At 66.4% G+C, this 109,226-nt stretch carries 115 protein-coding genes, 2 tRNA genes and 1 other RNA gene (2 of these 118 only partly in view); 43 read left to right on the forward strand and 75 right to left on the reverse strand.

Features of this window, described 5'->3' with window-relative positions; genetic code table 11:
• Window positions 1–1,010, forward strand: the 3' end of a protein-coding gene (locus ACO06X_RS14400; protein WP_421836924.1) for an AIPR family protein. The gene continues 1,057 nt to the left of window position 1, outside the view; only the last 1,010 of its 2,067 coding nucleotides appear in the window; the start codon falls outside the window, past its left edge; its stop codon occupies window positions 1,008–1,010.
• 16 nt (window positions 1,011–1,026) lie between these two features.
• Here the strand turns inward: ACO06X_RS14400 and ACO06X_RS14405 are convergent, their stop codons facing one another.
• Window positions 1,027–2,745, reverse strand: a complete 1,719-nt coding sequence (locus ACO06X_RS14405) for a hypothetical protein (protein WP_421836925.1) — start codon at window positions 2,743–2,745, stop codon at window positions 1,027–1,029.
• A 565-nt stretch (window positions 2,746–3,310) separates the two neighbouring features.
• Here ACO06X_RS14405 and ACO06X_RS14410 point away from each other — a divergent pair.
• The 5 genes from ACO06X_RS14410 to ACO06X_RS14430 all read left to right on the forward strand — a co-directional run bounded on the left by ACO06X_RS14410 (window position 3,311) and on the right by ACO06X_RS14430 (window position 5,225).
• Window positions 3,311–3,499 carry a hypothetical protein gene (locus ACO06X_RS14410; RefSeq protein WP_421836926.1) on the forward strand — a complete coding sequence of 63 codons (189 nt, stop codon included), beginning with the start codon at window positions 3,311–3,313 and terminating at the stop codon, window positions 3,497–3,499.
• Window positions 3,496–3,885, forward strand: coding sequence for a DUF3768 domain-containing protein (locus ACO06X_RS14415; RefSeq protein ID WP_421836927.1), 390 nt, complete (start codon window positions 3,496–3,498; stop codon window positions 3,883–3,885). The genes ACO06X_RS14410 and ACO06X_RS14415 overlap by 4 nt, the downstream gene beginning before the upstream one ends.
• A 13-nt stretch (window positions 3,886–3,898) precedes the next feature.
• A complete protein-coding gene (locus ACO06X_RS14420) occupies window positions 3,899–4,093 on the forward strand; it encodes a hypothetical protein (RefSeq protein WP_421836928.1) in 195 nt (64 codons plus the stop codon).
• Between the two features lie 108 nt (window positions 4,094–4,201).
• On the forward strand, window positions 4,202–4,495 hold the full coding sequence (locus ACO06X_RS14425) for a helix-turn-helix transcriptional regulator (RefSeq protein ID WP_421836929.1): 294 nt from the start codon (window positions 4,202–4,204) through the stop codon (window positions 4,493–4,495).
• A gap of 403 nt (window positions 4,496–4,898) precedes the next feature.
• Window positions 4,899–5,225, forward strand: a complete 327-nt coding sequence (locus tag ACO06X_RS14430; protein WP_421836930.1) for a single-stranded DNA-binding protein — start codon at window positions 4,899–4,901, stop codon at window positions 5,223–5,225.
• A gap of 33 nt (window positions 5,226–5,258) precedes the next feature.
• On the opposite strand, the gene ACO06X_RS14435 is transcribed toward ACO06X_RS14430, so the two are convergent.
• Together ACO06X_RS14435 and ACO06X_RS14440 are read right to left on the reverse strand one after the other, a co-directional pair.
• Window positions 5,259–6,479, reverse strand: a complete 1,221-nt coding sequence (locus ACO06X_RS14435; protein WP_421839917.1) for a tyrosine-type recombinase/integrase — start codon at window positions 6,477–6,479, stop codon at window positions 5,259–5,261.
• 177 nt (window positions 6,480–6,656) lie between these two features.
• Window positions 6,657–6,743, reverse strand: a tRNA-Leu gene (locus tag ACO06X_RS14440).
• Between the two features lie 160 nt (window positions 6,744–6,903).
• Here ACO06X_RS14440 and ACO06X_RS14445 point away from each other — a divergent pair.
• Both ACO06X_RS14445 and ACO06X_RS14450 read left to right on the forward strand, forming a co-directional pair.
• Window positions 6,904–7,869: a complex I NDUFA9 subunit family protein gene (locus ACO06X_RS14445; RefSeq protein ID WP_421836931.1), complete on the forward strand. Its 966-nt coding sequence runs from the start codon at window positions 6,904–6,906 to the stop codon at window positions 7,867–7,869.
• Between the two features lie 440 nt (window positions 7,870–8,309).
• A complete protein-coding gene (locus ACO06X_RS14450; RefSeq protein WP_421836932.1) occupies window positions 8,310–10,010 on the forward strand; it encodes a retroviral-like aspartic protease family protein in 1,701 nt (566 codons plus the stop codon).
• 12 nt (window positions 10,011–10,022) lie between these two features.
• Here the strand turns inward: ACO06X_RS14450 and ACO06X_RS14455 are convergent, their stop codons facing one another.
• From ACO06X_RS14455 to ACO06X_RS14470, 4 genes are all read right to left on the reverse strand, one after another.
• Entirely contained in the window at window positions 10,023–10,397 is a 375-nt protein-coding gene (locus tag ACO06X_RS14455; protein WP_421836933.1) for a hypothetical protein, read from the reverse strand.
• Between the two features lie 153 nt (window positions 10,398–10,550).
• The gene (locus ACO06X_RS14460; RefSeq protein ID WP_421836934.1) at window positions 10,551–12,236 is read right to left on the reverse strand and encodes a flotillin family protein; all 1,686 of its coding nucleotides are present in this window, start codon (window positions 12,234–12,236) and stop codon (window positions 10,551–10,553) included.
• A 34-nt stretch (window positions 12,237–12,270) separates the two neighbouring features.
• The gene (locus ACO06X_RS14465) at window positions 12,271–12,888 is read right to left on the reverse strand and encodes an OB-fold-containig protein (RefSeq protein WP_421836935.1); all 618 of its coding nucleotides are present in this window, start codon (window positions 12,886–12,888) and stop codon (window positions 12,271–12,273) included.
• Window positions 12,889–12,952: 64 nt separating this feature from the next.
• Window positions 12,953–13,624: a glutathione S-transferase family protein gene (locus ACO06X_RS14470; protein WP_421836936.1), complete on the reverse strand. Its 672-nt coding sequence runs from the start codon at window positions 13,622–13,624 to the stop codon at window positions 12,953–12,955.
• 348 nt (window positions 13,625–13,972) lie between these two features.
• Here ACO06X_RS14470 and ACO06X_RS14475 point away from each other — a divergent pair, with 348 nt between their 5' ends.
• Window positions 13,973–15,838, forward strand: coding sequence for an ABC-F family ATP-binding cassette domain-containing protein (locus ACO06X_RS14475; RefSeq protein ID WP_421836937.1), 1,866 nt, complete (start codon window positions 13,973–13,975; stop codon window positions 15,836–15,838).
• Here ACO06X_RS14475 and ACO06X_RS14480 read toward each other — a convergent pair.
• The 9 genes from ACO06X_RS14480 to ACO06X_RS14520 all read right to left on the reverse strand — a co-directional run bounded on the left by ACO06X_RS14480 (window position 15,828) and on the right by ACO06X_RS14520 (window position 22,820).
• The gene (locus ACO06X_RS14480) at window positions 15,828–16,577 is read right to left on the reverse strand and encodes a ParA family protein (RefSeq protein ID WP_421836938.1); all 750 of its coding nucleotides are present in this window, start codon (window positions 16,575–16,577) and stop codon (window positions 15,828–15,830) included. The genes ACO06X_RS14475 and ACO06X_RS14480 overlap by 11 nt on opposite strands.
• A 149-nt stretch (window positions 16,578–16,726) precedes the next feature.
• On the reverse strand, window positions 16,727–16,996 hold the full coding sequence (locus ACO06X_RS14485; protein WP_421836939.1) for a hypothetical protein: 270 nt from the start codon (window positions 16,994–16,996) through the stop codon (window positions 16,727–16,729).
• Between the two features lie 35 nt (window positions 16,997–17,031).
• The gene (locus tag ACO06X_RS14490) at window positions 17,032–17,475 is read right to left on the reverse strand and encodes a chemotaxis protein CheW (protein ID WP_298166752.1); all 444 of its coding nucleotides are present in this window, start codon (window positions 17,473–17,475) and stop codon (window positions 17,032–17,034) included.
• A gap of 28 nt (window positions 17,476–17,503) precedes the next feature.
• On the reverse strand, window positions 17,504–17,875 hold the full coding sequence (locus ACO06X_RS14495) for a response regulator (protein ID WP_054121927.1): 372 nt from the start codon (window positions 17,873–17,875) through the stop codon (window positions 17,504–17,506).
• Between the two features lie 21 nt (window positions 17,876–17,896).
• The gene (locus tag ACO06X_RS14500) at window positions 17,897–18,460 is read right to left on the reverse strand and encodes a chemotaxis protein CheD (protein ID WP_421836940.1); all 564 of its coding nucleotides are present in this window, start codon (window positions 18,458–18,460) and stop codon (window positions 17,897–17,899) included.
• A gap of 4 nt (window positions 18,461–18,464) precedes the next feature.
• Window positions 18,465–19,523, reverse strand: a complete 1,059-nt coding sequence (gene cheB, locus ACO06X_RS14505; protein WP_421836941.1) for a chemotaxis-specific protein-glutamate methyltransferase CheB — start codon at window positions 19,521–19,523, stop codon at window positions 18,465–18,467.
• A complete protein-coding gene (locus ACO06X_RS14510; protein WP_421836942.1) occupies window positions 19,520–20,389 on the reverse strand; it encodes a CheR family methyltransferase in 870 nt (289 codons plus the stop codon). Before ACO06X_RS14510 ends, cheB begins: the two co-directional genes overlap by 4 nt.
• Complete coding sequence (locus tag ACO06X_RS14515; RefSeq protein WP_421836943.1) at window positions 20,386–22,563, reverse strand: chemotaxis protein CheA; 2,178 nt, start codon at window positions 22,561–22,563, stop codon at window positions 20,386–20,388. Before ACO06X_RS14515 ends, ACO06X_RS14510 begins: the two co-directional genes overlap by 4 nt.
• Window positions 22,560–22,820 (reverse strand): chemotaxis protein CheX, encoded by a 261-nt coding sequence (locus ACO06X_RS14520; protein WP_421836944.1) that lies wholly within the window; start codon window positions 22,818–22,820, stop codon window positions 22,560–22,562. The genes ACO06X_RS14515 and ACO06X_RS14520 overlap by 4 nt, the downstream gene beginning before the upstream one ends.
• A 200-nt stretch (window positions 22,821–23,020) precedes the next feature.
• On the opposite strand from ACO06X_RS14520, the gene ACO06X_RS14525 reads away from it, so the two are divergent.
• The 5 genes from ACO06X_RS14525 (at window position 23,021) to ACO06X_RS14545 (ending at window position 29,906) form a co-directional block, all read left to right on the forward strand.
• Entirely contained in the window at window positions 23,021–24,052 is a 1,032-nt protein-coding gene (locus ACO06X_RS14525; RefSeq protein WP_421836945.1) for a chemotaxis protein CheB, read from the forward strand.
• A gap of 231 nt (window positions 24,053–24,283) precedes the next feature.
• Complete coding sequence (locus tag ACO06X_RS14530) at window positions 24,284–24,934, forward strand: helix-turn-helix domain-containing protein (RefSeq protein WP_421836946.1); 651 nt, start codon at window positions 24,284–24,286, stop codon at window positions 24,932–24,934.
• Window positions 24,935–25,171: 237 nt separating this feature from the next.
• Window positions 25,172–26,110: a GGDEF domain-containing protein gene (locus tag ACO06X_RS14535; protein WP_421836947.1), complete on the forward strand. Its 939-nt coding sequence runs from the start codon at window positions 25,172–25,174 to the stop codon at window positions 26,108–26,110.
• A gap of 144 nt (window positions 26,111–26,254) precedes the next feature.
• Entirely contained in the window at window positions 26,255–28,735 is a 2,481-nt protein-coding gene (locus tag ACO06X_RS14540; RefSeq protein ID WP_421836948.1) for a TonB-dependent receptor, read from the forward strand.
• 301 nt (window positions 28,736–29,036) lie between these two features.
• Complete coding sequence (locus ACO06X_RS14545; RefSeq protein WP_421836949.1) at window positions 29,037–29,906, forward strand: cobalamin B12-binding domain-containing protein; 870 nt, start codon at window positions 29,037–29,039, stop codon at window positions 29,904–29,906.
• Between the two features lie 3 nt (window positions 29,907–29,909).
• Here ACO06X_RS14545 and fliS read toward each other — a convergent pair whose 3' ends face one another.
• From fliS to ACO06X_RS14635, 18 genes are read right to left on the reverse strand one after another with little or no spacing between them, the layout of a single operon-like run.
• On the reverse strand, window positions 29,910–30,287 hold the full coding sequence (gene fliS, locus ACO06X_RS14550) for a flagellar export chaperone FliS (protein WP_421836950.1): 378 nt from the start codon (window positions 30,285–30,287) through the stop codon (window positions 29,910–29,912).
• Window positions 30,287–31,726: a flagellar filament capping protein FliD gene (fliD, locus tag ACO06X_RS14555; protein WP_421836951.1), complete on the reverse strand. Its 1,440-nt coding sequence runs from the start codon at window positions 31,724–31,726 to the stop codon at window positions 30,287–30,289. The genes fliS and fliD overlap by 1 nt, the downstream gene beginning before the upstream one ends.
• A gap of 30 nt (window positions 31,727–31,756) precedes the next feature.
• The gene (locus ACO06X_RS14560) at window positions 31,757–32,890 is read right to left on the reverse strand and encodes an EscU/YscU/HrcU family type III secretion system export apparatus switch protein (RefSeq protein ID WP_421836952.1); all 1,134 of its coding nucleotides are present in this window, start codon (window positions 32,888–32,890) and stop codon (window positions 31,757–31,759) included.
• A gap of 30 nt (window positions 32,891–32,920) precedes the next feature.
• Window positions 32,921–33,712, reverse strand: coding sequence for a flagellar biosynthetic protein FliR (gene fliR / locus ACO06X_RS14565; RefSeq protein ID WP_421836953.1), 792 nt, complete (start codon window positions 33,710–33,712; stop codon window positions 32,921–32,923).
• 10 nt (window positions 33,713–33,722) lie between these two features.
• Window positions 33,723–33,995 carry a flagellar biosynthetic protein FliQ gene (locus ACO06X_RS14570; RefSeq protein ID WP_421836954.1) on the reverse strand — a complete coding sequence of 91 codons (273 nt, stop codon included), beginning with the start codon at window positions 33,993–33,995 and terminating at the stop codon, window positions 33,723–33,725.
• Entirely contained in the window at window positions 33,995–34,747 is a 753-nt protein-coding gene (fliP, locus tag ACO06X_RS14575; protein WP_421839918.1) for a flagellar type III secretion system pore protein FliP, read from the reverse strand. Before fliP ends, ACO06X_RS14570 begins: the two co-directional genes overlap by 1 nt.
• A 52-nt stretch (window positions 34,748–34,799) precedes the next feature.
• A complete protein-coding gene (locus tag ACO06X_RS14580; protein WP_421836955.1) occupies window positions 34,800–35,069 on the reverse strand; it encodes a flagellar biosynthetic protein FliO in 270 nt (89 codons plus the stop codon).
• Window positions 35,069–35,329, reverse strand: coding sequence for a flagellar motor switch protein FliN (fliN, locus tag ACO06X_RS14585; RefSeq protein WP_421836956.1), 261 nt, complete (start codon window positions 35,327–35,329; stop codon window positions 35,069–35,071). The genes ACO06X_RS14580 and fliN overlap by 1 nt, the downstream gene beginning before the upstream one ends.
• Before the next feature lie 27 nt (window positions 35,330–35,356).
• Window positions 35,357–36,241: a FliM/FliN family flagellar motor switch protein gene (locus tag ACO06X_RS14590; protein ID WP_421836957.1), complete on the reverse strand. Its 885-nt coding sequence runs from the start codon at window positions 36,239–36,241 to the stop codon at window positions 35,357–35,359.
• A gap of 15 nt (window positions 36,242–36,256) precedes the next feature.
• Window positions 36,257–36,862 carry a flagellar basal body-associated FliL family protein gene (locus ACO06X_RS14595; RefSeq protein ID WP_421836958.1) on the reverse strand — a complete coding sequence of 202 codons (606 nt, stop codon included), beginning with the start codon at window positions 36,860–36,862 and terminating at the stop codon, window positions 36,257–36,259.
• A 30-nt stretch (window positions 36,863–36,892) separates the two neighbouring features.
• Window positions 36,893–38,212 carry a hypothetical protein gene (locus ACO06X_RS14600; RefSeq protein WP_421836959.1) on the reverse strand — a complete coding sequence of 440 codons (1,320 nt, stop codon included), beginning with the start codon at window positions 38,210–38,212 and terminating at the stop codon, window positions 36,893–36,895.
• A 42-nt stretch (window positions 38,213–38,254) separates the two neighbouring features.
• On the reverse strand, window positions 38,255–38,686 hold the full coding sequence (locus tag ACO06X_RS14605; RefSeq protein WP_421836960.1) for a hypothetical protein: 432 nt from the start codon (window positions 38,684–38,686) through the stop codon (window positions 38,255–38,257).
• The gene (locus ACO06X_RS14610) at window positions 38,683–40,020 is read right to left on the reverse strand and encodes a FliI/YscN family ATPase (RefSeq protein ID WP_421836961.1); all 1,338 of its coding nucleotides are present in this window, start codon (window positions 40,018–40,020) and stop codon (window positions 38,683–38,685) included. The genes ACO06X_RS14605 and ACO06X_RS14610 overlap by 4 nt, the downstream gene beginning before the upstream one ends.
• Window positions 40,014–40,631 (reverse strand): FliH/SctL family protein, encoded by a 618-nt coding sequence (locus ACO06X_RS14615; RefSeq protein WP_421836962.1) that lies wholly within the window; start codon window positions 40,629–40,631, stop codon window positions 40,014–40,016. Before ACO06X_RS14615 ends, ACO06X_RS14610 begins: the two co-directional genes overlap by 7 nt.
• On the reverse strand, window positions 40,624–41,652 hold the full coding sequence (gene fliG / locus ACO06X_RS14620) for a flagellar motor switch protein FliG (protein ID WP_421836963.1): 1,029 nt from the start codon (window positions 41,650–41,652) through the stop codon (window positions 40,624–40,626). The genes ACO06X_RS14615 and fliG overlap by 8 nt, the downstream gene beginning before the upstream one ends.
• Window positions 41,649–43,379 (reverse strand): flagellar basal-body MS-ring/collar protein FliF, encoded by a 1,731-nt coding sequence (gene fliF, locus ACO06X_RS14625; RefSeq protein ID WP_421836964.1) that lies wholly within the window; start codon window positions 43,377–43,379, stop codon window positions 41,649–41,651. Before fliF ends, fliG begins: the two co-directional genes overlap by 4 nt.
• A gap of 3 nt (window positions 43,380–43,382) precedes the next feature.
• Window positions 43,383–43,748: a flagellar hook-basal body complex protein FliE gene (fliE, locus tag ACO06X_RS14630; RefSeq protein ID WP_421836965.1), complete on the reverse strand. Its 366-nt coding sequence runs from the start codon at window positions 43,746–43,748 to the stop codon at window positions 43,383–43,385.
• Window positions 43,745–45,046: a sigma-54 interaction domain-containing protein gene (locus ACO06X_RS14635; protein WP_421836966.1), complete on the reverse strand. Its 1,302-nt coding sequence runs from the start codon at window positions 45,044–45,046 to the stop codon at window positions 43,745–43,747. The genes fliE and ACO06X_RS14635 overlap by 4 nt, the downstream gene beginning before the upstream one ends.
• A gap of 243 nt (window positions 45,047–45,289) precedes the next feature.
• On the opposite strand from ACO06X_RS14635, the gene ACO06X_RS14640 reads away from it, so the two are divergent.
• Window positions 45,290–46,165: a flagellin gene (locus ACO06X_RS14640; RefSeq protein ID WP_421836967.1), complete on the forward strand. Its 876-nt coding sequence runs from the start codon at window positions 45,290–45,292 to the stop codon at window positions 46,163–46,165.
• A 138-nt stretch (window positions 46,166–46,303) separates the two neighbouring features.
• Here the strand turns inward: ACO06X_RS14640 and alr are convergent, their stop codons facing one another.
• From alr to flgB, 16 genes are all read right to left on the reverse strand, one after another.
• The gene (gene alr / locus ACO06X_RS14645) at window positions 46,304–47,584 is read right to left on the reverse strand and encodes an alanine racemase (RefSeq protein ID WP_421836968.1); all 1,281 of its coding nucleotides are present in this window, start codon (window positions 47,582–47,584) and stop codon (window positions 46,304–46,306) included.
• Window positions 47,584–49,104: an N-acyl-D-amino-acid deacylase family protein gene (locus ACO06X_RS14650; protein WP_421836969.1), complete on the reverse strand. Its 1,521-nt coding sequence runs from the start codon at window positions 49,102–49,104 to the stop codon at window positions 47,584–47,586. Before ACO06X_RS14650 ends, alr begins: the two co-directional genes overlap by 1 nt.
• A gap of 152 nt (window positions 49,105–49,256) precedes the next feature.
• Window positions 49,257–49,874 (reverse strand): hypothetical protein, encoded by a 618-nt coding sequence (locus ACO06X_RS14655; RefSeq protein WP_421836970.1) that lies wholly within the window; start codon window positions 49,872–49,874, stop codon window positions 49,257–49,259.
• Window positions 49,875–50,040: 166 nt separating this feature from the next.
• The gene (locus ACO06X_RS14660; protein ID WP_421836971.1) at window positions 50,041–50,880 is read right to left on the reverse strand and encodes a flagellar motor protein MotB; all 840 of its coding nucleotides are present in this window, start codon (window positions 50,878–50,880) and stop codon (window positions 50,041–50,043) included.
• A gap of 3 nt (window positions 50,881–50,883) precedes the next feature.
• Window positions 50,884–51,747, reverse strand: a complete 864-nt coding sequence (gene motA / locus ACO06X_RS14665; RefSeq protein WP_298166818.1) for a flagellar motor stator protein MotA — start codon at window positions 51,745–51,747, stop codon at window positions 50,884–50,886.
• Between the two features lie 21 nt (window positions 51,748–51,768).
• Complete coding sequence (locus ACO06X_RS14670; protein WP_421836972.1) at window positions 51,769–52,695, reverse strand: flagellar biosynthesis protein FlgL; 927 nt, start codon at window positions 52,693–52,695, stop codon at window positions 51,769–51,771.
• 7 nt (window positions 52,696–52,702) lie between these two features.
• Window positions 52,703–54,043 carry a flagellar hook-associated protein FlgK gene (gene flgK / locus ACO06X_RS14675; RefSeq protein WP_421836973.1) on the reverse strand — a complete coding sequence of 447 codons (1,341 nt, stop codon included), beginning with the start codon at window positions 54,041–54,043 and terminating at the stop codon, window positions 52,703–52,705.
• Window positions 54,044–54,049: 6 nt separating this feature from the next.
• Window positions 54,050–54,373 carry a rod-binding protein gene (locus tag ACO06X_RS14680; RefSeq protein WP_421836974.1) on the reverse strand — a complete coding sequence of 108 codons (324 nt, stop codon included), beginning with the start codon at window positions 54,371–54,373 and terminating at the stop codon, window positions 54,050–54,052.
• Window positions 54,370–55,479, reverse strand: a complete 1,110-nt coding sequence (locus tag ACO06X_RS14685; protein WP_421836975.1) for a flagellar basal body P-ring protein FlgI — start codon at window positions 55,477–55,479, stop codon at window positions 54,370–54,372. Before ACO06X_RS14685 ends, ACO06X_RS14680 begins: the two co-directional genes overlap by 4 nt.
• A 2-nt stretch (window positions 55,480–55,481) precedes the next feature.
• Entirely contained in the window at window positions 55,482–56,219 is a 738-nt protein-coding gene (locus ACO06X_RS14690) for a flagellar basal body L-ring protein FlgH (RefSeq protein WP_421836976.1), read from the reverse strand.
• Between the two features lie 14 nt (window positions 56,220–56,233).
• Complete coding sequence (gene flgG, locus ACO06X_RS14695; protein ID WP_421836977.1) at window positions 56,234–57,022, reverse strand: flagellar basal-body rod protein FlgG; 789 nt, start codon at window positions 57,020–57,022, stop codon at window positions 56,234–56,236.
• A gap of 30 nt (window positions 57,023–57,052) precedes the next feature.
• Window positions 57,053–57,793 carry a flagellar basal body rod protein FlgF gene (locus ACO06X_RS14700; RefSeq protein WP_421836978.1) on the reverse strand — a complete coding sequence of 247 codons (741 nt, stop codon included), beginning with the start codon at window positions 57,791–57,793 and terminating at the stop codon, window positions 57,053–57,055.
• 12 nt (window positions 57,794–57,805) lie between these two features.
• The gene (locus ACO06X_RS14705) at window positions 57,806–58,618 is read right to left on the reverse strand and encodes a flagellar hook-basal body complex protein (RefSeq protein ID WP_421836979.1); all 813 of its coding nucleotides are present in this window, start codon (window positions 58,616–58,618) and stop codon (window positions 57,806–57,808) included.
• A gap of 16 nt (window positions 58,619–58,634) precedes the next feature.
• Complete coding sequence (locus ACO06X_RS14710) at window positions 58,635–58,925, reverse strand: flagellar hook assembly protein FlgD (protein ID WP_421836980.1); 291 nt, start codon at window positions 58,923–58,925, stop codon at window positions 58,635–58,637.
• A complete protein-coding gene (gene flgC / locus ACO06X_RS14715; protein ID WP_421836981.1) occupies window positions 58,925–59,344 on the reverse strand; it encodes a flagellar basal body rod protein FlgC in 420 nt (139 codons plus the stop codon). The genes ACO06X_RS14710 and flgC overlap by 1 nt, the downstream gene beginning before the upstream one ends.
• Window positions 59,341–59,688, reverse strand: coding sequence for a flagellar basal body rod protein FlgB (flgB, locus tag ACO06X_RS14720; protein WP_421836982.1), 348 nt, complete (start codon window positions 59,686–59,688; stop codon window positions 59,341–59,343). The genes flgC and flgB overlap by 4 nt, the downstream gene beginning before the upstream one ends.
• 128 nt (window positions 59,689–59,816) lie before the next feature.
• Here flgB and ACO06X_RS14725 point away from each other — a divergent pair, with 128 nt between their 5' ends.
• The 10 genes from ACO06X_RS14725 (at window position 59,817) to ACO06X_RS14770 (ending at window position 67,770) form a co-directional block, all read left to right on the forward strand.
• On the forward strand, window positions 59,817–60,566 hold the full coding sequence (locus tag ACO06X_RS14725) for a MotA/TolQ/ExbB proton channel family protein (RefSeq protein WP_421836983.1): 750 nt from the start codon (window positions 59,817–59,819) through the stop codon (window positions 60,564–60,566).
• The gene (locus tag ACO06X_RS14730; protein ID WP_421836984.1) at window positions 60,563–61,006 is read left to right on the forward strand and encodes a hypothetical protein; all 444 of its coding nucleotides are present in this window, start codon (window positions 60,563–60,565) and stop codon (window positions 61,004–61,006) included. The genes ACO06X_RS14725 and ACO06X_RS14730 overlap by 4 nt, the downstream gene beginning before the upstream one ends.
• 58 nt (window positions 61,007–61,064) lie before the next feature.
• Window positions 61,065–61,571, forward strand: a complete 507-nt coding sequence (locus tag ACO06X_RS14735; RefSeq protein WP_421836985.1) for a flagella basal body P-ring formation protein FlgA — start codon at window positions 61,065–61,067, stop codon at window positions 61,569–61,571.
• Between the two features lie 117 nt (window positions 61,572–61,688).
• Window positions 61,689–62,003: a flagellar biosynthesis anti-sigma factor FlgM gene (gene flgM, locus ACO06X_RS14740; RefSeq protein WP_421836986.1), complete on the forward strand. Its 315-nt coding sequence runs from the start codon at window positions 61,689–61,691 to the stop codon at window positions 62,001–62,003.
• On the forward strand, window positions 62,000–62,365 hold the full coding sequence (locus tag ACO06X_RS14745; protein ID WP_421836987.1) for a flagellar protein FlgN: 366 nt from the start codon (window positions 62,000–62,002) through the stop codon (window positions 62,363–62,365). Before flgM ends, ACO06X_RS14745 begins: the two co-directional genes overlap by 4 nt.
• Before the next feature lie 65 nt (window positions 62,366–62,430).
• A complete protein-coding gene (locus ACO06X_RS14750) occupies window positions 62,431–63,255 on the forward strand; it encodes a lytic transglycosylase domain-containing protein (protein WP_421836988.1) in 825 nt (274 codons plus the stop codon).
• A gap of 6 nt (window positions 63,256–63,261) precedes the next feature.
• The gene (locus ACO06X_RS14755; RefSeq protein ID WP_421836989.1) at window positions 63,262–65,358 is read left to right on the forward strand and encodes a flagellar biosynthesis protein FlhA; all 2,097 of its coding nucleotides are present in this window, start codon (window positions 63,262–63,264) and stop codon (window positions 65,356–65,358) included.
• A complete protein-coding gene (locus ACO06X_RS14760; RefSeq protein WP_421836990.1) occupies window positions 65,355–66,086 on the forward strand; it encodes a sigma-70 family RNA polymerase sigma factor in 732 nt (243 codons plus the stop codon). The genes ACO06X_RS14755 and ACO06X_RS14760 overlap by 4 nt, the downstream gene beginning before the upstream one ends.
• A 516-nt stretch (window positions 66,087–66,602) precedes the next feature.
• A complete protein-coding gene (locus tag ACO06X_RS14765) occupies window positions 66,603–66,806 on the forward strand; it encodes an HNH endonuclease (RefSeq protein ID WP_421839919.1) in 204 nt (67 codons plus the stop codon).
• Window positions 66,807–66,984: 178 nt separating this feature from the next.
• A complete protein-coding gene (locus ACO06X_RS14770; RefSeq protein WP_298193428.1) occupies window positions 66,985–67,770 on the forward strand; it encodes an SDR family oxidoreductase in 786 nt (261 codons plus the stop codon).
• 130 nt (window positions 67,771–67,900) lie between these two features.
• Here ACO06X_RS14770 and ACO06X_RS14775 read toward each other — a convergent pair whose 3' ends face one another.
• From ACO06X_RS14775 to ACO06X_RS14790, 4 genes are all read right to left on the reverse strand, one after another.
• A complete protein-coding gene (locus ACO06X_RS14775; protein WP_421836991.1) occupies window positions 67,901–68,509 on the reverse strand; it encodes a LysE family translocator in 609 nt (202 codons plus the stop codon).
• Complete coding sequence (locus ACO06X_RS14780) at window positions 68,510–69,202, reverse strand: VIT1/CCC1 transporter family protein (RefSeq protein WP_421836992.1); 693 nt, start codon at window positions 69,200–69,202, stop codon at window positions 68,510–68,512.
• Window positions 69,203–69,268: 66 nt separating this feature from the next.
• Complete coding sequence (locus ACO06X_RS14785; RefSeq protein WP_421836993.1) at window positions 69,269–70,018, reverse strand: L,D-transpeptidase family protein; 750 nt, start codon at window positions 70,016–70,018, stop codon at window positions 69,269–69,271.
• Window positions 70,019–70,133: 115 nt separating this feature from the next.
• Entirely contained in the window at window positions 70,134–70,934 is an 801-nt protein-coding gene (locus ACO06X_RS14790) for a transglutaminase-like domain-containing protein (RefSeq protein ID WP_421836994.1), read from the reverse strand.
• A gap of 95 nt (window positions 70,935–71,029) precedes the next feature.
• Between ACO06X_RS14790 and ACO06X_RS14795 the strand changes: the two genes are divergently transcribed.
• Window positions 71,030–71,713, forward strand: coding sequence for a retropepsin-like aspartic protease family protein (locus ACO06X_RS14795; RefSeq protein WP_421836995.1), 684 nt, complete (start codon window positions 71,030–71,032; stop codon window positions 71,711–71,713).
• On the opposite strand, the gene ACO06X_RS14800 is transcribed toward ACO06X_RS14795, so the two are convergent.
• A complete protein-coding gene (locus ACO06X_RS14800; RefSeq protein ID WP_421836996.1) occupies window positions 71,658–72,893 on the reverse strand; it encodes a DUF418 domain-containing protein in 1,236 nt (411 codons plus the stop codon). The genes ACO06X_RS14795 and ACO06X_RS14800 overlap by 56 nt on opposite strands.
• 6 nt (window positions 72,894–72,899) lie before the next feature.
• Complete coding sequence (locus ACO06X_RS14805) at window positions 72,900–74,036, reverse strand: SPOR domain-containing protein (RefSeq protein ID WP_421836997.1); 1,137 nt, start codon at window positions 74,034–74,036, stop codon at window positions 72,900–72,902.
• Between the two features lie 292 nt (window positions 74,037–74,328).
• Between ACO06X_RS14805 and ACO06X_RS14810 the strand changes: the two genes are divergently transcribed.
• The 3 genes from ACO06X_RS14810 to ACO06X_RS14820 are packed head-to-tail and all read left to right on the forward strand — an operon-like array spanning window position 74,329 to window position 76,969.
• Window positions 74,329–75,057: an AAA family ATPase gene (locus tag ACO06X_RS14810; protein WP_421836998.1), complete on the forward strand. Its 729-nt coding sequence runs from the start codon at window positions 74,329–74,331 to the stop codon at window positions 75,055–75,057.
• A gap of 17 nt (window positions 75,058–75,074) precedes the next feature.
• Window positions 75,075–75,596, forward strand: a complete 522-nt coding sequence (locus ACO06X_RS14815; RefSeq protein ID WP_421836999.1) for a hypothetical protein — start codon at window positions 75,075–75,077, stop codon at window positions 75,594–75,596.
• A 29-nt stretch (window positions 75,597–75,625) separates the two neighbouring features.
• Window positions 75,626–76,969: a tetratricopeptide repeat protein gene (locus ACO06X_RS14820; RefSeq protein WP_421837000.1), complete on the forward strand. Its 1,344-nt coding sequence runs from the start codon at window positions 75,626–75,628 to the stop codon at window positions 76,967–76,969.
• Window positions 76,970–77,045: 76 nt separating this feature from the next.
• On the opposite strand, the gene ACO06X_RS14825 is transcribed toward ACO06X_RS14820, so the two are convergent.
• Together ACO06X_RS14825 and ACO06X_RS14830 are read right to left on the reverse strand one after the other, a co-directional pair.
• On the reverse strand, window positions 77,046–78,275 hold the full coding sequence (locus ACO06X_RS14825) for a dihydroorotase (protein WP_421837001.1): 1,230 nt from the start codon (window positions 78,273–78,275) through the stop codon (window positions 77,046–77,048).
• On the reverse strand, window positions 78,272–79,312 hold the full coding sequence (locus ACO06X_RS14830; RefSeq protein WP_421839920.1) for an aspartate carbamoyltransferase catalytic subunit: 1,041 nt from the start codon (window positions 79,310–79,312) through the stop codon (window positions 78,272–78,274). The genes ACO06X_RS14825 and ACO06X_RS14830 overlap by 4 nt, the downstream gene beginning before the upstream one ends.
• 84 nt (window positions 79,313–79,396) lie before the next feature.
• Here ACO06X_RS14830 and sppA point away from each other — a divergent pair, with 84 nt between their 5' ends.
• The 4 genes from sppA (at window position 79,397) to ACO06X_RS14850 (ending at window position 84,093) form a co-directional block, all read left to right on the forward strand.
• On the forward strand, window positions 79,397–81,292 hold the full coding sequence (gene sppA, locus ACO06X_RS14835) for a signal peptide peptidase SppA (RefSeq protein WP_421837002.1): 1,896 nt from the start codon (window positions 79,397–79,399) through the stop codon (window positions 81,290–81,292).
• 87 nt (window positions 81,293–81,379) lie between these two features.
• A tRNA-Leu gene (locus ACO06X_RS14840) sits at window positions 81,380–81,464 on the forward strand.
• A 112-nt stretch (window positions 81,465–81,576) separates the two neighbouring features.
• Window positions 81,577–83,148 carry a trigger factor gene (gene tig / locus ACO06X_RS14845; RefSeq protein WP_421839921.1) on the forward strand — a complete coding sequence of 524 codons (1,572 nt, stop codon included), beginning with the start codon at window positions 81,577–81,579 and terminating at the stop codon, window positions 83,146–83,148.
• A 213-nt stretch (window positions 83,149–83,361) separates the two neighbouring features.
• Window positions 83,362–84,093, forward strand: a complete 732-nt coding sequence (locus tag ACO06X_RS14850) for a hypothetical protein (protein ID WP_421837003.1) — start codon at window positions 83,362–83,364, stop codon at window positions 84,091–84,093.
• 93 nt (window positions 84,094–84,186) lie between these two features.
• On the opposite strand, the gene ACO06X_RS14855 is transcribed toward ACO06X_RS14850, so the two are convergent.
• The gene (locus ACO06X_RS14855) at window positions 84,187–85,683 is read right to left on the reverse strand and encodes an amidase (protein WP_421837004.1); all 1,497 of its coding nucleotides are present in this window, start codon (window positions 85,681–85,683) and stop codon (window positions 84,187–84,189) included.
• 194 nt (window positions 85,684–85,877) lie between these two features.
• Between ACO06X_RS14855 and ACO06X_RS14860 the strand changes: the two genes are divergently transcribed.
• On the forward strand, window positions 85,878–86,588 hold the full coding sequence (locus ACO06X_RS14860) for an ATP-dependent Clp protease proteolytic subunit (protein ID WP_421837005.1): 711 nt from the start codon (window positions 85,878–85,880) through the stop codon (window positions 86,586–86,588).
• Between the two features lie 147 nt (window positions 86,589–86,735).
• Window positions 86,736–87,992 (forward strand): ATP-dependent Clp protease ATP-binding subunit ClpX, encoded by a 1,257-nt coding sequence (gene clpX / locus ACO06X_RS14865; protein ID WP_298164710.1) that lies wholly within the window; start codon window positions 86,736–86,738, stop codon window positions 87,990–87,992.
• A 70-nt stretch (window positions 87,993–88,062) separates the two neighbouring features.
• Here clpX and ACO06X_RS14870 read toward each other — a convergent pair whose 3' ends face one another.
• The 10 genes from ACO06X_RS14870 to ACO06X_RS14915 form a co-directional block, all read right to left on the reverse strand.
• On the reverse strand, window positions 88,063–88,953 hold the full coding sequence (locus tag ACO06X_RS14870) for a hypothetical protein (RefSeq protein ID WP_421837006.1): 891 nt from the start codon (window positions 88,951–88,953) through the stop codon (window positions 88,063–88,065).
• 139 nt (window positions 88,954–89,092) lie between these two features.
• On the reverse strand, window positions 89,093–89,797 hold the full coding sequence (locus tag ACO06X_RS14875; RefSeq protein ID WP_421837007.1) for a superoxide dismutase: 705 nt from the start codon (window positions 89,795–89,797) through the stop codon (window positions 89,093–89,095).
• Window positions 89,798–89,928: 131 nt separating this feature from the next.
• A complete protein-coding gene (locus ACO06X_RS14880; protein ID WP_421837008.1) occupies window positions 89,929–90,108 on the reverse strand; it encodes a hypothetical protein in 180 nt (59 codons plus the stop codon).
• A 95-nt stretch (window positions 90,109–90,203) separates the two neighbouring features.
• Window positions 90,204–91,190 (reverse strand): cation diffusion facilitator family transporter, encoded by a 987-nt coding sequence (locus ACO06X_RS14885; RefSeq protein WP_421837009.1) that lies wholly within the window; start codon window positions 91,188–91,190, stop codon window positions 90,204–90,206.
• A gap of 70 nt (window positions 91,191–91,260) precedes the next feature.
• Window positions 91,261–91,688: RNase P RNA component class A (gene rnpB / locus ACO06X_RS14890), an RNA gene on the reverse strand.
• A 7-nt stretch (window positions 91,689–91,695) separates the two neighbouring features.
• On the reverse strand, window positions 91,696–92,400 hold the full coding sequence (locus tag ACO06X_RS14895) for an N-acetylmuramoyl-L-alanine amidase (RefSeq protein ID WP_421837010.1): 705 nt from the start codon (window positions 92,398–92,400) through the stop codon (window positions 91,696–91,698).
• Window positions 92,401–92,421: 21 nt separating this feature from the next.
• Window positions 92,422–93,078: a histidine phosphotransferase family protein gene (locus ACO06X_RS14900; RefSeq protein ID WP_421837011.1), complete on the reverse strand. Its 657-nt coding sequence runs from the start codon at window positions 93,076–93,078 to the stop codon at window positions 92,422–92,424.
• 143 nt (window positions 93,079–93,221) lie between these two features.
• Window positions 93,222–93,650, reverse strand: coding sequence for a Mov34/MPN/PAD-1 family protein (locus ACO06X_RS14905; RefSeq protein WP_421837012.1), 429 nt, complete (start codon window positions 93,648–93,650; stop codon window positions 93,222–93,224).
• Entirely contained in the window at window positions 93,640–93,942 is a 303-nt protein-coding gene (locus ACO06X_RS14910) for a type II toxin-antitoxin system RelE/ParE family toxin (RefSeq protein WP_421837013.1), read from the reverse strand. Before ACO06X_RS14910 ends, ACO06X_RS14905 begins: the two co-directional genes overlap by 11 nt.
• Window position 93,943: 1 nt before the next feature.
• Window positions 93,944–94,180, reverse strand: a complete 237-nt coding sequence (locus ACO06X_RS14915) for a type II toxin-antitoxin system ParD family antitoxin (RefSeq protein WP_421837014.1) — start codon at window positions 94,178–94,180, stop codon at window positions 93,944–93,946.
• Window positions 94,181–94,276: 96 nt separating this feature from the next.
• Here ACO06X_RS14915 and ACO06X_RS14920 point away from each other — a divergent pair, with 96 nt between their 5' ends.
• From ACO06X_RS14920 to ACO06X_RS14935, 4 genes are all read left to right on the forward strand, one after another.
• Complete coding sequence (locus tag ACO06X_RS14920; protein ID WP_421837015.1) at window positions 94,277–95,230, forward strand: RluA family pseudouridine synthase; 954 nt, start codon at window positions 94,277–94,279, stop codon at window positions 95,228–95,230.
• 194 nt (window positions 95,231–95,424) lie between these two features.
• Window positions 95,425–96,327, forward strand: a complete 903-nt coding sequence (gene rpoH / locus ACO06X_RS14925) for an RNA polymerase sigma factor RpoH (RefSeq protein ID WP_298164687.1) — start codon at window positions 95,425–95,427, stop codon at window positions 96,325–96,327.
• 195 nt (window positions 96,328–96,522) lie between these two features.
• Complete coding sequence (mtgA, locus tag ACO06X_RS14930) at window positions 96,523–97,212, forward strand: monofunctional biosynthetic peptidoglycan transglycosylase (RefSeq protein WP_421839922.1); 690 nt, start codon at window positions 96,523–96,525, stop codon at window positions 97,210–97,212.
• A 78-nt stretch (window positions 97,213–97,290) separates the two neighbouring features.
• Window positions 97,291–97,644, forward strand: a complete 354-nt coding sequence (locus ACO06X_RS14935) for a putative quinol monooxygenase (RefSeq protein WP_298164683.1) — start codon at window positions 97,291–97,293, stop codon at window positions 97,642–97,644.
• On the opposite strand, the gene ACO06X_RS14940 is transcribed toward ACO06X_RS14935, so the two are convergent.
• Window positions 97,641–98,426, reverse strand: coding sequence for a metallophosphoesterase family protein (locus tag ACO06X_RS14940; protein WP_421837016.1), 786 nt, complete (start codon window positions 98,424–98,426; stop codon window positions 97,641–97,643). The two genes, ACO06X_RS14935 and ACO06X_RS14940, sit on opposite strands and share 4 nt — an antisense overlap.
• A 239-nt stretch (window positions 98,427–98,665) precedes the next feature.
• On the opposite strand from ACO06X_RS14940, the gene ACO06X_RS14945 reads away from it, so the two are divergent.
• The gene (locus tag ACO06X_RS14945; RefSeq protein WP_421837017.1) at window positions 98,666–99,496 is read left to right on the forward strand and encodes a TorF family putative porin; all 831 of its coding nucleotides are present in this window, start codon (window positions 98,666–98,668) and stop codon (window positions 99,494–99,496) included.
• A gap of 78 nt (window positions 99,497–99,574) precedes the next feature.
• Here ACO06X_RS14945 and ACO06X_RS14950 read toward each other — a convergent pair whose 3' ends face one another.
• Window positions 99,575–100,228 carry an SIMPL domain-containing protein gene (locus tag ACO06X_RS14950; RefSeq protein ID WP_421839923.1) on the reverse strand — a complete coding sequence of 218 codons (654 nt, stop codon included), beginning with the start codon at window positions 100,226–100,228 and terminating at the stop codon, window positions 99,575–99,577.
• Between the two features lie 206 nt (window positions 100,229–100,434).
• Here ACO06X_RS14950 and ACO06X_RS14955 point away from each other — a divergent pair, with 206 nt between their 5' ends.
• Window positions 100,435–100,872 (forward strand): VOC family protein, encoded by a 438-nt coding sequence (locus tag ACO06X_RS14955; protein ID WP_298164674.1) that lies wholly within the window; start codon window positions 100,435–100,437, stop codon window positions 100,870–100,872.
• Between the two features lie 174 nt (window positions 100,873–101,046).
• On the opposite strand, the gene ACO06X_RS14960 is transcribed toward ACO06X_RS14955, so the two are convergent.
• From ACO06X_RS14960 to ACO06X_RS14970, 3 genes are all read right to left on the reverse strand, one after another.
• Window positions 101,047–104,112, reverse strand: a complete 3,066-nt coding sequence (locus ACO06X_RS14960) for an efflux RND transporter permease subunit (RefSeq protein ID WP_421837018.1) — start codon at window positions 104,110–104,112, stop codon at window positions 101,047–101,049.
• On the reverse strand, window positions 104,109–105,197 hold the full coding sequence (locus ACO06X_RS14965) for an efflux RND transporter periplasmic adaptor subunit (RefSeq protein ID WP_421837019.1): 1,089 nt from the start codon (window positions 105,195–105,197) through the stop codon (window positions 104,109–104,111). The genes ACO06X_RS14960 and ACO06X_RS14965 overlap by 4 nt, the downstream gene beginning before the upstream one ends.
• 86 nt (window positions 105,198–105,283) lie before the next feature.
• On the reverse strand, window positions 105,284–105,916 hold the full coding sequence (locus ACO06X_RS14970; protein WP_421837020.1) for a TetR/AcrR family transcriptional regulator: 633 nt from the start codon (window positions 105,914–105,916) through the stop codon (window positions 105,284–105,286).
• Between the two features lie 47 nt (window positions 105,917–105,963).
• Here ACO06X_RS14970 and ACO06X_RS14975 point away from each other — a divergent pair, with 47 nt between their 5' ends.
• Together ACO06X_RS14975 and ACO06X_RS14980 are read left to right on the forward strand one after the other, a co-directional pair.
• The gene (locus ACO06X_RS14975) at window positions 105,964–107,412 is read left to right on the forward strand and encodes an efflux transporter outer membrane subunit (RefSeq protein WP_421837021.1); all 1,449 of its coding nucleotides are present in this window, start codon (window positions 105,964–105,966) and stop codon (window positions 107,410–107,412) included.
• A 112-nt stretch (window positions 107,413–107,524) separates the two neighbouring features.
• Entirely contained in the window at window positions 107,525–108,412 is an 888-nt protein-coding gene (locus ACO06X_RS14980; protein WP_421839924.1) for a L,D-transpeptidase family protein, read from the forward strand.
• On the opposite strand, the gene ACO06X_RS14985 is transcribed toward ACO06X_RS14980, so the two are convergent.
• Window positions 108,409–109,226 carry the 3' portion of a LysR family transcriptional regulator gene (locus ACO06X_RS14985; protein ID WP_421837022.1) on the reverse strand. It continues 73 nt past the right edge of the window, so the window shows 818 of its 891 coding nt (coding positions 74–891); its start codon lies beyond the right edge, outside the window — the gene reads right to left on this strand; it ends in the stop codon at window positions 108,409–108,411. The two genes, ACO06X_RS14980 and ACO06X_RS14985, sit on opposite strands and share 4 nt — an antisense overlap.

Genomic DNA, 109,226 nt, shown 5'->3' on the forward strand with positions numbered 1-109,226 from the left:
GCGTAAACGCTGCGGATTTCTTCTCAAATCACCCGTTCCATGTCCGGATGGAAGAATTTTCCCGCCGCCTTTGGGCTCCCGCTCAGCAGGGCGCGCAGCGTGAAACCAAGTGGTTCTATGAACGGGCACGCGGGCAGTATGCGGATGCTCAGTCGAAGCTGACCGTCGGCGAGCAGAAACGCTTCAAGGCTGAAAATCCCAAACCCCAGATGTTTACTAAAACGGATTTGGCCAAGTTCGAGAACACTTGGGATGAACATCCGAAATGGGTAAATCTCGGTGCGCAAAAAAACTTTGCCAAATACGCCCATCGTATCGGGAAGGAATGGGAGAAGGGCTCAGACGGCTTCAACGAATTTTATTTTCGTCGTGCGATCGCGCGAGGAATAATCTTCCGGGCAGCGGAGAAGCTCGTTTCCTCACAGGCTTGGTATAACGGAGGCTATCGCGCCAACATCGTTGCCTACAGCCTCGCGGTTCTCAGCGAGATCACGAAACGCCACAAAACGAGCCTGGACTTCCAGCGTGTTTGGAACGCGCAGGGTATAAACAACACTCTGGAGCAGGCGCTGACGGTGATCGCCAAGGCAGTGAACGACGACATCACCAAGCCGACCCAGGGAATCTCGAACATCTCCGAGTGGTGTAAGAAGGATGCCTGCTGGACCCGGATTCAGGCTGAAATTCCCGCGATTGAGGCGGCGTTGTCAGACGAGTTCTGGGATGAACTGGTGTCGGCCGATGAGGCCGCGACCGAGGCAAAATCGGCAAAGAAGATCCAGAAGATCGACAACGGCATCGACGCGCAGCGCAAGGTCATCAGCATCCCCGCATCCGAGTGGCAGAAGATCCAGGAATTGCTTGCAACAAGGCGGCTGCTGACTCCTAAGGAGCAGGGCATTCTCAACATCGCCGTTCAGATGCCCTCAAAAATCCCGACCGAAAAGCAGTGTGCCGTTCTGCTGGAGACGATCGAGAAGGCGCGGGCGGAGGGTATTCCCATTCCATGATCCGTCGCCAATGCGGTCAGTCGGCGGCGCTCCACATGTCCTCGAAGCAGATTGTCTTACCGTCAATTTCAAACGAATGGGGCAAAGGTCTGCGCGGTTCGACGCGAGACCGTTCTGCAAAGACCCTCCGGTAAATCTCTGACAGAACCCGCTCTGACGGCCCGACCTCATAGCGCAGCCGGACGAACTGTTTCCAATTGCAGGCGGCGATATGTTCGTTTTTAAGTGCGAACCCATAGCTTGCAAACCGCGCTCCGGACCTTCCTATTGCGAACATCTTCACGCTGGTGGGGACAGCTCCCTTCGGGAGTTTCAGCTGGAGTGCTCGGCACAGCTCACCCTCGCCAAACTGATCAATCCACGCTTCCACCTGGTCCGCCCACAAGCTGACCCGTTCGACAAAGTTTTTGGCCTTGCTCCTTATGGTCCGGAGCTGGTTTGAGCCGAAGTCCTGCCACTTGAGCTGAAACAGACCCAGTTCGCCCGTTGTCATGTCGAGCACGGCAGCATCTATGTCGGTGACGAGCTTGCCGTCCCTCTTGAGGCGGGTGGGAAGCTCAACCACCTGATACCTGCTGCCCTCAAACAGTGCATAAAGCTCTGAAATCATCCATTGCTCTCGCGGTTTTCTCATCGATTGGGCCGTCGCAGGATTACGGAACTCATTGAGCATCCTGATTGCAGTAAATGGATTGCGGAAAATGCTGCTGACAGGAGCAAGCCAGTAGCCATTGGAAATTTCCAACAGCATCGGCATGAAGGGTGTCGGTTCAGCTCCGAAATATTCCGCATCGCGACGAGTGACCACAATCGCACGGAAAGCGTTTTCGACCCGCACCACATCTATTCCGGTGAACGTGGAAATCGACTCGACGAGTTCGTCCGGCCTCTTCCAGATGGTCAGGCTCATACAATAATTGATACCCGACAGGCGCTTGTTCCCGACGCCGACGAACCAGATGTGCTTGAGATAGAAACTGGCAAGCATCATCACGACCGCAGCCACATCAGCACCGTTCAAATCATTTGCCTGCACGTCTGGGTGGATTCCAGCCTCGGCGCGCCACTCCAAAGCTCGCTGGCCTATCAGATTGATGAAGTGTGCATCGAGTCGGGGATCGGCATCGTAGCCAACCATCGTGCCGCGACCCGTCTCGAACGGAAAAACCAGCGACGCGGTGAGGTCATTCACTTCAGCGGCGGTCAAACTGCTGATGGGCATTGAATCTGCGTCGCCGTTCATGGCACGCTCAAGCGCTTCGGCTTCGAGCTGGTCAAGGAAGTGGTCGCTGTCATCGCCGACCGTGAATTTTAGGCTGAGACCACCCTCGGATTCGCTGCCGGTCAAGAAACCGTGGAGCGACATGTCGGCTGCCTTCTGGAGGATCGCGCACTTGCCGAAGGCGTGAAGCAGCGACCGTGCGTGCGAGCGGGTAGTGGCCGTGCTTTCCTGAATTGGAATACCCACAGTCTTCGGAAGCCTCGGCAACGCATAGTAAAGAAGCAGATTCCAGCCCCGGCTCATGATGTCGAAGGCTGGATAAGGCAGATGGTGGCTTTCGTCCTCGCTGGAGCCCATCAGAACGTTCTCATAGTCAATGACACGCGCGGCCTCGATCAGGATTGCCGTGCAGAGCATGTCATCGAAGTCATCGAGGCGGACACGAATCGCCGACAAGTGTGATCGCGCCATTTGCGCGAGCATTCCGCTCAGAACGTCATTTGGAATTGTCATCTTGCCAAAATCTAGACTGCATGATGACTGAGGGCTAGTGCTGCCCTTCGGGCGACCCGCTTTATCGGCCTTGCCGACCGAGCCTGTAGTCTCGGCCCATCCGGGTCACAATCGGGAGCAGTGGAAGTTGAGCGGGAAGGGCTAGTGGTCGCACTCTGTCCCGCACTGCGCGCTCCTGAGGGTGCGGCGTCTTCTGTCCTGACCCGCTGGCACTCTTGCCTCTCTCCTTGCCGGATGGGCGCAAGGCGCGCGTGAACTTGGGCTACAGTGCCGGGCTGTCGCCCGACAACCTACCCCTTCGTTTCGCGTCCTCGCACGCCATCCGTCGGCGTCGCGCCGTGCAAGGGTGCCGTTGCCTGCTGGATCGCAGGGCGATCCGAGCAGGAACGCCAAGGGCTTTGCCCTCTCGTTCCCCAAACCGGAATAGACACCCCCGTGTGGCGGGCTGTGCCCGCTGGCCCGCGCCAGGGCATCGATTCCGGTTTTCCCTCCCCCTCCCATCCTCGCCGGAAGGCAGGCCGCATGTCGCATGTCGAATGCGGCTTTGCCGAAAGGAGGGCAGAAAATGGGTGACGTGATCTTGAACTACCGGGCTTGCGGGGCCGAGTGCCGCGAGGACTGGTTGCGGATGCTGGCCAACGATAACGGCTTGCCGTTCGGGACCGTGCGGCGTCTGGCCGAGGAACTGGGCGAGCGCGAGGATTTCGGCGAACTGGTCCACTTGTGCGAATGCGGCGGGAGGGCGGTGCAATGAGTCCGGTCTCCCTTTCCCGCAGCGAACGGATTGCCCGGCTCAATGACCGGGCGCGGCAGGCGATGGGCTTGGCCTGTGTTGCCGTGGCCACCGAGGGCTTTCGCGGCTTGCCCGAGGCGGACCAATCGCGGGTGCGCGAGCTGGTCGAGACTTACGACGTCTTCACGCCCGACAACGATCCCTATGGCGAGCGCGATTTCGGGACGATCTATCGGGATGCAGATGGTCGCTGGACTACAAGCTACCCGGCGCAGGGCAAGCCCTCTGAAAAAGTGTTCTGGAAGCTCGACGCCTATGACCGTGCGTTGCAGTTCGGCAGCGAAGACCCGGCCAATCCTGCCGTAACCCGGCGGGTGCTCACCATCATGCTTGCCAGCGAATATTGAGGGAGGCGGAGCTATGGCCAGGCGCAAGCAGCCGGTTCGCGTTGCCGAACCCGATCCGAACCAGATGTCCATGCCCGGCGTGCAGCCGGTCAGCCTTGGCGAGCGGTTGCAGTTTCAGGCGGGGCTGCCGATGCAGCCTCGCCGGGGCCAGAAGCCGTTGGATATCGGTTTCTGGGATCCGATGCGCAATCAGTTGGAGCTGTTCTGATTGGTCAGTCGAAATTCGCGGCCCGCCCACGGGCGGGCCGCTATAGCTTGGGAGTGCCATGACTTTCGTCGCGGGTGGAAGTGTCCCCCGCGACGAAAGGAAATGAAGATGATTGAATCTGAAAACCTGCCTTCGGGCGTGCAGCCAAGATTTATGCGGACACCCGATGCCGCCACCTATCTTGGGCTGTCGGCCCGGACTCTCGAGAAGCACCGCTGCTTCGGGACAGGCCCGGTCTATCGCAAGCTTGGTGGGCGGATCGTCTATGCCATCACTGAGCTTGATAGCTGGGCTGAGCTCGGGACCCGCAGATCGACCAGCGATCCGGGCTCGGGGACGGTGCACCCGGCCAAGCGATTAACTGACTCTGATCTTCTCGGCGCAGATCGGCACCGCAGGTGATCTGCAATTGAGCCTGTTGTCCGAAAAACGTAGCTGTTTTTCGGACAACAGCATGACCGATTTGGTCCGGGTGGCTGAGCATGTTCCATACGATCGGGTCGCACTGAGCGCTAAGCCACTTGCAAATTGCTGCCGGACTTGGCGAGTCATGCCATGGCGTAACCGTTGCTGTTGCCTCCCTGCGTTTGGGTGCTGCCCTAACCTGATCGCACCAACCCCTGCCCTTGATCGACGGGCCCTTGGCCGCTTTTCGCCACCCTTGTGCGCGCAAGCCAAAAACCGGCGCGTGCCGTGCCTACGGTTTCCATGAATGGAGCCTCCGTCTTTTGGCTTGCGCGCGGGCGGCGCGCGGCCCCTCCAAGTCCGTCAGGACAGCTAGCCTGGCACGATCAGGAGAAGGACTATGCAGAACATCGCAGAATTTCACATCATCGGGCGCATCGGCAAGATCGACGCCGCCAGGGACGTCACCCACATCTCGGTCGCCGCGAACTACAACCGCCGCGACGGCGACGAATGGAAGTCCGATCCCCACTGGAACCGCGTCACCCTGTTCGGCAAACTGCGCGATCGGCTAGCCAAGGCAGCGACCGGCGACCTGGTGCGGATCACTGGGCGCGTGCGCCAGACCAGCTATGAGGCCGAGGGCTCAACCCGCTACGGCGTGGTCATGATCGCCGATGGCTTCTCCATCCTCGCCCGTGCTAACGGGAAGCCCACCGACGATTGACAGCTTCGAGAAGCCGGGCGCGGGCGCGCCCGGCTAGTCCTGCCAATTCTCGGGGGCGGTTGCGGCCCCGCCACGGAGGTGGTCCAGGTAGTCGCTCCACCATTGCGCCATGCGCACGCGCTCGTCCCAATAGTTGCCGCGATTGTAGATGCCGCGAATGGCATTGCTGTCGCCGTGAGCCAGCGCGCGTTCGATGGCGTCAGGATGCCATTTGCCACATTCGTTGAGAAACGAAGAAGCAGTCGAGCGAAAACCGTGGGCGGTCATCTCGTCCTTGGAGAAGCCCATGCGGCGGAACGCAGCGTTGATGGTGTTTTCGCTCATTGGGCGCAGACGGGTGTGGAAGGCCGGGAACATGTAGCCCTTGCCGCCGGACACGTCCTTGAGATCCTTGAAGAGTTCGATCACCTGCCGTGACAGCGGCACAGCATGGGTGCGCCGCGCCTTCATCTTTCCTGCCGGGATGGTCCAGATCGCCTTTTCAAGATCGATCTCGTCCCAGTCGCCGTGGCGCATTTCGCCGGGGCGCACGAAGATGTGCGGGGCGATCTTCAGGGCAAGCTTGGTGATCGGGTAGCATTGGAAGCTGTCGATGGCCCGCAGCAGCTCGCCGAGCTTGTCCGGTTCGAGGATGGCGGCATAGTGCCGCGCCTGGGGCGTCAACAGCGCGCCCTTGAGGATCGCAGTGGGATCGATGGTACAGCGCCCGGTGGCGGCTCCGTAGCGGAAGACCCGGCTTGCGAACGAGCGGCACTTCTTGGCCGCCTCGCGGTTACCGCGTGCCTCCAGCTTCTTGAGCGGTGCGAGCATCATCTGCGGATCGACATCCGAAATCGGCATACTGCCGATCGCAGGCTTGAGCAGGTCGAGGAACCAGCGCGCCTTGAGCAGTGTGCCTTCAGCCCGACCTTCGCCAACCATCTTTTCCTCGATGTACTCCCGAGCGACCGATTCGAAGGTGTTGGCGGCGCTGATTTTGGCTGTGGCCTTGTCTCGCTTGCGGGTTAGAGACGGGTCTTCGCCGTTGGCGATCCGAAGGCGCAGCTCATCCCGCGCGTGACGGGCCTTCTGCAGGGTGACTTCGGGCCATGCCCCCAGCGCAATGCGCTTTTCCTTCGCGGCGACATAATACTTGAGCCGCCAGAGTTTAGAGCCGTTGGGGAAGACCTCCAGGTAGAGGCCGCGCTCGTCGGTCTTCTTGTAGGGGGTAGCAGCAGGCGCAAAGGCCCGGATTTGCGGGGCTATCAGGGGCATTTGGGGGCATGACCTTTCGCAAGAAAGGGGCATGTCGGGGCATATGCCCCGTTCCATGCCCCGGATTGTGGGGGCACGGCCTGAAACAGCGTGAAACACGCGGCATCAAAATCCTCCAGAAAATGGCAGATTTCTGCGGTTTTTTCAAGGATTTTGATGCCACTCCCGCAGGAGTTTTGGTGCCCAGAAGAGGACTCGAACCTCCACGCCCTTGCGAGCGCCAGCACCTGAAGCTGGTGCGTCTACCAATTCCGCCATCTGGGCACGGTAGCGAGCGACAAGTGCGTCGTTCGCCGGGTAGGAGGGCGCCGATAAGGCAGGGTCTGGCGCGAGTCAACCGGGGGTTTGCATTTGCACGTAAACCATTGAACCGGAGGGCGCGGGTGTGGCAAGGGGCGCGCGGACTGGAAATGGAACCCGACGCATGAGCAAGGACATCGCGCACGATCTCGAAGGGCAGCTGATCGCGCTCGTGGGCGGCAGCGGCTTCATCGGCACGCATGTCGCGCAGGCGCTGCTGGCGCGCGGTGCGCGGCTGCGCGTGTGCAGCCGGCATCCCGAGCGCGGATACCGGCTGAAGACGCTGGGCGGGCTGGGCAAGATCCAGCTCGTGGCGGTCGACGTGACCAAGCCGCATACGCTCGAAGTCGCGCTGACCGGCTGCGACGCGGTGGTGAACCTTGTCGGCGTGTTCAAGGGTAAGCTCGACGCGGTGCAGGGGAGCGGCGCGGGCCGGATCGCGCAAATCGCGCGGGCCAAGGGGGCCAAGGCCTTCGTCCATGTCTCCGCGATCGGGGCCGATGCGGCATCTTCGGTGGGGTATGCCAGCAGCAAGGCGGCGGGTGAAGTGGCGGTGCTCGCGGCGTTTCCCGAAGCAGTCGTGCTGCGGCCCTCGGTCGTGTTCGGCGAGGATGACGCCTTCATCAATCTTTTCGCGGGGCTGATCGCCAGCGCGCCGGTCATGCCGGTGTTCGCCGCCGATTCGTGCTTCCAGCCGGTGTTTGTCGACGATGTGGCCGATGCCATTGCCAACGTGGTCGCTGCGCCAGCGCAGTTTGCGGGCAAGACCTTCGAGCTGGGCGGGCCCGACGTGATCACCATCGGCGATCTCAATCGCCGCATCGCCAAGGCGGCTGGCCGTTCGCCGCGGTTCCTTGAACTGCCCGACGGCATCTCGGCGGCGTTTGCCGCGCTGACCGGCTGGCTGCCCGGCGCCCCGATGAGCCGTGACCAGTGGACCCTGCTGCGCCAGGGCAACGTGGCGAGCGGGACGCTGCCGGGCCTGGCCGAGCTGGGCGTGCAGGCGCGGCCGCTGGGGCTGTTCCTCGATCGCTGGATGGTGCGCTTCCGCAAGCATGGCCGATTCGGGGTGCGGTCCAAGGCAGCCTGATCGATTGCCGCAGCGGGCGGGCAGGGCCTGTCGGGATTCCTTACGGTTGACACAGTTGACACTGTCCTGAGGAATAACTGCATTCGATCAGTCTCACGCTTTTGATCGACTGGGCCGATTAAAAGGCGGCGGACGTGTGTCTGCGGTTGCAGGCATTGGGGGATGGTCTCGCTGAAGGGGAACTGACTGCGAAGAGTCGCAGATATGCGCGATGTAGGAAAGCGCTGCGCAACCCCCCGCATCCCGCGAAGCTGCCATCATGCAGCGGAATGGGCTTATCCTTGGCGGCCAAGTGTGGCAGCCTGCGCCGGGGCGACCTGATGGTTCGGCAATCTTGTCCGGGGGTAGCGGTGCAGCGGATCGGGCGTATGTTTTGGGGCCTAGCAATCGCAGGCCTGTGCGGTCTGGCGCAGCCGGTTTTCGCCAAGTGCACGGTTGGCATGGTGGCGCGGCTTCCGGTGACGATGGAGGGGCCGCGCGCGACGGTCCCGGTCGAGGTCAACGGCAGGACGACGAACTTCTGGCTCGACAGCGGGGCGTTCTACAGCATCATGTCAAAGGCGCGGGCGACCGAGCTGGGGCTCAAGACGGCGAGCATGCCGCCCGGTTTCTACATCAGCGGCATCGGCGGCGATGCGACCGCCGAAGTGACCACGGTCAAAGCGTTCAAGATCGTGGGGCAGGAGCTCAAGAACCTGCAATTCCTTGTCGGCGGCAGCGATGCGGGCAATGCCCTGATCGGGCAGAACATTCTTTCAGCCTTCGACACCGAGTACGATCTTGCCAATGGCCACGTGAACCTGATCCAGACCAAGGACTGCCGCGACGTGAACCTGGCCTATTGGGCCGAGGGCAAGCCCGTCGCCATGGCGGACATGTTCAAATCCGATAGCGAGCTTGATCGCCACATCCGCGTGAAAGGCGAAATCAACGGCAAACCGGTCACGCTTCTGCTCGATACCGGTGCCACGGCGAGCTACCTCAACCGCTCCGCTGCCGAGCGGATCGGCATCGATTTCAGCGCGCCCGGCGTGGTGCAATCGGAATCCACATCAGGCTTCGGCAAGAGCTTTCGCCGCACCTGGATCGTGACCTTGAAGACCTTCGGGATCGGCGGCGAGGAAATCCGCAATACGCCGATCCGCGTGATCGAGAACAAGGGGGACAGCCCGAATTACGATGTGCTGGTGGGGGTGGACTTTTTCCTCTCGCACCGCCTGTTCGTCTCACCGGCGGGGCGGCACGTTTTTCTGACATACAACGGCGGGCCGATCTTCTCGATGACGACCGATGGCGAGATCGGTGCGCGTTCGACGCGGGCGGAGGGCGGCTGGGGTATGGACAACACCGAGGCGCCCAAGGATGCGGCAGGCTTTGCCCAGCGCGCCAGCGCACGCGCCTCGCGCGGGGACTGGAAGGCCGCGAGCGCGGATTACGACCAGGCGATCAAGCTCGAACCCGGCAAGGCGGCGTACTGGCAGAGCCGGGCCAATGCGCGGTGGCGTTCTGGCGATGATGCCGGGGCGCGGGCCGATTTCGACAAGGCGATCGCGCTGGCACCGAATGACGCCGATCTGGTTATCCAGCGCGGCTTCCTGCGTCTGCGTGAGGGCGACGAGAAAGGCGCGCTGGCCGATGCGGAAGCGGCGCTGGCCGGCTATCACGAAGGCTCGCTCGAGCGGCTGGCGGCGGTGGCGCTGTTCGACCGGCTCCACCGGGCAGACCGTGTGCTGGCGCTGATCGACCCGATCATCGCCTTGCACAAGAGCGACAACGAACTGGGCAATCTGCTCAATACGCGCTGCTACAGCCGGGCACTCGCCAACATTGAACTCGCCAAGGCGCTGGCGGACTGCAACAGCGCGATCAAGCGCAACGGCCCGATCGCCGCCTTCATCGATAGCCGAGCCATGGTGAAAGTGCGGCAGGGCGACCTTGCCGGAGCACTTGCCGACTATGACGACGCGCTGACCAAGGCACCGAAGCAGGCGGCCTCGCTCTACATGCGCGGCTGGGCGCGGCGCGCCGCCGCGAACGGGGATGCCGAGAAGCTGAAGCTGGCCGAGGCGGACCTTGCGGCAGCGAAGGCAGTCGATGCGGAAATAGCGGAGCGGTTCACGCCTTACGGGTTTGCGCCCTGAGAAGGGGAACGGTCAACGCGCCGGGCAGGGGAAGCGCTTGCGGAAGAGATCGCCGACTGCTGCCGAAACCGGAATGCGGGGCCGCGCTGCAACGGGGTAGCTTTGCATATGCGCGATGAGCTCGTCGCTGTTGAGAGCGGCGCGTTCTGGCGGGCAGGCGCTGGGCTTGCCGGTGGCGGCCTCTGCCTTGAGCTGGCGGCGGAAAGCCTGGGCAGAGCCGGTGACTTCGCCCTTGAGCAGGCCGACATCCGACGAGAACGCCGCCATCAAACCCTTGGCTTTCAGCGCTTCGACCTTGGCGAGGAAGGTGGCCACGCTCATCGATCCGGGCATTGATCCTGGCTGGGCAGCGGCTTCGGCGCAGACTGGTGCGGGCTGAGCGGCCATGGCTGCGAGCGCAAGGCAGATCGAGGGGAATTTCACGGAGGGCCAGACCTTTCGCGAGGGGAACGAGATTGCGCTGTGGCTCTTTGCGACGGGAGCCATGCGTTGCGCTTTACGGCGGCTAAATCCTGCGAAACTTTGGCTCCGGGTGCGGACTCAGTCGGGCTTCGGTGGGGCTGAAGGGGCCGGTTCGGGTGCGGCGCCGCCGGCAAGCATGCCGCCCATCGACGCACCGTTCATGCCGAGTTCGCCGAGGAGCTGATCGATCAGCGGGCCGCCCACGCGGTAGCGCAGCGCGGCGGCTACGGCCGCGTCCGCGAGATTGCCGGGTTCGCTGCCGCCCTCGGCAGTCGCCGCATTGCCGTGGAGGCCGCGCGCATCGACGATGCTGATCTTGTCGATATTCTCGATCGGCTTGCCTGCCGCCGCGATGATGGCAGGCAGCGCTTCGAGGATTGCCCTGCGCAGCAGCAGGTTGGTCTGCGCTTCGCCAAGGAGATTGGTCGCCTCGTTCAGCGCGGCCTGACCGGCGGCATCGACCCGGAACGCGGCCTCACGGCCATCGGCGCGCAGCTTCTCGGCCTCGGCCGCAGCGGCGGCTTCGGTGCGCAGCGCGGCGGCGCGGGCTTCGGCGGCTTCCTTTTCGGCCGTGGCGGAAACCGTGATGCCGACGGCTTCTTCCTGCGCGCGCTGCGTGGCGGCGATCACGGCCACGTTCTTGTTGCGGTTGGCGATTTCGGTCGCCTTGGCGGTGGCGACGCTTTCCTCCGCGCGCACCGCGAGCGCGCGCGCTTCGTTGGCCGCCGCGGTGGCGGTGGATTCTTCTTCCGACTTCTGCGCGGTCTGCACTGCGGTGGTGATGCGGGCGATCTCGATCGTGCGGTCGCGTTCGATGGTCGCAGTCTGGATCGCCCCGTCGCGCGCGATGGTGGCGGTCTGGATGATCTTGTCCGCCTCGGTCTGGGCGACGGTCTGCGCCTGCTGCGCGGTGATGCGGGCAATCTCGGCAAGCCGGGTCTGCTCTGCCTCTGCCGTGGCGATGGCGGTCGCCTGCTCGGCCCTGAGCGCGGCGAGCGTCTGCTCCTGGCTAAGGCGGGCTTGCTCGGCGGCCTGCGCGATTTCGAGCGACTGGTTGTTCGCCTCGAGGTTGCGCTGCTCGATCTCCACGCGGTTGGTGGCGACGATATCGTTGCGGATCTTCTTGCGCTCTTCGATGGTGCGGGTCAGCACCGTCAGGCCTTCGGCGTCGAAGGCGTTGTTTTCGTTGAAATGTTCGAACGCGGTCTGGTCGAAATGGGTGATGCTGACGGATTCCAGCTGGAAACCGTTCATATCCAGATCGGTCATCAGCGCTTCCTGGACCTTCTGGATAAAATCGGCGCGGTTGGCGTGGAGGTGCTCCATTGTCATCGTTGCGGCGACCGAGCGCAGCGCTGAAACCAGCTTGCCATCGAGCAGCGACTTCACCGCATCGGGGCTGTTGACCGAATCGCCCAGCGTCTGCGCAGCGGCGGCGATCGACTGCGCATCGGGCTTCACCTTGATGTGAAACAGGCCGACCACATCGACGCGCAGCTTGTCCAGCGTGATCAGCGCATCCTTGTTGAGGCGCGAGACTTCGAGCTTCACCGTCGTCAGGCGCACCTGCATCAGTTCGTGCAGCACGGGAATGACCATGATGCCGCCGTTGAGCACGACCTTTTCGCCGCCGAAGCCGGTGCGGATCAATGCGACGTCCTTGGTTGCGCGGCGGTAGAGCCGGGTGAGGATGATCCCGATCACCACGAACGCGAGCAGGATTATGCCGGCGTAAATCAGGATATTGATCAGGGAATCAGGCACGGTCAGCTCCGGTTTGCTTGAGCGGTGTGGTGTATCAGATCGAACGCAGAAGGGTATTGCGCTCGGGCAGCACGAAATAGACTGGGCCTTCGCGGCGGACGACCAGCACGGTTTCGCCCGCCGCGATGGCTTCGGATGCGTCGTGCGGTTCAACAAGGATGAAATGGGCCTGACCGTGCGCGTCCACCACCTTGGTACGTGCGGGGGCATCGCGGCGCGCGGTGCCTTCGAGAACGGTGCCGCGCAGACGGACGAGATCGTCGGCCGAGACCACGGTGCTCTCGAACCCGGGCATTACGCGCGCGAGGCCATTGGCGGCCACGGTGTTGAGCGGGATTGCGGCCACGACGGCCCCGGCGCAGGCCATCCACCACGGCAGGGGCGATCCGGCAAGCGAGCCTGCCGTCTGCTGGATTGCAAGGCCGACCAGCGTGAAGCAGGCGAGCAGCGAGGTGAGCCAGATCAGCACCGGCATATCCTCGCTCAGCCCGAGCCAATCGAGCAGGCCGACATGCGCATCGCCATCGATATCGGCGCCGAGATCGAGATGCCCGAGGCCTAGCCCGAAAGCTTCGATAAGGCCGATACCGATCATCACGACAAAGGCGAGCGCGAACGGCAGGTAGGGCGGCGAAAGCAACTGCGCGAGCATTGGCGTGTGATTACCACGCGGCTCGGGCGATGTCAGGCGTCTTGTCGATCGATTTTGGCCCGACTTACGCGTTCACATCCGCGTAGTGGGAGGGCGGCTGGATCACGTCCATGCGTTCAGTGAGGAGGGGGCGGAAGCTGGGGCGGCTCTTGAACACGGAGTACCAGCTGGCGGCCTGTTCGTGCAGCGACCAATCGATCCCGCCGAGGTAGTCTGCCACCGAGATCTGCGCCGCGGCGGTGAGATCGGCGAGGCTCATCGTGCTTCCCGCGAGCCAGGGGCGGTTATCGATCAGGTAGTCGATGTAGTAGAGGTGATCGTTGGCGAGGCGCATCGCATCGCGCAGCACGCGGCTATCGGGCGACTGGCGATAGACGAGGCGCTTCTTCATGCGTTCTTCCAGCAGGGGCTGGGTGACGGCGGCGAAGAAGTTTTCATCGAACATCGCGACGAGGCGGCGGATTTCGGCGCGGCCGGCGGCGGTGCCGTTGATCATCGGGGCCTTGTCGACCGTTTCCTCGAAGTATTCGCAGATCGCGCGGCTGTCGATCAGGGTGATCTGCTTTTCGGGGTTGTGCAGCACGGGCGTGCGGCCTGCCGGGTTGAGCTTGCCGAACTCGTCGCGGTGCTCCCACGGGTTTTCGCGGATGAGTTCGTAGGCCACGCCCTTTTCAGCGAGGAGCAGGCGCACCTTGCGGCTGAACGGGCACAGCGGGAATTGATAAATCTGCCACATGGTTCGCTTGCATGTACGCCGGGGCATGGCGAAGTCCAGTGCGGGCGGACGCGTGGGGGTGGAATTTTCGGAGGATAGTCGCGAAGGTAAACGGGGTTTCGTGCGGGGATGCGGTGAGAAGAGAAGGGGGTTCGCGCAGAGAGCGCAGAGGGCCGCAGAGGCGCAGAGATGTCGCGGCCGCGGCGAAGCTGCTCTCTAAAGGAGAGCTTTGCGCCAGACGCGACGTTCCGAGGTAAGGGCGGCTGCGCCGCAAGGCCAACCCCTCTGCGTCTCTGCGGCCCTCTGCGCTCTCTGCGCGAAACGTCCTTCTTCTTTCCCGCCGCGCTTACCCCTGCTAGGGGGCGCGCCATGCTGACAATTCAGGGCCTCACCGTGCGACTGGGCGGGCGCACCATTCTTGACCGCGCCAGTGCGACGATCCAGCCGGGTTCCAAGGTGGGGCTGATCGGCCGCAACGGCGCGGGTAAATCGACGCTGATGAAGGCAATCATCGGCGAGCTTGAGCCCGACGACGGCGGGATCGAGATGCCCAAGCGCACGCGGCTGGGCTATATCGCACAGTCTGCGCCCGCCGGTTCAGCGACCCCGTTCGAGACGGTGCTGGCCGCCGATACCGAGCGCGCGGCGCTGATGGCGGAAGCGGAGACCTGCGAGGACCCGGATCGGCTGGGGGCCGTCTATGATCGGCTGATCGCGATCGATGCCTATACGGCGGATGCGCGGGCGGCGCGCATCCTGATCGGGCTGGGCTTTGACGAGGCGATGCAGGCGATGCCGCTCGACAGCTTTTCGGGCGGGTGGAAGATGCGCGTGGCGCTCGCCTCGCTGCTGTTTTCCGCGCCCGACCTGCTGCTGCTCGACGAGCCTTCGAACCACCTCGATCTCGAAGCGACGCTGTGGCTGGAAAGCTTTTTGCAGAGCTATCCCGGCACGATGGTGGTGATCAGCCACGAACGCGATCTGCTCAACAATGTGGTCGATACGATCCTCCATCTGCAGGGCGGCAAGATCGCGCTCTATGCGGGCGGGTATGATGCGTTCGAGCGGCAGCGGGCCGAGCGGGCGGCGCAGTTGGCGGCGGCCAAGATGGCGCAGGATGCGCAGCGCAAGAAGCTGGCGGACTACGTGGCGCGCAATTCGGCGCGCGCATCGACCGCCAAGCAGGCACAGTCGCGCGCCAAGATGCTGGCGAAGATGCAGCCGGTGACCGCGATGATGGAAGACCCGACGCTGAGCTTCGGGTTCCCCGATCCGGACGAACTGCGCCCGCCGCTGATCACGCTCGATCTGGCGGCGACCGGATATAGCGCGGAGAAGCCGATCCTGCGGCGGCTGAACCTGCGCATCGATCCCGATGATCGCATCGCGATGCTGGGTCGCAACGGCAACGGCAAGACCACGCTGGCGCGGCTGCTGGCGGGCCAGCTGGCAACGAGCGAGGGCGGGATGACCGCTTCGGGCAAGCTCAAGATCGGCTATTTCACGCAGTATCAGGTGGAGGAACTGCCTTCGGATTCGACGCCGCTGGAGCTGATGACGCGGGCGATGCCGGGCAAGACCCCGGCGGCAGTGCGGGCGCAACTGGGGCGCTTCGGCTTTTCCGGCCCTCGCGCCGAATCGAAGACCGCGACATTATCGGGCGGCGAGCGGGCGCGGCTGGCGCTGGCGCTGGTGACGCGCGATGCGCCGCATCTGCTCATCCTCGACGAGCCGACCAACCACCTCGATGTCGATGCGCGCGAGGCGCTGGTACAGGCGCTGAATGACTATGCCGGCGCGGTGATCCTGATCAGCCACGACCGGCACATGGTGGAACTGACCGCGGACCGGTTGGTGCTGGTCGATGGCGGGACGGCCAAGGACTATCCGGGGAGCATCGAGGACTACATCGACTTCGTGCTGGGGCGGAACCAGCCGAAGGGCGATGCGGGCAAGGGCGGCAAGGGTTCCGGCAAGGGTGGTGCCAAAAGCCGCGAGGACATGAAGGCGCTGCAAAAGGCGGTGAGCGAGGCCGAAAGCGCGGTCGGCAAGGCGGAAGCGCGGCTGGCGGCGATCGATGCGGCGCTGGCAGGGAGCGGCAAGCCGGCGGCGGATCTGGCCGGGCTGGGCATGGCCGAACTGGGGCGCCAGCGGCGCGAGGTGGCGGATCAGCTTGCGGCGGCGGAGGCGCGCTGGATCGAGGCGGGCGAGAAGCTGGATGCCTTCATGAACTGAGCGCTTGCTGCATCGCAAGCTTGGCTTCGATCCCGTCCCACAGGCGCTGAAGGCGGGCGTTGATATCGCTCGATGCGGCAAAGGTGCCGATGGGTGCGCGGCGGGCGGCGGTCTGCTCGATCTGGCTGGCCATGGGGATCACCGGCCAGCCGGCGGCAAAGCCCGTGTGGACCTCGCGGTGCAGCTTGCGCCGGGCATCGTACATCGAGAGCACCGGCAGGATCGGCGGATGGCGCGGGTGGCGCTCGAGAATTTCGGCCTGGATCATCGGCAGCGCGCGCGCCGAGAGTGGTGAGGGCGGCAGCGGCACGATCAGGAGATCGGCGGCGGCGAACACTTGATCGCTGATCTCGTTCAGCACCGGCGGACAATCGACGATGATCCGGGTGTAATCGGTGGCGAGCAGAGCTGCGGTGCGGGCCATGCGCTTGCGCTTGCCGATGCGCGCGAGCGTGGCGGGGAGACTGCGCATGCTTTCATCCGCCTGCAGCACGGCAAGGCCGGGATAGCGGCTGGGGACGATGAGATCGGCGGGTTTGTTGTCCTTGCGGAACACTGCGGCGGCGTTGCTTTCGGCGCGGTCAGGCAGGCCGAGGAGCCAGCCCGCGCCGCCTTGCGGATCCAGGTCCCAGAGCAGCGTGGCATGATGGGAGCGGATGGCGGCGCGCCAGGCCATGTCGACCGCCAGAGTGGTTTTCCCGACGCCGCCCTTCACGCTGTAGACTGCGATGACCGCCATGTTTGCTGCATTTCCTTCGCGACCGCTTGCATTGTGCGGAAGCGCGCGGGAATGGCAAACCCAATTGTGTTGCGGCGTTCGGCCGTCTCGCCCCGGGACATCGAAAAATAGGGACTGCGAAAAATGGGGACTGTCCCTATTTTTTGTACTCAGCGCAGCAGGCGCATGCGTTCGCGCAGGATATCGAGGCCGATGCGTTCGACTTCGGTTTCGAGGCAATCGGCGTGGAGCAACTTGGCCAGGCTGCGCTGCTTCTGCGCGATGAGATCGATGGCCTGCAGGCTGTCCATGTGCCGCATGGCCACGTCCATATCGCCGCAGAGCGAGGCGCCGAGCGCCTCGACTTCCTGCGACAGCTCCTCGAGCACCAGTGCGATCTGGCGATGCGAGGCCGTATTGGCGGGGGCCGTGGAGGCCATTGCGGCGTTTCCCTTGATGGAGGACAAATGCGGGATCAGGCGGCAGCGGCGAGCTGCGCCCCGTCGCTGAGCGCGAAGAGGTTGAGCACCATCACCATCTTGTCCTCGATCGCGGCAAGCCCTTCGAGGAAGGGGACCACGCTATCGTTGCCGACACCTGGAGGCGGGGCCTGCAAGGTCTGATCGGGCACGGTGACGATATCGCTGACCGAATCGACGATCCAGCCGCCGACCTGCGCGCCAAGCTGCGTGACGATGATCGCGTGGCGCGGAGTCGGCTCGGTCGCGCGCCAGCCGAGGCGGGCGGCGAGATCGACCACCGGGAGCACGGTGCCGCGCAAGTTGACGACCCCCGCGACATAGTGCGGCACACGCGGCAGGCGCGTCGTCGGTGTCCAGGCGCGGATTTCGCGGATCGACATGATGTCGAGCCCGAAAACCTGGCCCTCGACCTCGAAAGTGATGAGTTCGCGGATCATCGTGGGGGTTCCTTGGGAGCGAAGGGGATCAGTGCGCGACGCGGCGTACGGCAGCGACGAGCTTTGCGGCATCGAAAGGCTTGACGATCCAGCCGGTCGCTCCGGCTTCGCGGGCGCGGGCCTTCTTCTCGTCGGAGCTTTCGGTGGTGAGCACGAGGATCGGGCGGTCGCGGTGGCGGGTACCCTCACGCAAACGCTCGATCAGGCCGAAGCCATCGAGGCGCGGCATGTTGATATCGGTGATGACGACATCGACCTCGTTGAGCGCAAGCCAATCGAGCGCGGCGAGGCCATCTTCGGCCTGCGCCACCTCGAACCCTTGCGTCGAGAGCGCATGGTTCAGCAGCGCCCGCATGCTCGGGCTGTCGTCTACAGTCAGGATTCGGGTGGTTTGGGTCATGCTGGGGCTCGCTTGTTGCAATCAGAAGAGTTCGACATCGCCGGACGCGCGTTCCGGACGAGTGGTGGGATTGACCGGCGGGGCGAGGCGATCCTCGACCGTACGGCAGCGGATCTGGCCGGAAGCCGGACGGAAATCGACGCGGCGGGCGTTGGTGCCGCCCAGGTCCTCGCGCATCACGATGATGCCTTCACGCTGGAGGAAGGCTTGCGCAAACTCGGCATTGGCGGTGCCGATGCGCATCATGTTGCGGTTGACGTTGGCCCCGCCATAGAGGTGGGCGCGCAGGCGCGATTTGCGCGCGCCGATGCCCAGCATCTGGTTGACCAGCAATTCCATGAGATAGACGCCGTAGTGTTCATCGACGGCGGTGGTGCCGGCAAGCCCGGCGGGCGGCTCGGCCAGCAGAAAGTGGTTCATGCCGCCGACGCGCGCCTCGGGATCATAGAGGCACGAGGCGACGCAGCTGCCGAGCACGGTCGAGAATTCGATCTGCAAATCGCAGCTGACCAGCGCCTGACCCTGCATCACGGTCACACGCTCGATCGGGCGATCAAGGGATTCGAGGATGCGGCGTTCGAACATCGGATCAGGCCGCCTTGCTGAAGGCGTGGCGGGCGATTGTGCCGATCGGCGCGACAACCCCGGCGGCGCCGAGCGCGATGGCGGCGCGCGGCATGCCGAACACGGTGCTGGTCGCCTCGTCCTGCGCGATGGTGCGCGCGCCGGACCGGGCGAGCGCGAGCAGACCCTCTGCGCCATCGGTGCCCATGCCGGTGAGGAGGATGCCGACCGCACCCGCGCCGACCACTTCGGCGACCGAATGGAACAGCACGTCGACGCTGGGCAGGTGGCCGGACACCGGTTCGCCCCGGCGCAGGCGCTGGTAGAGATGGCCGCTGCGGCCGCCGACGGAGAAGTGGCGGTCATCGCCCGGCGCGATGTAGACGTGCCCATCGAGCAGCGGCAGGTCCGGCTCGGCCATCACGATCTTCGGCGGGCAGGACTGATCGAGCGTGCGCGCGACGGCGGGGGCGAAGCGTGCGGAAATGTGCTGGACGATCACGGTGGGCGGGCAATCGGCGGGAAAGCCGCCGAGGAGGACCTGCAGCGCCTCGACCCCGCCGGTGGAGGAGCCGATGGCGATGAGGCGCGGGCGTTCGACGAGCGCCGGGCTGCGGGGCGCGGTGGAAGTGCGCGGCGGCGTGGGGGGAGGTGGTGCAGGCCGGGTGACGAAGCGCACCTTGGAGGCATCGCGGATGAGATCGGCGAGCTTGCCTTCGTCATCGAATGCGTAGCCGCTGGAGCCTCCGCCCTTGGCATAACATCCAACGGCACCGATCGCGAGCGCGCGGGCGGTGGTTTCGGCGCCCTCGTGGGTCGAGCCGGAGACGACGATGACGGGCGTGGGGCGCAGCGCCATGATCTTCTCGAGGAAATCGAGCCCGTTCATGCCGGGCATCTCGACATCGAGCGTGACCACGTCGGGATCGAGTTCGCGGATCATCTGGCGGCCTTCCGCCGCATTGGCCGCAGCGCCGACGACAATGATGTCGTCCTCGCGTTCGAACCGGGCCTGAAGAATGGCGCGCATCGTCGGCGAATCTTCGACGATCACGACGCGGATAGGCTTGCTCACTCGGCTCATGCCTCGCTCCGACGATAGATGGTGGGGCCCGCAGTGGCGAGCATCTGGAGGGCGGGGCCGGTCACGCGTTCGCTGTGGCCGACATAGAGCCAGCCGCCGGGCACGAGCGCCTCGGCAAAGCGCGCGACGAGGCGCTCCTTGGTGGGATTATCGAAGTAGATCATCACGTTGCGGCAGAAGATCACATCGAACTTGCCCTGCATCGGCCACTGGCCAAGCAGATTGAGCGTGCGGAAGCGCGCCAGCGAGCGGACGGTGGGGGCGATTTCGGTTTCCTCGCCCGCGGGCACGACCCAGGCGCGGACGAGCGGATCGGGCACGGCTTTCAATTCCTCGATGCGGTAGCGTGCGGCTTCGGCCTTGCGCAGCGCGTGGGCGGCGATGTCGCTGGCGAGCAGGCGCACGTCGGCGCGCGCGATGCGTTCACCGGCGGTGCGATCGGGGCCGAGCAGGGTCATCAGCAGCGACCAGGTTTCCTCGCCGCTCGAGCTGCCGGCCGACCACAGCCGTGCCTTGCCGCCGCGTGCGAGGTTTTCGATCAGGCCGGGGCGGACTGCGCTCGCGAAATGCTCGAAGTGGTGCGCCTCGCGGTAGAAGAAGGTGTGGTTGGTGGTGAGCGCCATGATCGCGCGGTTACGCTCGGCGGCGTCCTCGCGGATGCGCAGGATGTAGGAGCCGAACGTGGCGCAGCCCGAATCGCGCACCAGCGGAGCGAGGCGCGAATAGACCAGCATGGCCTTGCCCTCGGCGAGCACGATCCCGGCCTCACGGTGCGCGATCTCGCTCACCGCGGCGAAATCGGCCGCGCTGTAAACGCCGGGGCTGATGCCGGGCAGCGTTTCGGGAAGGGCGAGCGTGGCGCTCATGCGGCTTCCGCGATCAGGGGGCTGGGCAACGCGCTCAGGCTCTGGCCGGAAAGGCTGCGCGCGACCAAGCTGTCGACATCGACGATGAGCGCGACCATACCATCGCCGAGGATGGTGGCGCCCGAGACGCCTTCAACCGAGCGGTAGTGCGTATCGAGGCTTTTGATCACGACCTGGCGCTGATCGTAGATCGCATCGACGAGGAGCGCGGCGCGCCCCGCACCTTCGGTTTCGACCACGATCAGCACGCCTTCATGCGCCTGCTCGATCGCGCCCTGCGCGCCGACAGCGGCGTGGAGGGGCAGCACGGGAATGAACTTGCCGCGCACGTTGATCATCGCGCGGTGCGCGCCGAGGCCCTGCACTTCTTCCCGGGTGGGGCGCAGGCTTTCGACGACGTTGGCGAGCGGCACGACGAGCGTCTGATCGCCTACGTTGACGACCATGCCGTCCGAGATGGCGAGGGTGAGCGGCAGGGTGAGCGTGAAGGTGGTGCCGCTGCCAGGCTCGCTGTCGATGGTGATGCGGCCGCCGAGTTCCTTCACGTTCTGGCGCACCACGTCCATGCCGACGCCCCGGCCCGAGACATTGGTGATCGTGGCAGCGGTGGAGAAGCCGGGGGCGAAGATGAGGTGGTCGATCTCTTCCTTCGAGAGCTGGGCATCGGGGGCGATGAGGCCCTTTTCGACGGCCTTGGCAAAGACGCGCTCGCGATTGATGCCCGCGCCATCATCGCCAATGCGGATGAGGATGCGGCCCGAGCGGTGCTCGGCGGAAAGGGTAAGCGTGCCTTCGGCGGGCTTGCCGGCGGCGATGCGTGCTTCGGCGCTTTCGATGCCGTGATCGACCGCGTTGCGGATGAGGTGGGTGAGCGGCTCGCCCAGGCGTTCGATCACGGTCTTGTCGAGCTCGGTGCTTTCGCCCGAGACTTCGAGGCGGACGTGCTTGCCGGTGGAAGTGGTGAGCTCGCGCAGGATGCGTGGCACGCGGCTGAACACGGAGCCGATCGGCTGGGCGCGGATCGACATCGCCGATTCCTGGATGTCGCGCGTCAGGCCTTCGAGGATGGTGAGCTCTTCCTTCACCGCGAGGCCATCGCCAGCAAGGCGCTGCGCCATCATCGCTTGGGCGATGACGAGTTCGCCGACCGCATCGATCAGCTTGTCGAGCTTGCCGAGTTCGATGCGGATCGACTGGCCAAGTGCGGGGGGTGCGGGCGGGGCAGGGGGAGCGACGGCCGGGGTGGGTGCGGCGCCGGGCTGCGCGGCGGCGGGGGCAGGCGCGGCCGGGGCGGCCACCGGGGCGGGAGGCGGGGCGGGGCGCACGGCGGGCATCGGCGCATCGCTGCCGATGGCAAGCCCGCAATCATCGCCGACGAATTCGAAGATCTCGCGCGCGGAGGCTTCGCTCACATCGGCATCGAGCGCGAACGCCCAGCCGAGATAGCCGGTACCGGGATCGAGCGTATCCAGCGGAGGCACGGCGCCGCAATCGCATTCGATGCAGCGCGCACCGAGCGCGGCGAGTTCGCGCAGGAGCAGCAGCGGTTCGCCGCCATTGCGCATGGCACCGGCGTGGGGCCGGACCTTGAGCAGCCACGCAGGAGCGGGGGCAGGCTCCGACGCGGGCTTGGGGGCCTCCATCGCGCCGGTGATGTCATCGAGCATGGCATCGAGATCGAAGGGATCGCTGCCGGTGTCTTCGTCTGCGGAGGTGGTAGCGGGGGAGGCGGTGATGGGTTCGGGCGCAGTGGGCGCGGGCGCGGGCGCGGGCGCGGGGGACGGGGCCGCGCCCGCATTGGCCGCCTGCGCGGCGGTCAGTTCAGCGAGGAGGCCGACATCATCGGGCACGTCGGCAAGGCCGCGCGCGGCGCCGACGTGATCGCTCAGCGTATCGAGCGCGCGCAGGAGAAGGTCGACCAGCGGCTCGGTGATGGGGACTGCGCCTTCGCGCACATCGGAAAGCAGCGTTTCGAAGGTGTGGGTGAACGCCTGGAGCGCGACATAGCCGAAAGCACCCGCGCCGCCCTTGATCGAGTGGACCGCGCGGAACACGGCGTTGACGGTATCGCTGTCCTGCGTGCCGGCCTTGCAGGCGGCGAGGCCGGATTCGGCTGCTGCCAGCGATTCTTCGCACTCGGCGAAGAAGATGGCCTGGATTTCCTCGGAAGTCATGCCGCCACTCCATCAAAGAGTTCGGCTTCGAGGCCAAGCTGGCGGGCGGTTTCGCGCAAGTGGGCGGAAGGCTCGATCACCGCGCCATCGCCGGTGCGGCGCGCGCTGACGAGGAGCTGGAGCATGGCCTGCCCGATCTGGGTGCAATCGCGCGCATTGATATGGAGCGCGCCCGAGCCGAGCCCGGCCACCATCTCAGGCAGCAGGGCCTCGGCTGCGGCGCGGTCGCACCGGGGGGGCAGGGTGATCGTTGGCATAGAGGCGGCTTCCCTCGCTGGCCCCGCATCCGGGGGCACGCTTTCACCGTTGGCTTAGCGGGGAAGCGGCAAAGGTCGCCTTGCCCGGGACTTAAGGTGAGATACCTAACAGCGCGAGGAGAAATTGCAGGGAGACCGGGGGGTATCAACCCGCTCAAGCAGCGCCCATCGGCGGCGCCAACAGGAAGGTCAGCCTCCCCATGCACGAAGCCCGGGTCCTCGTGGTCGATGATTCCGCCGCGATGCGCGCGCTCTTTTCCGATATCCTCGACGAGGCGAAGAATGTCCGCGTCGTGGGTGTAGCGGCCAATGCCGGCGCCGCGCGCGATCAGATCGCCGAACTCAAACCCAATGTCATCACGCTCGACGTGGAGATGCCGGGGATGAGCGGGATCGAGTTTCTGGCCGAGATCATGGAAACCAATCCGCTGCCGGTGGTGATGCTTTCCAGCCTCACGCAGGCGGGGACTGAAACCTCGCTCAAGGCCTATGAACTGGGCGCGGTGGAATGCTTTCCCAAGCCGCTGAAGGCGACGCCGGAACAGTTCAGCAAGACCGTGGGCAAGCTCGGCAAGATCGTGCTCGCCGCCGCGAACAGCAACGTCCACGACCGCAAGGCACGCGCGGAGCAGAAGGCGACGGCTGATGTGCCCTTCGCGTGGAACGGCCATATTGCGGCATTCAGCGCCTCGATGGGCGGGATCGATGCGCTGACGACGATCCTTTCGCAGTTTCCCGCCAATTGCCCGCCGACGGTGGTGTGCCTGCAGGCCGAGCCGATGGTGGTCGAGACCTTCATCAAGCGGCTCGACACCGATCTCAAGTGCAACGTGCGCGCGGCCAAGGACGGCGCGAACCTGGCGCAGGGCACGATCCACATTGCCGCCGATCCCGACCGCCACGTGGTGGTGGAGCCCGGGAGCCCCGCGCGCATCCGCCTGATGGAGCGCGATCCGGTGGACGGCGTGCGGCCTTCGGCGAACCTGCTGTTCGGCTCGATTGCGCGCGGTGCCGTGCCGGCGGTAGGCGCGGTGCTGACAGGCATGGGCGCCGACGGCGCGCGCGGCCTGAAACTGATGCGCGACGCGGGGCAGCATACTCTCGTGCAGGACCGCGCGACCGCAATGGTTGCCGAAGCGCCCTCCGCCGCGATCGAACTGGGCGCCGCCGCGCGCGAGGTGGGCCTCAGCGATCTTGGCGGCGAGGTGCTGAAAGCTTGCGGGATCGGCTGAAACGCCTTGCCTGTTTCCCCTGAGGCGTTGCCCCCCGGAACGTCTGCCTATGGCCCGGAACCGCTGCGTGCGGTTCCGGGCTTTTTTCCGGGCCGACCGGGACTGCAAAGCGTGAGCCTGACGCAGGGCTCATGCCGGAATATTTGCCCGGAGCAGCGCATGGCGCTGCGCCGGTAACGCGATCTTAACGGCTTTGGCAGCGATCTGGGCACGAGGAGAGTGCCCCCGATCATGCTGATACCTGCCCATTTCGAAGACCTTCCGTTCGATCCGCAGCGCCCGCGCGCTCCGCGGCGGCAATTGCGGCTGGAATCGGAAGGTTCCACCGCCTCCGGCGAGACTGCGCGGGTGCTGATCCACAACATCTCGACCACCGGACTGCTGATCGAAAGCGCCGTTACGCTGGCCCAGGACGAACGGATCGAGCTGGCCTTGCCCGAGGTTGGCAATACCGCAGCGCATGTCGTCTGGATGAGCGAGAGCTTTTATGGGTGCCGGTTCGAAACACCGCTGCCCGCGAGCGCACTGGGCACACTGGAACTCTTCTCAAGGGTCATCAGCAAGGCCGCCCCCAGCGAGTCGGCTGATACCTTGCCGGTCCGAATCGCGCGGTTGCGCAAGGAGCAGGGGCTGACGCTCGAAGCGCTGGCCGCGCTCGTGAATGTCAGCAAGCCGACGGTCTGGGCGTGGGAGCAGGGCAAGACGCGGCCGACTCCCGAACGAATCGCCGCGCTCGCCAAGCTGCTCGGGGTGAACGAGGACGAGCTCCTGAGCGGGCGCGACGGCAATGCGCTGGCGCAGGCGCTGAACCAGGCGCGCCAGGTGGTCGCCGAGGCGTTTGGCGTCGATCCGGCGCGGGTGAAAGTGTCGATCGAGCTCTAGACGCGGCATTGCCCAAAAGAATCGCTTTACCCCGAATTAACCACTTTTCATCGTGATGATTCGCCGTTATCTAATTGAATTAACGGCCAAAAATTAGTCCTGTTAGCTAACTCGCCTAACTTTGGCCGCCCGCTCACGAGGGGGCGGATCATGGAATGAGGCGATCGTTTCGCTCGGGCGGGTCAGGGGGATCTTGGCTGCGCGGTCGGGTGTGCGGTCCTGATGGGGCAAGGGTGCATGCGGGCGGAATTCACGACGAGAGAACGTTTGGCGGCCTATGGCCTGCTGGCCGACCGTTCGACTGATATCATCCTCAAGACCGACTGCCGGGGCTTTGTGCTCGCCGCTTCGCCGGCGCTCGAACAACTGGACCTCGCGCTGCCGGCGATGCTGATCGGGCCGCATGTGCGGGACCTTGTTCACCCCGATTACCGGGATCTGATCGAGGAGGAACACCGCTTTGCGATAGCCGGGCAGGGCAGCGACGCGTGGCTTGAAATCCGCGCGGCCCGCGAGGAGCACAAGGGGCAGTGGTTCGAGTTTCAGGTGCGGCCGATGCCTGATCAGAGCGGCCGAATCGATGGCGCACTGGTGGTGATGCGCTGCATCGCCAAGCGCAAATCGCTGGAAGAGCGGCTGTTTGCTGCCGAGTTCACCGATCCGCTGACCCGCCTGACCAACCGCATCGCCTTTGTCGCGATGCTCGACCATGTGGTTTCCAAGCCGCACCAGGCCACGCTTGCGCTGTTTGACATCGATCACTTCATGCGGCTGAACATGCGCTTTGGGCAGCATGCGGGGGATGATCTGCTGGTAGCCTTCGCCGGGCTGCTGCGCGCGATGACGCGCAGCGACGACATCATCTCGCGCGTATCGGGCGAGCGCTTCGGGGTGATCATGCCGGGACTCCTGCCCGAGGCTGCGGCGGCAGCTTGCGCGCCGATCGTGGAAACCTTTGCCGAGGCGGGACGCGCGACCCTGGGCGGCACCTACGTCGTTTCGACCAGCGTCGGTATCGCCGGGATCGCGCTATCGGCGGACAACACCGTCCAGCAGGCCGAACTTGCGCTGTTTCTGGCGAAGGCCAAGGGGCGATCGCGGATCGAAACCAGCTTGAGGCCATCGGGTGGAAGCTCGCAAGGCGCATTGATCGACGGTCGCCCCGGATCGGCATGATGGGACGATCATGTACAAAAGTTAATATAAAAAACTCATTATGTCGCGGTTCTGTAACTAACAAAAGTCAAGTCCGCCCCGGTCTGACGGTGCATGGGGCAGCGCTCATCGCTGCCCCGCCCGTTTCCAGGGAGGACCTTACGAATGATGATCTGCAAGCCATGGACGCTCATGCTGGCTGCTTCCGGTCTGGCGCTGGCGAGCTCTGCCCATGCGGCTGAAACCGCGCCGGTTGCGGCACCCGCGCCAGCCGACCAACCCGCAGCTGAAGGCAGCACCAGCTCGGGCCTGACCGAGATCGTTGTCACCGCGACCAAGCGCGAGACGAACCTCCAGAAGACGCCCATCTCGATTTCGGTGATCGGCGCCGACATTGTCGAAAAGCGCCATGTCCAGAGCTTGATGGACCTTGCCGATGGCGGCGTGCCTTCGCTGCGCGTCGCCACGTTCGAAGCCCGCCAGTCGGCGCTGACGGTGGGCATCCGCGGTATCGTGCCGTTCGACCAGAACCAGGTGGCGCGTGAGCCGGGCGTCGGCGTCTATATCGACGGCGTCTATCTTGGCCGCTCGCAGGGGCTGAATGCCGCGCTGTTCGATGTTGCGCGGATCGAAGTGCTGCGCGGGCCGCAAGGAACGCTGTTTGGCCGCAACACCGAAGGCGGCGCGCTGAGCATCGTGACCAAGGCGCCTACGGGCGAATTCGGCGGGCGCGTTGAGGCCGGTGTGGGCAACTATGGTTCGTACAACGGCGCGTTCCACATCAACCTGCCGGCGTTTGCCAACTTCGCGGTGAAGGTGGACGGCCTGATCGATCATCAGGACGCGACCACGAAGAATCCGGCCAGCGGCCAGTACGGCTGGAACTACCACAACCGCGTTGGCGGCCGCATTGCCGGCCGGTGGACCCCGATCGACGGCCTTACGGTCGACCTTACCTATGATCAGGCGAAGGACGAGAACACGCCGTTCTACAGCCAGCTGATCAACTTCAACCCGAACGGATACGCTGTCGGCAGCTTCGTCGGCAGCAAGCTGGTGTGCCCGGGCAGCGCCCCCTGCATCGCCCCCAAGGCACCGCTGGTGCAGGTGAGCGGGAACCACCGCGTGTCGGTCGCCGACCTTGGCGTGATCCAGCAGCCGAGCATCGACGAGACGCACGGCTTCAGCGCGAACATCAAGTACAAGCTCACCCCCGACATCGAGCTGCGCTCCATCACCGCATGGCGCGGGGTGGAAACGCACCAGTGGGACGGTTCGGCCGGTGCGCATCGCAGCACGTTCGCGCCGAACGGCCAGTTTGGCCGCTACAGCCTGTCCGAGCTGTTCCAGCACCAGTTCAGCCAGGAGTTGCAGCTGGTCGGCAGCATTCCGCAGATCGATTTCGTGCTCGGCGGGTACTACTTCAACGAGCATGTGAACGAACGCGCGGCGACGCCGAACCCGATGCAGTGGAATGCGGATGGCACCGGCTACACCTTCGTCAATCAGGTGCCCGCCAATCCCACCGCGCCGATCACCTCGGGCAATCAGGGCTGGGACCGCGCCTACTGGTTCATCCAGCGTGACAGCGAGGCCGTGGGCAAGAGCTATGGCGCGTTCGGGCAGGCGACATGGACGCCGGCCGGACTGGATGTGCTGCATCTGACGGCTGGCGGGCGCTATACCCACGAAACCCGCAAGGGCGCGCTGACGGTGATCAACAACGCACCGTTCCTAGGCGGCAATCTTGATTACAAGAACAGCCGGTTCGATCCGATGGTGACGCTGGCATGGGACGCGGCGGAGGGGATCAACCTCTACGCCAAGTACTCGACCGGCTTCCGCGCGGGCGGTGCCAACTCGCGCTCGGGCTCGTTCCGCCAGTTCGCGCCCGAAGCGGTGAAGTCCTACGAAATCGGCGCGAAGACCGATTTCTTCGATCACCACGTGCGCCTGAACCTTGCCGGGTACATCATGGACCGCAAGGGCACCCAGATCGACTTCGATTTCGTCGACACCAACCGCTTCCTCAGCGACGGCGTGACGCCCAACCCATTCTTCAACAAGCACACCGAGGAAACCGCCAACGCGCCGGGCAATTCGCCGATCCGGGGCTTCGAGGCCGAACTGACCGTAAAGCCGATGGCGGGCCTGACGCTGGGTGCGAGCTATGCCTATACCGACGTGAAGGTGCCGGCGACGCCGAACCCGCTGGCGGGGCCCTTGTTCGGGATCCCCTATCAGGTGTTCACGGTCTACACGCCCAAGAACGCCGCATCGGGCTCGTTCGATTATGAACTGCCAATCGGGTCTGGCGGCATGGCGGTGATGCTGCACATGGATGCCAACTATTCCGATCCGACCTACAGCTTCCAGAACGAGAACGTTCAGACGGAATCGGCGTTCATCGTCAACGCGCGGCTGGCGCTGGCGGATATTCCGCTGACCACGAACGGCACCAAGGCGACGATCAGCGCCTGGGCGCGCAACCTCTTCAACGAGGACCACATCTATCGCCGTTCGAACGCGAACAGCGCTCCGACCGTGAACAACGATGGTTCACTGAACTATTCGGGCGTGCTGGGGGACTACGCCAACTTCAACCCGCCGCGCACTTTCGGCGTGCAGGCATCGATCAACTTCTGATCTAGCCGGGAAAACCTTTCGATGCGCAGACTCCCCCGACTGCGCAAGGGTCGGATGGAGGGGCCTGACGGCTCCTCCATCCTTCGAAAGGCCCGGTATCCTGCAGACTCCGGTGCCTAAGGCGGCCCGCTGCCCCGCCCGACGCGGCGAAGCACAGAATCTCTGACACTTAAGGGCGGGGGATAGCCTGAAACAGCCCTCGACAGGGTGGGGCGGATGTGGTGTCTTAGCTCTTAACGACTCGTAAGCGGTTGTGAGCGTTGGGGGAATTTTCGCCATGGGACGGGCGGCTAGGGTTGCAATGCCGGCGATTGATCGGCGGGGAATTGAAAGGCTCGAGGCGCATTTCGTCTCGCCCGAAGTCTATCGCCGCGATGACGTGGCCATCCGGCAATCGCGGCTGGCCGAGGTTGTGGCGGAGCGGATCATCCCGCAGTTGCTGCGGCTCCACACCGAAGTTCTGCCCGATGCACCGCCGGTTGAGCTGGTGGTCGAGGTGCTGGCGCCCAGCAGTTCGGATATCTCGGGCCTCGCGCATATCGTGCTGGGGAGCGATCTGGAGGCGGCGGTTTCCTATATCCTGGTGCTGCGCGACCGCGGCCTTTTGCTGGACACGCTGTTCCTCGAATTGCTGGAGCCGGCAGCGCGCCATCTGGGCCAGCTGTGGGACCAGGACGAATGCGATTTTATCGACGTGACGCTGGGCGTGGCGCGGCTGCAGAAGCTGCTCGCGATGTTCAACGGATCGCACCTGCTGCCGGGGCTCGACACCCGCCGCACCGTGCTGATGGCGATGACACCGGGGGACCAGCACTCGTTCGGCGCGAGCATGGTCCGGCGGTTTCTGGAAGGCGCGGGCTGGGACGTGGAATCCGCGTTCGACCGTAGCGCCGCCGAAATCGCCAAGGCGGCGAGCGCCCAGTGGTATGCCGTGGCGGGGCTGACCGTCGGTTCGGAACGCTCGCTCCCCGCGCTGGAGGAAACGATCCGGCTGATCCGACGGGAATCGCGCAACCAGATGATCGGCGTGATGGTCGGCGGCCCGGTGTTCACCGCCAATCCCGCGCTGGCACTGGAAGTGGGCGCAGACGGAACGGCGATCAATGCGCCGGCGGCGGTGCTGATGGCGCAGAAGCTGTTTGACGAAATGGCGCTGAAAACCGCGAACTGAGACTTAGTTCGCGGTGCCGAGCATCGCCTCGCGGATATCAAGGAGATCGGTGCGGATCGTTTCCAGCTGCCGGCCATCAAAACGCAGCGCATTATCGAGAATGGTGCGGCGCGCGGCCTGATAGAGCTGGAGCAGCGGCTGGCTGACGGGGTTCGTCGTATCGACCCCGAGTTCAAGCGCGGTGATAGCTGCAACGGCGCGGGTGAGCGCGGCGCTTTTGGCAGAATTGTCGCCATGGTCCTGCGCGTAGATCGCGCGGCCGAGCGAGCCGGCGGCCTGTTCGAGGCAGAGCGCGACAAGCTGGAGCGAGCTGGCACCCTTGACGCGCGCATCGAAATCGACGCGGCGGTAGGTTTCTCCGGGATCGCGGCGCAGCTGCATCAGTTGTTCGTCCCATTCCAGGCAGCGATCTGGCCCTGCAGGAACGAGAGCGTCGATCTCGAGCCGCTGATGTTCGTATCGAGCTTGGCGAAGCGCGAGACGAGGCGCTGGCGCAGGTCTTCCTGCTTGGTTTCCATCGTGCTCCTTTGTGTGCCGAGCGTGGTCTGCAGCTTGGTGAGCCGCGCGATCGAGCCGCCGAGCGTGGACGCGTCGGTGCTGGAACTGACGGTGCGGGCGAGTTTGTCGAAGGTGGCGTAGACGCCGTAGAGCCCGGTGGTGAACATTGCAGATGTGCCGATGGGATCGCGCTTCAGCGTGGCGTCGAGGCGCGTTGTATCGAGTGCGAAAGTGCCGTCGCGGTTGGTCTTGAGGCCAAGGTCGGCGAGCGTGGTGGGGGCGCCAGTGGCATTGGCGGGCATGACCTGCGCGCTGGCCAGGGTGGTGAGCTGGCGGCGCAGCGCGCGCGCGCCGGGATCGTTGCTGAGCGCGCCGGTGGTGGGGTCGGTATTCCGGTTGAGCTCTGATACCATCTCATTGAGCGCGGCGGTGAGATCCTGCATCGCGGTGGTGATCGCACCGCCCGGATCGCTGTAGCTGATCGCGGTGGGGGCGCCCGGGTTGGTGCCGGTGAGCTTGAGCGAGAGGCCGGGGGCGGCATCGGCGATCGTGTTGGACTTCGAGGTGCGCGCGACGCCATCGAGGAGGAAGGCGGCGTCGGTCGCGGGGGCCTTGAGGCGCGTGGCATCGCCCGAAGGGTTCCAGGCGAGCGCGGCGAGGCCGGGTTCGGTGGGGCTTTCGGCGGCCTCGAGGACGAAGCCGTTGGCCGCGCCGTCCTGCCCCTTGAGCACGAGCTGCGCGCCGCTTGTGCCAGTGGCGACATAGGCGGTTACGCCTGTGCCCTGGGCGTTGATGGCGCTGGCAACGCCGGCAAGCGTGGCGCCGGTGGGGATCGTGATACCGACGCCCGCGCGCGCGCTATCTGCGGTGAAGCTGCCGCCGCTGACGGTGCCAAAGCGCAAGGTGAGCGTACCCGCGCCGACCGGGGTGGTCTCGGCGGCGAAGGGCGGCGTGACGAGGGTCTGCGCCTTGGCGAGCGAGGTCACTTCGAGCGTCGTGGTGCCGCGCCCGGTGGCAGCGCCCTTGCTGACCTGCGCGATGGCGCTGTTCGCGATCTGCGGCGTGGCGGCGAGATCGCCGGTGCGCACGCGGTCGCCCAGCGAGGAGGCGAGGCTGGAGATCATGTTCTTGAGCGTGGAGGCCGACGAGATCTGGGTGGAGATCCTGTCCGACTTCGTGGTGATCTGATCGAGCCGCGCGGCATATTGCGCGTTGGCCAGCTGCTCGGCGAGCTGGGACATGTTGATTCCGCTGCCCGCGCCGAGCGTGGACACCAGGTTGGCGGTGGCCGAGGTCGAGGAGGTGGCGGAGGTGGTGGGCATGCTTTCCAGAACGGCGATACGGGCGCGCGGTTAAGCCGCCTCGGGGCGGCCTTCGGCGTCGAAACGGAGTTCGAGCGGGACATCGACCTGGGGCTGCGGCGGGGCGTCGCCGCGCTTCAGCGCCAGCACGAACGCGAGCACGGCAGCGATGGCGGCGTAGAGTTCCTCGCGGATCATCTGGTTCTCGCGCGTGGTGAAGTAGACCGAGCGCGCGAGCGCGGGGGAGGACAGCGTGGGGACGGCCATTTCGGCGGCCATTTCGCGCATCGCGAGTGCCTTTTCGCCGCGACCCTTGGCGAGGACGACGGGGGCGGGGGCCTTTTCCGGATCGTAGGCAAGGGCGACGCTGAAATGCGTGGGGTTGGTGATGACAAACTGGGCTTCCTTCATCGCCGATGCGAGGCCGCCCATGGCGATCTGGCGCTGGCGCTGACGGATCGCGGCCTTGCGTTCGGGTGAGCCTTCGCTTTCCTTGCTCTCGTCCTTGAGGTCTTGCAGCGACATCCGGAGGCGCATCATGCGGCGCAGCCACTGGACGGGATAATCGATGAGCGCGATGATCACGAGGCCGCTGCCGAGCGCGTAGAGCAGGGCGAGAAGCGCGTCCCAGCTATAGGTGAGCTGGCCGCGCAGCTCGCCGCCGCCGAGGCCGACGATGGCGGGGATGCGGCCCTTGATCCAGACGTAAGCGATCGAGCCGAGGAGCACGAGCTTGGCGAGGCCCTTGGCAAGTTCGATCCAGCCTTGCGGGCCGAACATGCGCTTGAGGCCGCTCAGGGGATTGAGGCGCGAGGCTTTGGGCGCGAGGTTGCCGCCGACCCAGCGGCCCTCGCCAAGGCCGAGCTGCGAGACAAGCGCGGCGGCCATGAGCAGGCCGCCGAGGGTGAGCACCGGGGGCAGCGCGGTGAGCAGCGCGGCGTGGATCAGCGGGGCGGCGTCGAACCGCTCGAGGCTGGCGCGGTCCCACATGAGGCCGGTGCGCGCAGTGCGCTGGAGGCTGGTGAGCACCCACGGCCCGGCGAACTGCAGCCAGGCCGCGCCGCCCAGGACGCTGATCGCGGTGCCGAGTTCGCGCGGGCGCAGGACGTCGCCGTTTTTGGCGGCGTCGGTGCGGCGCTTTTCGGTGGGGGCGAAGGTCTTTTCGCCCGGAGTCTCTTCAGCCATGACGTGTCTCTTCAGCCATGACGTGTCTCTTCAGCCATGCTTGGCGCTTACGATCTGCGCGGCCTGGGTGACGGCGGCGAGCGAGAGGTCGCTCAGCCGGTCTGTCAGCAGCGGGGCGGTGAGGATTAGCGCGGCGATACCGGCAAGGACACCGGCGGGCAGGCCCAGCGAGAAGAGATTGAGGCTGGGAGCCGAGCGGCTGATCACCCCGGTCATGACTTGCACCAGGAGCAGAAGCAGCGTCACGGGCAGCGCGATGGCGATGGCGGCGGTGAGCATCTGCCCGCCGAAGCTGGCGACCAGCATCATGCGATCAGGCGTGAACCACGCAGAGCCGGGAGGAAAGGCGCTGTAGCTTTCGACGATCAGCGCAAACCATGTGAGATGCGCGCCGAGGCCGAGAAACAGCACGGTGAGCAGCACCGAGAAATACTGGCCGAGCACCGGCGAATGCGCGCCGCTGACGGGATCGGCAGTGGAGGCGATGCTGAGGCCCATCGAGCCGCCGATGACTTCGGCGGCAATGAGCGGGGCGGCGAAGCTCCACTGCAAGACAAAGCCGAGCGAGAGGCCGATGAGGATTTCCTGCGCGGTGATGAGGAGGCCCGAGAGCGTGAACAGCGCGGGCGGCGCTGCGACCGGGGTCCAGGCGCAGACCAGCACCGCGACGGCACCGGCAAGGCTGACGCGCAGCTGCATAGGGACGGAGTTCGCGCCGAACAGCGGGGCGGCGAGGAGCGCGGCGCCGATTCGTGTCATCACGAAGAGCAGGCGCCAGAATTCGGCCTCCAGCGCGCCGAAGCCGAAGTGGAGGGCGATCACTTCCCGGCCCTCACTTCCCGGTCTGCGCAATCTGGGCAAAGATCTCGACGAGGAAATCGCCGATGAGGCCCATCATCGCACTGCCGAGTAGCACCAGCACAAGCGCGATCGCGCCGAGCTTGGGGACGAAGGTGAGCGTCTGTTCGTTGATCGAGGTGGCGGCCTGGACCACGCCGACGACGAGGCCGACGGCGAGGCTGGCGAGCAGCACCGGGGCCGCGACGAGTGCGGTGACCCAGAGCATCCGGTCGGCGAGGGCAAGGAGGGCGGCGGTGTCGTTCATCAGCCGAAACTCGCGGCGAGGCTGCCCATGAGGAGCGCCCAGCCATCGACGAGGACGAACAGCAGGAGCTTGAACGGCAGGGAAACGATGGTGGGGGACATCATCATCATGCCGAGGCTCATCAGCACCGACGAGACCACGAGATCGATCACCAGGAACGGCAGGAACAGCATGAAGCCGATCTGGAACGCGGTCTTGAGTTCGCTGGTGACGAAGGCGGGGAGGAGGATCGAGAAGGGGACGTCGGCGGTCTTCGCGAACTTGGGGGCCTTGGCCATGGCGGCGAACATCTGGAGATCGTGCTCGCGCGTCTGGCGGATCATGAAGGCGTGGAATTCGGTGCCAGCCGAGGCAATGGCCTGCTCGGCGTTGATCGTGCCGGCGGAATAGGGCGCAATCGCGTTCGCGTTCACCTTGTCGAGCGTGGGGGCCATGATGAACAGCGAGAGGAACAGGGAAAGGCCGATCAGCACCTGATTGGGCGGCGACTGCTGGAGGCCCAATGCCTGCCGCAGGATCGCGAGGACGACGAGGATGCGGGTGAAGCTCGTCATCATCAGCACGAGGCTGGGCAGGATCGTGAGCAGCCCCATGATGAGGAGCAGCTGGAGCGAGAGCGATAGCGAGCCGTTCGACTGCGCGCCCGCGATCTGGCCAAACGCGCGATCGAGCGCGCCGGGGATGGCGGTGCCAGTGGGGGCGGCAGCGGGCGCGGCGGCGGCAAGATCGGCGGCGTGGGCCGGGAGAGCCATGGCCAGCGCGACCAGCGCGGCGGGGATCAGGAAGTGGGCGAGCTTCACCGGATCAATCCTCGACGGCTGCACGCGCGGGCACTTCGGCCAGCCGGACGAGGCCCTGCTTCGAGGCCGAGACGAGGATCTCGCGCCCCCGGAATTCGAGCACGGCAATGCGCTGGCCGGGGCCGAGCCACTGCGTCTCGATGATCTTGACGCTGCGCTGCCCGCCGGTCGGGCTGAAGCGCTTTTCCATGCGGCGGGCGAACTTGAGGCTGGCCCAGGCAAGGCCCGCGATCAGCGGCAGGACGACCGCGAGTTTGAGGAGGTACCAGAGCATCAGACTTGCGCTTCCTGCCCGATCAGCTCGACGATCCGGAGACCGAAGCGTTCGCCCTGCGCCACCACTTCGCCGCGTGCGATGAGTTTGCCGTTGACCATGACATCGAGCAGCTCGTCGGTGAGGCGGTCGAGCATGACGACGCTTTCCTCGGTGAGCGAGAGCACGTCCTTGAGCTTCATCTCGGTGCGGCCAAGTTCGACGGTGAGGCGCACGTCGACATCCTTGAGGAATTCGAAGCCGCGGGTCTGGAAGGTCATGAGGGCATCCTGGAATGAGCCGCCGGATCAGGCGAGCTGGGTGAGTTGAAGGGCGACGCGGTCGTCCACCGCGCCGACGCTGCCGTGGCCGACGAGCGCCTCGCCGATGCGCAAGGGCACGCTGCGGGCGACGGGGACGGCGAGGACCTGCCCGATTTCGAGCGCGGAGAGCGTTGCGAGCGGGAGCGGCACATCGACGAGCACCGCGCGCACGGTAAGCGGCATGGCCGCAAAGGGGGGATCGCGCGGATCGGCAGGGGCGCTAGCCCGCGCGGGGCCGAGGGCCGGGCGCGCAGCGCCGGTGAGATCAGCGAGGGAGGCCATGGGAAAGCCAAGTCGCAGCGACCACGCTGGGCGCGCGCCTTCGCGGATGGTGAAAGTGAGGACGGCGAGCGGGCTGTCCTCGGCCAGCGCGGCGAGCTCGGCCATGGTGGCGGCGCGGCGCAGTGGCCGGATGCCGCCTTCCAGCCCGAGCGCAGTGGCCAGCGGGGCGGCGATCAGCGTTTCGATGCGCTGGACCATCAGTTCGGCAGACAGCGGGAGTTCGCGCGGGAGCGGTGAAGGCGCCTCGCCGGGTCCGCCGAACGCGCGGTCGAGCAGGCGCAGGACCGTGTCGCCCTCAATCGCCGAAAGCAGGGGGTGGCCTGCCGAGCCTGCGGCAAGGAGGCTGATCGCGGCCAGTCCGGGCGGTGCGAACGCGCCTGCCGCCATTTCTGCCGGCGGGCTGCATTCGACCATGGCCGCCTCGCCGCCATGAAGCGGCGCGAGCGCGAGGCGCAGCTTGCGCGCAAGGCTATCGCCCGCGCGTGCCAGCACGGGCAGCAGCTCGGCCGCGGCGGGGGCCGGGCGGAGCAGCGCCTCGCTGTGCCGGGCAAGCGGCCGCTGGGCGACGAGAGGGCGTTCCGGTTTCATGGCAGCGGGCCGGCGTTACTGGACGATGAAGGTCTTGAAGTAGACGGCATCCACCCCGCCGAAGCCTTCGGTATCGGTGAGCACCTTGTTGATCGTGGCGACGAGGCGCTTCTGCAGGCGGGTCTTGCCCTCGGCGGACTGGACGTCCTCGCCCGGCGTATCGGCTATCGAGGTGAGCAGGGCCGAGCGGATGGCGAGCTCGTGCTTCTGCAGCCAGAGGATCACGCGGTAGTCGCGGTGGGTAGAGCAGGCGATGCTGACCTGCACCAGCATGTCGGAATCCTTGAGATTCGAGGTGAAGTCGTCCGAGAAGCTGAAATAGGCGGTGCGGTATTCGCTGCCGCCCTCGCCATCGACCTCGTGGCCGCCGCCGCCTTCGCCGCCGTGCTCGCCTTCCTTGGCGGTCGGGGCATAGGGGTCTTCCTCGCCCTTCTTGACGAGCTTGGGCTTCTTGTCCTCATGCTCCTTTTCGTGTCCGCCGCCGCCGATGATCCCGGCAGCGACAAGGCCATAGGCGCCGCCGCCGCCCACGGCGAGCAGCGCGCCGGCAGCGCCGATCTTGAGCATCATGCCGCCGCCCTTCTTCTTGGGCTTGGCGTCCTTGTCCTTCTTCTCGCTCATCGGTGGTCCTTACGGGTCTCTTGAATGGGGTCAGGCGAAGATGCCGCCGCGGCGTTCGTCAGCGGATGCGGGCGAGCGGGCCGGGTTGGCGGCGGGGCGCTGGGAGGCGGAGGTGTAGGCGCTCTGGCGCTGCTGGCCGGTGCCGGGCTGGCCCTGCCCCTGCGCTTGCCCCTGAGTCAGGGTCTGGCCGGACGTTTCGGAGGCGGAGGCCACGCGCGCGGGTTCCGCCGTGGCAGCGGCATGCGCAGCGGCGACGGCGGGGGCGAAAGCGGGGTCGGGGCTCGCCAGCGCGACCGAGAGGCCGGTGGCATCGCCCTCGATGCGCAGCGAGATGCGGCCGAATTCGGCGTGGTGCATGGCGACAGCGACGGGGCCAGCGGGCTCCAGACCATCGCGTGCGCGGGCGATGGAATCGACAAGCTGGTCGAAGCTGATCGGCTGCGCTCCGGCGGCGGCTGGCGCCGCGAGTGTGGCGGCGGGGGCGAGCGTGGGCTGGGCCAGCGCGAGCGCAGCGGCAGTTTCGGGCGCCGGGAGATCCGCGATCTCTGCGGCAGGGAGCGCGAGCTCAGCCTCGGTGCGGAACTTGCGCGCTGCCGGGCGATCAGGCGTGGGGGCGCCAGTCAATGCGGCGAGCGTAGAGAGCTGCGCGCGGGCGGTGTTGTGCGTCGCGCTTTCGGGCGCGGCCTGATCAGGGGGCGCGGGCTGCTGCTGCGCGGGGACGGCTGCGGCCTCGCTTTCGAACACGAGGCTGGCGACGGCGAAGGCCGCTGGGTGGGCGGCTTGCGCGGCGGGAGCCGGGGCTGCTGCAGCATCGGCTGCACGCGGGGCGGCCGGAGTGAGGCCCTGTGCGGGAACGCCGGCTTCAGTGGGTTTGGTCGATCCTGGCGCGGCAGCGGGAGCGAATTGGGGGAGCGCCGCGCCGGTCAGCGCGAGGACGAGCGTGGTGGTTGCTGTCTCGGGCTGGTCGCTGGCGGTCTTGTCCGCAGGCTCTTGCGTTTCGCTGGCGGCGGGTTTGGCTGCGCTGAGGACCTGCGCTGCGACAAGCGTGAACGCGAGTGGCGATGCGGCAAGCTTTTGCCGGGCGGGCGGCAAGGTCTTGCCGGGTTCTGCCGGGGTATCCGGCGTGATGGCGGCCTCGGTTGGCAAAGCGGGGGCCTGCACAGGAGCGGTGAGGGTCAGCGAAGCGGTGGGCAGCGTATCGGCGGCAGCGGGCACTTCGCGCGCAAGATGCGCCGCAAAGCCGGGCATTTCGGCGCCCCGCGCGCCGGAGGCTGCTGCGGCCGGAGCGGCTCCCTGGGTGGGGACTGCTGCTGCGACGCTGGAAGGCAGGGCGGAGGCGGGCGCGGTCATGGCGGGGCGGCGGTCCTTGGCGAGAGGCTTGGTTAACGGCTGCTATTCAAGAGGCGTGCCAAGCGGACCTGAAGGTGCTGACGGATGCGCATTTTCCGCAGCCTTGCGGGCCATGCGCTGCTGCGCGGCCTCGATCCGGTCGTCCACCGCGGCGCGGCGGCGCTCGGCTTCGGCGGCTTCGGCGGCGCGGGCATCGGCGGCCTCGCGCGCGCGGACGAGATCGGCAGCAGTGGCTTCGGCGATGCGGGTGAGGCCGGCGACGAATCGCTGTGTCTGCTGCAGTTCGCCGCCATCGCGCGCATCGCTGCGCAGGCGATAGGCCTTGATCAGCGCGGTGGTGCGCGCTTCGAGACTGGCGACCTGTGCGAGGGCGCTTTCGGCGCGGGCGGCTTCGCCGAGGGCAGTCTGGCGGGCAATGCCGCGCAGGCGTTCAAGGCGGCGCAGGCGTTTGAGCTTGATCCGGTCGGCGCTCATGCGGCCATCAGCGCGGCGAGTTCAGCGATGCTGCGCTCCATCGGCACGACTTCGCGCTGGGGCTGGCTGAGGAACTGTGTGAGCGCACCGTGCTTGGCGATGGCGCGGTCGAGTTGCGGATCGGCACCGGCGCGGTAGGCGCCCATGAGCACGAGATCGCGGTTCGCCTCGTAGTTGGCGATGAGCGCGCGGAAGGCGCGGGCATCGACCTGGTGCAGCGGATCGACGATATCGTTCATCACGCGGCTGAGGGAGGCGGCGATATCGATCGCGGGATACTGGCCGCGCTGGGCGAGATCGCGCGAGAGGACGACGTGGCCATCGAGGATCGCGCGGGCGGTATCGACCACGGGGTCGTCCTGGTTGTCGCCGTCTGCGAGCACGGTGTAGAGCCCGGTGATCGAACCGCCGCTCGCCGCCGAATTGCCCGCGCGTTCGACAAGCTTGGTGATCGTGGCGAGCGCGGAAGGCGGATAACCACGCGCGGCGCCGGGTTCGCCGAGCAGCAGCGCGATCTCGCGGCCCGCGTGGGCGACGCGGGTGAGGCTGTCCATGATGAGCAGAACCTGATGCCCGGCGGCGCGGAAGTATTCGGCCATCGAGGTGGCGAGCATGGCGCCGCGAATGCGCAAGTTTGGCGCGTGATCGGCGGGGACCGCGACCACGACGCTGCGCGCGCGGCGCGGGCCGGACATGTGCTTTTCGACGAAATCGGAGACTTCGCGCGCGCGTTCGCCGATGAGGCCGACGATTACGATCTCGGCCTCGGTGCCGTGGGCGATCATGTCGAGAAGGACGGACTTGCCGACACCCGAGCCGGCCATGACGCCGATGCGCTGGCCGACGCCGAAGGTGGTGAGCGCGTTCAAGGCGCGCACGCCGACATCGAAGGGTTCGCGCACGGGCGCGCGATCGAGCGCGCCGGCGCGGATCCCGCCCGCAGGCCAGTCGGCGCGGGCGGCGATGGGAGGGCCGCCGTCGATAGGCAGACCTTCGCCATCCACTGCCCGGCCGAGGAAGGCTTCGCCCACCGGGAGCATGCCGGGCTTGCCTTCGGGGCGGACGCGCGCGCCGGGCCGCAGGAGGACCGTATCACCGAGCAGCATCATCAGCATGCGCCCGGCGCGAAAGCCGATGGTTTCGGCGAGGAGCGAGCCCCCATTTTCTCGATCAGGACCATGCGCGATGCGGCATTGCGCGCCGATGGGGAGTGAGAGGCCGCTGACTTCGAGCAGGCCCCCATCGCAAGCAGTGACGAGACCGTAGCGGCGCGGGGCGAACTCGGGCTGGGCTTCCTCGCAGCGCGCGAGGACGGGGAGGGCAGCATCTAGCATGAGGAAAGCGCATCGCTTAGGGCGCGCTGCCATGTGCCGGGGCCGTCCTCGACGCCGCCGGCAGTGCCTTCGATCCGCAGCGCGCCGCGTTCGAGGCCGGGATCAGGCTCGAAGTGCCAGTCTTCAGGGAGGCGGGCCGCCAGCAGCGCGAGGTCTTCGGGGTGGAGGCGGATCACGCGCTCGTCTGCCGCGCGCGCGAGCATGCCGGCGGCGACCGTGACGCGGGCGGCGAGGGCTTCCTCGTTGGCGGCATATTCACCCAGCAGCGGGGCGCAGAGCGCGAGGACCGTGTCGCGCAGGCGCGCTTCGAGCTCGCGCGTGAGATCTGCATCGAGGCGGCCGAAGGCGAGCTCAAGCTTGGCGCGGGCAGCGTCCTGCCGGGAGAGCGCTTCGGTGAAGGCGGCTTCGGCATCGGCGGCGCCTTGTGCATAGCCTGCGGCAAAAGCGCGTGTTTCAGGGTCCTCCTCGGGCTCGGGCGGGGGCGGTTCGGATGGCTCGGAAAAAATAGGGGACTGTCCCCATTTATTGCGGCGGAGGAAGCCGGTGCTCCCGCCTCCGAGTTCGGCGAGCGATAGCGCGCGGACCACCGTGCCCGGGCCGGCCTCAGACATAGTCGTCGTCGCCCGCGCCAAATACGATCGTGCCTTCGGCGGCGAGGCGGCGGGCGGCGGTGACCACGGCCTTCTGCGCCTCGACCACTTCGGCCATCTTCATGCGGCCGCGCGCATCGATCTCATCGCGTACGCCTTCGGCGGCGCGGCTCGACATGGCGCGGAAGAAGCATTCGCGTTGATCAGCGGCGATGCCCTTGAGCGCGGCGATGAGCGTATCGGAATCGACTTCGCGCAGGAGCGAGCCCATCGATTTCTCGTCGAGCACGAAGAGGTGCTCGAACTTGAACATCTCGTTCTCGATGGCCTTTGCGAGCTGTTTGTCCGCCCGCGCGATCTCGGGCATGACGCGTTTCTCGACTGCGCGGACCGAGGCGTTGATGATGTCCGCCGCCTCGCGCGGGCCGCCCATGGTGAGCGCGGCGCTGCCGTGGCATTCGGTGATGCGCTGCGCGAGGAGGTCTTCGAGCATGGCGATTGCTTCGGGCGCGACGGGGCCGAGCGTGGCGATGCGCTGGACCACTTGCGGCTGGAGCGCATCGGGCAGGGCATGGAGCACGCCCGCCGCGACTTCCGGATCGAGCTGGACGAGGAGCACCGCGAGCGCCTGCGGATGTTCGCCCTGCACCAGTGGCACCAGCGCGTGCGGAGTGAGCCAGCGCGCGAGTTCGAGGCTGGAGCCGGGGCGGGGGGCATCGGGGGCGATGCGCTGCATGAGGTTGTCGGCTTTGATGTCGCCCACCGCGTGGGTCATCAGCTGGCGCACCTGACCGACACGGTCGTTGGCCCCGATGGTGACCTGCGCGGCATTGTCGACAAAGCTCTGCAGGGCCTGCGTGATCGCGTCGGCGTCGATCTCGCCGATCTCGCACATCTTGGCGCCGAGCAGGCGCAGTTCGGCGGGTTCGAGCTGGGCAAGCAGAGCGGCGGCATGATCGTCGTCGAGCAGCATCATCATGACGGCGGCGCGGGTGGGGCCGCTGATTTCGCCGCCGGCCTGGGCCTGGGCCTCGGTGGTCATTCCATTCCCTCGGGTGCAGGTTCGTTGAGCAACTGGCGCAGCGCGTTGAGCGCGCTGTCGGGTTGCTGGACCACGATGCGCTGGGCGACGCCGACCTGACGGCTGAGCGCATCAGGATCGATCTCGCCGGTTTCGGGATCGACGATCGGCTCGATCCGCTGGATCCTCTTGCGGCGGCGGGCGGGGGCATCGGTGTTGCCGCCCTCTTCGAGGGCTTCGCTGTCTTCGCCATCGCTGGTGCCGTCGGTGTCTGCGTTATCCTTGATGACGACAGGCGCGGGATCGCGCTTCAGCGCCTTGATCAGTGGGCGCACGCCGAGGAGCAGGGTGAGCAATACGGCGACGAGCGCCACGGCATTGCGCACGATCATTGCGAACCACGGTGTCTCCCAGAAGGCGGGCGGGGCGATGGCGACGGGGCTGAAATTGCGCACCACGACCGCAACCTGATCGCCGCGCGCGGTATCCGCGCCGACGGCGGCGGCAACGAGCTGCTTGATCTGGTCGATCTCGGCAGGCTTGGCCTTGGCCATGATCGCGCCCGAAAGCGCGACGGCGACCGAGAGGCGCTTGATCCTGCCGGGCGTCTGGTTGGTGACGGCGACTTCGCGGCCGAGTTCGTAGGTGCGCGCGGAGGAGCTTTCGCCGGTGGCCGAGGGTGTTGCAGCAGGCGTGGGGCTCGCGGCCGGAGTGGGCGGGGCACCGGGAGCGCCGGGCTGGGCGGTGGTCGGCGGCGGCGGAGTGTTGGAAAGGACACCGGGAACGCCTGACGCCGTGCCCGCGCCAGGGGTCTGCGAGGCGGACTGCGTTTCGGAGCGGACAACGCCCTGCTTGTCATAGCTTTCGCGCGCGGAGGTGAGCTGGTCCATATCGAGATCGACCTGGATCTCGCTGGAGAAATTGCCTTCGCCGAGCATCGGCGTGAGCAGCTGCGAGACCTGGCTGCGCAGCTTTTCCTCCAAGCGCGACTGCAGATCGAGCCGGTCGGTCTCGCCGGGCTTGGCCGAGGAGAGCAGGCGGCCATGCTGGTCGATCACCTTGACCGCATCGACGGACAGGGAAGGCACCGAGCCCGCGACGAGGTTGACGATGGCGCTGACTTGGCTGTCGGCCAACTGGCGGCCACGCGCGAGCTTGACCATGACCGAGGCGGTGGGGGCGGCGTTATCACGGACGAAGACCGACTTCTCCGGTTCGGCGAGATGGACGCGCACCGCCTCCACCCCGTCGATCTGCATCACCGTGAGTTCAAGCTCGCGTTCGCGCGCGGCAAGAAGGCGTTCGCCCTCGAGCGTGCGGCTGGCGCCCATCGGCAGCTTGTCGAGCATCTGCGCGCCGGTTTCGGGCGTGGCGAGCGCGCCATCGGAAGCGGCGACCATGCGCGCCTTGTAGAGGTCGTTCTCGCCCACGGTGACCGCGCCAGTGGCGTTGTCGATGGTGTAGGCGATCGAGGCTTTGTCTAGCGCGGCGACGACCTGGGCACGTTCGCTGTCATTGAGATCGCTGTAGAGAATGCGCTGGGGGGCGGGCGCCATGGTCATGTAGAGCAGCGCGGTGAGGCCCGCGGCAGAAACCCCTGCGAACCATGGCAGCGCGCGACGTACAGGTGGCTGGCCAAGGAACGCGCCGGTGCGCGCGAGCATGCCGCCGCCCGCCGGATCGGTGAGCGGGGCGAAGAGCGAGAGGCCCTGAACGGATGTGGGCGCTGGATTAGCTGGATCGGCCATTTATCAGACCCCCATCCTCATGATGTCCTGGTAAGCGGTGAGCAGCTTGTTGCGCACTTGCAGCGTGGCCTCGAAGGCGACGCCGGCTTCCTGGCGGGCGAGCATGACCTTTGCGATGTCGGTGACCTCGCCCTTGTCGTAGCCTTCGCTCATCGCTTCGGCCTTGCCCTGCACCGCGTTGACGTTGTCGAGCGCGGATTTGAGCGCTGAGGTGAAGCCAGTTGCGGGTGCTTCGGGCGCGGCCTCGGGCGCGCCGGCTGCGGGCGTGCGGACTTGCTGCAGGAGCTGCGAGCGATCGATGATCTGCTGGCGCAGCGCCATGATCTGCTGGAGCCCCCCAGCTCCATTGATGCCCCCAATGCCGCTCATCGCCGGCTACCGGCCACGGCGATGCCGTTCTCGCGGAATTCGGCGAGGCGGTAGCGCAAGGTGCGTTCCGAAATGCCGAGCTTGCGCGCGGCGGCGACGCGACTGCCGCCGCAGCTGTCGAGCGCGGCGAGGATGGCGCGGGTTTCAGAGAGTTGGACGATGTTGGAGAGCTTGCCGCCCGGGATAGTGGTTGTGCCGGGTGCTGGATCGGCGCTGACGGTTTCGCCCGCAGCACGCACCGGGCGATCGAACACGATATGTTGCAAGCCGATTTCTGCGGCGTCGCCCGCAAGCAGCAGCGCGCGGCGCATGACGTTTTCAAGCTCGCGCACATTGCCCGGCCAGGCGTGGGCTTCGAGCATCGCAAGCGCGGCCTCACCGATCCACGGCACCGGGCGGGCCTGAGGTCCCGGGGCGGGTACATGGCGCAGCACCATCGCGAAGGCGAGCGGGGCGATGTCAGCCGGGCGATCGCGCAGGGCCGAGAGTTCGAGGGGGAAGACGTTGAGGCGGTAGAAGAGGTCGGCGCGGAAGCGGCCTTCCTCGACTTCGCTTGGCAGATCGCGGTTGGCGCAGGCGATCACGCGGACGTCGACCTTGACTGGCTTGGTGGCCCCGATGGGCACGACTTCGCCTTCCTGCAGCACACGCAGCAGCTTGGCCTGGAGCGCGAGGGGCATTTCGGCGATCTCGTCGAGCAGCAGCGTGCCGCCGTGCGCGGCGCGGAAGAAGCCTTCCGCTGCGGCATTGGCGCCGGTGAAGGCACCCTTCTGGTGGCCGAACAGCATGGCCTCCAGCATCGTTTCGGGCATGGCGGCGCAGTTGATCGCGATGAACGGCGCAGCGGCACGCGGCGAGCGCATGTGGATGAAGCGGCTGAGCACTTCCTTGCCCGTGCCGGTGGGACCGTTGATGAGCACCGGGATCTCGGCCTGGGCAAGGCGTTCGGCCAGCGCGAGGACAGAGAGCATTTCGGGATCGGCGGCAACAGGGCTGCCGGTGGGGGCGGCGCAGGCGATCAGCGCGGCCAGCACAGCAGGATCGGCGCTGTCTGCATAGGCAAGATCGTGGCGGCCGCCGTGGCCGCGCGTGATGGCATTGCCGGCCGCGCGCGAGAGCAGCACGGTGCGATCGAACAGGCCCGGTGCGGGCGGCTCTTCCGCGCCGCGCAGGGTGAAGGTTCCGGCAGTGGTGAAGCTGCCCAGAACCGAGCGGGCCCGAGCGAGCAAGGCTGCGTGCGGGGCGGGCGTGGTGGCGGCGCTTCCTCCATTGCTGCGCGCTGCCTGCTGAATGTTCATGTTTCCAAACCCTGTTCGTGCTGGCGTCTTAACCATCGTGATGGGCTGTTTTTCGCGCGAAAACGTCAAGCGCTGCGAAACTTTAAGCTCCGCGCACGCCCTAAGGGCTACTACTTGGATCCGGCAGATCGCTGCCGATCCCCCCTTAAACCCGGCAGCGTTTTGCCGGTCTTTGCCGTGGCTGCCGCGTCGATCCCCGACCGGCGTCATACGGGGAACGACCCCTCTCACTGGAGACAAGACATGGCGGTTATCAACACCAACATCAGCGCCATCAAGGCGGCCAACGCTTCGAACAGCGCATCCAAGATGGCCGGTCAGGCAATGGAACGCCTTTCGACCGGCAAGCGCATCAACGGCGCAAAGGACGACGCAGCCGGCCTCGCGATTGCGACCACGATGACCTCGCAGATCAAGGGCATGAGCCAGGGCGTTCGCAACGCCAACGACGGCATCAGCCTGGCGCAGACCGCAGAAGGCGGGCTTAACGAAGTGACCAATATGCTGCAGCGCGTCCGCGAACTGGCCGTGCAGTCGAAGTCGGGCACCTACCAGCAGTCGGACCGCGACGCGATGCAGTCGGAAGTCGGCAACCTCAACGCCCAGATCTCGGACGTGCTGAACAACACCAAGTTCAACGGCAACGCGGTGTTCAAGACAGTCGGCGCTGCGCCGGTTGCAGCGGACGATGTCAAGTTCTCGATCCAGACCGGTGCCAACACGGGTGACACGGTCGATATCGTCAGCAAGGCCTTCGATGGTACCAAGCTGTTCGGCGGCACGCTGACGGCCTACAGCGCGGCCTCGACGACGCAAGCGCTGGATGTGACCGATGCGTCCAAGGCCTCGACCACGATCGACAACGTCGATGCCGCGCTTGCCAACGTCAATTCGACCCGTGCGACGCTCGGTGCCGGCCAGAACCGCCTGGAATCGGCCGTCAACAACCTGAACGACAACATCACCAACCTGTCGGACGCCCGTTCGCGCATTCAGGACACCGACTACTCGGCCGAAACGACCGCGATGGCCAAGGCCCAGATCCTGAGCCAGGCTTCTACCGCGATGATCGCGCAGGCCAACCAGAGCCAGCAGAACGTGCTGTCGCTGCTGCGTTAAGTTCTGAACTCCCCGCTCGCCCGATCTCCACCGGGTGCGCACCATGCCCGGCGATCCTTTCATGTGGGATCGCCGGGCTTTTGGTTTTCTACCCTTCCACCACCTTCGGCGGTCCCCCTGCCCGTTCCGGGGAGGTTCTCAGCGTTTCAGTACGCGGGGGAGCGCGGTGCCGAGGACGGCGAGCATTTCCGGCGCGTAGGCGCTGCTGTTCGCTTCGAACTCGGCCTGGGTGATGCGGTCGGCGCCTTGCGGGCCGAACAGCACCACTTCATCGTCGAACTGCACGTCGCGGTGATCGGTCACGTCGACCATCAGCGTATTCATGGTAACGCGGCCGACGACGGGGGCGCGGCGGCCGCGGATGAGGACTTCGGTGCGGTTCTTGCTTTCGGGCGGGAATTCAGGCCGGTTGGCGTGGCTGAAGCCCCGGCGCACGCCGTCCGAATAGCCGATAGGGACGTTCGCCAGCCAGCTTTCGCGCTCCAGCCGGAATGTGCGATCATAGGCGACGGTCTGCCCGGCCGGGTAGTGGTTCACCGCCGCGACGCGCGACTTGATCGTCGGCACAGGGATGAAGGCGGTGGTCTTGACCGAGCCGGGATCGCCATAGAGCGCGCCGCCGACGCGGACCATGTCTAGCCGGGTATTGGGCTGTGTCAGGGTGGCGAAGGTATTGGCGGTGTGGCGCGTGAACCCTTCCGTCTTGAGGCCTTCGCCCTGCAGCCACGCGAGGTCTTCCTTGTAGCGCGCCAGCTGGCCGAGAATATCGGGCGCTTCCTCGCTGGGAAAATGCGTCATCGCGCCCGCGATGCGCAGGCCTTTGAGGGCGAGCATGGCGCGGGCATCGGCCTTGCCGTAATCGGTGGAAAGCTCGACCCCGTTGCGCGACATACCGCCCGCATTGAGCGCGAGGTGGACGGGGAGCGGGAAGCGCGGGCGGCGCTGGCGCCAGAGCGCTTCGAGCCGGGCGGCGGCCTCGGCATTGCCGATCAGTTCGACAAGGCCGGTGCCCATGGCGTCTTCCATTTCCTCCGGCGCGGCGAGGCGGATGCGGTAGAGCCTCCCGCGATAGCCCAACTGGCGCGCGACGCGGGCTTCGTCGTTGGAGGTGATCGCGACATCGGTGATCCCGGCCTTGATGACCGAGGGGATGAGGAGCGCGATGCCGTTGCCATAGGCGTCCGCCTTCATCACCGCGCAGATGCGCGAGGAGCCGACGATCTTGCGCAAGGTGGCGATATTGGCCGTGAAAGCCGCTGCATCGACTTCGATCCACCCATTGCGCCGCTGCGCCTGCGCAAGGGTGAGGCCGAAGTTGGTGGCGGAGAGGATCGGCGCGGCAGCGGCGCGGGTGGCGGCAAGCACGGCGCCGGCGGCTCCGGCAGCGAGGCCGGACGCAAGAAAAGCGCGGCGGTGCATCAGGGTTGACCCCGCTTGAGGAACTGGCCGGGCCAGGTGCCGGTGGGTTTGCCATCGGCGTAGACAAGCTTGCCGTTCACGATGACGCGTGAAACGCCGGTGGCGAGCGCGGCGGAATCGCCCACCTTGGCATGATCGGTGATGGTGGCGGGATCGAACAGCACGAGATCGGCCTTGTAGCCAGCCCGGATCACGCCGCGCCCGGCGATGCCCAATTGCTCGGCGGTTTGCCCGGTCATCTTGTGGATGGCTTCGGGTAGCGTCAGGACATGCTGCTCGCGGACATACTGGCGCAGGATCTTGGCCATTGCGCCCGCGCCGCGCGGGTGGCGCGAGCCGATCATGCCGTCCGAGCACACCACGCTGTGCTTCCACGCGAGGAATGCGGCCACGTCTGCCGGGGCCATGGCGGTGCCGATCACCGATTCGCCGCCACCTGCATCAGGGTGCGCCTTTTCCCAATCGAGCGCGCGGTTGATGAGCCAGAGGTAGGTGACGGCGGGTTCCTCTTTGCGCGCTGCGGCGATCTGGCCGATGGTCTGGCCCTCGAACGCGGGCTCTGCCGCGTAGTAATCGAGCAGCATGCCTTCCGGCGTGGAGAGGTGGGTGAGCGCGAAGCGGGCAGCGGCGAGATCGGTGAAATCGCGCTTGGGGAACATGACGGTCAGCGTCGAATGCCAGTACTCGTAGGGGTAGACGTCCGCCGTCACATCGATGCCGCGCGCGCGGGCGGCGTCGAGCTTGGCCAGCACGGCTTTCGCCTGGCCCCAGCGGTCGGCGATGCCGAGCTTGAGGTGCGAGATCTGCACCGGGAGCTTCGCCTTTTCGCCGATATCGAGCAGTTCATCGAGCGCGGCGTCGAAGGCGACATCCTCGCTGCGCATGTGGCTGATATAGCGCCCGCCGCCTGCCGCCGCAGTGCGGGCGAGATCGACGAGTTCGGCGTGATCGGAATAGATGCCGGGATCGTATTCAAGGCCGCTCGAAAGCCCGAGCGAGCCGGCCTTTATGTCGGCGGCGAGGAGCGCTTGCATCTTGGCGAGTTCGGCGGGGGTGGAGGCGCGCTTGTAGTCCGCGCCCATGGTCTGATCCCGCAGCCAGCCGTGGCCGGTGTAGGCGGCGACATTCATTGCGGCTGGGCGCCTCGCGTATTTGGCGGCGAGCTCGGCAAAGGGGCCGTGGCTGCCGCCGTCCTGCCCGACGACGATGGTGGTGACGCCTTGGGCCAGCAGCGTGGGCATGCTGCGATCCTTGTAGTCACCGCTATCGTGGTGGCTGTGCGCATCGATGAAGCCGGGCGCGAGCGCGAGGCCCTGTGCCTTGATCACGGTTTCGCCCTTGCGCGGCTTCAGCGCGCCGATGGCGAGGATGCGGTCGCCATCGATGCGGACGGAGACCTTGCGGGCTGGCGCGCCGGTGCCGTCAAAGACGGCCGCGCCGGTGATGAGCGTGGATGCGGCGGCGGGCGATGCCACCGCCAGTAGGGCGGCGATGGCTGCCCTCGCAAATCCTGTCCGCATTGCCGTGTTCCCCCTGCTGAGCCCCGATGCAGGCTAGGCGGGGTGGGGGCCGGGGTGCAAGGGGTTTGGGGGTGGAGATGTGATGGCGGCTTTTGGGGAGCCAGGCGATTGGATTGGATGGCAACAATTGGGTGGGAAGCGGACAGCGTTCGTCATTGGCAAGGTGCGATTTGACCGCGCCACGGTAACCGGTATTTGCCATGTTCAGTGATAAAGACGAGGCTCCGCTGAGGTGTGGCGATGATTGTTTTCACCTCAGAGGGAAATTCGATCAATTTTTGTATGGTGGGTACGTTACTGGGAGTCACACTCCACAACGCCCCCTCGCTCATAGCCATATGAGATAGACCGGTAAGAACAAAGAGGCGGTCGCCTTTCTCAAACGCAAATTTCACATTTTTTGAAATTATCTGTTGATTAGGAAGTTCTGTTTCTTTTGGGACATACACCAGTTTTCCGCCCCATTCGCCATCATCGATGCCTATAAAGAGTCCATCTCGAGTGTTGGCCGATACAGTTATGTTACCCAGTGGCTCGAATTCCTGCGCTAGTTTTCGAAGACGGTCTCTTTTGGCAGAGGGAAACCAGGCTATTTTGATTTTTCGGGGGTGATCAAGTGAGAAATCAATTCTTCCAACCGGACCCTGCGTAACGTTCGTCTCCTCAGTGGCCCCTGTGGGACAATCTTCATCGCGTCCTGGGCAACTCGCAAGGGCCATTAGTGTCGCTATCAAAACCGAAAGTCGGATGCTGGTAGAAACCTTGACCATCAAATTTGAATACGGTTCAAACCGAATGTCCGCAATGTTGTCGTCTCCGGAAAGACTGCTTTTGCTGTAATCTGGCGCATTACTGCCATCCCCGCCTTAGCCGCGCCGAACCCTCCACCACCGCTTCGCGGCGGTCCCCCTCCCCGAGCGAGATCGGGGAGGAATTTCAGTTCATCAGCAGGATACTCATCCGCCGGTTCCTCGGGTCGGTGGGGTTGTCCGCGATCAGCGGCTCCTGATCGGCGACGCCTTCGATGCGGCGGAAGCGGCCTTCGGTGACGCCGCTTTTCATCAGGGCAAGGCGGGTGGCTTCGGCGCGGCCGGCGCTGAGGGACCAGTTGTTGGCGGGGTCTCCGGGGCGCCATTGCAGTGCATCGGTGTGGCCGCGCACGGTGAGGCCGCCCGCGTCGGGGCCGAGCGCCTGGCCGATCGCGCGGACGAGTTCGGCGGCTTCGGGGGTGAGGATCGTGGTGCCGAGGCGGAACATCGAGAAATTGGCATCGTCCATCAGATCGAGGCGGATGCCCTCGGGCGTCTGGCTGACGTGGACCTGCTTGGCGAGCTTGCGCAAGTTCGCGTTCGCCGCGAGCTTCTGCTGGAGCCGCTGCTGAAGGCTTGCAGTCCGTTTGGCCTTGGTGCCGCCATCCTTGGGGCCGCCGGTGGCATCGCGCGGGATCGTCAGCGTCTTGGTGCCGGTCTGGCCGGCGCGGTACTGGTAGCTGTCGGCTTCGGTGAGCGAGGAACCACCGAGCAGGCCATAGGAACCCGCGCTGCCCTTCTTCATCGTCACCAGCGTGGGCGTGAAGTAATCCGCGATGCCCTTGCGCTGCTTCTCGGTCGTCGCGCCGAGCAGCCACATGAGCAGGAAGAACGCCATCATCGCGGTCACGAAGTCCGCATAGGCGACCTTCCACGCGCCGCCGTGGTGGCCGCCTGCGACGACGGTGACTTTCTTGACGATGATCGGGCGAACCGGCTCGTTCTTGCCCTTGGGAGATCGTGCCACGGGCTATCTTCCGCGCAGCGCGTCGAGCAGTTCGGAAAGGCCGGGGCGGAACGAATGGCCGAGGCCCGAGCGCGCGCTTTCGACGACGAGGGGCTGCGGCCAGCCGTGCAAGCTGGCGATGATCACCTGCTTGACCGCCTGGAAGATCATCTCATCCTGATCGAGCACCTGCTTGAGGCGGCCCGCCAGCGGCGCGACGATGCCATAGGCGAGCAGCACGCCCATGAACGTGCCGACGAGCGCCGAGCCGATCATCGCGCCGAGGACCGAAGGCGGCTTGTCGATCGAGCCCATGGTTTTCACCACGCCGAGCACCGCCGCGACGATACCCAATGCGGGGAGCGCGTCCGCCAGGTTTTGCAGGGCGTGCTGCGGCTCGCTCATTTCGTGGAAATGGGTTTTCATTGCGTGGTCCATCACATCCTCGACGGCGTGGACCTCCAGCGTGCCCGAGGACACGACGATGAGCGTGAGCGTATCGCAGATCAGGCCGACGAGCGGCTTGTTGGCCAGGATCCTGGGAAACTCGGCGAAGATCGGCGAGTTTGCGGGATCGGTGACGTGGCTTTCGAGCGCGACGGGGCCGTCGCTGCGCAGGATCTTCATGAGCCGCGTGCACAGCACGATGGCATCGACGTGATCCTGCTTGGTGTGCCTCGGCCCCTTGAACACTTTGCCGAGCCCGCCGCCGATGGCTTTCAGTTCATGGAGCGAATTGCCGGCTACCACGGCACCGAGCGCCGCGCCGCCGATGATCAGCATTTCGTGCGGGATAGCCTCCATGACCGGGCCGAGCGCGCCGCCGGTGATGGCGAAGCCCCCGAACACCATGACGAGGAGAATGACGATACCGATGGCAGCATACATGGTGAGGTTTATCCCGGTGGGTCAGCGCAGGAAATCGAACAGCGAGAGATTGGCGAGCTTGGAGAAGCTGGCCTGGCTCGCTTCGAGCACGGTGGAAAGCTGCTGCAAGTGGGCAAGCGCAGAGCCCAGTTCGGGCGCGCCGATATCCTTTTGCTGCGTGGCGCGGGCCTCGCTCATCGCCTGCTGGCGTTCGGTCGAGAGATCGATCCAGCTGAGCCGCGAGCCGACCACGGTCTGCGCGGTGGTGATGGCATCAAGGCCATTGGCGAGCGAACCCAGCGCGGTCTGCGCGGTGGCGGCGGTGCTGGCCGCGCCCCCGGCAAGCGCATCGGACAGCGACTTGATGACCGTCATGAGATCGGTCGGGTTGCCCGCCGGGTCCTTGAACGAGAGGAATTCGGGGCCGGTGAGGCTGCGGCTGACGGTCTGGCCATCGCCGAGCGAAAGCTGCCCGGCGCTGCCGCTGCCGATATACTGCGCGGCGCCGGTGGCGGCGTTGATCTGGTAGGCATCGCCCGCGCTATCACCGCCGAACAGGGCACGGCCCGCGCTGTCACGCGAGTTGGCGAGGCCGACGAGGCTCTTGTGGATTTGCGCAAGTTCCGAGGCGATGCTGGCGCGCTGCGCAGCAGGCAGGAGCGTGGAGGCGGCCTGCGTAGACAGTTCCTGCACGCGCGAGACGTAGGTCGCGAACTGGTTCAGCGCGGTATCGGCAAGATTGAGATCGGTCGTGGCGCGGTTGGTGGCGGCGGCATCGATCGAGCCGATCGCTTCGGCGCGGGCGAGCGCGCGCAGCTGCGAGGCCGCCAGCGGATCGTCCGACGAGCGGGTGATCTTGCTGTTCGAGCTGATCTGGTTCTGCAGATCTTCCGCCTGTCCGCGCAGCGCCGAAAGGCTCTGCGTCGAACGTTCATAGAAGGCCGAGGTGCTGGTGGCGAAGATGCTCATGAGGTGCCTACCGGATCTGGAGCAGCGAATCGAAGATCGAAGTGGCTACCTGCATGACCCGGCCCGAGGCCTGGAACGCCTGCTGGTAGCGGACGAGATTGATGCCTTCGGTATCGAGATCGACGCCGGTCTGGGCGGAGAGCGCGGTCTTGGCTGCGTCCGAAATCGTGGCGAGCGCATCGCGCGTGACCGTGCGGCCAGAGACGGTGGCCGAGACATCGAAGAGGATCGCGTCCATCCGGCCCGCCGGATCGGCAGCCGCCAGCGATGTGCGCATGGCATCGAGATTGCCGGGATCGCGGCTGTTCTTCGGCGCGCCGGCGGGGGCGGTGGCAATCTTTGCGGGATCGCTGGTCGCAAGCGCGATGGTCGCGGCGCTGCCTCCGGTGAGGAGATCGGCGCCCGCAGCACCGTTGCGATCAGTACCGCCGCCATTCGCAGCATTGACCTTGGTCACGATGGTATCGGCAAGATCATCGAGATCGGTGTGAAGCTGCGCCAGCTTGCCGAGCGCGAGCTGCTGGCCGGCGAGCGAGCCCCCCGCGAGCGTCAGCGCAGCGCCATCGAGCGTGTAGGCGACCGTACCTCCCGAAGCCGTGGTCATGGCAAGGGTGCGGGTGGCACCGCCGCTGACGAGCGGATCATTGGTGGCCGTGTTGCCGAGCGTGACCGTGACGCTGCCATCCGGCGCGAGGGTCGTGTTCACGTCGCCGAACTGGCTGAGATCGGCCAGAAGCTTGTCGCGCTGATCGAGGAGCGCGGTCTGGTCGGAGCTCGCGTCTGCCGCGCGGGCAAGGCGCAAGTTGGTCCGCGCGAGTTCGCCCGCGATGCGGTTCACTTGCGTGACGCCGTCTGCGGCCTGAAACTGGAGGCCCTTGCCGACAGCGTCCAGCTCCTTGGAGGCGATCTGGAAGGTGGCAACCATCGTTCGCGCGGCTTCGATCACCGAGGCGCGCAGCGAGGTATCGACCGGGTCTTCCTGCAGCTTCTGCAGTGCGGCATCAAAGCCGGTGATCGCGGGGTAGACGCCGGACTGTTCGAGCGCGGATTCGATATTGCCGAGGCCGTTCACTTCCGCATTGGCACGGGCGGTGTCGGAGCCGGTGCGGCGCACTTCGCTCTGGCGGAAGGCATCGGCGTTGCGCACGATCTTTTCCACCCGCACGCCCGAAAGCGAGACGTCACGCACGTTCTGGTTGTAGCCGGTGGAGGCGACTTCGGTGAGGCCGATCGAGCGGCGGACATAGCCCTCCGTCGCCGCGTTGGCGATGTTCTGCGCGGTGACATCGAGAGCGGTGCGCGCCGCCTTGGCGCCGGAAAGGCCGATGGAAAGGAGATCGGAAGCCATCGCGCGTTACTCCTTCGCCGCGGGGGGCGCTGGCGGCAGCAGCCGCGCGAATTGGGCTTCGAGCTGCTTGGCGAGGCCGAAGGTGCCGGCCTGAGCCGCGATGTCGGCAAAGCGCTCGTCGCGCATCTGGGTGAAGGTTTTCTGCGCCTGACCCCCGAAAATCGGATCGTCACCGGCAAGGCTGGTCGCGCGTGCGGCGGCGAGCATCTGGCGCACGAAGATCGCCTCGAAGCCTTGCGCTGCCTTCTTGAGTGCAGCGCGGTCGGACGCAGACGCGGAAGCGGGGGCGGATGGGGCAGCGGGGGCGGGGGTGGGGGCAATCGGGCTCATATAACCTCCATCTCAGCCCGCAGTGCGCCCGCCTGCTTGAGCGCCTCGAGAATGGCGACGAGATCGGACGGGGTGACGCCGAGCTTGTTGAGCGCATCGACAAGGCTGGAGAGCGAGGCGCCGGGCTTGAACAGCGCGACGTGGGCCTGGCCTTCCTCGGCGTTGATCTGGCTTGCGGGGGTGACCACGGTCTGGCCGCGGCTGAGGGGGCCGGGCTGCGAAACCTGCGGCTTCTCGTCGATCTTCACGACGAGCTTGCCGTGGCTGATCGCGGCGGGGGAAAGGCGGACGGCTGAATTGATCACCACGGTGCCGGTGCGGCTGTTGACGATGACCTTGGCGGCGCTTTCGGCGGGCTGGACATCGATCATCTCGATGGCGGCCATCATCGTTGCGCGCGTATCGGTCGCGGCGGGGAGGCGGATAGCAAGAGTGATGCCGTCTTCCACCGTGGCGGCACCGGGGAAGCGCGCGTTGACTGCATCGCGCACGCGGCTGGCGGTGAGGAAATCGGCGTTGAACAGGTTCCAGCGCAGCACGTCGCCGCTGTCGAAGCCGGTGGCGACCGCGCGCTCGACGCTGGCGCCTTCGGCGATGCGGCCCACGGTGGGGACGTTGACGGTGAGCTGGCTGCCATCCTTGGCGGTGACGCCGAGCCCGCCGACGGCAAGGTTGCCCTGCGCCATCGCATAGATCTGCCCGTCCGCGCCGTAGAGCGGGGCGAGGATGAGCGCACCGCCGCGCAGCGACTTGGCCTTGCCGATGGTCGAGACCGTCACGTCGATGCGCTGGCCGGGCTTGGCGAAGGCGGGGAGATCGGCGGTGATCAGCACCGCGGCAGCGTTCTTGAGCCCGGGCGAGACGCCCTGCGGCAGCTGCACGCCGAGCCGTCCCGAAACGCCGCGCATCGCCTGCGTGATGTATTCGAGGTTGTCGTCACCCGTGCCGGGCAGGCCGACGACGACGCCGTAGCCGGTGAGCTGGTTGGTGCGCACGCCCTGGAACGCGCCGAGATCGCGCACGCGGTCTGCATGCGCGGGGACGGGGGCAAGCATCAGCGCGGCGAGGAGGGCCACGAGGCCGCGAAGGAGGGGGGCGCAGGCCATCATCAGAACGGGTTGATCACGCTGAAGAACTTCGACAGCCAGCCCTCGCGGCTGGCGCGGCCGACCGAGCCGTTGCCGGTGTAGGTGACGCGCGCATCGGCAACTTGCGTGGAACGCACGCGGTTGTCCGCATCGATATCGCCGAGGCGGACGATGCCCGAGACTTGCACCCATTCCTGGCCCTGGCTCAGCAGCAAGCGCTTTTCCCCTACAACGAGTGCCGTGCCATTGGGGCGGACTTCGGCGATGGTGACGGAAACCTCGCCGCCGAGCGTGCTCGTCTGCGTGGCATTCCCCTGACCGTTGAACGACGATCCGCCCGAAGCTTTAAGGGCGTTGGGATCGAGGAAAGACAGCGGGCCGGCGCTGGGCGGGACCACGTTGAAGGCACCGTTTTTCTGCGTCTTGGATGCGGCGCTCTTCGAGGAGTTGAGCTGTTCGGTGAGGATGATCGTCAGCGGATCGCCCACAGCATGGGCGCGGCGCCCTTCGGCGAGGCCGGTATAGCCCGCCGAGACGTTGAAGATTGCACCGTCCGCGGGGCGCGGTGCCTGCGCGACAGGGAGTACGGGCGCGAAGCCTTCGGCCGGGCGCGTCGGGCGTCCATGCGCCTTGCCGGACGGCACGATCGCGGCGAGCACCACGGCGGGCGGCACGAGCAGGCAGGCGAGCAGGCGCAGGCCGAGCGGTTTGCCGTCTGCAGACGCGCGGAAGGCGGCTTCGAAGGGAGAGTCCATCATGGTAGGGGCTTCCGTCAGAGAGTCTGGTTGGCGTTCTTGAGCATTTCGTCGACCGCCGAGATCATCTTGGAATTGACCTCGTAGGCGCGCTGGGTCTCGATCATGTCGACCAGTTCCTCGACGACATTGACGTTCGAACTTTCGAGGAAGCCCTGTCGGATGCGCCCGCGGCCGACTTCGCCGGCGATGCCGATCTGCGCGGCGCCGCTGGCGGCGGTTTCGGTGAGAAAGTTGTCGCCGCCCGCCGCAAGGCCCGCCGGATTGGCGAAGCTGGCGATGGTGATCTGGCCGAGCTGCGAAGGCTCCGCCGTGCCGGGGAGCGTGGCCGAGACAGTGCCATCGGGCGCGATGGTGATCGAGGTGGCGCCTTCGGGGATCGTGACCGGCGGCTGCACGACATAGCCTTGCCCGGTGACGAGCTGGCCTTCGGCGGAGCGGCTGAAATTGCCCGCGCGGGTATAAGCGAGCTGGCCGCCCGGCAGGCTGACCTGGAAAAAGCCATCGCCATCGAGCGCGAGATCGAGCGCATTGCCGGTGGGCTGCACCGGTCCCTGCGTGGAAATCCGCGTGGTCGACTGGATGCCGACGCCAGTGCCGAGATTGAGCCCGGTGGCATAGGCGGTCTCGCCCGAGGACTGCTGCCCGGCGGTGCGCGCATCCTGATAGGCCATGGTCGCGAAGTTGGCGCGGTCACGCTTGAAGCCGGTGGTGCCGACGTTGGCGAGGTTGTTGGCGATCACGCGCATCCGCGTGTCCTGGGCTTCGAGACCGGTGCGGGCGACGTGAAGGGCGGAGCTTGGCATGGGATCTGGTCCTTGGTTTCGCGGGGGCTATCAGGTGAGGCGCATCAGGCCGGTGCCGCCCTCATCAAGCTCCTTCGCGGTGGAAATGAGCTTGGTGCGCATGTCGAACAGGCGCTGCGCCTCGACCATTTCGACGAGCACGCGGGTGGGCTCGACATTGGATTGCTCGAGGCTGCCGGGCTGGAGCTTCGCTTCCTCGTCCGCCGGGAGTGCACCGCCACCGGGGACACGGAAGAGGCCGTCGAGCCCCTTTTCGATGCGCGAGCCAGCGGTGCTGACGAGCTTGAGGCGGCCGACTTCCTGCGGCGGCTGGTCCGGGTTCTCCGGCGCGGCGGCGAGCACGCGGCCATCGGGGGCGATGGATATGCGCGCACCGGGGGGTACGGTGACCGGCCCTGCGTCGCCGATCACCGGACGGCCATCGCCGTTGGTGAGCACACCGCTCGCGTCGACCGCAAGATCGCCGCGCCGGGTATAGGCTTCCTCGCCGTCCGCGCCCTGCACGGCGAGCATGGAGCGGCCAGTGAGCGCGACGTCGAGCGGATTGCCCGTCTCGATCACCGCGCCCTGCTTCATGCTGGCGCCGCGCACTTCGCCCCGCGTCATCGCGCGGGCCTCGATGCTGGGGCCTTTCAGCGTCATCGGATCGGCGTTCAGCAGCTCGGCGCGAAAGCCGATGGTCTGCGCGTTCGCCATGTTGCTGGCGATCACCGCTTGCGTGACCATCGAGCCGGTGAGGCCGGAGTAGGCGGTGTAGATCAGGCGGTCCATCGACGTTCAGCCTCAGGTGTGCATGTTGATGATGGTCTGCGAGATCTGCGAGGCCGTATCGATCGCCTTGGCATTGGCTTGGAAATTGCGCTGCGCGGTGATCAGGCCGACCATTTCTTCCGAGAGATCGACGTTCGAGCGTTCGAGCGCGCCCGAGAGGATGCCGCCATAAAAGCCCGAGTCCGGCTGGCCATACGTGGCGGCGCCCGAGAGGCCGGTGGCGCTCCAGTTGGCCGAGCCTTCCTGACGCAACCCGCCGGGAGAGATAAACGTGGCGAGCGCGACCATGCCGATGGGGGTGTTGGTGCCATCCGCGTAGGAGGCCGTGATCGCGCCGTTCTTGCTGACCGCGATGCCGGCATATTGCGCGCCGGCGGCGTTGACAGCGGGCACCTGCACCGATTGCGGGGTATTGCTGGTGACGGCGCCGGTGGCGTCCGTGGGGAAGACCTGCAGCCGGTTGCTGCCGCCGCGCACGAGATAGCCGTTCTGGTCGATCTCGAAGCCGCCGTTGCGGGTGTAGAGCGTATCGCCCGAGAGAGCCGACTTCGTGGTGAAGAAGCCATCACCATTGACGACGAGATCGAGCGCGTTGCCGGTCTGCTCGACCGGGCCCTGCTTGAAGTTCTGGTTGATCGCCTCGACCGTGGCGCCGATGCCCATGATGAGCTTGGGATTGGTGAAGGCGCTGCCCGCAACGATATCGGCAAAGGCGACCGTGCTCTTCTTGAACCCGTTGGTTTCGGCATTGGCGATGTTGTTGCTGATCACGCCGAGATCGGTCTGGGCGTTCTTGAGGCCGTTGAGCGAAGTGTAGAATGACATTGGTGGGGGTCCTTTCTCAGATCTTCAGGCCGGTGAGCTTGTCGAGCTTGGCTTCGATCGATTTCAGCGTGTCGGAGCTGCTGTTCGCGGCGGAGAGGCTGGAGAACTGGGCGAGCTGGGCGAGCATCTGGCTGTTGTCGACCGGCGCGGTGGGGTCCTGGTTCTGCAGCTGCGCGGTGAGCAGCTTGATGAAATCGTTGGCGCCCAGCGCGCCGAAACCGCTTTTTGCGGTGCTGACGGCGGCCTTGGCGGCGGAGGACGCGGTGGAGGCGGCAGTCGCAGCGGTGTAGGGATTGATCGGGATCATCACTTCATCCTCATCGTTTCGAGCATCAGCTGCTTGGCGGTCTGCATCGCCTCGACCACGTTCTGGTACTGGCGGGCGCTTTCCATCATCTCGACCAGCTCGGCGTTCTCATCGACCGGGGCTTCCCAGACATCGCCGTTGGCATCGGCGAGCGGGTGATCGGGATCGTGCATGCGCACCGGGGCGGCATCGCTGCGGTAGACGCCGGCGACGCGCACCGTGGCGAGCCCGCTCGAGCGGTCCAGTTCCTCCGCGAACACCGGACGCAAGGGCCGATAGGCCGCGTCCTGGCTGGCGGCGACATTGCCGGCATTGGCGAGGTTGGAGGCTGAGGCGTTCATCCGCACCAGCTGCGCCGACATGGCGCGGGCGGTGACGTCGAACAGCGAGAGGGGCTGACCGGTTCCTGCCATGCTCATTCGCCCTTGATCGCGCGGGTCAGCGTTTCGACCCGGCCGCGGATGAACGAGAGCGTGGCGGAGTAGCCCACCGCGTTTTCGGCAAAGGCGGTCTGCTCGGTCGCCATTTCGACCGTGTTGCCATCAAGGCTGGGCATGACCGGCATGCGGTAGCGCGTCGCGGCGGACATCGCCTGCGCTTCGCTCGCGCCGCCGCTGCGCGCCTTCAATGCGGCGGCGAAATCGATGTCCCTGGCCTTGTAGCCGGGCGTGCCCGCGTTCGCGAGGTTGGAGGCGAGGAGCCCCATGCGCTGCGAGCGCAAGGTCAGCGCCGCGCCGTGGATGCCGAAGAGAGTGTCGCTCATGGTCTGTGGCCTTGAAGACGGTTTTTCCTGCCATGGGATCAGCAAGGGGCGTGCCAAACGCGCAGATGCTGCCGGTTGGCGGGGGCAACCGGCGCCCGACCGGCAAGCGCTTGCCGGGTGGCGGCAAAATGCTTCCGATCGCTCTGAAGTCCGGACGCGGGCTGCCGTTCTGGGATGACGAAGGAGCGAGGCAGGCAGCGATGGACTTGGCGCATATGCTCGACCCCGTGGCGGCGGGCATTGTCATCGGCGGAACGCTGGGGGCGACCGCCCTGCGCAGCGGCGTGGCGGATTGCCAGGCCGCGCTGGCGGCGCTGGGCGTGCTGCTGCGACCGCGCTTTCGCGGCGATCTGATGCGCGGTGCGCTCGCGCCGATGGTCGCGCAGGCCGAGCGGGAGGGCCTGCTGCGGACGAGCCTGAGGCCAGGCGGCGATAGCGCGATCGACGCGGCGCTGACCGCGCTCATCCAGACCCGCAGCCTTGCCGCCTTTGTCAGCAGCGATGATGCCGCGCGTGAAACCCGCGCGGCATGTGCGCTGCGCGCCGTGCGCACGCTGGCCCTGGGGGCGGAGCTGTCCCCGGTGTTCGGCCTCGCCGGAACGCTCGTTTCGCTCAGCCAGCTGCCGGCCGAGGGCCTCGCGCGCGGGGCCTTCATGGGCGCGATTTCGATGGCGGTGCTCACCACGCTTTACGGCCTCTTGCTCGGCAATCTGGTGCTCGCGCCGCTCTCGCGCGCGGTGGAGCGGCGTGTGGAAGCCGAGGAAGCGGCGCGGCGCGAGATCGCCGACTGGCTGATCGCGAAGTTCGCCCCGGCTTGTCCGCCGGTGCAGGCGGGTGGCAGCGCGGCCAGGCGCGCCTACTTGCGCGAGGTGCCATGACTGCACCGCCGCACGGGCTTTATGGCGCGCCGATCGCGATGCCGTGGCAGACGATCCTCGCCGATCTGGCGCTGATCCTGTTCATGATGACGGCCGCCGCGCTCGCCAATTCGCCCGATGGGCCGCTGCTGCCGAACGGTCCGAAGCCGGTGCCCCAACTGCGCCCGCTTGCGCCGTCTGCGCGCGGAGAGCCGGTCGGCGTGTGGCGCGATGGGCCGGGATCGCCCGGCCTCGCCGAATGGCTGGCGCAGCAGGCGCGTGATCCGCGGCTAAGGGTCTCGATCCTCGTGCGCCATGTGCCGGGTCATGAGCGGGCGGCGCTGGCGCGGGCCGAGGCGCTGATGGCCAGGGCGGGTGCGCGCGGCGCGGGGGCGCGGATCGTGATCGAACCGGGCGGCGAGGACGGCGCAAGCGTTGCGCTGGCCTATGATGCGGAGTGAGGTGGCATGATGATTGCACCGATGGGGGCATTGCTCCCTCTTGCGAAAGCCCTCTGCCATGGCCGCTCTTCGACCTGCTCTCCTTGCCGCGCTGATGCTGGCCCCGCTCCCGGCATTCGCGGCACCGCTCACCGACCTTGCCGCGATCGACACCGCAGTTGCAGCCTTTACCGGGCAGCAGATCGGTGTGCCGGGCGGCGCGACGCAGCCCGTCGATCGGCGGCTGCGGCTGGCAGCGTGCAGCGCTCCGCTGGCGCTGTCCTGGTATGGCTTGGCCGAGACGAGCGTGCTGGTGCGCTGTCCCGATGCGGGTGGCTGGCGCGTCTTCGTGCCGGTGAGCGCGGCGCGGGCGGTGCCGACGGCGGCGCCTGCCGCCATGGCCGTGATGCGCGGCGAGGGCGTGACGGTGAGCGTGCAGGGCGATGGCTTCACCGTCTCGCAGCCGGGCGAAGCGCTCGAAGCCGGTGCGGTGGGCGCGTGGATCCGCGTGCGCACAGCAGCCAAGGCCGATCCGCTGCGCGCCCGGGTGGTGCGGCCCGGGCTGGTTGAGCTGCCGGTAGATTGAGGACCGAGGCGGCGAAGCGCTGCCGCTTGCTGCCGCATCCTGCAAAATTTTTCCGCCCCTGCTTAAAGTCTCCCCGCAACGGCCGTTCTGGTTTGCAGGAAACGCGAGGAGCGGACCATGTCATCCTTTGAAATCGGTGCAGCGCGCCCGGTCAGCGCGGTGCCAAATACTGGGCAGGTCACTAGTGTTGGGACCGGCGGCAAGCCCGTCCAGACCGAAGCCACAGCTGAAAGCCCCAGGGCACCGGCTGCCGCAGCTGCCGCGCCGCAGGTGGAAACCAGCGATGCGGTGAAAGCAGGCGCCGCCCCGGTCGACCGGGAGCGGGTCTCGACGATCCGCCATGCCATCGAGACTGGTACATACCCCGTGCTCCCGACCAAGATCGCCGATGCGATGATCGCGGCCGGGATGCTGCTGAGGAGCCCCAAGTGAGTGCAGTTGTCGATACGGTGCAGCCGATCCGTCGTCCGATCGATCTGCGCGATACCTTGCGGCAGATGCTGGCCGTTCTGGAAGACGAGCGGCAGGCGCTTGCCGGGCTCGACGTCGACGCGATCATGGGCTGCGCGGTGGACAAGAATGCCCTGTGCGGCCGTCTCGATACGACCGCGCCTGAGGCGATCGACGAGGAATGCCGGGGCCTGCTGGAAGCGGCGCGCCGCGTGAACGAGGCCAATCGCCGCGTGCGCAACCTGATTGCGGCCAATGTTTCGGCGCGTCTGGATGCGCTGACGGGCCAGCCGGCGCTCTACCGTGCGCAGGCGCCCCATGCCCGGATCATCCGCGCGCGCTGATTTGGCACGCTGCTTGCTAAAGACCTTCCGGCTGCCGTGTGACGGTGGCCTGGAAAGGGACCCAAGTGAGCGAGCCTTCGACGATTGCTGCCCCGATTGCTGCCCCGATCGCTGCAACACCGGTGCCGCGCCCCACGCCAGACGTGAGGGGCGCGATTGCGCGTGCGGCGGCGGCGACCGGCACCGACTTTTCCTATCTCATGGCGCAGGCTCGGCTCGAATCCGGGCTCGATCCGCAGGCACGCGCGGCGACTTCGAGCGCGGCGGGGCTCTATCAGTTCACCGGACAGACCTGGCTTTCGATGCTGGACAAGCACGGCGCCGAGCTTGGCATTTCCGGCACGGGGGCTGCGTCCTCGCGCGCGCAGCTCCTTGCGCTGCGCTCCGACCCCGAACTTTCCGCGCTGATGGCGGGGCAGCTTGCCAATGACAACCGCGATTTCCTCTCCGGCATGCTCGGCCGCGATCCCGATGCGAGCGAGCTCTATCTGGCGCACTTTCTCGGCGCGGAGGGAGCCGGGCGGTTCCTCGGCGCGCTGGGCAGCAACCCGGCGCAAAGCGCCGCAGCGCTGCTGCCCAAGGCGGCGGCGGCCAACCGCGGCATCTTCTTCGGGCCTGCCGGCGCGCGATCGGTGGGAGAGGTCATGGACCTGCTGCGCGGGCGGATGACAGCTGCGATGAACGCGCCGGACAGCCCGCTGCCCGCCTATGCCGCCGCATCCGAAGCACCGCGCGGCGGGCCGATCCAGCAGGCGTTCGATGCGGCAGCTGGCCCTCACACGCGCTCGATGGCCGATACCCTGCGCGAGGCTTTCGCGCTTGCGCAGCCGGGCGCGGCGCCCGCCCATGTCCGCGCGGCCTATGGCCAGCTTCGAGCGCTGGGGGTCTGACCGGCCATGATGAAACGCTTCGGCCAGCCCGGCGCGCTCGCGCTTCCCGGCGGCATCCTGATCCTGATCGCGCTGATGATCATGCCGATCCCCTCGTTCCTGCTCGACGGGTTCTTCGTGCTCAATATCGCGCTTTCGGTCGCGATCCTGATGGCGGCGATGAATGCGCTGAAGCCGCTCGATTTCTCCTCGTTCCCTTCGGTGCTGCTCTTCGCGACGCTGCTGCGCCTTGCGCTCAATGTCGCCTCCACGCGCATCGTGCTGGTCAACGGCCACGAAGGCGGCGCGGCGGCGGGGCATGTGATCGAAAGCTTCGGCGAATTCCTGATCGGCGGTAATTTCGCGGTCGGGCTGTTCGTGTTCATGATTCTGATGATCATCAACCTGATGGTCGTCACCAAGGGTGCGGGCCGCGTTTCGGAAGTCTCCGCGCGCTTCACCCTCGATGCCTTGCCCGGCAAGCAGATGGCCATCGACGCGGACCTTGCGGCTGGCCTGCTGACGGCGGACGAAGCCAAGGCGCGGCGGCGCGAAGTGGCGACCGAGGCCGATTTCTATGGCTCGATGGACGGTGCCAGCAAGTTCGTGAAGGGCGATGCCGTCGCCGCGCTGCTGATCCTCGGCGTCAACATCATCGCGGGCTTCTGCCTTGGCATGCTGAGCCACGGGCTGACGGCGCAGGAATCGGCGCAGCGCTATATCACCCTCGCAGTGGGCGATGCGCTGGTGGCGCAAGTGCCCTCACTGCTGCTCTCCATCGCCGCCGCCGTGATCGTGACCCGCGTTTCAGACACGCGCGACCTGGCGGGCCAGATTGGCGGGCAGTTTGCTTCGCCCAGCACCTGGCTGCCGGTTGCGGTGATCATGGGCGCCATCGGGATGATCCCGGCGATGCCGCAGATGGTGTTCCTGCCCGCTGCCGGGATGGCCGGATATATCTGGTGGAGCCTTAAGAAGCGCGAGGCGCGTCTCGCCGTGCCGCCGCCGGTAGTGGTGGAGCAGGTGGACCCCGCGAAGATCACGCTGGAGGAGGTATCCGACCACACGCTGGTGACCATCGAACTGGGCTACGGCCTCGTCCATCTGGTCGACGAGAAGCGCGGTGCGCCGCTGGTGGCGCGCATTACGGGGGTGAGGAAGCAGCTTTCGCAGAGCTTCGGCTTCGTGGTGCCGCAATTCCGCGTGCGCGACAGCCTCGATCTCATGCCCGATGCCTATCGCATCGTGCTGGGCGGCGTGGCGCTGGGCGGGGCGAGCATCAAGGCGGAGAAGGTGCTCGCCATCGATGCGGGCGAGGCCAATCCCGATCACAGCTTGCGCGGTGAGGCGACCACAGATCCCAGCTTCGGCTGCCCGGCGATCTGGATCGAACCCGGTCAGCGCGATCACGCGATTGCCGAGGGGTTCCTCACCGTCGATGCCTCCACGGTCGTCGCGACGCATCTCAACCAGCTTTTGGGCGAACGCCCGCAGGCGCTGCTCGGGCCGGATGAAGTGCGCGCGATCCTCGAAGGCGTGCGCGAGCGTTCGCCGGGGCTGGTGGAGACGGTGCATCCCGCGCCGATCACGCTGGGGGCGATGACCCGGCTGCTGCATGCGCTGCTGGAAGACGGGGTAAGCATCGCGCATCCGCTGCCGATCCTTTCCGCGCTCGCCGAAGCGGTGCTGCAGACGACCGATCACGAGCGGCTGGTGGACCTTGTCCGCGCCGATCTTGGCGGACTGCTGGTGGCGCGCATTTGCGGGCCGGGCGAGCGGCTGGCGGTGCTGACGCTCGATGGCGCGCTCGAACAGATGATCGTGGGCGGGATGCACGATCCCGTCACCGGGCAGCCGGTGATCGAGCCCGATCTGGCGCGCTCCATTGGCGAACGGATTGCCATGATCAGCGCAGAACGCGGGCCTGCCGCGCCGCCCATGGCGCTCATTGTCCAGCCGCGTGCCCGCCGCGCGCTCGCTGCGCTGCTGCGCGCCCGCGCGCCGCAATGCGCGGTGCTGTCCATTTCCGAACTGCCGCCGAGCCAGCCGATCGAAGTGATCGAAGTGGTCGGCGCGGCTGAACCCGATCCATCCGCAATTCCCCCACAGGATCTTGCCGCATGAACCATGACCACCGCAGCTTCGCCGCCGCGCGCGCCTATCAGGGCGGCACGGCGGACCGCATCCGCCGCTTCCTGCCGATGGTGCGCCGCCTTGCCTGGCACGTCCACGGCTCGGGCCGCGCGGGCATCGAGATCGAGGATCTGGTGCAGGCGGGGCTCGTCGCCCTCACCGAATGCGCGCAGAAACACAACGGCCCGACCGAAGACGGCTTTGCCGCCTATGCCAAGCTGCGCGTGCGCGGCGCGATGGTCGATCTGGTGCGGCGCTCCACGCCGCTTTCCCGCGCGGCGAGCGACCGGCGGCGGCTGCTGGCTGGCGCGGCGCAGGCGCTGTCGACAACGCTGGGCCGCGCGCCGAGCGAGGACGAACTGGCCGAGGCGATGGGCATGACCACCGCCGCGCTCGGCGAACTGCGCGCCGCGAGCGAGCCGATGCGCTTCGAGCCCATCGACGACACCTATTCGGACAGCGACATGGCCTTTGCCGACGACCGGCCGGACAGCTTCGAGATCATTGCGGACGAGCAATCGCGCGCCTCGGTTGTCGCAGCCATTTCAGGACTGCCGGAGCGGCTGCAAAGGGTGATCCAGCTCTACTTCGTGGAGGAACTGAACCTCGCGGAAATCGCGGAGGTGCTCTCCGTCAGCGTGCCGCGCGTGCACCAGCTGAAAGCGCAGGCGCTGGATAAGCTGAGGGCGGCGCTGGGGGATGAGTTTGATGTGCTTTAGGGGTGGGTGCGATACCGATCTGCTTTGATGCGATTTCTCATCGCTGCACTTTGCGTCGAAAGCAGGTTTGCATATGTTGATCTAGTGACTTTGCGCCATTGCCTCGCCGACCCGCACCCCGCTATTTACCAAGCTGCGCGTCGATTGGCTTCTGCAACTCATGCTCACTTGATCGGTGACCGAGGAGAAGCGATCCGCCTCTTAGTTCTGGCAGATGATCCCAAGGTGCGCGAATACACTGAAATGGTTTGGGGAGCCGGTGGGCGGCAGAGGTTTGGATTTGTCACGGTGGCTAACGCCGCACCAGTGTTGGTCAAAGCTGATAGACCGGTTCCTAGGATGCCAACGAAAGAAACCTACGCGGAACTTATAGCCCGCGATGGTTTTCATTGCCGCTTTTGCGGGATTCCCGTCGTCCCGATGGAAACTCGGAAGTTACTTTGCAGAATCTATCCCGAAGCGGTTTCATGGGGTGCGACCAACATATCACAACATGCTGCACTCCAATGTATGTGGATGCAGTTCGATCATGTTTTGCCGAATAGTCGAGGCGGATCGAGCGATCTCGACAACATGGCGATAACTTGTGCACCCTGCAATTTCGGCAGAATGGAATACACCTTAGAGGAAGCGCGCTTATCTGATCCAAGGTTGGAATTTCGGCGTGATACGTGGGACGGATATGGACAATGGGACGGGCTGCGGCTCCTCCATGCCTAGCCTGCCATGCTGGCCCGTTGGTTTGGGGAACACTGCCGAACTGCCATTGGCCCACCATCCCCCTCTCCCCTCTCCTTCGACAAGCTCAGGATGAGCGGGGGAGAGGGCTTTTAGCACTTGTGGCACTTGCACCGTCTCCCGCACCTGCTTAATCGCGCGGTTAAAGGAGAACGATGCCATGAAGATCGAACAGGGTATGGCTGCCGTCGTGACCGGCGCGGCTTCGGGTCTGGGGCGGGCGACTGCCTATGCGCTGGCGGCGGCGGGCGCGAAGGTTGCCATTTTTGATGTGAACGCCGAGGCGGGCGAGGAAGTGGCCAAGGCGATTGGCGGGCTGTTCTGCCATGTCGATATCACGAGCGAAGAGTCGGTGGTCGAAGGGTTCGCCAAGGCGCGCGCGGCGCATGGGCAGGAGCGGATCACCGTCCACTGCGCGGTGGTGCACCGCAAGGGCAAGACCGTGGGCCGCAACAAGGAAACGGGCGAGTTCACCCGCCTTTCGACCGAGGACTATGCCTTTGCCGCGAACGGCGTGCTGATCGCCAGCTACCGCGTGGCGAGTCTTTCGGCGCTGGGCATGGCCCATGCCGAACCGCTGGAAGGCGATGGCGAGCGCGGCACGATCATCCTGACGGGTTCGGTCGCGGCGCAGGATGCGCAGATCGGGCAGGTGGCCTATGGTTCGCTCAAGGCGGGCGTGGTCGGCCTCGTGCTGCCGATGGCGCGCGATCTGATGGACCTTGGCATCCGCGTCAACGCGATCCTGCCGGGCATCTTCGATACGCCGCTGCTGGGCCGCGTGCCGGAGAAGGTGCGCGCGGGCCTCAATGCCTCGGTGCCGTTCCCCAAGCGGCTCGGCCTACCGGAAGAGTTTGCCAGCCTTGCGATGGAGCTGGTGCGCAACTCCTACTTCAACGCGCAGGCGATCCGGCTGGATGGCGGCATCCGGATGGCGCCGCGGTAAGTACTGCACGCCCGGTTGGTATCGTCGGCCCGTGCTTGACACCGGCGTTGGCTTCTTTTTCGGGCGCGGCGCTGGAAGAAGAGCCCAGCCACACGTCGAGCACGGGGCGACGGTTACAAGGTGTTGTGGCCTAGCCTGATTTGATCGCCAGAAACGAGGCTGCGACGCCCAGCATCACGACGGCAAAGCCCCGCCTTACCCATTTGGTGCGCGCGGGGTCTGCCAGCCAGGTCTGCGCGCGGCTGCCCGCCAGCACGATGGCGAGGTGGATCGCGGTGGCGATGCCGGTGCTGACAAGCGCGAGGGTCAGCGCTTCGGTGAGGCCGAGCGTGCGGCCGCCGAGGAACTCCGGCGCGACGACCACGAAGAACAGGTAGGCCTTCGGGTTCAGCAGATTGAGCAGCGCGCCGGTGGCGAAGGCGCGGCGCGTGGCGGTGGGCGGCGGGGCTTTTTCCGCGCCGCGCCATGCCTCGATCGCGAGCCAGACCATCATGGCCGCGCCTGCGACGCGCAGGACGTGGAGCAGCGCGGGCATGGCCTTGAGCAGCGTCGCAAGGCCCAGCGCGGCGAGCACGCCGTTGGCAAGGAGGCCCAGCGCGACGCCAGCGACGGCGGAGAGGCCGCTGCGCCTGCCTTCGGTGGCGGCGAGACCGGCGAGCCAGGCCATATTGGGGCCCGGGGTCAGCTCGATGAGCAGGACCGCGAGCGCGAAGCCGGTAAGGTCGAGTGTTCCTGCCACCTAGACAGCCGTGCCCACCAATCGGCCGATCCCCGCCGTGATCGCCATGGCGAGCGCGCCCCAGACGACGACGCGCAGCACCGGTTTGCCCATTGCCGCGCCGCCCGCGCGCGCGCCGAATGCGCCGAGCAGGGCAAGGAACAGGATCGAACCGGCGGCCGTGCCGGTCACCATGAGCCCCAGCGGCAGGAATGCGGCCAGCAGCAGCGGCAGGAACGCGCCGCCGGTGAACATGGCGGCAGAGGCCATCGCGGCGAGCACGGGCTGCGCGGCGGTCGTTTCATTGAGGTGCAGTTCGTCGCGCGCGTGGGCGCCAAGTGCGTCCTTGGCCATCATCTGACGGGCGACTTCCTTCGCGGTCACCGGATCGACGCCGCGCGCCTCGTAGATCGCGGCAAGTTCGCTCTGTTCGCTCGCCGGATCGGCGGCGAGTTCGGCGCGTTCGCGCGCGAGATCAGCGGCTTCGGTATCGGATTGGCTGGAGACCGAGACATATTCCCCCGCCGCCATCGACATCGCGCCCGCGACAAGGCCGGCTGCGCCTGCGACCAGCAGCGCCTGCCGTTCCGCGCCCGAGGCGGCGACGCCGAGGATCAGGCTGGCGGTGGAGACGATGCCGTCGTTGGCGCCGAGGACCGCTGCGCGCAGCCAGCCGATCCGGCTGACAAGGTGGCGTTCATCGTGGGGTCGCATGCGCTTTCTCCTTAACCCGTCCATGGCCCTCATGGGCCTGCTGGGACAGGAGAAAAACGATTCAGATCAAGAATCGCGGCTCGCGGCGACGGAGGGGCCAGTCGGCGCAGCGGCCTGGTTCTCGATGATCGGTTGGCCAACGCCGAGGCGCTTGCCATCGGTAATGATCACCTTGTCGCCGAGGGTCGCAATGCCAAACAAGCGCTTGGCGAAGCCATCGGGCACGCCAATGCAGCCGTTGGTGGCATAGCCGCGTTCGACCTTGCTGCCGTGGATGGTGATCCCGTCGCTGGTGAGGCGCAGCATCCACGGCATCGGCGCATCGTAGATGTTGGAGACGTGATCGGCGTCCTTCTCGCTGATCGGGAATACGCCGGTGGGGGTGGGCTTGCTGCCATAGCCCTTGAGGATGGCGGCGGCGCCGATCTCGTGCCCGTCGCGGAAGACCGAGATCGTGCGCGCCTCAAGATCGACGGTGACGACGACAGGTCCGGTGGCGGCGGCGCGTTCGTCCCAGAAGTACTGGCCGAACTTGATCGGTTCATCGATCTTGAGGATCGACTTGACGACGAAGGCGCTGTTTGCGGGAGCCGGTGCGGGGGCGAGCGTGGCGGGCTTGGCCAGCGGCGCGGTTGCCGGGGCGGCGGCGACATGGGCTTCGGCCTGCGATCCGCCGAACAGGACCTGCGCCACGTCCTTGCCGACATGGAATGCGAGCAGCGAGGCGAGCGACATCGCGATGAAGCCGAGCGGCGCGCTGACCCAGCGGGAGCGCAGCAGATCGATCAGGCTCTTGGCGGATGACGACGCAGGCATCTGGGACAACGCTCCTTTCGCGTCCCCAAATAGCGTAAACGAAGGGGTTGGCGAGCGCCATTCCAGCCGCGTCCCGCCTAGGGACGGCGCGGGCTGCCGCCCTTAAGGAGTGTGGTTAACCCGCCGTGACCGCACGCACTTCAATCGCCAGCTGGCGCAGATCGGCCTGGCCGAAGCTGGTGAGGAAGCTGGTGTCCGCCGCATCGCGCCCCACTGCGATCCGCGCGAACGAGGCGGCGTCGGCCATGCCGGTCGGGTCAACCATATGCCAGCCCCCTGCGCCTTCCGCATTCGCCAGCCACACTTCCGCCACCGCGTGGAAATCCTGAGGCTTGACCCAGGCCCCGTATCCGCTGGCAAAGCGCGCCGGGATTGCGGCGGCACGGGCGAAGCAGATCAGCGTATGCGCATAATCCCGGCACACCCCGCGCCGCTCGACAAAGCTGTCGATCGCAGTGGTCGAGGCATTGCTCACGCCGGGCACATAGCGATAGTGCGCCGCGATCCAGTCGCGCATCGCCGCCACTTTCGCCCCGCCCTCGAATGCGGCAAATTCCTCGTCAACGAATGGTGAGAAGCGGTTGGCCGGGCAATAGCGCGAGTCCATCAGATAGGGCACCGTCTCGCCCGGCAGGCGGTGCGGTGGCAGCGCGGCGAGCGTTTCCATCGGCACCGGGCGGCCCAGCACCTCGACCTGAGCCGCATAGGTCACCGTGCAATCGCCCTCCTGATGCAGCCAGATCCGTTCGCCAATCCCGTCCTGCGCGGGCACACGCGAAAAATGGCCCGCGTGTGTGCTATCGAGCGTGCTCGCGAGGAGCCGCTGGTCGGCCGTAGCGGCGGCTTCGATCTGGAGAAGACTGTCGGTCGGCTCTGCGCAGTGCCAGGTCAGGCGGGTCGTGATGGAAAGGTGCATGGGGTGCCCGGGGCGAGGCCGTGATGGCCGCAGCGCATTGGTGGTTAGGACGGGTTTCAGCATGATGAAAGGTTCGCGTGGGTAATGGGTTCCGCATGACGCAGATTTATGCCTGGTTGGAGCAGGGCGCCCCTTGGCTGGGGCAGCTTTCGCCGCTGTTTGCCGCGACCTGTGCGGCGCTTGCGCTGGTGGCCGTGGGCGGTGCGCTGGCCTCGCGCGGGGGGAGGATCGGCGGGGCGGTGCGCTTTGCGGGCAACCTGCTGATGCTGGCGGTGTTCGCCCTCGCGGTCATGCGCTTCGTGCGGATGGACCCCAGCTTCGATGCAGCGCTCCACAGCATCGGCGGGCCGGCTCAGACCGTCTCTGGCGGGGAGACGCGCATTCCGCTCGCCGCCGATGGGCACTATTGGATCAAGGCGCAGCTCAACGGAGTGCCGCTGCGGCTGATGGTCGATACCGGCGCTACGGTGACGGCGCTTTCGGGCGATGTGGCGGCGGCTGCGGGGGTCGAGCCCGACGTGATGCGCCCGCAAGCGTCGGTGGAAACCGCGAACGGCAGCGTCACCGCGTCCCCCGCACGGATCGATGAACTGCGTTTCGGATCAGTGGTGGCGCGCGATCTCGATGCCATCGTCATGCCAGCGGAGGGCGGGCCAAACGTGCTGGGGATGAACTTCCTGACCCGCCTCAAGGGCTGGCGGGTGGAAGACGGCGTGCTGATCCTCACGCCGCATCGGCCGCAGGTGGAAGCGGTGACCGAGGAACCCCCAGCCAGGTAAGCCTGCGCCACAGCGCCTCGAGCGGGCCTTGCCCGAAGCGGGCGAGCCACCAGCGCGGCCATGCGAGCATCAATACCCAGCCTGCCAGCACGACGAGCGGCAGCGCGGCGCGAGGCAGCACGCCGCCCAGGCCAAAGCCCCAGCCGGCGAAAAGCGCGCTCATCACGAAAGTGGTGCCGAGGTAGTTGGTGAAGGCGCAGCGGCCTGCGGCGGCGAGGCGCGTGCCGGCAGCGTTCTGATTCACGCGGGGCCATAGCAGCAGCAGCGCAGCGAGATAGCCCAGCGTCATCGCAAGGTGCGGGATCGCGGCGAGCGAGCCCATGATGGCGAACATCGCGCCGGGCGGGAACCCGTGCAGGGCAGCCCAGCCGATCAGCGCGGCGCTCATCGTGCCGCCGCCGCCGATGCCGATCACCGCCATCCGGCGCAGCGTGGCTTGCGTCCATTCGCCGGTGAACAGCCCCATGCGCAGCAGCGCCATGCCGAGCAGCATGAGCGGAAAGGTCTCGAAGAAGGTCGCGCCAAGGTTTGCGAGCGGGAGGAACGGTGCCGTGGTGAGGCGAATTCGCACCGCTTCGAGGAAAGGGGCGTGGAGCACCTGGCTGTCGGCGGCGATCGAGGCGGCGATGCGGCCCATCATCGCGGCCTGTTCGGCGGCTTCGGCGGGGGAGCCGTGGCCCGCCAGCACGCGGCCTTCGGTGGCGATTGCGGCGATATCGCCGATCATTTCAAGCCCATGGCTCGCGAGGAAGAGGAGCAGCGCGCTTGCCGCCAGCGGTTCAGGGGCGAGGCGGCGCAAGGCAAAGGCGAGCATGCCGCAAACCGCATAGGGCAGGAGAATATCCCCCCACCACAGCAGCGCATAATGCGCATAGCCGAACAGCATCAGCAGGATCAGGCGGCGCACCTGCATGAGATCGGGATTGGCACCGCGCCGCTCCGCCGCATCGGCAAACAGCATCATGCTCGCCCCGAACAGCAGCGTGAACAAACCGCGCATCTTGCCTTCGAACAGGACGTAGGCGGCGGTGAACCATACTGCGCCGCCACTTTCGAGGTGGGGCATCGCGGGGCTGAAGGTGGCAAGCAGCGGGCCCCAGAACCCGGTCACGTTGATCGCGAGGATGCCGAGCACGGCAACCCCGCGCACGAAATCAAGCGCGCCGATCCGTTCGGGCATTTGCCGTCAGGGCGCCACCACGAGGCAGGCGAAACCTCCGGTCTTGAGCGCGGCGCAGGCGCGCGCCGCGCCGTCCTGCGAATAACCGGTGGCCAGCAGGCGTGTCGCCGTGCCGGGCAGATCCTGCCGGGCATGGCCGGCGATCTCGGGCCGCCCTCGCACGCGCGCCCACAGCGCATCGGCATTGGCCTTCACGCCGAACGCGCCGAGCTGGATGCGATAGGCCCCGTTGCCGGAGGCAGATGCCACAGCAGCCGGCGCCGGTTTGGGCGACGCGGGCTTCGGCGCGGGCTTCGGCGCAGCGGGCTTCACCGGCACCGGCTTTGGCTTTGGCGTGGCGGCGGGTTCCATCGGCGGCGGCAGATAGGCCGCGGCGGGTTCGGCATGGGAAGAGGGCGGAAGATCGACCTTCTCGATGGTGCCCGGCGGGGCCTTTGGCGCAGGTGCCGTCCGCACCGGAGCGCCTTGCCCGCCTAGGTCTGCTGCGGCGAGTTCGCGCCCGCGCGCATCGGCGGCCTTCTGTTCCAGCTCGCTGGCGAGGCTGACGCCCATCTGGCGCTGCGCCAGCGGGATCGTCTGGTTCATCGTGGCAAGGCTGCCGGTCGCCTGCGCGAGACCGGCAGCAGCCGCCCGCGTCATCAGGGCATAGGCGCGCACCCAGTCCTTGGGCGCATAGTCGCCATTGTAGGCGGCGATGCCGAGCACATACATCGCGCGCGGTTCGCCTCGATCTGCGGCGGACTCCAGCCAGGGCATCGCGGCCTCGTGACGGTTCGTCTGGAACAGCAGGATGCCGTAGTTGTCTGCCGCCGCGATGTGGCCGAGGCGGGCGGCTTTGCCATAATAGGCCTCAGCCCTGACGAGATCCTTGGGTACCCCGCGACCGAGCTTGTAGGCCTGGCCGAGGTTGAACAGCGCATCGGCATCGCCCATGGCAGCAGGGATCTGCCAGGCTTTTACCGCCGCTTCGTAATTTCCGGCTGACCACGCATCCACTCCGGCCCGCACCGCCGCGGCGCTGGCCGCATCGGGAGGCGTCGGCGCCGTTTGCGGCATGCCTTGCGCGGCGGGCGCAGCCGAAGCGGGCTGCATCATGCCCGAAAAGCCGAGTCCCGCCGCCACAAGGAGAGCAAATCCGCGCATGTCCGGTCGATTCTCCCTAGGAACTCGTTGCCTGAAAAGCAGGGTTAACGATGCCGCGCTGCATTGCAGTGCGCAAGAACAACCGCGCACGCTCATCACACCCTACTGCATCTAAGGTAATTAGCGTAGATGGTTAATACAGAAAAGACAGCATCTTGGCGCCGGATCAGGGGGTGCCTTGCGCAAAATCACGTGCATCGGATGCCGCGATGTTAACCAAAATTTGAGGGTCTTCTGCGATCCCCGGGCAAGAGACCGTTCCGTTTGTTCGTCTTGCCCATAGGGGGGTACATTGCGCGTATTGGCTTTGGCATCGCAGAAGGGAGGGTCCGGCAAGACGACCTTGTCCGGTCACCTTGCCGTGCAGGCGCAGCGCGCGGGCGCTGGTCCCGTCGTCCTGATCGACATCGACCCGCAGGGTTCGCTGTCTGACTGGTGGAACGAGCGCGAGGCCGAATACCCGGCTTTCGCGCAGACCACCGTGGCGCGCCTTGCCGGCGATCTGGCCATTCTACGCCAGCAGGGCTTCAAGCTGGCGGTGATCGATACCCCGCCCGCGATCACCATGGCGATCCAGTCGGTGATCTCGGTCGCCGAACTCATCGTCGTGCCGACGCGGCCGAGCCCGCACGACCTGCGCGCCGTGGGTGCCACCGTCGATCTGTGCGAGCGCGCGGGCAAGCCGCTGATCTTCGTGGTCAATGCCGCGACGCCCAAGGCGCGGATCACATCCGAAGCCGCTGTCGCGCTTTCGCAGCATGGCACCGTCGCGCCGATCACTCTGCATCACCGCACCGATTTTGCCGCTTCGATGATCGATGGCCGCACCGTGATGGAAGTCGATCCGCGCAGCAAATCGGCCGCCGAAGTCGAGGCGCTGTGGACCTATGTTTCCGAGCGGCTCGAGAAGAATTTCCGCCGCACCGTGTTCGCGGTGCCGCAGCCCGGCCATGCCGCGCACTCCATGTCCGGCGCACCGCGCGGCGCAGGTGGCTTCGGTCGCCGCGTGATCGGCTCCTGAGCGAAGGACGCCGAAGCATGAGCGAACCCAAGCCCTTCGCCTCGCTGAGCCCGAGCCTGCTTGCCCGCAAGGGCGCGGCCCGTCCTGCGATGCGTCCGCAACTCCTCCCCCTGACTGCGGAAGACCGCCAGTGGATGGGCTTCGGCCCGGCCGCTGCTGCCGATGATCTGGGCTGGAACGATCATGGCGAGGACTTCGCCCCGGCTGCGCCGGCCGGCGAAGTTGTCGCGATTGCCGCTGATGCGGTTCCCGAGCCTTCGCAGCCCGAAGTGCTGCGGCAGATCGAAACGCTGGCCGACATGCTGAAGGTGCCGGCTCCGGCGGCCTCCGCACACCGCCGAGAACGCGGCACTGCGCTCAAGGAAGGGCGCAAGGCGGCCTTTACGCTGCGGCTCGATGCGGCGCGCCACTTGCGTCTGCGCCTTGCATGCACGCTGGATAACCGCAGCGCCCAGCAAATCGTGGTCGAGGCTCTCGACCGTTTCCTCGAAGCGAAGCCCGGTCTCGACGACCTTGCTCGCCGTGCCCTTCGTTCCTGACGCAAGCATTTCAACCGGGACTTCACGCCATGACCACCGCACACGACAGCAAGACTGACCGGAAATCCGCCTACAGGATGGCCCGGATCTGCGTGACCACCGCGTTGGCGGCCGGTCTTCTCTCCGGTTGCGCCGCAGGCGGACCGAATCACGCCAAGTTCGCCTCCAATGCGCAGACCGCGCTTGGCAAGGGCAGCACGGAAAAGGCGATCGGGCTGGCCGAACAGGCCGTGCTCGCCAGCCCGCGCAATGCGGCCTATCGGACGCTGCTGGGCTCTGCTTATCTGCGCGCGGGCCGCTTCGAGGCGGCGCGTCAGGCGTTCGACGAGGCGATGCAGCTTGGCGAGGACGGCGGCAAGGCTGCGCTGAGCCTCGCGCTGGCCGATATCGCGCTCGGGCGCGGCACCGAGGCGGTCGATACGCTCAACACCTATCGCGACAGCATTCCGGCATCGGACTACGGCCTTGCCATGGCCATGGCCGGGCAGACCCAGACCGGCATTGCCGCGCTGACCGACGCGCTGCGCGGCGGCGAGAACACCCCCAAGGTGCGCCAGAACCTTGCCTATGCCTATGCGCTTGATGGCAGCTGGAGCGAAGCCAAGCTGATGGCGCAGCAGGATGTCCCGGCGGACAAGCTCTCCGAGCGCCTGCAGACCTGGGCCTTCATGGCGCGCCCCGAAGACACCCGCCGCCGCGTGGCGAGCCTGCTCGGCGCGCCGGTCAATGCCGATGGCGGCCAGCCGACTGCACTCGCACTGGCAAACTTCCCCGAGGCGCAGAAGCTGGCCGAGGAAGCTGTGGCGATGTCGGCAACCCAGCAAGCGGCAAGCGGTGATGCGGCGGAACTCGCCAAGGCAGCGGCGACGGAAATGCCTGCGCCCAAGACCGATGCTGCGGCACCCCAGCCGACGCTGGCCGATGCCTCGAGCGCGCCGACGAAGGCGAAGATCGCTGCAATCGACCTGCCGCCTTCGGCCGCTGCTGCTGCCCCGGCGCCGCAGCAAGTGGTTTCGCACCCGGTGGTCCAGCCGGTGCATGGTGCTCGCAGCGCGCAGGCTTCGGCCAGCGCAAAGGGCAGCCATGTCGTCCAGCTCGGTTCGTTCGCCTCCTCCGATGGCGCCCAGCGCGCCTGGCGTCACTTCACCGCGCGCAACCGCAGCCTGGCCGGCTATCACAGCCAGATCACACAGGTTGCCGTCAACGGCCGCCAATTCTGGCGGGTGCAGGCGGTGGGCTTCACCGGCTTCGCTTCGGCGCGGCAGATGTGCCAGTCGGTCAAGGCCAAGGGCGGCGTCTGCCTCGTGATGGCCGACCCGGCGATGGTTTCGCCGCAGGGCCGCCCGACGCCGACGCGCATGGCGCAGCGCTAAACGTCACGCCTTTGCGTTGTTGCCGGCCCGCTCCCCAACCGGGGGCGGGCCGGTTGCGTTTCAGGCCCGGTTCGCTTTAGGCGATGCGGCTGCCGCCCTTGAACAGGGCGGTGACGCGGCCCTCGACCGGGCGGCGATCGAAGGGGGTGTTGCCCGCAGTGGCCGCCATCTTGCTGCGATCGACGATCCACGGCCGTTCGGGCTCTACCAGTGCCAGATCAGCCTCAAGGCCGACCTCCAGCCGCCCGGCTGGAACGCCGAGCAGCGCGGCGGGATTGCCCGCGAGGAGCGCGAAAGCGCGTGCCAGATCGATCCTGCCATCGCGCACCAGCGTCAGCGTGAGCGGCAGCAGCGTTTCGGCGCCCGCCATGCCGGGTTCGGCATCGGCGAAAGGCAGGCGCTTGTCTTCCGCGCCGCGCGGATCGTGGCCCGAGGCGATGACGTCGATCGTGCCATCAGCAACGGCAGCGATCACCGCCTGCCGGTCCGCATCGCTGCGCAAGGGCGGCGAAAGGCGGCAGAACGTGCGGAAATGCGCCAGTTCCAGATCGGAGAGCATGAAGTGCGCCGGGGTGACGCCAGCCGTCACGCGCACCCCGCGTGCCTTGGCGGCGCGGATAAGATCGAGCGCGGCGGCGGTCGTGACCTGCCGCAGATGCAGGCGGCAGCCGGTGAGTTCGGCGAGCGCGAGATCGCGCGCGACCGCCAGCGACTCGGCTTGTGCAGGGGCAGATGGGAGGCCGAGCCGGGTCGCCATTTCGCCCGCCGTGGCGACGGCGTGCCCGGTGATCCCGGCGTCTTCGGCATGGGTGACGAGCACAAGACCGAGCATCGCGCAGTAGCTCATCAGGCGGTGCATCACGCCCGAATCGGCGATCCAGCGGCGCCCGGTGGCAACGGCTTTTGCGCCGGCATCGCGCATCAGTGCAAGTTCAGCGAGTTCCGCGCCTTCCAGCCCGCGCGTCGCAGCGGCAAGCGGGTGGACCCACATGTCGGGCTTGCCCGATTGCGCGGCGAAGCGGACGCGGGCCGGGTGATCGAGCGGCGGTCCCTGATCGGGCATCAGCGCGGCGCGGGTGATCCCGCCGAAGTGGAAGGCGGGCTTGTCGATGGCGAAGACGCCGAGATCGACAAGGCCGGGGGTGATCAGCGCGCCCTTGGCATCGAGCACATCGTCACCGGGTTCGGGTCTGATATCGCCGAGTGCCACGATGCGGCCATCGGCAACGCGCAGCGCGCCCGTCTGCGCCGCGCCGGCGGGGAGGACCAGCCGGCCGCCGGTGATGGTAAGCGGACGGGGGGTCATGCCGCGGCTCCTTCTGCGGAGGCCCAGCCGGGAACGCCCCGCGCGCGGCGGGTGAGCACATCGAGGCAGGCCATGCGGATCGCGACGCCGCTCTCGACCTGACGCGTAATGAGGCTGCGGGTCGGATGGTCGGCGACCTGGCTGTCGATCTCGATCCCCCGGTTCATCGGGCCGGGATGCATGACGAGGACATTCGGCGGCAGCTTGGCAAAGCGGTCAAGCGTGAGGCCGTAGAGGTGGCGGTACTCGCGCGGGGAGGGGATGAACTGGCCCGACATGCGCTCCTGCTGGAGGCGCAGCATCATCACGATGTCAGCCTCTTCTAGCGCGGCGTCGAAATCGTGAGTGGGGCGCACGCCCATCGCCGCGATTTCGGCTGGCATCAGCGCGGGCGGGGCGCAGACGGTGACGTCAGCACCGAGCGCCGTCAGCGAGAGGATGTTCGAACGCGCGACGCGGCTGTGCAGGATATCGCCGCAGATCGTGACCTTGAGGCCGTTGAGATCGCTGCCTGGCGCGAGGGCCAGCGCATGACGGATGGTCAGGGCATCGAGCAGCGCCTGGGTCGGGTGTTCATGGCTGCCGTCGCCCGCATTGAGCACCGGGCAATCGACCTTGTCGGCAATGAGCTGCACCGCGCCCGAACTGGCGTGGCGGATCACGATGGCGTCCGCGCGCATGGCGTTGAGGGTCATCGCCGTGTCGATCAGCGTCTCGCCCTTTTTCACGCTGCTGGTGGCGGCATGCATGTTGACCACATCCGCACCGAGGCGCTTGCCGGCGATCTCGAACGAAAGCAGCGTGCGCGTCGAGTTTTCGAAGAAGGCGTTGATGATGGTGAGGCCGGAGAGCACTTCGGCGCGCTTATGGCGCTGGCGGTTGAGCGCAAGCCACTGTTCGGCTTCGTCCAGCAGGTAGAGAATCTCGTGCCGCGCGAGGTGGGCAATGCCGGTGAGATCGCGGTGCGGGAAGGCCAGGCCGCCTTCGGGATATCGGCCAAGCGCCCGAGCGCTGGCTGCAGGGTTCGATTCTGTCATCGAAACCATGCCCCTAGTGCGCCTCTTGGGGTCGCTCAAGTGTTTCGGCTGGCATCCGCCCCTCGTGAGACCTAGATATCCCCCATGAAATTCGCCCGCTCGGTCTGGAAGATCCTCGTCGCCATCAAGGACGGCCTCGTGCTGCTCCTGCTCCTGTTGTTCTTTGGCGCGCTCTATGCGCTGCTGACGCTGCGGCCGACGCCCGGCGCGGTGCAATCCGGCGCGCTTTACCTCGCGCTGGAAGGGCCGGTGGTGGAGGAACGTGCGCGGTTGAAGCCGATGCAGCTGCTTTCGGGCGGCGGGCCCTCCAAGGCGGTGCAGGAGCGCGATGTGGTGCGCGCGATCGAGGCGGCGGCGGGTGACGAGCGGATCAAGGCCGTCGTGCTCGATCTTGAAAGCTTTGCCGGCGGCAGCCAGGTGGCGATGACGCGCATCGGTGCGGCGATGGACAAGGTGCGCGCGGCGAAGAAGCCGGTGCTGGTCCGAGCGGGACTCTATACCGACGACAGCGTGCAGATCGCGGCGCATGCGAGCGAGGCCTGGGTCGATCCGCTGGGCGGCGCGCTGGTGGCGGGGCCGGGCGGCACCAATCTCTATTTCAAGGCGCTGCTCGACCGCCTCAAGATCAAGGCACATGTCTTCAAGGTCGGCACCTACAAGAGCGCGGTGGAGCCCTTCACCCGCGAAAACGCCTCGCCCGAGGCGAAGGAAGCACTCGGCGCGGTCTATTCCGCGCTGTGGGAGGCCTGGCAGGCCGATGTGAAGAAAGCGCGGCCCAAGGCCGATATCCAGCTGGTGACAAGTGATCCGGTGAAGTGGATCTCGGCATCGGGCGGCGATGCGGCCAAGGCGGCGGTGGCCGCCGGTCTGGTTGACCGGATCGGTGACAAGGTGGCGTTCGGCAACCGCGTGGCCGAGATCGTCGGCAAGGATACGGCTGGCGGTGAAGGCGCGTTCAAGGGCACCGCGCTCGCCACCTATCTCGCCGACCAGACGCCCTCGACTGACGGCAAGGCCATCGCTGTGGTGACGATTGCGGGCGATATCGTCGACGGCGACGCAGGGCCGGGTAGCGCTGGCGGTGACCGGATCGCCGTGCTTGTTGATAAGGCAGCGGCCAGCGGGGACTACGCGGCGCTTGTCGTCAGGGTCGATTCGCCCGGCGGATCGGTGACTGCGGCAGAGCGTATCCGCGCCGCGATCGCGCGGATGAAGGCGAAGAAGATCCCTGTCGCGGTTTCGATGGCAGGCCTGGCGGCGAGCGGCGGCTACTGGGTTTCGACACCGGCAGACCGCGTTTTTGCCGAGCCGGCGACGATCACCGGCTCGATCGGTATCTTCGCGATCATCCCCAGCTTCGAGGAAGCGCTGGGCAAGGCCGGGATCGGCACCGATGGCGTGCGGACCACGGCGCTTTCGGGCCAGCCCGATGTGTTCGGCGGCTTTTCGCCCACAGCTGAGGCGGTGATCCAGCAGCAGATCGATTCGGGCTATGCGCGCTTCGTCAGGCTCGTTGCCGATGCGCGGCACAAGACCCCGGCAGAGATCGACAGAATCGCGCAGGGGCGCGTGTGGGACGGCGGCACCGCGCGGCAGCTTGGCCTTGTCGACGAGTTCGGCGGGATCGATGCGGCGCTGGCCTGGGCGGCCAAGGCGGCGGGGGCCACGACCTGGCATCCCGTCTACCTCGGCACGGCAGCCGATCCGTTCGGCGCGCTGCTCGATCAACTTGCCGATAGCGAGGCGGACAGCGCGCATGTGCTTGGGACGCCAGGCGGCGCCAGCGATTTTGCCGCGCTCACGGCCCAGCGGCAGGGCGCGCTCGCGCAGCAGCTTCTGGGCGATCTTTCGCGGCTGCTGGGCGGGGCCGGGGCGCAGGTATACTGCCTTGAATGTGCCGGGATGGCGCCGTCTGCGGAGCCGGTGGCCACCCCTCCCGCGAACACCTGGCTGGCGCTGCTCGGGCGGATTGCAGGATAGGGGCAACCGCTTCCCGGTAACACCTTTTGGCAAGGCTTGCCCTTTGCCCGGCGCTGCGATAGGGGCGGCGCTCGCATTTCGCCGGACGCGGGCGTGGCGGAACTGGTAGACGCGCTGGATTTAGGTTCCAGTATCGCAAGATGTGGGGGTTCGAGTCCCTTCGCCCGCACCAGACCCGCCCGGCCCGACCGGGAGCTTGGCCGTACCATTCCCATGGTGCGGCCAGAATTGTTGATGAAGCCCGCATGGGCACCACGACGTCGTACGAGAAAGTTGGATCACAGATGCAGATCGTCGAAACCAGCAACGAGGGCCTCAAGCGCGCCTATGCCCTGACCATCGCCGCGAATGATATCGCCGCGCTTGTAGAGGGTGAGGTCAAGAAGATCACGCCGCAGGTCCGCATGCCCGGCTTCCGCCCCGGCAAGGTGCCCGCCAATCTCGTGCGCAAGATGCATGGGCCCGCGCTGCACCAGCAGGCGCTGGAAACCTCGATCCGCGAGGCGATGGACAAGCTCGTCGCCGAAAAGGGCCTGCGCCCCGCGACCCAGCCCGATGTCTCGCTGGCCGAGGGCTATGAGGAAGGCAAGGACGCCGAGCTCACCGTTGCGCTTGAAGTGCTGCCCGAGATCACCGCGCCCGCCATCGACGGCATCAAGCTGGAACGCCTGATCGTCGAAGTGAGCGATGCCGAAGTGGATGAGGCCGTTGGCCGCATCGCGCAGGGGCAGAAGCGCTACGACGACGCGCCCGAGGGCACCGTGGCCGCCGATGGCGATCAGCTGATCATCGACTTTGCAGGGTCGGTCGATGGCGTTGCCTTCGATGGCGGCACTGCCACCGATCAGCCGCTCGAGCTTGGCTCGGGCCGCTTCATCCCCGGCTTTGAAGAGCAGTTGGTCGGCGTGAAGGCGGGCGATGAGCGCACCATCACGGTAACTTTCCCGGCTGATTATCCGGCCGAAAACCTTGCCGGCAAGGACGCCCAGTTCGCGTGCACCGTGAAGGCGGTCAAGCAGGCCGCTGAATTCACCGCGGACGACGATTTCGCCAAGTCGCTCGGCCTCGAGAGCATCGAGCAGCTGCGCGGCCTGATCAAGGGCCAGATCGAGCAGGAAAACGGCGGCCTCACGCGCACCGCGATGAAGCGCTCGCTGCTCGATCAGCTCGCCGCCGGCCACGATTTCGCGGTTCCGCCCTCGATGGTGGAAGCCGAGTTCGCGCAGATCTGGCAGCAGCTGACCACCGAAGCGGCCAAGGAAGAAGATCCCGCCGCCGCACTGGCCGAGATCGAAGGCGAGAAGGACGATTACCGCAAGATCGCCGAGCGCCGCGTGCGTCTGGGCCTGCTGCTTTCGGAGATCGGCCAGGCCAACGGCGTGCAGGTCAATGCGAACGAAATGGAAATGCTGATGCGCCAGGCCGCGCAGCAGTACCGCGAGCAGGACCGCCAGCGCTTCATCGACTACATCCGTTCGGATGCGCTCGCCGCTGCCCAGCTGCGCGCGCCGCTCTATGAGGACAAGGTTGTCGACTTCCTGTTCGACAAGGCCGAAGTCACCGAGCGCAGCGTGAGCCGCGAGGAACTGCAGGCGGTGATCGAAGCCGACGAGACCGGCAAGCCTGCCGAAGTAAAGCCTGCCAAGGCAGCACCGAAGAAGGCCGCCAAGAAGGCGAAGGAAGAGGCTCCCGCCGAGGAAGCGGCTCCGGCCGAAGCCGAAGCCAAGCCCGCCAAGAAGGCTCCGGCGAAGAAGAAGGTGGCTGAGGAAGCCCCGGTTGCCGAAGCCGCCCCGGCCGAGGAAGCGCCTGCTCCGAAGAAGAAGGCCGCGCCCAAGAAGAAGGCCGCCGACGCCTGATTTTCGCCGCAAGGCATTGAAATAGCTAAAGGGGCGCTCCGGCAACGGGGCGCCCCTTCTGGTATGCGCAAAGCATCCGTATTCGCGCGGATTGACCATGCGAATCAACAAATGAGAGATTCGGGCAGGCTCGGTTCCTGGGAGGGACACCCGATGCATACCGTTCGAAATCGCTTAGCTTTGCGGCCTCCGGTGGCTGTGCCCCCTGCGGCCTTGTCAAAAGTACCCAGCCCTGCCGCCAAGCGGCACGATACGGCTTATATCGGGCGCGGCTCGATGGCTGTGCCGCTAGTCATTCAGGATGAAAGCGGCCTGATCGAGGAGCGTCCGCAGAAACGGCGCAATGCCAAGGGCAAGAAAGCGCGCAAGGCCGCCGCGCGGCTCGCTTCGGCCCGGGAAGCACAATCGCTGGTGGAACCCGCACGGGGCGACGTCGCCGTCCAGACGCGGCGTGCCAAGCGGCCCGCGCAAAAGGGCAAGGCGCGCCCGAAGCCTCCCGAGGCTGCCCGCCCTGAGCAGCTTCCCGCCATCCCCGCCGCGAATGCGGTGCGAGGGACCTACAGTCCGTCGGTCAAGCTGCTCGCCGTACCGGCACCAACCCTGCCTGTTCGGCCTGAGCCGCAAGGCGAGGGACTTGCAGAGCCCATCGAAGCCGAGGTCGCGCCGGAGCCAGAAACGGCCCCGGCGCTGGCCGAAATGCCGCTGCCGCGCGCACGGGCGCTGGTTCCGGCGCGGCGGCAGGGCTTGATCGACGTGATCGCCTTCCTGCTGCGCGACTCGGGGCGGCGGTTGGCGCGCTGGTCGGCGCGCCGCCACGAGACCCGCGCCGAACAAGCCGCGCTGCGCCGGGCCGAAGCGCAGCAGATCAATCTGCAGCGCGAACTGGAGGCGCTCGACGCGCTGCGATGGAGCAACGCCCAGGGTCCCCGACCCCGCTCACCCTGAGCTTGTCGAAGGGGGCTGGCGCAGCCGCGGCGCAGAATGCTTCGACACGCTCAGCATGAGGGGGTTGGAGTAGGAACGGGAATCAGGAGCGCTTTATTCCCCCCAGCGCTTCAGCGAGGGCTTGGGCACCGGAACCGTCCGCGCGCGTTCATAGGCCGCGCCAGCTTCGAGCACGCGCTTGTCGTCCCATTTGGCGCCCATGAACGAGAGGCCCATCGGCAACCCCTCGACCGCGCCCATCGGCACGGTGAGGTGCGGATAACCGGCAATCGCGGCGAGGCTGCCCATGCCGACGTCGATGGAGTGGTCGCCCGTCACCAGATCGATCGCCCAGGCCGGCGGCGCGGTGGGGGCGATGAGGAACGACACGGCGTTATCCGCCAGCAGCTTGTCGATGCCCTCCACTCCGGCAAGGCGCAAGGAGTTCTCCCGCGCCTTCCTGTAGACGGCCGTGTCGGTCATCGCCTCGGCTTCTTCGAACTCGTTCTGGCCGAACCACTTCAGTTCTTCGGGGTGCGCCTTGTTGAAGGCGATGGCGTCCGCCAGCGTGCGCGCGGGCGGCGTATCCTTGAACGAGGAGGCGGGGACCGACTGGAGATAGGCGGCAAGATCGGTGCGCAGCTCGTAGAGCAGCACGGTGTATTCATCGCGGCCCATCTCTTCAGGCGGGGTGTAGTCGATATCGACCAGCGTGGCGCCTGCGGCCTTGAGATCGGCAAGCGCCTTGTCGAACAGGGCGATCACCTTGGGGTTGTTCCCCACGGCCCGCCGCAGCACGCCGAGCCGCACGCCCTTGAGGCTGGCGGCGGAGAGACCGGCGGAAAAATCGGTCTTGTGCGCGTCCGCTTCGGCGGTCGCGGGATCGGCAGGGTCGCTGCCGACCATCGCGGTGAGCATCAGCGCGGCATCGCGCACGCTCGTCGTCATCGGGCCGACGGTATCCTGGCTGTGGCTGATCGGCACGACATGGGTGCGGCTGATCATGCCGACGGTGGGCTTGAAGCCGACGATACCGTTGAGCGAGGCGGGGCAGGTGATGGAGCCATCGGTTTCGCTGCCGATCGCGGCCCACGCCATGCCGGCGGCAATCGCCGCACCGCTGCCCGAGGAGGAGCCGCAGGGCGAACGGTCCAGCGCATGGGGATTGCGCGTCTGCCCGCCGACCGCGCTCCACCCGCTGGAGGACTGGCCCGAGCGCATGTTGGCCCATTCGGAGAGGTTGGTCTTGCCGAGCACGACGACGCCTGCCGCACGCAACCCGATCATGAAGGGAGCATCGCGATCGGCGCGGTTGTCCTTGAGCAGCAGGCTGCCCGCCGTGGTCGGCATGGGATCGGCGGTCTCGACGTTGTCCTTCACGAGGATGACCTTGCCAGCGAGCGGCCCGGTCAGCGCCTTGGCGGCCGTTTCGGCCTTGGCAGCATCGGGATTGAGCGCGATCACGGCGTTGATCTTAGGCCCCGCCTTGTCGAGCGCCTTGATGCGCGCGAGATAGGTGGCGACGCTTTCCTGCGCGTGGGAAGTGCTGCCGGCGAGCGCTGTCGCGGCAAGCAGAACGGCGGAAACGGATTTGGCGGAACGGCGGAACATGGATCACCCCCTGATGAATTTGTCAGGAAGCTGCGGCCAAGCTTGGCGCCGCGCAAGCGCATCGATGGGCAAACAAGGCGGATTTCGCCGATATTGCACCACTTTTCATGGCTGACAGTGCGGATGCGCGGTTAACGCCCTTGAACATCCTGTCGTGGCACGCGACATAGGCCCTGCACATCCAAGAGGACACTATGCTCGATCTTTATGGCGGCCACGGCGCATCGGCTTACGGAAACCAGGGTAAATACAGCCACGACCCCATCACCGGGGCGCTGGTTCCGGTTGTGGTCGAGCAGACCAGCCGGGGTGAACGCAGCTTCGACATCTTCTCGCGCCTGCTGCGCGAACGCATCGTGTTCGTGACGGGCGAGATCGAGGACAACATGGCTTCGCTGATCGTGGCGCAGCTGCTGTTCCTCGAATCCGAGAACCCGTCGAAGGACATCGCCATGTACATCAACTCGCCCGGCGGCGTGGTGACGGCGGGTCTCGCGATCTACGATACCATGCAGTACATCCGCCCGCGCGTTTCGACCGTGTGCATCGGACAGGCTGCCTCGATGGGCAGCTTCCTGCTCGCTGCGGGTGAGCCGGGCATGCGCATCGCGCTCCCCAATGCGCGGATCATGGTCCATCAGCCTTCGGGCGGCGCGCGCGGCATGGCCTCCGACATCGAGATCCAGGCGCGCGAGATTCTGCGCATGCGTGCGCGGATGAACGACCTCTACGTCAAGTTCACCGGCCGCACGCTCGCAGAAATCGAGAAGGCGATGGACCGTGACACGTTCCTCGAAGCCGACGAAGCGCTGAAGTTCGGAATCGTCGACAAGGTGTACGAATCGCGTCCAGAAGGTGACCAGATGGGCGGCGAAGAAGGTTCAGGCGGCGCGCCCTCGGCATGATTTCGGCCTGATCCCAGCATTTTGCCCTAAAATGGCAGGGTGCTGGATCAGGATTTGTTCGCTATTTTCGTGTCCGGTTGATTAATGCCCTCCGGGTAGTAGGATAACCGGGCCCGCCCCTCGTGGAGGGGCGTCTGGGATGTAAGAATGACCAAGCTTTCCGGATCGGATACCAAGAGCACGCTGTACTGCAGTTTCTGCGGCAAGTCGCAGCACGAAGTGCGCAAGCTCATCGCCGGCCCCACCGTGTTCATCTGCGATGAATGCGTGGAGCTGTGCAATGACATCATCCGCGAGGAGACCAAGGCTGGTCTCGCCGGAAAGAAGGATGGCGGCGTACCGACCCCGCGCGATATCTTCGTGACACTGAACGACTATGTGATCGGTCAGGACCGCGCGAAGCGCGTGCTCTCGGTCGCGGTGCACAACCACTACAAGCGCCTCAAGCACAGCGGCAAGGGCGGCGATGTCGAGCTGTCGAAGTCGAACATCCTGCTCGTCGGGCCGACCGGCTCGGGCAAGACGCTGCTGGCGCAGACGCTGGCCAAGACCTTCGACGTGCCCTTCACGATGGCCGATGCGACGACGCTGACCGAAGCCGGCTACGTGGGCGAGGATGTCGAGAACATCATCCTCAAACTGCTGCAGGCGAGCGACTACAATGTCGAAAAGGCGCAGCACGGCATCGTCTACATCGACGAGATCGACAAGATCAGCCGCAAGGCCGAGAACCCCTCGATCACGCGCGACGTTTCGGGCGAAGGCGTGCAGCAGGCGCTGCTCAAGCTGATGGAAGGCACCACGGCTTCGGTGCCGCCGCAGGGCGGGCGCAAGCATCCGCAGCAGGAATTCCTGCAGGTGGACACGACCAACATCCTGTTCATCTGCGGCGGTGCGTTTGCCGGCCTCGAGAAGATCATCTCCGACCGCCTGCAGAAGCGCTCGATCGGCTTCGGCGCGCATGTAGCGGATCCGGACAAGCGCAAGGTGGGCGAACTGCTCCAGAAGGCGGAGCCTGAAGACCTCCTCAAGTTCGGCCTGATCCCCGAATTCGTCGGTCGTCTGCCGGTGATTGCCACGCTGAATGACCTCGATATCGAGGCGCTGGTCAAGATCCTGCGCGAGCCCAAGAACGCGCTGATCAAGCAGTACCAGAAGCTGTTCGACCTCGAAGACGTGCAGTTGACCTTCACCGACGACGCGCTCGAAGCGATTGCCAAGCGCGCCATCGAACGCAAGACCGGCGCGCGCGGCCTGCGCTCGATCGTTGAAGGGCTGCTGCTCGATACGATGTTTGATCTGCCGACGCTGGAAGGCGTGACCGAAGTGGTGGTCGACAAGGATGTCGTCGATGGCCGCAAGGAGCCAGTCCAGGTGCTCAAGGGCAAGGAAGAAGCGGCCTGAGCAAGGCACCGCTTCAGCACTGAAACAAAGCGGGCCCGGAAGCGCACTTCCGGGCCCGTTTCCTTGGGGTTTACCCCACTTTGCGACTGACCTTGACCGCTAGCCCGCAGTGATCCGTCACGGTCACCGCGCCGGAGGACTGGGAAAGATAGACCGGTCCGGCCTCCAGATTGATCGTCGTGGTGTTGTAGACCGCGACATCGAACATCTTCGAGCCCGCGCTGTTGGTTCCCCCCTGCTTGACGTTCCAGTTATCAAAAGGGGAGACCACGGTGCTGGTGTGCGCGTTGGCAAAGCCCTGGGGCAGGGCATTCTGGGTGAAATTGCTGGAACTCTGGTTGGTATCGCCGATCACCAGATCAATCGGGCCGCTTCCGATCGTAACGAGGTGGTTGTTGAGCTGGGCGTAGAAGTCCCGCACTTTCGCCGCGTTGGTTGCGATGGCGTTCGGCACATGGACGAACAGCACGGAAAGGCCGTTGATTGAGTAGATCACGAAGCCCAGCCCCTCGGCCAGCAACTTGATTTGCCCCGCGACGCCAGCCTGAGCGAATGCTGTGAAGCACTGGCATGCCTTGGCATTGCCGGTGACATTCGCGAGCAGACCCGAACTCTGGCGGAGGCCTGCGAAGTCGGCATTGCTAACATCGAGTTCGCCGCACACGAGCAGGTCCGGCATCGTGCCGATGGCGCGGAAGATGTTCTGATAGATCAGTGCGATCTGAGTGCCGAAAGCGACCTGGGTCGGTGCGCCGGCCTGCGCCTGGATCGGGCGCAGATGCGCCGGGCCCTCAACGGGCAGGGTGAACTCGCTATCCAGTGAAGGCAGGACGAGCGCTTGATGCCCGGCGCCGGCCACACGCCGCGCCGCAGCGCGGGTCAACGGCTGCTGCCACATCGAGGCGAGGCCGTGTGTCGTGCTCGAATTGGCGTTGAACGACTGGTAGGCGATTACCGGCATGTCCGCTCCCATAGAGACCACGAGTTACAGCTGCAGATTACCCTGTCGAGGTGCCGAGACAAGCTTGCGCAAGTCGGCCCGGTATGCACCGGGCTTCGCTGCCCAAACTGCGCCGCACCATTCTCGTGCAGCACGCCTGTCACCCGGCCAATTTGGCAAACCGTGCGTCTGCCGCGCCCCATGTCGCGGCGGCCATGAAAGCGTCGACATAGGCAGCGGCCTTCGCGCCGTAGTCCATGGCATAGGCGTGTTCGTACATGTCCATGGCAAGGATCGGGGTGCCGCCGGCGAGGGTCTGGGTGTGGTCGTTCGCCCACTGGTTGGTGAGGCGGCCATCGTGCGGGGACCATTGCAGCAGGACCCAGCCCGAGCCGCCGCCGAGCGCCTTGCCCATCGCGGAGAATTCCGCGGCCCAGCGGCTGAAGCTGCCGAAATCGCGCTCGATTGCCGCGCCGAGCTTGGCCCCCGGCTTGCCGCCGCTTCCCAGGCACGAGAAATAGACTTCGTGGAGGATCATCGAGTTCCATGCGAGGAGTTCCTCGCGCTTCAACCCGTTGAGCATGAAGCCGGGGGCGGTTGCCATGTCGAGCTTGGCCAGTTCGCCCTTGATCGCGCCGATGCGCTTCACCGCGCCGACGTAGTTGTTGTCGTGGTGGCTGGTGAGGAGTTTGGCGGAAAGGCCGGTGATCGTCGCCGGATCGAACGGCAGCGGCGCCGGGGCAGGCGCAAAGACCGGGCCCGAGGGAGCGGGAGGCGCGGCGGCGGTCTGTGCGGCGGCGGGGATGGCTCCGGCTGCGGCAGCGGTCATGGCAGCGGTAAGGGCGGTGCGGCGATCGATCTGCATGGGATGCGACTCCTTGAACTGACTTCGGCCATTGTGGTCAGGAAACGCGCGCTGTCCATCTGCCAGGAAGTCAGGCCGCAAAAAGGGCGGCGGCCGTGTTCAGCCGCCGCCCTTTTTGTGAGTCCCTGCGATCAGTTGGGCAGCGAGCCAGCGTCGGTCAGCACGATCTTGCCGCTGGCCACCGTGTAGCCTGCGGCAGGAGCGGTGCCGGAGACGATAATCGCGGCGAGGCCGGATGCCAGGGCAGTGGCGGCAATAGCGGCGGCGGCGGCCATCGAAATGCTGGCAATCTTCAATTCCGTACGAAGCATTTCGATTCCCCTCAGGAGCGCTCTTGGCAGCGCTATAGGGGTCATCGATGGTCGCGCGCAGGCACCCCTAAGGGCCAAATGGCTGGTGCGTCCGGTTAGCGTCCGTTTCCGCAGCCATGGTGGGCAAGTTCGGCAAGATCGGTGGTCTCGATCTGCACCGTGGCGTGGCAGATCGCGAAGCGCTGGGCGAGCGTTTGGGATAGGTCGCCCAGGAAGGCATCCCCGGGGTGGCCGCCGGGCATCACGAGATGCGCGGTCATCGCGGTTTCGGTGGTGCTCATCGGCCAGATGTGGAGATCGTGGACCGCACTGACGCCCGGCATAGCGGCAAGGTGGTGTTCGACGGCGTGCCCATCGACGGAGGCCGGAACGCCATGGAGGCCCATCTTGAGCGAATCCTTGGCAAGGCCCCAGGTGCCCCACGCGATCACGCCGATGATCGCCAGGCTGGTGACGGGATCGATCCACCACGCGCCGGTGAGCGCGATCAGCGCGCCAGCCACGACCACGCCGGCGGAAACCGCTGCGTCAGCCGCCATGTGGAGATAGGCACCGCGGATGTTGATGTCGTGCTCGCGCCCGCGCAGGAAGAGCAGCGCGGTGAGCGTGTTGATCGCGATGCCGATCCCCGCGACGACCATGACCGGGCCGGCTGCGACGGGTTCCGGCGCGATCAGGCGGTGGATCGTCTCGACGAGGATCGCGCCGAGCGCCAGCATCAGCAGCGCGGCGTTGAACAGGGCAGCGAGGATCGAGCTCGACTTGTAGCCATACGTGAAGCGCGACGAAGGCGGGCGCGCGGCGAGCACGCTGGCGGCCCAGGCGACGGCAAGGCTCAACACATCCGAGAGGTTGTGCCCCGCATCGGCGACGAGCGCCATCGAGCCTGCGGCAATACCGTAGCCCGCCTCGATCAGGACGAACCCGCTGTTGAGCACGATACCGATGGCAAAGGCGCGGCCAAAGCTGGCGGGGGCGTGGCTGTGTCCGTGGCCATGCGAGTGCGCATGGCTGTGCCCGTGACCATGCGTGCTCGCATGGCTATGATCGTGACCATGGTGGTGGTGGTGCGCGCCGGACATGCGCCGCTTCCTAGCGCCTTCATGACGGGGAGGAAAACGCTTTGATTGCAGTACCTGAACTGGGGCCCGAATTGCCAGGGGGCCTGTAAGCCGGGTTCTGTGGCGCGGACGGTATCCCACTTGTGGACCGTATCCGCGTCGGCAGCCATTCCTCTAGGCGGCCCGTTGCCGGGCGCGCTCAAGCGACCAACCCGGACTGCTGGCCCGAAACAGGCCTGCTCCGTAAAGGAGCGCGCAGTCCCTATTCGGTCTTGCTCCAGGTGGGGTTTGCCTTGCCGCTTCTGTTACCAGTCGCGCGGTGCGCTCTTACCGCACCCTTTCACCCTTGCTGCCCCCCATGTCTTTCAACACGCTGGGTTAGCGGTCTGCTCTCTGTGGCACTTTCCCTGAAGTTTCCCTCGGCGGGCGTTACCCGCCACCCTTGTTTCGTGGAGCCCGGACTTTCCTCGGCGCCTTGCCCATGAATGAGCAAAACGACGCGGCTGCCCGGCCCCCTGGCGAGGGGTCACCTAGCACGCCCGGTGTCGCGTTCCAACAAAAGCTCGAACAGCAGTGCGCCGATCTGTCCGTCGATTTCGCCATCGATGCGCGCGGGGCGCCAGCGGCGCTGGAAGGCGCGGACGGCGGCTTCGGGATCGGTGATGTCATACCCGAAACGCTCTAGCGCGAGGTAGAAGGCGCTTGGGTTGTCGTAGATCAGGCGCATGGTGAGCTGCGGCTTGGGCAGCGTGATGCGGTACCGCGCGAGGAGGTCCCAGGGGAACAGTTCGCCCGGATCCTGCTTGCGCGCGGGAGCCACGTCCGAATGGCCGACGACATTGGCGCGGGGAATATCGTGGCGCTTCACGATATCGGCGAGCAGCGGGATCAGCGCTTCCATCTGCGCTTCGGGGAACGGGCGGTAGCCGAATTCGTGGCCGGGATTGACGAGCTCGATCCCGATGCTGGCCGAGTTCACGTCGGTTTCGCCGCGCCAGTAGGACCGGCCCGCATGCCAGGCGCGCTTGGCTTCATCGACGAGGCGGATGACGGTGCCATCTTCGTCGATCATGTAGTGCGCCGAAACTTCGGCCGCCGGATCGCACAGCCTTTCGAGCGCTTCGGCGGCGGTGCGCATGCCGGTGTAGTGCAGGACCACCATGGAGACGCGCGATTTGCGCTCGTTCCAGTTGGGCGAGGGAACCTCGCGGTGGACCAGCCAGCGGTTCATGGCAGATCAGGCCCCGACACTTCAGGCAGACACGGGCAGCATGGCCCCCATGACGAGAGCCTCGGGCGTGGCGTGATACTGGATCGTGCCGCCGATGCCATCGACCAGCTGGCGCAGCATGGCGGCGGGCGCGGTGCGGCTGGAGAGTTCCTCGCCTGGGAGCGCGCCTTCGAGCGCGAGGCCGATGTTGCGATCGAACACGACGCGGGCACCGGTCGCGCGGATCACGATCTCGCTGCAGGGCTTTGCGCCATCCGTTCTGAGTTCGGCCGCGATATCGAGCGTGCCGCCGCGCACCAGCGCCTCGATTCCGATGAGCGCGAGGTTGAGCAGCGTCTTGACCGCCGGCTTGGGCAGGCTGTCTCCGGCCAGCGCCCAGTTGGCCTGGATGCGCCCGTTGTTGCCGACCAGCGCATCGATCAGCGCGCGCGGCTCGGCAAGCGGGACCATCTCGCCGAAGCCGCCAGCGGCGCCGAAGGCGAGGCGGAAGAAGCGCAGCTTGTCGGCGGAAATGCGTGCGCTCTGCTCAAGCAGTTCGAAGCATTTCTGGCGCATCTCGGGGTCCTTCTCCTCGGCGAGGAGTTCAAGACCATTGGTGAGCGCGCCGACGGGGGAGAGCATGTCGTGGCACAGGCGCGAGCAGAGCAGGCTGGCGAGATCGAGCGAATCGGGGTTCATGTTCAGAATTCGGGCCTTTTCGCTGAATAAGTTGACACAGTTGACACAGTCCTGAGGGAAACTTGCGCTGGCCGGGATGGGGCCCCGCCGCAGCGGTCGCGAAGCACACAAGGAAGGGTCGGGCGTGACGTCACCAACCTGCCTTAACTCTCCTTGATCGCGTAGGAAAGCGCTTCGAACCCGGATGGCGCATCGCGCCACAAACTGACCGCGCCGGCAGCGGCGATGGCCCAGATCCGGCCATCGCCCGAGGCACTGGCGGCATCGGTGGCGGAAGGGCGGGCAAGCCCGTTCGGGTGCGAGTGGAAATAGCCGACGAGCTCAGGTCCTCCAGCGCGCGCCGCCTTGTGCGCGGCGATAAGCGCGGCGGGATCGATCTCGAAATGGCGGGCGGGTTCGGGATGGACGTTGGCGGCGGCTTGCGCGGTTTCGATGTGATTTCCGAAGCCGAGGAGGAGGCCGCAGGCTTCGCGCGGTGCGGCCTGTGCGGCGGCGGCGAGGATGGCGGCGTGGGCTTGTGGGGTGAGGGTCAAGTACATGGCGGTACCATCGGCGTGCGGATCATGCGCCATCGGCGGCCTGCAGCCAATCCTCGCGGCCATGCCGCAGGCGCAGGATGAGCACCGCATCATCCTCGGCGATTTCGTAGATGATCAGATGGGACTGGTAGCGATGCACCCGGACCGGCGGTGCAATTTCATCGCGCAGCCGGGCCGCGAGCGGATAGTCCGCCAGAAATGCAAAGGCCGCACCAAGACCATCGTGATAGCGATCTGCTTGCGCCGCGCCAAACAAGGCCAGTCCCTCCAGATAAATCTGGACGAGATCATCTGCGGCGGCCCGAGACAGCCGGAATCCGGCCACCCTAGAGTTCAGTGCCGGCGACGCGCAGGGCCCTGGCGCGAATGTCTGCCATGGTTTCGTTGCTGGTGCCGCTTGCCCGCGCTTCATCGACGTGCTGCTGCATCTCGGCGATCCGATCCGATCGCTCCTGCTCGCGCCGGATCAGATCGCGGATATAGTCGCTGACATTGCTGTACCGCCCCGAACCGGCTTTCGCTTCGACCCATTGCTTCATGGGATCGGGCAGGGAAATGTTCATGGTCGCCATGCCAGCAGTTTGCCGTTTTTTGGCAAGGTTTGTCAAGACTGCCCCACCCTTGCCGCCCCGCCAAGCCGTTCCCATATCCAACCGACCATGGGGGCATGCGAGACCATCATCGAGGGGATCATCCCGACCGGCGGGCTGCGGCTCGACCGGGCGCTTGCCGATGTCTCCGGCCTCTCGCGCGAGCGGATCAAGGCGCTGCTCGATGATGGGCGCGTGGCGCTCGCCGGAAAGCCGGCGGGGCAAGCTTCGCTCAAGCCGGCGCAAGGCACGCCCTTCACCATCCGCGTGCCGGAGGCCGTACCGGCAGAAGCGGCGGCGCAGGATATTCCGCTCAGCGTGGTCCATGAGGACGCGCATCTCATCGTGATCGACAAGCCCGCGGGGCTGGTGGTGCATCCGGCGGCGGGGAACCTCGACGGGACGCTGGTCAACGCGCTGCTGCACCATTGCCGGGGCCAGCTTTCGGGCATCGGCGGGGTGGCGCGGCCGGGGATCGTACACCGGATCGACAAGGATACCTCGGGGTTGCTGGTTGTCGCCAAGACCGATGCGGCGCATGAAGGGTTGGCGCGGCAGTTTGCCGACCATTCGATCCACCGCGTCTACCAGGCCGTGACGACAGGCGTGCCCGTGCCTGCGGAGGGCACGGTGCGCGGCGCGATCGGGCGCAGCGAGCGCGATCGCAAGAAGATGGCGCTGGTCGCTGACGGGCGCGGCAAGCATGCCGTCACGCATTACCGCACGATCGAGCTTCTGCAGGGCGCCGCGCTGATCGAGTGCCGGCTCGAGACCGGGCGAACCCACCAGGTGCGCGTTCACCTTGCATCAATCGGTCATGCGCTAGTGGGCGATCCAGTCTATGGACGCACGTCATCCCAGCATCGGCCCCTGCTTGCCCGGCTCGGCTTCGGCCGTCAGGCGCTCCACGCGGCCGAACTTGGCTTCATCCATCCGGCGAGCGGCGAGTCGGTGCGCTTTGCCAGCCCGACGCCCGTCGATCTCAGGACGCTCATTATCGAGCTGGGAGGTCATGATGGCTGACGGCAGCCTATGGATCAAAGGTGCAATGCCCCAAAAACGCGCTGTATCGAATGGCGCTACGTGGGCGAATAGTTTTGCTGTGTGGCAAGACTCGGGGCTGTCCGATATACCGGAACAAGCCGCGAACGTCTCGCGACACAGGCCTGTGAGGTTCGCGCCCCCTGCAATCGGGCGCGGCGAAAGGATGTGTTCAGGTGTCTGAGAAGAAATCGACAGCGCTGGTCCCTGCCCTTGGTGGCGGTGAGGCGGGGCTGAACCGCTATCTGGCCGAGATCCGCAAGTTCCCGGTGCTGGCGCCCGAGCAGGAATACATGCTCGCCAAGCGCTATCAGGAGCATGCCGATCCGCAGGCCGCTGCGCAGCTGGTGACGAGCCATCTGCGGCTCGTGGCGAAGATCGCCATGGGCTATCGCGGCTATGGCCTGCCCGTGAGCGAGCTGATCTCCGAAGGCAACATCGGCCTCATGCAGGGCGTCAAGAAGTTCGAGCCCGATCGCGGCTTCCGTCTGGCGACCTATGCGATGTGGTGGATCAAGGCCTCGATCCAGGAGTACATCCTGCGGTCGTGGAGCCTTGTGAAGATGGGCACCACCGCAGCGCAGAAGAAGCTGTTCTTCAACCTGCGGCGGATGAAGAAGAACCTCGAGGCGTTCGAGGATTCGGACCTGCATCCGGAAGACGTGCGCAAGATCGCGACCGACCTCGGCGTGTCCGAAACCGAAGTCGTCAACATGAACCGGCGCATGATGATGGGCGGCGATGCCAGCCTCAACGTCTCGGTGCGTGAGGACGGCGAAGGTTCGTGGCAGGACTGGCTGGTCGATGACAGCCCGCTGCAGGATGAGACCGTGGCCGACGCCGAGGAAGCGCATCTGCGCCACGCCCTGCTGGTCGAGGCGATGGACGGCCTTTCGGACCGCGAGCGGCATATCCTGACCGACCGGCGCCTTATCGACGAGCCCAAGACGCTCGAAGAACTGAGCCAGGTCTACAACGTCAGCCGCGAGCGCGTGCGCCAGATCGAGGTGCGCGCCTTCGAGAAGCTGCAGAAGGCGATGCAGCGCATTGCCGGCGAGCGGCATCTGCTGACGGCCTGAACCGGGCGGTTCCTTGAGAATAGAAGGGCGGCCGGGGGTGATCCCGGCCGTTCCTGTTTGCGGTGGATCGCGGCAACCACGCGGCTCACTGGGAAGGCGCGAAGGTTTCAAGCTCCCGATTGCCAGCCGCGCGCCGCCGGGTAATATCATCGGCGCATGGATGATGAACTGCTCAAGCTCAAGAACCCGCAAGTGATGCAGGCGCGCCGGCCCGGCCTGTTGCATCAGGCGGGATGGTTGCTGGCACGGCTGGTGGCGGCGTTCCTGTTCCTGAGCGTGTTCATGGTGGTGGTCTACCGCTTCGTGCCGGTGCCGGTGACACTGACGATGATCTTCGATCCCAACGGCATCACCCAGGAATGGGTGCCGCTTTCGAAGATCGATCGCAACATGGTGGATGCGGCAATCGCCGGGGAGGACGGCAAGTTCTGCCAGCATCACGGGTTCGATCAGGATGCGATCCTCAAGGCGTGGGAGCGCAATCAGGAAGGCGGACGCATCCGCGGGGGCTCCACGATCAGCCAGCAGACCGCCAAGAACGTGTTCCTGTGGCAAGGCGGCGGCTATCTGCGCAAGGGGCTGGAAGCCTGGTTCACCGTGCTGATCGAGACGATCTGGGGCAAGCAGCGCATCATGGAAGTCTACCTCAACGTCGCCGAGACGGGCATCGGCACCTATGGTGTCGAGGCGGGGGCGCAGCGCTACTACAAGAAATCGGCGGCACGATTGAGCCGGGTCGAGGCGGCGCGGATCGCCGCGGCGTTCCCGCAGCCCAAGGTGCGCGCGGTAACGGGTGCGACGGGTTCTACCCGCAGGCACGGCAACGTGATCGCAGCGCGGGTAAACACGGTGCGCGCGGATTACGACACCTGCGTTTATCAATAGGGGCGCCCCGCGACGGGGTGTGCTTGACTGGCTTGGTCAATCAAGCCCGGCATGAGCGGGGCCAAGGGAGTGCCAGCCATGCCGCAGGTCATCATTCACGCGTGGATCGAATTTGCCGATCAAGGCGTGCGGGACGAGGCGGTGCGGCTGGCGGCGCCGATCCAGTGGACATCGCGCACCGAGGAGCCGGGCTGCCTTGAGTACTGCTTCGCCGCCGATCCCTGCATTCCGCACCGGGTAACCATCCACGAGCTGTGGGAAGATCACGCCTCGCTCGTCGCGCACTTCCAGCACCCTTGCTACGCCGCGATGCGCGACACGATGGTGGGACTGGGGCCGACTGCGCTGTGGAACCGGATGTATGAAGTCGGCCGCGATGGGCCGGTCTACCGCGAGGACGGCGCGATGCGCACGGTGTTGTTTGACGACTAGGCTGCCTCAGCCGCCGGTTCGCCCTGCACTGAAATCAGCCAGCGCGATGTGCCTTCGAGGCCGATCGCAGTGAGCAGGCCCGAGGCATAGGCGCCCGTATCGAGGCTGATGCGCAGCGGCGAGACGTGCGGGCTTTCGAGAATGGTGTGGCCGTGGACGACCGCGAAATCGCGGGTTTCGGGGCCTTCGATGAACTCACCGCGAATCCAGCGCAGGTCCGAGATCTTCTGATCCTCGAGCGGGACACCAGGGCGCACCCCGGCGTGGACGAAGACGTAGTCGCCGATCTGGATGCTGTCTTCCATCGACTTCATGAATTCGATGTCGTCGGCCGGGACTGCTTCTTGCATGATCGCGCGCAGCTCCTCGAGCGTGGCGCGGCTGTAGACATCAGGCTCGATCGGATAGCTCAGCAAGGTTTCGCGCCCGCCATGGCGGAGGAAATGGCGCAGCGTATCGTCGCGCTCGAAACTGCCGAGGAACATTTCCTCGTGGTTGCCGGCCAGCATCCGCACGCGGCGGCGCTTTGCCCATTCGCGCGCGGTGGCAATGACGCTCGCGCTGTCCGGGCCGCGATCGACGAGATCGCCCAGCAGGATGACGGTGGTTTCTGCAGGGGAACGGCCCGCTTCGTCCGCCTCGATCCGCGCAATCATGCGGCACAGCAGGTCGTATCGGCCATGGATGTCGCCAATGGCATAGACTCGCTGACCTTCCGGAACCGAGGGAATCACCTCAGGCTCGGACCGGGATTCAAGAAAGGAACGCAGCAGTTTCAGCATCAAAGAGGGGCCTTACCAAAGTAATATGGGCCTGACAGCGTCCATTACAAGGCGCGCGGCATGGATGGTGCGGAATTGCAACAGAGCGTGGGAAAGCCGCGACCAGCCGTTGGCGCGCTCTTGTGCGACGCAACATAATCCGGCAACAAAAAGTTACAGAACGAAGGCTGACCGCAAAAATCGAGTCGCCACGGGCTGTGCAGGTGGGACGACGCGAACCCAAAAACAAAGGATTCCCCATGCGTACGTCCAGCAAGGCCTTCGTGGCCGCAACCTTTGCTGCCCTTAGCTTCGCCGCTGCTGCACCCGCGCTTGCCGACGAAACTGCCCCGCCCAGCGACATCACGGTAACGGGCGCGGCGACGATCGCCAGCCAGTACCGGTTCCGCGGCGTCGCGCAGTCGGACAACAAGCCCGTCGTGCAGGGCACCTTCACAATCGCGCACAAATCCGGTTTCTACATCTCGACCTGGGGCTCGAGCGCTTCGGCCGGCAACAGCCCGATCAACATCGGCGGCACCGAGATCGACATCTACGGCGGCTACACCCACGGTATCGGCAACACCGGCTTCACCATCGACGGCGGCCTTTATGGCTACATCTATCCGGGCGCGACGATCGGCAACTACTGGGAAGTCTACGGTTCGGTGGCCAAGACGCTGGGCCCGGTGACGGCCAAGGTCGGCGCGAACTTTGCGCCGGCGCAGAAGGTGTTCAACTACAACTTCACCTCGACCCATCGCAGCAATCTCTACGTTTACGGCGAACTGGGCGGGGCGATCCCGGGCACTCCGCTGAGCATCCATTCGCACCTCGCGCACACCGGCGGCGGCTTCGACCTTCCTAAGCCGTTCTTCGATTACAACGTGGGGATTACCGCGAAGTATAAGAACCTTGCGCTTGATGCCTCAGTGGTCGGCACCAATATGCACCGCAGCGACTTCGCCCAGAGCGGCCTGTGCAGCGGCGCCGGCGGCGGCGAAAGCCTGACGGCGGTCGATGTATGCACGAATTCGTTCTACCGCACGACCAAGCCGGTCGGCGTGGTTTCGCTCACCGCATCGTTCTGATCGCATCCGGTTGCAGGAGGAAAGGGCGCGCCGCCATGCGGTGCGCCCTTTCTTGCCGCTGACGCAGCGCAGAGGCCTTTACCGCAAGTAGAAGTCGATCGTTGTCACGACGCGGACCTTCTTGAACGGCGTGTCCGAAACACCCCAGCCGCCGCCGCCATCGCCGTCCCGCGCGGTCACTTCGAAGTAGCCCTGCGTCGCGTTCTTGATCCCGCCGACGCCGGTGCCGCTATCCTGCGCAAACTGTTCGGCGGAGCGGCGCGCGTCCTTGGTGGCGGCGGCGACCATCGCGGGCTTGATCTTGTCGAGCCCGGTGAAAGTATAGGCCATGCCTGAGCCTTCCTCGAGCATCACGCCGCGCCGCACGAGATCGAACTGGCGGCGCACGGCATCCTGCGCGCGCTTGATGTCGGTGGTGCGCAGCGCCATGCGCTGGCGCACGGTGAAGCGCGTCACGCCGTTATCGGTGCTCGTGCTGACATTGACGCCGGTGGGCTGGAGCGTTTCTGCGGGGAAGCCGAGGCCGGCGAAGAAGGCGCGGATTTCCTGGCTGTCATGATCGACGCTGGCCTGCGCGCTGCCCATGTCCTCTGCCGTGGCGGAATAGGCGATGGTCCAGGTGGCGAGGTCGGCGGTCACTTCGCGTTCGGCAAGGCCGCGCACGGTGACAGCGCGGTCCGCCTCGCGGCTGCGCCTGAGGCCATCGCCGAGGAGATAGCCGCCCGCCACCATGCCGAGCGCGAGCACGCCGGCGGCCGCAAGCAACGGGCGCTGCAGACCCGATGGGGTCAGGCGGGCAAGAAACGATTGGGAATCGGCGGCAGGCTCACTATCGGTTGTCGTCACGGCATGGTCTCCCTGTCGGGCTCTTCGCCCTGCGGTGAGATGTGCAATTCTGTCGATGAACTGAGTTTGAATAACCAAAGGAGCTGCTCCCCGTGACCAAGTTTCTCCACGCGATGATCCGCGTGACCGATCCCGAGGCGACGATCGCCTTCTTCGAGCTGTTTGGGGTGAAGGAAGTGCGCCGCTTTTCGAGCGACAAGGGCCGCTTCACGCTGATATTCCTCGCGGCGCCCGGCGAAGAGGGCATCGCGGAAGTGGAACTGACCTATAACTGGCCGCCTGAGGATGGCAGCGCGGGCGAAGTCTATACCGGCGGACGCAACTTCGGCCACCTCGCCTACCGGGTGAGCAACATTTACGAGACCTGCGCGAAGATTCAGGCGGCGGGCCACATCATTCACCGCCCCCCGCGCGATGGCCACATGGCTTTCGTGAAGAGCCCGGACGGCATCTCGATCGAACTGCTGCAGGACGGGCACCTTGAACCCGCAGAACCGTGGGCGAGCATGGAGAACACCGGGACCTGGTGAGGGTTTGAAGAAGGGGTTTCTCGCAGAGATCGGGAAGGAAGCAGAGATCGCAGAGAGGTCGCTTCCGGCGGAGCCGGAAATTGATGCCCTCCCGATCAGATCGAAAGCGGCCGCGCCGCAAGGTACAGTCTCCCTGCGATCTTCTTTCCCTCTGCGTCCTCTGCGAGAAACCTTCTACGCCGCGCGCCGCACCATCCACAGTGCGTAGAGCGCGGGGAGGAAGAACAGCGTCAGCGCGGTACCGACGAGCGTGCCCCCGATCAGCACGACCGCAAGCGGGCCCCAGAAGCTGGACAGCGTGAGCGGCAGAAAAGCGAGCACCGCCGCAAGCGCGGTGAGCAGCACCGGGCGTGCGCGCCGCACGGTCGCCTCGATCACCGCAGCTTCAAGGCCGAGGCCGCGGGCGCGTTCGCTGTCGATCTGGTCGACGAGGATCAGCGTGTTGCGCATGAGAATGCCGGCAAGCCCGATCAGGCCGAGGATCGCGTTGAACCCGAACGGGAAACCGGTGATGAGCAGCGAGGGGATCGCGCCGAGCAGCCCCAGCGGCGCGGTCGCGAAGACGAGGCCGGTCATGCGGAACGAGCGCGTTTGCAGCATGAGCACGAGCAGCATGATCCCGATCATGATGGGGAAAAGCGGCGCAAGCGCGGCGTTGGCCTTGCCGGCTTCCTCGACCGAGCCGGCGGCGATGATCGCATAGCCTGCGGGCAGCTTGTCGATCACGGGCTGCAGTTTGGGCAGGATCGCGGCAGTCACGTCAGCTGGCTGGATGCCCTTGGTGATATCGGCGCGCACGGTCATCGTCGGCACGCGGTTTCGGCGCACCAGCAGCGGGTCTTCGCTGGAAGGCACGATCTTCGCGACTTGCGCAAGGGTCACGCCGGTGCCGTTCGCGGTGCCGATCACGAGGTTGCCGAGGTCACCGAGCGCGTGGCGTTCAGCCCCCGGCGTGCGGACGACGACATCGGTGGTGCGGTCGCCGTAGCGGGCCTGTGCAACGGTTGTGCCCGAAATCAGCGCGGAGACCTGCCGGGCGACGCTGGCGGGATCGAGCCCGAGCAGGCGCAGGCGGTCGTTGTCGAACTGGAGCGTGACGGCGGGGGTGCGGTCGCCCCAGTCGGTGTTGACCGCGACCGTGTTGGGATTGGCGCGGACCACTTCGGCGACCTGGGCTGAAATGCGGCGCAACTGGTCCGGCTCCGGCCCGGTGACGCGGAAGGCGACGGGATAGGGCACCGGCGGGCCGAACAGCAGGCTGAGCGCGCGGACGCGGGCGCCGGGGTAGTGGCCCTCGGCGGCGAGCTTCTGGACGAGCAGGCGCAGCCGGTCGCGCGCGGCGGGGCTGTGGGTCAGCACGATGAGCTTGGCGAAGGAGGGATCGGCGGGCTCGGGATTGAGCGAGAGGAAGAAACGCGGGGCGCCGCCGCCGAGGTAGCTGTCGACGTAGCGGATTTCGGCCTTCATCTCGGGCCGGGTGAGCAGATCATGCTCGATCTTTTCGACCACGCTGCGTGTTGCGACAAGGCTGGAGCCGTGGGGGTTGTAGACCTCGATCAGCAGCTCTGGCCGGTCCGAGATCGGGAAGAACTGCTTGGGGATCGCGACGACGAGCAGCACGGCGGCGAGCACCATGCCGAGGAGCACGCCGAGTGTGAGGCGGCCGCGCTGCGCCACGCTGCGGGTGATCCATCCGCGCAGCTGTTCATAGCGCGGCGTGGCGTAGATCGCATCGTGGCCGCCCGCCACGGGCTTGATATCGGGCAGCAACTTCACACCGAGATAGGGGGTGAAATAGACCGCGACGATCCACGAGACGAGCAGCGCGAAGCCGACGATCCAGAAGATGTTACCGGCATATTCGCCCGCAGTGGAGCGCGCGAAGCCGACGGGGAGGAAGCCGACGATGGTGACGATGGTGCCCGCCAGCATCGGCCCGGCGGTCGCGCCCCAGGCGAAGGTGGCGGCCTCGATCCGGCTCATGCCTTCCTCGAGCTTTACCACCATCATCTCGATCGCGATGATCGCATCGTCGACGAGCAGGCCGAGGCTGAGGATCAGCGCGCCCAGGGTGATGCGGTCGAACTGGCGCCCGGTGATCCACATGATCACGAACACGGCGGCGAGCGTGAGGGGAACGGAGAGCGCGACGACGATGCCTACGCGCCAGCCGAGCGCGATCAGGCTGACGACCATGACGACGCTGAGCGCGACTGCGAACTTGAGCATGAACTCACCGTAGGCCTCGGCGATGTTGGCGGCCTGATCGGCGACTTCGGCAGCCGTAATGCCGAGCGGGAGCCGGGTGCGGATCTCGTCAAGCTTGGCATTGAGCGCACGGCCAAGGGTGAGGCCGTTGTAGTTCGGATGCATGACGACGCCGAGCATGACCGCCTCGCCGCCCTCATGGCGGACCTGAAAGCTGGGCGGGTCTTCGTATCCGCGCCTGACCTCGGCGATATCACCGACGCGCACCACGCGTCCGCCTGCGCTGATCGGGGTGGCTCGCACGGCGTCGAGATCGTCGAAGCCGCCCGTGACGCGCACAGGCACGAGGCGCGAGGACGTCTCGAACTGGGCGGCGGGCTGGATCAGGTTCTGGTTGGCAAGCGCGCCGAGCACGGCATCGGCGCCCAGCCCCAGCGTGGCGAGCTTGCGGTTGGAAAGCTCGACATAGATGCGCGGGCGCTGTTCGCCGAACAGCGCGACCTTCTTGACGCCCTCGACGCGCTGGAGTTCGCTGCGGATGGCTTCGGCGCGCTGCACCAGCGCACGGTGGGGCAGGCCTTTTGCCTGCACCGCGATGAGCGAGAAATAGACGTCGGAGTATTCGTCGTTGACGATCGGGCCGATCACGCCGCGCGGCAGATTGATCGCCTCGTCGCTCATCTTCTTGCGCGCCTGGTAGAACAGCTCCGGCGCGTCCTTCGGCGAGGCCTTGTCGCCGAACAGGATGGTGATGGTGAGGAAGCCGGGCCGGGTCTGGGTTTCGATCCGGTCGTAGTAGGGCAGTTCCTGGAGGCGCTTTTCCAGCCGGTCGGCAACCTGATCCTGCATTTCCTGCGCAGTGGCGCCGGGCCATGCGGCAGATACCGTCAGCACCTTCAAGGTAAAGCTGGGATCCTCTGCGCGGCCAAGCTGGAAGAAGGCGAAGATGCCCGCAGCCATCGCGGCGAGGAGGAGGAACAGCGTGACCGAGGGTTCCTTGACCGCGATCGCGGAGAGGTTGGGGCCCTTCACCGGGCCGCGCCTTCAGCCGGGCGGACTTTCTGGCCAGCGTGGAGCAACTGGCCGCCGAGCGCGACGACGCGCGTACCGGGCGGCAGGGCCGAGGCGGGGAGGAACGCTTCCTCCTCGGTCAGGCGCAGCGGCCGTGCGGGTTGGAAGCGGACACTGCGATCGGTTTGGATCACCCAGACGCCCGGCCCCTTGCCGAGATCAACCAGTGCGCCGAGCGGGACGCGGCTGCTGCCGGCGCTGGTGCCGAAAAGGCGCACGGTGACGGTGGCGCCGAGCGGAGCGTCTGCCGATGCACCGGCAAGGACGTAGCGCGCAGCGAACGTGCGGGTCAGCGGATCGGCGGCCCCGGCGACTTCGCGCAAGGTGGCGGTGACGGGCGCGGCGCGGCCATAGACCGTGGCCTGCGCTGATCTGGGGAGCGCGGCGAGCGCGGTTTCGGGGACGGCAACGAGCGCTTCACGCGCGCCGCTGCGGGCAAGGCGCAGGACGGGCGTGCCGGCGGCGACGATCTGACCGGCTTCGGCGAGGACTTCGGTGACGACACCGTCTGCATCGGCGACGAGCACAGCATAGCCGCGTTCGTTGGCGGCATTGGCGGCGGCGGCGCGGGCGGCGGAGAGCGTGGCAGCAGCGGCATCGCGCGCAGCGCGGGCACCGTCGTATGTGGAGGGGGAGATGGCGCCGGTGGCGACGAGCGGGCGCAGGCGCGCTTCGTCCGCTGCGGTGCGCGTAGCATCGGCTTCGGCAGCGCGCACTTTGTCCGCCGCAGCGGACGCGGCGAGGCCGAGATCGCGCGCATCGAGCCGGAAAAGCGGTTGCCCGGCGCGGACCCGCGCGCCGGCATCGACGAGGCGGGCGACGATCTTGCCGGGGACGCGGAAGGCCAGCGTGCTTTCGGTGCGGGCGTGGACGGTGCCGGTATAGGCATCGCCCCCACTTTCGCCGCCACCTTCGCCCTGCACCAGCGCGGCGGCGACGAGCGGCTCGGCGGGCTGTTCTGACGCGGTGCCGGAGCAGCCGCCTAGGAGTGCGGTGCCGGCGAGCGCGGCGATGAGCGGGAAACGGGAAATGGCGCGGCGTTGCATGTCAGCCTCCGAGCCCCTGGGGGGACTTTCGACTCCCGTATAATCGCGGCTGACGTTTCAGAAAAGATGAAAAATTATTTCTGTTTTCAGTTTTTCGTTCTGAGCGCCTCAAGCACCAGACGCGTGATCCCCGCCGTCTCGCTTTCAAGGTGGGCGACACCGAAGGTATCGAGCATGACCGGGTGCCAGACCTTGGCCATCGCGGTGAAGGTGGCGGCCGAGGTTTCCTCGAGCGGGAGATCGGCGCGCATGACGCCCTGTCGCTGGCCTTCGGCGATGACATGGCGGATAAGGCCGTGCAGCGTATCCATGAACTGCTGCACCGGGGGCCAATTGCCACGCGTGGCGGCGAGGCACAGATCGCTGGAGCGCCCGCTTTTGAAGAGAAGATCGCGCATTTTCAGGGCGATATCCATGCAAAGCAGCTCAAAGGTGCGGATCGGATCGGCGGAGGCGCCGCGCGCAACCCGCCATGCGGCGTCTTCCACGCCGCTCAACGCGCGGCTCGTCACCGCCTCGTCGATGGCCTGGCGATTGGCGAAGCTGCGATAGAGATTGGCGGGCGACATGCCGAGCGCGCGGGCAACGTCGGTCACCGTGACCTTTTCAAATCCCAGCGCATCATAGAGGCGTTCGGCGGCGTCGAGAATCTCGTCCCGCCGGTCCACGCTGGGCCGCCCTGCCTTTCGCTTTTCTGAAATGGCTGGGTTGATTTTCATGAAAAAGGATATATTCTTTCATCATTCATAGGTCAAGGACTCTTCCGATGCGGACCTTTCTTGCCGGAGCCGCGGCTGTTCTCCTGCTCGGCGGGGCAGCGCCTGCTGCGCAGGCCGCGCCGCACGCCCGGCCCGCTCCGCCCGTGCTGCCCGAAGCTTTCCGCAATGCGCCGGCTGCGGTCGATGCCGCGCCGTTGGCGGAGGGCTGGTGGAAGAGCTTCGGCGATCCGGTGCTGGACCGCATGGTGGACACGGCGCTTTCCGGCAATCTCGATATCGCAGCGGCTGCGGCGCGGCTGGAGCAGGCGGCGGCAGGGGTGAAGGCAGCCAAGGGCGCGCTGATGCCGCAGGCCTCACTTGATGGTTCGGCAGGGATCAAGCGGCAATCGATCGAGGATGTGCAGGGCCGCGCCTTCTCGCGCTTTCCCGGCTTTCAGCGGACGGTAGAGCAATATGGCCTTAACGGCGCGGCATCGTGGGAGCTCGACTTGTTCGGGCGCCTTTCGGCTGGTGCGCGGGCGGCGCGGGCCGAGGCGAGCGCGGCGGATGCAGGGCTGGCCGGCGCGCGGCTGACAATCGCGGCCTCAGTGGTGAACACCTATATCGACGTACGCGCGATCGAGGCGCGGCTCACGGTGGCTCGATCGCGGGTGGCGGCTGCGCGCGATGCTGACGCCCTGCTGCGGCAGCGGGCCGAACGCGGCGTGGCGGCGCTGACCGAGACCGACCGCAGCGGCGCTGAACTCGCCGGGGCTACGTCCGCCGTGCCCGCGCTGGAGACGGCGCTGGAAGTCGAGCGCAACCGGCTCGATGTGCTGATGGGCCGCGCGCCGGGGCAGGCGGCAGCGGAGATGGGTAGGGGCGCTATTCCAGCCATGCGCGCGCCTGCGGTGCCCGATGGCCCGGCCTCGCTGTTGGCGCGGCGGCCCGATGTGGTGGCGGCGGAGCGGCTGGTAGCGGCGAGCGATGCGCGTGTGGCCGAGGCGATCGCGGCGCGCTATCCCCGCTTCACCATTTCGGGCTTTGCCGGGTTTCTTGCCAACGGGATGGGCAACCTGTTCACCGGCGGCGCGGTGCAGACCGGGGCAGGCGGCGGGTTCAACGTTCCGCTGTTCACCGGCGGGCGGCTGCGGGCGCAGCAATCGGCAGCGGAAGCGCGGCTGAAGGAAGCTGTCGCGACCTGGCGGCAGACCGCGCTGCAGGCGGCGGCGGAGGGCGAGAATGCGCTGCTAGCACTGACCAAGCGCAGCGAGCAGGCGGACGCGGCGGCCATGGTCGCGGCGCGGCTGGCGGATAGCCGCCAGCGGATCGAGACGGCTTTTCAGGCCGGTGTGGTAAGCCGGATCGAGGCGCTGGCGATCGAACGGCAGCGGCTCGATGCCGAGGATGAGGCGATTGCTGCGCGGGCCGAAGCAGCGCGCGCAGGCGTCACTGCCTTTCGCGCGCTGGGCGGCGGCTGGCAGGCGGGTGCAGAGCGGCTCGCGGCGTCCCGCTGAGGGACGCATGGCGCGGCCCATCACTGACCAAAAAGCAGTGTCACGTTAGGTAACGATCCGTTAACCATACTGCATGGGTTGGGCTTCGGGACGAGTCTCCGTTTTGGTGGGAATGCTGCTCGCGCTGCTGGGATGCGGCGTGCTCGCCCGTGCGGCCTTTGCCGAGCGGGTGGCGCCAACCCCTGCGCCGGTACAGTTCGCTTCGGCTGCGGCGCAATGTGCGCCCGATCCGGCGCTTGATGGTGAGCCGGAGGGGCCGCCCCCGCCCACCCCCGTTTCTGCTGCGCGCAAGGGCGTGCTGATCGTGGTGAGCATCCCCTCTCAGCGGCTCTGGGTGTTCCGGGACGGCGAGGAGTGGGGATCGACGGCGGTTTCGACCGGGCGGCGCGGCTATGGCACGCCGGCGGGCACCTTCACGATCCTGCAGAAGCACGTGAAGCACCGCTCGCGCACTTATGGCAACGCGCCGATGCCTTATATGCAGCGGCTGACGTGGAGCGGTGTGGCGCTTCACGCCGGACGGGTGACGGGAGCGCCGGCCTCGCACGGGTGCATTCGTCTGCCGTGGGATTTCGCGCGGCAGCTTTATGCGCTGACCAACCCGGCTTCGACTTCGGTGGTGATCCTGCGCCAGCCGCTGGACTATGCCGAGGCGGCGAAAAGCGCGGCGCTGGGGCTGCCTGCTCCCGCGCAGGCGGCGCCGGTGCGGCAGGCCTATGCGCCGCACCCGCCGCCATCCGCCATGTCCACGGAGTTGCCCATGCAGGGCACTGTGCAGACGATCCAGCTGGCGGCGGCAACCAATGTCGCCCGGGCGGATGCGCTGTGGCAGGAGCTTTCGGCGAGCGAGCCGGAACTGCAAGCGTTGGAGCCGGTAATCATCCCGGCGGTGGTGCGGCAGATGCAGGTCTACCGCTTGCGCGCTTCGGGGCCGGATGCCCATGCGATCTGCGGACGATTGGCGGCGCGGGGCATCGCCTGCATCCGGGTTACGGCCTAGACGAGGCCGCTGCCCGCCTGCAAATGTGCGCCGAGGTGGGCGATGAAGGCTTCGATCCGCGCAGGGAGCGCCGGCGTGGGGGCATGGACGGCATAGATGCCGACATCCTGCGAACCTTGATAGTGCGGCAGAACGCGGGCGAGCGCGCCTGAGCCGAGCGCTTCATGCACATCCCACAAGGAGCGCAGCGCGATGCCGCAGGCGCCGAGCGCGAGTTCACGCACGACTTCGCTGGAATTGGTCCGCACGTGGCTCTGGCCTTGATGGGTGACTGTGCCTTCGGGGCCATCGAGTTGCCAGGGGAGCTGGCTGGTGGTGGCGAGTAGGCGATGGTGCTTGAGGTCGCCAAGAGTTTCGGGCGTGCCGAACTGGGCGAGATAGGCGGGCGCTGCGCAGAGCACGCGATGGCTGGTGCCGAGGCGGTGTCCGACAAGACCGGTGCCGATCTTGGCGCCGATGCGGATCGCCAGATCGCAGGAGCCATCGAGGAGGTCGGCGAACTCGTCCGAGAGATCGAGCTGGAGGCGGACGTCCGGATGGGCGGCGAGGAAGGTGGGCACGTGGGGCACGACATGCATGCGGCCGAACGAGGTGGGGGCCGTAAGGCGCAGCGGCCCGCGCACATGGGTGTGGCGGCCGCTGACGCGTTCCTCGGCGGCCTTGAGGGTCGAGCGCAGCGGGAGCAGCGCATCGTGGAGATCCTGCCCGGCGGGGGTGAGCGCGAGGCGGCGCGTAGTGCGGTGGACGAGGCGGGCAGAGAGGCGCTCTTCCAGCCGCGCAAGGCGCTTGGACAGCGCGGCGGTGGAAGCACCCT

Source organism: Novosphingobium sp., from assembly GCF_965229225.1.
In the GTDB taxonomy this organism is placed as follows: Bacteria; Pseudomonadota; Alphaproteobacteria; order Sphingomonadales; family Sphingomonadaceae; genus Novosphingobium.

Coding starts and splice junctions, on each gene's coding strand:
- ACO06X_RS14405 (WP_421836925.1), bottom strand. CDS start 2,745: ATGACAATTCCAAATGACGTTCTGAGCGGAATGCTCGCGCAAATGGCG.
- ACO06X_RS14410 (WP_421836926.1), top strand. CDS start 3,311: ATGGGTGACGTGATCTTGAACTACCGGGCTTGCGGGGCCGAGTGCCGC.
- ACO06X_RS14415 (WP_421836927.1), top strand. CDS start 3,496: ATGAGTCCGGTCTCCCTTTCCCGCAGCGAACGGATTGCCCGGCTCAAT.
- ACO06X_RS14420 (WP_421836928.1), top strand. CDS start 3,899: ATGGCCAGGCGCAAGCAGCCGGTTCGCGTTGCCGAACCCGATCCGAAC.
- ACO06X_RS14425 (WP_421836929.1), top strand. CDS start 4,202: ATGATTGAATCTGAAAACCTGCCTTCGGGCGTGCAGCCAAGATTTATG.
- ACO06X_RS14430 (WP_421836930.1), top strand. CDS start 4,899: ATGCAGAACATCGCAGAATTTCACATCATCGGGCGCATCGGCAAGATC.
- ACO06X_RS14435 (WP_421839917.1), bottom strand. CDS start 6,479: ATGCCCCTGATAGCCCCGCAAATCCGGGCCTTTGCGCCTGCTGCTACC.
- ACO06X_RS14445 (WP_421836931.1), top strand. CDS start 6,904: ATGAGCAAGGACATCGCGCACGATCTCGAAGGGCAGCTGATCGCGCTC.
- ACO06X_RS14450 (WP_421836932.1), top strand. CDS start 8,310: ATGGTGGCGCGGCTTCCGGTGACGATGGAGGGGCCGCGCGCGACGGTC.
- ACO06X_RS14455 (WP_421836933.1), bottom strand. CDS start 10,397: ATGGCCGCTCAGCCCGCACCAGTCTGCGCCGAAGCCGCTGCCCAGCCA.
- ACO06X_RS14465 (WP_421836935.1), bottom strand. CDS start 12,888: ATGCTCGCGCAGTTGCTTTCGCCGCCCTACCTGCCGTTCGCGCTCGCC.
- ACO06X_RS14470 (WP_421836936.1), bottom strand. CDS start 13,624: ATGTGGCAGATTTATCAATTCCCGCTGTGCCCGTTCAGCCGCAAGGTG.
- ACO06X_RS14475 (WP_421836937.1), top strand. CDS start 13,973: ATGCTGACAATTCAGGGCCTCACCGTGCGACTGGGCGGGCGCACCATT.
- ACO06X_RS14480 (WP_421836938.1), bottom strand. CDS start 16,577: ATGGCGGTCATCGCAGTCTACAGCGTGAAGGGCGGCGTCGGGAAAACC.
- ACO06X_RS14485 (WP_421836939.1), bottom strand. CDS start 16,996: ATGGCCTCCACGGCCCCCGCCAATACGGCCTCGCATCGCCAGATCGCA.
- ACO06X_RS14490 (WP_298166752.1), bottom strand. CDS start 17,475: ATGATCCGCGAACTCATCACTTTCGAGGTCGAGGGCCAGGTTTTCGGG.
- ACO06X_RS14495 (WP_054121927.1), bottom strand. CDS start 17,875: ATGACCCAAACCACCCGAATCCTGACTGTAGACGACAGCCCGAGCATG.
- ACO06X_RS14500 (WP_421836940.1), bottom strand. CDS start 18,460: ATGTTCGAACGCCGCATCCTCGAATCCCTTGATCGCCCGATCGAGCGT.
- cheB (WP_421836941.1), bottom strand. CDS start 19,523: ATGAGCCGAGTGAGCAAGCCTATCCGCGTCGTGATCGTCGAAGATTCG.
- ACO06X_RS14510 (WP_421836942.1), bottom strand. CDS start 20,389: ATGAGCGCCACGCTCGCCCTTCCCGAAACGCTGCCCGGCATCAGCCCC.
- ACO06X_RS14515 (WP_421836943.1), bottom strand. CDS start 22,563: ATGACTTCCGAGGAAATCCAGGCCATCTTCTTCGCCGAGTGCGAAGAA.
- ACO06X_RS14520 (WP_421836944.1), bottom strand. CDS start 22,820: ATGCCAACGATCACCCTGCCCCCCCGGTGCGACCGCGCCGCAGCCGAG.
- ACO06X_RS14525 (WP_421836945.1), top strand. CDS start 23,021: ATGCACGAAGCCCGGGTCCTCGTGGTCGATGATTCCGCCGCGATGCGC.
- ACO06X_RS14530 (WP_421836946.1), top strand. CDS start 24,284: ATGCTGATACCTGCCCATTTCGAAGACCTTCCGTTCGATCCGCAGCGC.
- ACO06X_RS14535 (WP_421836947.1), top strand. CDS start 25,172: ATGCGGGCGGAATTCACGACGAGAGAACGTTTGGCGGCCTATGGCCTG.
- ACO06X_RS14540 (WP_421836948.1), top strand. CDS start 26,255: ATGATGATCTGCAAGCCATGGACGCTCATGCTGGCTGCTTCCGGTCTG.
- ACO06X_RS14545 (WP_421836949.1), top strand. CDS start 29,037: ATGCCGGCGATTGATCGGCGGGGAATTGAAAGGCTCGAGGCGCATTTC.
- fliS (WP_421836950.1), bottom strand. CDS start 30,287: ATGCAGCTGCGCCGCGATCCCGGAGAAACCTACCGCCGCGTCGATTTC.
- fliD (WP_421836951.1), bottom strand. CDS start 31,726: ATGCCCACCACCTCCGCCACCTCCTCGACCTCGGCCACCGCCAACCTG.
- ACO06X_RS14560 (WP_421836952.1), bottom strand. CDS start 32,890: ATGGCTGAAGAGACTCCGGGCGAAAAGACCTTCGCCCCCACCGAAAAG.
- ACO06X_RS14570 (WP_421836954.1), bottom strand. CDS start 33,995: ATGAACGACACCGCCGCCCTCCTTGCCCTCGCCGACCGGATGCTCTGG.
- fliP (WP_421839918.1), bottom strand. CDS start 34,747: ATGGCTCTCCCGGCCCACGCCGCCGATCTTGCCGCCGCCGCGCCCGCT.
- ACO06X_RS14580 (WP_421836955.1), bottom strand. CDS start 35,069: ATGCTCTGGTACCTCCTCAAACTCGCGGTCGTCCTGCCGCTGATCGCG.
- fliN (WP_421836956.1), bottom strand. CDS start 35,329: ATGACCTTCCAGACCCGCGGCTTCGAATTCCTCAAGGATGTCGACGTG.
- ACO06X_RS14590 (WP_421836957.1), bottom strand. CDS start 36,241: ATGAAACCGGAACGCCCTCTCGTCGCCCAGCGGCCGCTTGCCCGGCAC.
- ACO06X_RS14595 (WP_421836958.1), bottom strand. CDS start 36,862: ATGAGCGAGAAGAAGGACAAGGACGCCAAGCCCAAGAAGAAGGGCGGC.
- ACO06X_RS14600 (WP_421836959.1), bottom strand. CDS start 38,212: ATGACCGCGCCCGCCTCCGCCCTGCCTTCCAGCGTCGCAGCAGCAGTC.
- ACO06X_RS14605 (WP_421836960.1), bottom strand. CDS start 38,686: ATGAGCGCCGACCGGATCAAGCTCAAACGCCTGCGCCGCCTTGAACGC.
- ACO06X_RS14610 (WP_421836961.1), bottom strand. CDS start 40,020: ATGCTAGATGCTGCCCTCCCCGTCCTCGCGCGCTGCGAGGAAGCCCAG.
- ACO06X_RS14615 (WP_421836962.1), bottom strand. CDS start 40,631: ATGTCTGAGGCCGGCCCGGGCACGGTGGTCCGCGCGCTATCGCTCGCC.
- fliG (WP_421836963.1), bottom strand. CDS start 41,652: ATGACCACCGAGGCCCAGGCCCAGGCCGGCGGCGAAATCAGCGGCCCC.
- fliF (WP_421836964.1), bottom strand. CDS start 43,379: ATGGCCGATCCAGCTAATCCAGCGCCCACATCCGTTCAGGGCCTCTCG.
- fliE (WP_421836965.1), bottom strand. CDS start 43,748: ATGAGCGGCATTGGGGGCATCAATGGAGCTGGGGGGCTCCAGCAGATC.
- ACO06X_RS14635 (WP_421836966.1), bottom strand. CDS start 45,046: ATGAACATTCAGCAGGCAGCGCGCAGCAATGGAGGAAGCGCCGCCACC.
- ACO06X_RS14640 (WP_421836967.1), top strand. CDS start 45,290: ATGGCGGTTATCAACACCAACATCAGCGCCATCAAGGCGGCCAACGCT.
- alr (WP_421836968.1), bottom strand. CDS start 47,584: ATGCACCGCCGCGCTTTTCTTGCGTCCGGCCTCGCTGCCGGAGCCGCC.
- ACO06X_RS14650 (WP_421836969.1), bottom strand. CDS start 49,104: ATGCGGACAGGATTTGCGAGGGCAGCCATCGCCGCCCTACTGGCGGTG.
- ACO06X_RS14655 (WP_421836970.1), bottom strand. CDS start 49,874: ATGGTCAAGGTTTCTACCAGCATCCGACTTTCGGTTTTGATAGCGACA.
- motA (WP_298166818.1), bottom strand. CDS start 51,747: ATGTATGCTGCCATCGGTATCGTCATTCTCCTCGTCATGGTGTTCGGG.
- ACO06X_RS14670 (WP_421836972.1), bottom strand. CDS start 52,695: ATGAGCATCTTCGCCACCAGCACCTCGGCCTTCTATGAACGTTCGACG.
- flgK (WP_421836973.1), bottom strand. CDS start 54,043: ATGGCTTCCGATCTCCTTTCCATCGGCCTTTCCGGCGCCAAGGCGGCG.
- ACO06X_RS14680 (WP_421836974.1), bottom strand. CDS start 54,373: ATGAGCCCGATTGCCCCCACCCCCGCCCCCGCTGCCCCATCCGCCCCC.
- ACO06X_RS14685 (WP_421836975.1), bottom strand. CDS start 55,479: ATGGCCTGCGCCCCCCTCCTTCGCGGCCTCGTGGCCCTCCTCGCCGCG.
- ACO06X_RS14690 (WP_421836976.1), bottom strand. CDS start 56,219: ATGATGGACTCTCCCTTCGAAGCCGCCTTCCGCGCGTCTGCAGACGGC.
- flgG (WP_421836977.1), bottom strand. CDS start 57,022: ATGCCAAGCTCCGCCCTTCACGTCGCCCGCACCGGTCTCGAAGCCCAG.
- ACO06X_RS14700 (WP_421836978.1), bottom strand. CDS start 57,793: ATGGACCGCCTGATCTACACCGCCTACTCCGGCCTCACCGGCTCGATG.
- ACO06X_RS14705 (WP_421836979.1), bottom strand. CDS start 58,618: ATGTCATTCTACACTTCGCTCAACGGCCTCAAGAACGCCCAGACCGAT.
- ACO06X_RS14710 (WP_421836980.1), bottom strand. CDS start 58,925: ATGATCCCGATCAATCCCTACACCGCTGCGACTGCCGCCTCCACCGCG.
- flgC (WP_421836981.1), bottom strand. CDS start 59,344: ATGAGCATGGCAGGAACCGGTCAGCCCCTCTCGCTGTTCGACGTCACC.
- flgB (WP_421836982.1), bottom strand. CDS start 59,688: ATGAGCGACACTCTCTTCGGCATCCACGGCGCGGCGCTGACCTTGCGC.
- ACO06X_RS14725 (WP_421836983.1), top strand. CDS start 59,817: ATGCTTCCGATCGCTCTGAAGTCCGGACGCGGGCTGCCGTTCTGGGAT.
- ACO06X_RS14730 (WP_421836984.1), top strand. CDS start 60,563: ATGACTGCACCGCCGCACGGGCTTTATGGCGCGCCGATCGCGATGCCG.
- ACO06X_RS14735 (WP_421836985.1), top strand. CDS start 61,065: ATGGCCGCTCTTCGACCTGCTCTCCTTGCCGCGCTGATGCTGGCCCCG.
- flgM (WP_421836986.1), top strand. CDS start 61,689: ATGTCATCCTTTGAAATCGGTGCAGCGCGCCCGGTCAGCGCGGTGCCA.
- ACO06X_RS14755 (WP_421836989.1), top strand. CDS start 63,262: ATGATGAAACGCTTCGGCCAGCCCGGCGCGCTCGCGCTTCCCGGCGGC.
- ACO06X_RS14760 (WP_421836990.1), top strand. CDS start 65,355: ATGAACCATGACCACCGCAGCTTCGCCGCCGCGCGCGCCTATCAGGGC.
- ACO06X_RS14765 (WP_421839919.1), top strand. CDS start 66,603: ATGCAGTTCGATCATGTTTTGCCGAATAGTCGAGGCGGATCGAGCGAT.
- ACO06X_RS14770 (WP_298193428.1), top strand. CDS start 66,985: ATGAAGATCGAACAGGGTATGGCTGCCGTCGTGACCGGCGCGGCTTCG.
- ACO06X_RS14780 (WP_421836992.1), bottom strand. CDS start 69,202: ATGCGACCCCACGATGAACGCCACCTTGTCAGCCGGATCGGCTGGCTG.
- ACO06X_RS14785 (WP_421836993.1), bottom strand. CDS start 70,018: ATGCCTGCGTCGTCATCCGCCAAGAGCCTGATCGATCTGCTGCGCTCC.
- ACO06X_RS14790 (WP_421836994.1), bottom strand. CDS start 70,934: ATGCACCTTTCCATCACGACCCGCCTGACCTGGCACTGCGCAGAGCCG.
- ACO06X_RS14795 (WP_421836995.1), top strand. CDS start 71,030: ATGACGCAGATTTATGCCTGGTTGGAGCAGGGCGCCCCTTGGCTGGGG.
- ACO06X_RS14800 (WP_421836996.1), bottom strand. CDS start 72,893: ATGCCCGAACGGATCGGCGCGCTTGATTTCGTGCGCGGGGTTGCCGTG.
- ACO06X_RS14805 (WP_421836997.1), bottom strand. CDS start 74,036: ATGCGCGGATTTGCTCTCCTTGTGGCGGCGGGACTCGGCTTTTCGGGC.
- ACO06X_RS14815 (WP_421836999.1), top strand. CDS start 75,075: ATGAGCGAACCCAAGCCCTTCGCCTCGCTGAGCCCGAGCCTGCTTGCC.
- ACO06X_RS14820 (WP_421837000.1), top strand. CDS start 75,626: ATGACCACCGCACACGACAGCAAGACTGACCGGAAATCCGCCTACAGG.
- ACO06X_RS14825 (WP_421837001.1), bottom strand. CDS start 78,275: ATGACCCCCCGTCCGCTTACCATCACCGGCGGCCGGCTGGTCCTCCCC.
- ACO06X_RS14830 (WP_421839920.1), bottom strand. CDS start 79,312: ATGACAGAATCGAACCCTGCAGCCAGCGCTCGGGCGCTTGGCCGATAT.
- sppA (WP_421837002.1), top strand. CDS start 79,397: ATGAAATTCGCCCGCTCGGTCTGGAAGATCCTCGTCGCCATCAAGGAC.
- tig (WP_421839921.1), top strand. CDS start 81,577: ATGCAGATCGTCGAAACCAGCAACGAGGGCCTCAAGCGCGCCTATGCC.
- ACO06X_RS14855 (WP_421837004.1), bottom strand. CDS start 85,683: ATGTTCCGCCGTTCCGCCAAATCCGTTTCCGCCGTTCTGCTTGCCGCG.
- ACO06X_RS14860 (WP_421837005.1), top strand. CDS start 85,878: ATGCTCGATCTTTATGGCGGCCACGGCGCATCGGCTTACGGAAACCAG.
- clpX (WP_298164710.1), top strand. CDS start 86,736: ATGACCAAGCTTTCCGGATCGGATACCAAGAGCACGCTGTACTGCAGT.
- ACO06X_RS14870 (WP_421837006.1), bottom strand. CDS start 88,953: ATGCCGGTAATCGCCTACCAGTCGTTCAACGCCAATTCGAGCACGACA.
- ACO06X_RS14875 (WP_421837007.1), bottom strand. CDS start 89,797: ATGCAGATCGATCGCCGCACCGCCCTTACCGCTGCCATGACCGCTGCC.
- ACO06X_RS14880 (WP_421837008.1), bottom strand. CDS start 90,108: ATGCTTCGTACGGAATTGAAGATTGCCAGCATTTCGATGGCCGCCGCC.
- ACO06X_RS14885 (WP_421837009.1), bottom strand. CDS start 91,190: ATGTCCGGCGCGCACCACCACCACCATGGTCACGATCATAGCCATGCG.
- ACO06X_RS14895 (WP_421837010.1), bottom strand. CDS start 92,400: ATGAACCGCTGGCTGGTCCACCGCGAGGTTCCCTCGCCCAACTGGAAC.
- ACO06X_RS14900 (WP_421837011.1), bottom strand. CDS start 93,078: ATGAACCCCGATTCGCTCGATCTCGCCAGCCTGCTCTGCTCGCGCCTG.
- ACO06X_RS14905 (WP_421837012.1), bottom strand. CDS start 93,650: ATGGCGCATGATCCGCACGCCGATGGTACCGCCATGTACTTGACCCTC.
- ACO06X_RS14915 (WP_421837014.1), bottom strand. CDS start 94,180: ATGAACATTTCCCTGCCCGATCCCATGAAGCAATGGGTCGAAGCGAAA.
- ACO06X_RS14920 (WP_421837015.1), top strand. CDS start 94,277: ATGGGGGCATGCGAGACCATCATCGAGGGGATCATCCCGACCGGCGGG.
- mtgA (WP_421839922.1), top strand. CDS start 96,523: ATGCAGGCGCGCCGGCCCGGCCTGTTGCATCAGGCGGGATGGTTGCTG.
- ACO06X_RS14935 (WP_298164683.1), top strand. CDS start 97,291: ATGCCGCAGGTCATCATTCACGCGTGGATCGAATTTGCCGATCAAGGC.
- ACO06X_RS14940 (WP_421837016.1), bottom strand. CDS start 98,426: ATGCTGAAACTGCTGCGTTCCTTTCTTGAATCCCGGTCCGAGCCTGAG.
- ACO06X_RS14945 (WP_421837017.1), top strand. CDS start 98,666: ATGCGTACGTCCAGCAAGGCCTTCGTGGCCGCAACCTTTGCTGCCCTT.
- ACO06X_RS14950 (WP_421839923.1), bottom strand. CDS start 100,228: ATGGTGGCGGGCGGCTATCTCCTCGGCGATGGCCTCAGGCGCAGCCGC.
- ACO06X_RS14965 (WP_421837019.1), bottom strand. CDS start 105,197: ATGCAACGCCGCGCCATTTCCCGTTTCCCGCTCATCGCCGCGCTCGCC.
- ACO06X_RS14970 (WP_421837020.1), bottom strand. CDS start 105,916: ATGAAAATCAACCCAGCCATTTCAGAAAAGCGAAAGGCAGGGCGGCCC.
- ACO06X_RS14975 (WP_421837021.1), top strand. CDS start 105,964: ATGCGGACCTTTCTTGCCGGAGCCGCGGCTGTTCTCCTGCTCGGCGGG.
- ACO06X_RS14980 (WP_421839924.1), top strand. CDS start 107,525: ATGCTGCTCGCGCTGCTGGGATGCGGCGTGCTCGCCCGTGCGGCCTTT.